The 97,517-nt window shown below is 59.0% G+C and carries 74 protein-coding genes; 28 read left to right on the forward strand and 46 right to left on the reverse strand.

The window, feature by feature from the left end; genetic code table 11:
• The 4 genes from GIV35_RS09715 to GIV35_RS09730 form a co-directional block, all read left to right on the forward strand.
• On the forward strand, window positions 1-890 hold an 890-nt coding region (locus tag GIV35_RS09715; RefSeq protein WP_236265565.1), incomplete at its 5' end, for a hypothetical protein.
• Window positions 890-1,345, forward strand: a complete 456-nt coding sequence (locus GIV35_RS09720) for a hypothetical protein (protein WP_236265566.1) — start codon at window positions 890-892, stop codon at window positions 1,343-1,345. The genes GIV35_RS09715 and GIV35_RS09720, both read left to right, overlap by 1 nt.
• A 9-nt stretch (window positions 1,346-1,354) precedes the next feature.
• Complete coding sequence (locus GIV35_RS09725; RefSeq protein WP_223024411.1) at window positions 1,355-1,804, forward strand: DUF7832 domain-containing protein; 450 nt, start codon at window positions 1,355-1,357, stop codon at window positions 1,802-1,804.
• A gap of 214 nt (window positions 1,805-2,018) precedes the next feature.
• Window positions 2,019-4,166 (forward strand): DUF6531 domain-containing protein, encoded by a 2,148-nt coding sequence (locus GIV35_RS09730; RefSeq protein ID WP_233475374.1) that lies wholly within the window; start codon window positions 2,019-2,021, stop codon window positions 4,164-4,166.
• Between the two features lie 654 nt (window positions 4,167-4,820).
• On the opposite strand, the gene GIV35_RS09735 is transcribed toward GIV35_RS09730, so the two are convergent.
• From GIV35_RS09735 to GIV35_RS09750, 4 genes are read right to left on the reverse strand one after another with little or no spacing between them, the layout of a single operon-like run.
• On the reverse strand, window positions 4,821-6,185 hold the full coding sequence (locus tag GIV35_RS09735; RefSeq protein ID WP_223024415.1) for a heavy metal sensor histidine kinase: 1,365 nt from the start codon (window positions 6,183-6,185) through the stop codon (window positions 4,821-4,823).
• The gene (locus GIV35_RS09740) at window positions 6,175-6,867 is read right to left on the reverse strand and encodes a heavy metal response regulator transcription factor (RefSeq protein ID WP_014716981.1); all 693 of its coding nucleotides are present in this window, start codon (window positions 6,865-6,867) and stop codon (window positions 6,175-6,177) included. Before GIV35_RS09740 ends, GIV35_RS09735 begins: the two co-directional genes overlap by 11 nt.
• A 7-nt stretch (window positions 6,868-6,874) precedes the next feature.
• Entirely contained in the window at window positions 6,875-9,970 is a 3,096-nt protein-coding gene (locus tag GIV35_RS09745; protein WP_236485898.1) for a multidrug efflux RND transporter permease subunit, read from the reverse strand.
• A complete protein-coding gene (locus GIV35_RS09750) occupies window positions 9,967-11,133 on the reverse strand; it encodes an efflux RND transporter periplasmic adaptor subunit (RefSeq protein WP_105225808.1) in 1,167 nt (388 codons plus the stop codon). Before GIV35_RS09750 ends, GIV35_RS09745 begins: the two co-directional genes overlap by 4 nt.
• A gap of 214 nt (window positions 11,134-11,347) precedes the next feature.
• On the opposite strand from GIV35_RS09750, the gene GIV35_RS09755 reads away from it, so the two are divergent.
• Window positions 11,348-11,581: a hypothetical protein gene (locus GIV35_RS09755; protein WP_105225809.1), complete on the forward strand. Its 234-nt coding sequence runs from the start codon at window positions 11,348-11,350 to the stop codon at window positions 11,579-11,581.
• 162 nt (window positions 11,582-11,743) lie between these two features.
• Window positions 11,744-12,526 carry a transporter substrate-binding domain-containing protein gene (locus GIV35_RS09760; protein WP_236265772.1) on the forward strand — a complete coding sequence of 261 codons (783 nt, stop codon included), beginning with the start codon at window positions 11,744-11,746 and terminating at the stop codon, window positions 12,524-12,526.
• Window positions 12,527-12,787: 261 nt separating this feature from the next.
• Here GIV35_RS09760 and GIV35_RS09765 read toward each other — a convergent pair whose 3' ends face one another.
• From GIV35_RS09765 to GIV35_RS09785, 5 genes are all read right to left on the reverse strand, one after another.
• Window positions 12,788-13,531, reverse strand: coding sequence for a YkgJ family cysteine cluster protein (locus GIV35_RS09765; protein WP_236265773.1), 744 nt, complete (start codon window positions 13,529-13,531; stop codon window positions 12,788-12,790).
• Window positions 13,532-13,639: 108 nt separating this feature from the next.
• Window positions 13,640-14,122 carry a GNAT family N-acetyltransferase gene (locus tag GIV35_RS09770; protein WP_060763541.1) on the reverse strand — a complete coding sequence of 161 codons (483 nt, stop codon included), beginning with the start codon at window positions 14,120-14,122 and terminating at the stop codon, window positions 13,640-13,642.
• A 3-nt stretch (window positions 14,123-14,125) separates the two neighbouring features.
• Window positions 14,126-15,028 carry a chemotaxis protein CheV gene (locus GIV35_RS09775; protein ID WP_014716988.1) on the reverse strand — a complete coding sequence of 301 codons (903 nt, stop codon included), beginning with the start codon at window positions 15,026-15,028 and terminating at the stop codon, window positions 14,126-14,128.
• Window positions 15,029-15,224: 196 nt separating this feature from the next.
• Window positions 15,225-16,199 carry a 2-hydroxyacid dehydrogenase gene (locus GIV35_RS09780; protein WP_105225812.1) on the reverse strand — a complete coding sequence of 325 codons (975 nt, stop codon included), beginning with the start codon at window positions 16,197-16,199 and terminating at the stop codon, window positions 15,225-15,227.
• Between the two features lie 144 nt (window positions 16,200-16,343).
• Entirely contained in the window at window positions 16,344-17,303 is a 960-nt protein-coding gene (locus GIV35_RS09785) for a LysR family transcriptional regulator (RefSeq protein ID WP_034126355.1), read from the reverse strand.
• A gap of 181 nt (window positions 17,304-17,484) precedes the next feature.
• On the opposite strand from GIV35_RS09785, the gene GIV35_RS09790 reads away from it, so the two are divergent.
• The 4 genes from GIV35_RS09790 to GIV35_RS09805 are packed head-to-tail and all read left to right on the forward strand — an operon-like array spanning window position 17,485 to window position 22,245.
• Window positions 17,485-18,996 (forward strand): efflux transporter outer membrane subunit, encoded by a 1,512-nt coding sequence (locus tag GIV35_RS09790; RefSeq protein WP_236304275.1) that lies wholly within the window; start codon window positions 17,485-17,487, stop codon window positions 18,994-18,996.
• A gap of 10 nt (window positions 18,997-19,006) precedes the next feature.
• Complete coding sequence (locus GIV35_RS09795) at window positions 19,007-21,184, forward strand: FUSC family protein (protein WP_236264625.1); 2,178 nt, start codon at window positions 19,007-19,009, stop codon at window positions 21,182-21,184.
• On the forward strand, window positions 21,174-21,374 hold the full coding sequence (locus tag GIV35_RS09800; RefSeq protein WP_005784982.1) for a DUF1656 domain-containing protein: 201 nt from the start codon (window positions 21,174-21,176) through the stop codon (window positions 21,372-21,374). The genes GIV35_RS09795 and GIV35_RS09800 overlap by 11 nt, the downstream gene beginning before the upstream one ends.
• 10 nt (window positions 21,375-21,384) lie before the next feature.
• The gene (locus tag GIV35_RS09805; protein ID WP_236264626.1) at window positions 21,385-22,245 is read left to right on the forward strand and encodes an efflux RND transporter periplasmic adaptor subunit; all 861 of its coding nucleotides are present in this window, start codon (window positions 21,385-21,387) and stop codon (window positions 22,243-22,245) included.
• Between the two features lie 101 nt (window positions 22,246-22,346).
• On the opposite strand, the gene GIV35_RS09810 is transcribed toward GIV35_RS09805, so the two are convergent.
• Window positions 22,347-22,748 carry a hypothetical protein gene (locus GIV35_RS09810; protein ID WP_034126358.1) on the reverse strand — a complete coding sequence of 134 codons (402 nt, stop codon included), beginning with the start codon at window positions 22,746-22,748 and terminating at the stop codon, window positions 22,347-22,349.
• Entirely contained in the window at window positions 22,741-23,928 is a 1,188-nt protein-coding gene (locus GIV35_RS09815) for an MFS transporter (protein ID WP_198716632.1), read from the reverse strand. The genes GIV35_RS09810 and GIV35_RS09815 overlap by 8 nt, the downstream gene beginning before the upstream one ends.
• A 111-nt stretch (window positions 23,929-24,039) precedes the next feature.
• On the opposite strand from GIV35_RS09815, the gene GIV35_RS09820 reads away from it, so the two are divergent.
• On the forward strand, window positions 24,040-24,897 hold the full coding sequence (locus GIV35_RS09820) for a LysR family transcriptional regulator (RefSeq protein WP_198716631.1): 858 nt from the start codon (window positions 24,040-24,042) through the stop codon (window positions 24,895-24,897).
• On the opposite strand, the gene GIV35_RS09825 is transcribed toward GIV35_RS09820, so the two are convergent.
• Window positions 24,894-25,706, reverse strand: a complete 813-nt coding sequence (locus GIV35_RS09825; protein ID WP_105225817.1) for an SDR family oxidoreductase — start codon at window positions 25,704-25,706, stop codon at window positions 24,894-24,896. The two genes, GIV35_RS09820 and GIV35_RS09825, sit on opposite strands and share 4 nt — an antisense overlap.
• A 14-nt stretch (window positions 25,707-25,720) precedes the next feature.
• Window positions 25,721-26,185: a multidrug transporter gene (locus tag GIV35_RS09830; protein ID WP_198716629.1), complete on the reverse strand. Its 465-nt coding sequence runs from the start codon at window positions 26,183-26,185 to the stop codon at window positions 25,721-25,723.
• A gap of 403 nt (window positions 26,186-26,588) precedes the next feature.
• Between GIV35_RS09830 and GIV35_RS09835 the strand changes: the two genes are divergently transcribed.
• The 5 genes from GIV35_RS09835 (at window position 26,589) to GIV35_RS09855 (ending at window position 43,536) form a co-directional block, all read left to right on the forward strand.
• Window positions 26,589-30,539, forward strand: a complete 3,951-nt coding sequence (locus GIV35_RS09835; RefSeq protein ID WP_236264627.1) for a Tc toxin subunit A — start codon at window positions 26,589-26,591, stop codon at window positions 30,537-30,539.
• A 36-nt stretch (window positions 30,540-30,575) separates the two neighbouring features.
• The gene (locus tag GIV35_RS09840; RefSeq protein ID WP_236264628.1) at window positions 30,576-35,387 is read left to right on the forward strand and encodes a neuraminidase-like domain-containing protein; all 4,812 of its coding nucleotides are present in this window, start codon (window positions 30,576-30,578) and stop codon (window positions 35,385-35,387) included.
• 8 nt (window positions 35,388-35,395) lie between these two features.
• The gene (locus GIV35_RS09845; protein WP_236264629.1) at window positions 35,396-39,934 is read left to right on the forward strand and encodes a SpvB/TcaC N-terminal domain-containing protein; all 4,539 of its coding nucleotides are present in this window, start codon (window positions 35,396-35,398) and stop codon (window positions 39,932-39,934) included.
• Window positions 39,931-42,627: an RHS repeat domain-containing protein gene (locus tag GIV35_RS09850; protein WP_236264630.1), complete on the forward strand. Its 2,697-nt coding sequence runs from the start codon at window positions 39,931-39,933 to the stop codon at window positions 42,625-42,627. Before GIV35_RS09845 ends, GIV35_RS09850 begins: the two co-directional genes overlap by 4 nt.
• A 444-nt stretch (window positions 42,628-43,071) precedes the next feature.
• Window positions 43,072-43,536 (forward strand): hypothetical protein, encoded by a 465-nt coding sequence (locus tag GIV35_RS09855; RefSeq protein ID WP_105225823.1) that lies wholly within the window; start codon window positions 43,072-43,074, stop codon window positions 43,534-43,536.
• Window positions 43,537-43,664: 128 nt separating this feature from the next.
• Here the strand turns inward: GIV35_RS09855 and GIV35_RS09860 are convergent, their stop codons facing one another.
• The 21 genes from GIV35_RS09860 to GIV35_RS09960 form a co-directional block, all read right to left on the reverse strand.
• Window positions 43,665-45,116 carry a mannose-1-phosphate guanylyltransferase/mannose-6-phosphate isomerase gene (locus GIV35_RS09860; protein WP_096143444.1) on the reverse strand — a complete coding sequence of 484 codons (1,452 nt, stop codon included), beginning with the start codon at window positions 45,114-45,116 and terminating at the stop codon, window positions 43,665-43,667.
• Window positions 45,117-45,303: 187 nt separating this feature from the next.
• Window positions 45,304-45,960: an alginate O-acetyltransferase AlgF gene (locus GIV35_RS09865; RefSeq protein ID WP_032893493.1), complete on the reverse strand. Its 657-nt coding sequence runs from the start codon at window positions 45,958-45,960 to the stop codon at window positions 45,304-45,306.
• A 17-nt stretch (window positions 45,961-45,977) separates the two neighbouring features.
• Entirely contained in the window at window positions 45,978-47,150 is a 1,173-nt protein-coding gene (locus tag GIV35_RS09870) for an alginate O-acetyltransferase (protein WP_223023302.1), read from the reverse strand.
• Between the two features lie 11 nt (window positions 47,151-47,161).
• The gene (locus tag GIV35_RS09875; protein ID WP_105225826.1) at window positions 47,162-48,694 is read right to left on the reverse strand and encodes an MBOAT family O-acyltransferase; all 1,533 of its coding nucleotides are present in this window, start codon (window positions 48,692-48,694) and stop codon (window positions 47,162-47,164) included.
• A gap of 229 nt (window positions 48,695-48,923) precedes the next feature.
• Window positions 48,924-50,033: a mannuronate-specific alginate lyase gene (locus tag GIV35_RS09880; RefSeq protein ID WP_236264631.1), complete on the reverse strand. Its 1,110-nt coding sequence runs from the start codon at window positions 50,031-50,033 to the stop codon at window positions 48,924-48,926.
• Window positions 50,034-50,041: 8 nt separating this feature from the next.
• Window positions 50,042-51,490 carry an alginate O-acetyltransferase gene (locus tag GIV35_RS09885; RefSeq protein WP_034128799.1) on the reverse strand — a complete coding sequence of 483 codons (1,449 nt, stop codon included), beginning with the start codon at window positions 51,488-51,490 and terminating at the stop codon, window positions 50,042-50,044.
• Between the two features lie 11 nt (window positions 51,491-51,501).
• A complete protein-coding gene (gene algG / locus GIV35_RS09890; RefSeq protein WP_105225828.1) occupies window positions 51,502-53,070 on the reverse strand; it encodes a mannuronan 5-epimerase AlgG in 1,569 nt (522 codons plus the stop codon).
• Window positions 53,070-54,560: an alginate export family protein gene (locus GIV35_RS09895; protein ID WP_202691157.1), complete on the reverse strand. Its 1,491-nt coding sequence runs from the start codon at window positions 54,558-54,560 to the stop codon at window positions 53,070-53,072. The genes algG and GIV35_RS09895 overlap by 1 nt, the downstream gene beginning before the upstream one ends.
• Window positions 54,557-56,077, reverse strand: coding sequence for an alginate biosynthesis TPR repeat lipoprotein AlgK (algK, locus tag GIV35_RS09900; RefSeq protein WP_268939900.1), 1,521 nt, complete (start codon window positions 56,075-56,077; stop codon window positions 54,557-54,559). The genes GIV35_RS09895 and algK overlap by 4 nt, the downstream gene beginning before the upstream one ends.
• Window positions 56,078-56,085: 8 nt before the next feature.
• Window positions 56,086-57,252 carry an alginate biosynthesis protein Alg44 gene (locus GIV35_RS09905; RefSeq protein WP_236264373.1) on the reverse strand — a complete coding sequence of 389 codons (1,167 nt, stop codon included), beginning with the start codon at window positions 57,250-57,252 and terminating at the stop codon, window positions 56,086-56,088.
• A gap of 37 nt (window positions 57,253-57,289) precedes the next feature.
• On the reverse strand, window positions 57,290-58,771 hold the full coding sequence (alg8, locus tag GIV35_RS09910) for a mannuronan synthase (RefSeq protein WP_161794312.1): 1,482 nt from the start codon (window positions 58,769-58,771) through the stop codon (window positions 57,290-57,292).
• 81 nt (window positions 58,772-58,852) lie between these two features.
• Window positions 58,853-60,169: a nucleotide sugar dehydrogenase gene (locus GIV35_RS09915; protein ID WP_105225829.1), complete on the reverse strand. Its 1,317-nt coding sequence runs from the start codon at window positions 60,167-60,169 to the stop codon at window positions 58,853-58,855.
• A gap of 879 nt (window positions 60,170-61,048) precedes the next feature.
• Window positions 61,049-61,828, reverse strand: a complete 780-nt coding sequence (gene yaaA / locus GIV35_RS09920; protein WP_236264374.1) for a peroxide stress protein YaaA — start codon at window positions 61,826-61,828, stop codon at window positions 61,049-61,051.
• 134 nt (window positions 61,829-61,962) lie between these two features.
• Window positions 61,963-62,811: a type IVB secretion system protein IcmH/DotU gene (gene icmH, locus GIV35_RS09925; RefSeq protein WP_236264375.1), complete on the reverse strand. Its 849-nt coding sequence runs from the start codon at window positions 62,809-62,811 to the stop codon at window positions 61,963-61,965.
• A gap of 135 nt (window positions 62,812-62,946) precedes the next feature.
• A complete protein-coding gene (locus GIV35_RS09930; RefSeq protein ID WP_213152718.1) occupies window positions 62,947-64,053 on the reverse strand; it encodes a type VI immunity family protein in 1,107 nt (368 codons plus the stop codon).
• 69 nt (window positions 64,054-64,122) lie between these two features.
• Entirely contained in the window at window positions 64,123-65,103 is a 981-nt protein-coding gene (locus tag GIV35_RS09935) for a hypothetical protein (RefSeq protein WP_236264376.1), read from the reverse strand.
• Between the two features lie 414 nt (window positions 65,104-65,517).
• Window positions 65,518-66,420 (reverse strand): hypothetical protein, encoded by a 903-nt coding sequence (locus GIV35_RS09940; RefSeq protein ID WP_236264377.1) that lies wholly within the window; start codon window positions 66,418-66,420, stop codon window positions 65,518-65,520.
• A 26-nt stretch (window positions 66,421-66,446) separates the two neighbouring features.
• Window positions 66,447-67,643 (reverse strand): hypothetical protein, encoded by a 1,197-nt coding sequence (locus tag GIV35_RS09945; RefSeq protein ID WP_236264378.1) that lies wholly within the window; start codon window positions 67,641-67,643, stop codon window positions 66,447-66,449.
• A 3-nt stretch (window positions 67,644-67,646) separates the two neighbouring features.
• Complete coding sequence (locus GIV35_RS09950; protein WP_213152712.1) at window positions 67,647-68,003, reverse strand: DUF4150 domain-containing protein; 357 nt, start codon at window positions 68,001-68,003, stop codon at window positions 67,647-67,649.
• Between the two features lies 1 nt (window position 68,004).
• Window positions 68,005-69,354: a DUF2169 family type VI secretion system accessory protein gene (locus GIV35_RS09955; RefSeq protein ID WP_223023298.1), complete on the reverse strand. Its 1,350-nt coding sequence runs from the start codon at window positions 69,352-69,354 to the stop codon at window positions 68,005-68,007.
• A gap of 8 nt (window positions 69,355-69,362) precedes the next feature.
• The gene (locus GIV35_RS09960) at window positions 69,363-71,375 is read right to left on the reverse strand and encodes a type VI secretion system Vgr family protein (RefSeq protein WP_213152709.1); all 2,013 of its coding nucleotides are present in this window, start codon (window positions 71,373-71,375) and stop codon (window positions 69,363-69,365) included.
• Between the two features lie 285 nt (window positions 71,376-71,660).
• Between GIV35_RS09960 and GIV35_RS09965 the strand changes: the two genes are divergently transcribed.
• The 6 genes from GIV35_RS09965 to moaE all read left to right on the forward strand — a co-directional run bounded on the left by GIV35_RS09965 (window position 71,661) and on the right by moaE (window position 79,831).
• Window positions 71,661-72,785 (forward strand): polysaccharide deacetylase family protein, encoded by a 1,125-nt coding sequence (locus tag GIV35_RS09965; protein WP_105225831.1) that lies wholly within the window; start codon window positions 71,661-71,663, stop codon window positions 72,783-72,785.
• Between the two features lie 339 nt (window positions 72,786-73,124).
• Window positions 73,125-74,519, forward strand: a complete 1,395-nt coding sequence (locus tag GIV35_RS09970; protein ID WP_005785025.1) for a PhoH family protein — start codon at window positions 73,125-73,127, stop codon at window positions 74,517-74,519.
• A 294-nt stretch (window positions 74,520-74,813) separates the two neighbouring features.
• Window positions 74,814-78,542: an autotransporter domain-containing protein gene (locus GIV35_RS09975; protein WP_236264379.1), complete on the forward strand. Its 3,729-nt coding sequence runs from the start codon at window positions 74,814-74,816 to the stop codon at window positions 78,540-78,542.
• Between the two features lie 124 nt (window positions 78,543-78,666).
• Complete coding sequence (gene moaC / locus GIV35_RS09980; protein ID WP_105225833.1) at window positions 78,667-79,140, forward strand: cyclic pyranopterin monophosphate synthase MoaC; 474 nt, start codon at window positions 78,667-78,669, stop codon at window positions 79,138-79,140.
• Window positions 79,137-79,379 carry a molybdopterin converting factor subunit 1 gene (gene moaD, locus GIV35_RS09985; RefSeq protein ID WP_073524183.1) on the forward strand — a complete coding sequence of 81 codons (243 nt, stop codon included), beginning with the start codon at window positions 79,137-79,139 and terminating at the stop codon, window positions 79,377-79,379. Before moaC ends, moaD begins: the two co-directional genes overlap by 4 nt.
• Window positions 79,380-79,381: 2 nt before the next feature.
• Window positions 79,382-79,831, forward strand: coding sequence for a molybdopterin synthase catalytic subunit MoaE (gene moaE, locus GIV35_RS09990; protein ID WP_105225834.1), 450 nt, complete (start codon window positions 79,382-79,384; stop codon window positions 79,829-79,831).
• A gap of 144 nt (window positions 79,832-79,975) precedes the next feature.
• Here moaE and rhlB read toward each other — a convergent pair whose 3' ends face one another.
• The gene (rhlB, locus tag GIV35_RS09995) at window positions 79,976-81,442 is read right to left on the reverse strand and encodes an ATP-dependent RNA helicase RhlB (protein WP_105225835.1); all 1,467 of its coding nucleotides are present in this window, start codon (window positions 81,440-81,442) and stop codon (window positions 79,976-79,978) included.
• A 95-nt stretch (window positions 81,443-81,537) separates the two neighbouring features.
• A complete protein-coding gene (locus tag GIV35_RS10000; RefSeq protein WP_105225836.1) occupies window positions 81,538-82,194 on the reverse strand; it encodes an alpha/beta hydrolase in 657 nt (218 codons plus the stop codon).
• Window positions 82,195-82,540: 346 nt separating this feature from the next.
• Between GIV35_RS10000 and GIV35_RS10005 the strand changes: the two genes are divergently transcribed.
• The 4 genes from GIV35_RS10005 (at window position 82,541) to GIV35_RS10020 (ending at window position 86,709) form a co-directional block, all read left to right on the forward strand.
• A complete protein-coding gene (locus GIV35_RS10005) occupies window positions 82,541-83,572 on the forward strand; it encodes an amino acid ABC transporter substrate-binding protein (protein WP_034128697.1) in 1,032 nt (343 codons plus the stop codon).
• A 72-nt stretch (window positions 83,573-83,644) separates the two neighbouring features.
• Window positions 83,645-84,826 carry an amino acid ABC transporter permease gene (locus GIV35_RS10010; RefSeq protein WP_105225837.1) on the forward strand — a complete coding sequence of 394 codons (1,182 nt, stop codon included), beginning with the start codon at window positions 83,645-83,647 and terminating at the stop codon, window positions 84,824-84,826.
• 10 nt (window positions 84,827-84,836) lie between these two features.
• The gene (locus tag GIV35_RS10015) at window positions 84,837-85,934 is read left to right on the forward strand and encodes an amino acid ABC transporter permease (protein ID WP_014717022.1); all 1,098 of its coding nucleotides are present in this window, start codon (window positions 84,837-84,839) and stop codon (window positions 85,932-85,934) included.
• Between the two features lie 10 nt (window positions 85,935-85,944).
• The gene (locus GIV35_RS10020) at window positions 85,945-86,709 is read left to right on the forward strand and encodes an amino acid ABC transporter ATP-binding protein (protein ID WP_010444394.1); all 765 of its coding nucleotides are present in this window, start codon (window positions 85,945-85,947) and stop codon (window positions 86,707-86,709) included.
• 61 nt (window positions 86,710-86,770) lie between these two features.
• On the opposite strand, the gene GIV35_RS10025 is transcribed toward GIV35_RS10020, so the two are convergent.
• A complete protein-coding gene (locus tag GIV35_RS10025) occupies window positions 86,771-87,259 on the reverse strand; it encodes a type II toxin-antitoxin system MqsA family antitoxin (protein ID WP_105225838.1) in 489 nt (162 codons plus the stop codon).
• The gene (locus GIV35_RS10030) at window positions 87,256-87,567 is read right to left on the reverse strand and encodes a type II toxin-antitoxin system MqsR family toxin (protein WP_236264380.1); all 312 of its coding nucleotides are present in this window, start codon (window positions 87,565-87,567) and stop codon (window positions 87,256-87,258) included. Before GIV35_RS10030 ends, GIV35_RS10025 begins: the two co-directional genes overlap by 4 nt.
• A 159-nt stretch (window positions 87,568-87,726) precedes the next feature.
• On the opposite strand from GIV35_RS10030, the gene GIV35_RS10035 reads away from it, so the two are divergent.
• Both GIV35_RS10035 and GIV35_RS10040 read left to right on the forward strand, forming a co-directional pair.
• Complete coding sequence (locus GIV35_RS10035) at window positions 87,727-88,386, forward strand: FadR/GntR family transcriptional regulator (protein WP_105225839.1); 660 nt, start codon at window positions 87,727-87,729, stop codon at window positions 88,384-88,386.
• Window positions 88,376-89,641, forward strand: coding sequence for a CynX/NimT family MFS transporter (locus GIV35_RS10040; RefSeq protein ID WP_198791260.1), 1,266 nt, complete (start codon window positions 88,376-88,378; stop codon window positions 89,639-89,641). The genes GIV35_RS10035 and GIV35_RS10040 overlap by 11 nt, the downstream gene beginning before the upstream one ends.
• Here the strand turns inward: GIV35_RS10040 and GIV35_RS10045 are convergent.
• From GIV35_RS10045 to GIV35_RS10080, 8 genes are all read right to left on the reverse strand, one after another.
• Window positions 89,638-90,282 (reverse strand): DUF1120 domain-containing protein, encoded by a 645-nt coding sequence (locus GIV35_RS10045; protein WP_200648485.1) that lies wholly within the window; start codon window positions 90,280-90,282, stop codon window positions 89,638-89,640. The two genes, GIV35_RS10040 and GIV35_RS10045, sit on opposite strands and share 4 nt — an antisense overlap.
• Window positions 90,283-90,293: 11 nt before the next feature.
• Window positions 90,294-91,433, reverse strand: coding sequence for a DUF1120 domain-containing protein (locus GIV35_RS10050; protein WP_236264381.1), 1,140 nt, complete (start codon window positions 91,431-91,433; stop codon window positions 90,294-90,296).
• An 11-nt stretch (window positions 91,434-91,444) separates the two neighbouring features.
• A complete protein-coding gene (locus tag GIV35_RS10055; protein ID WP_268939820.1) occupies window positions 91,445-93,859 on the reverse strand; it encodes a fimbria/pilus outer membrane usher protein in 2,415 nt (804 codons plus the stop codon).
• A 138-nt stretch (window positions 93,860-93,997) separates the two neighbouring features.
• A complete protein-coding gene (locus GIV35_RS10060) occupies window positions 93,998-94,702 on the reverse strand; it encodes a fimbria/pilus chaperone family protein (protein ID WP_198714894.1) in 705 nt (234 codons plus the stop codon).
• Window positions 94,703-94,733: 31 nt separating this feature from the next.
• Entirely contained in the window at window positions 94,734-95,363 is a 630-nt protein-coding gene (locus tag GIV35_RS10065; protein WP_236264383.1) for a DUF1120 domain-containing protein, read from the reverse strand.
• Window positions 95,364-95,443: 80 nt separating this feature from the next.
• Window positions 95,444-96,067, reverse strand: a complete 624-nt coding sequence (locus GIV35_RS10070) for a DUF1120 domain-containing protein (protein WP_223023291.1) — start codon at window positions 96,065-96,067, stop codon at window positions 95,444-95,446.
• An 11-nt stretch (window positions 96,068-96,078) separates the two neighbouring features.
• A complete protein-coding gene (locus GIV35_RS10075) occupies window positions 96,079-96,693 on the reverse strand; it encodes a DUF1120 domain-containing protein (RefSeq protein ID WP_236264384.1) in 615 nt (204 codons plus the stop codon).
• A gap of 34 nt (window positions 96,694-96,727) precedes the next feature.
• Window positions 96,728-97,517: DUF1120 domain-containing protein (locus GIV35_RS10080; RefSeq protein WP_329609955.1), on the reverse strand; the 790-nt coding region annotated here is incomplete at its 5' end.

Here is a 97,517-nt window from a genome sequence, read left to right on the forward strand (position 1 = left end):
CGGATCCGCAGGGTAAGCCCTACCATGAATCTCGCACCTTCAACGAGCAGGAATACGAGCAACTGCGCAAGCATTTCATGACCCGTGAATTGGCGACTCTGCCGCCGTTCAGTTCGTTCAAGAGTGGCAACACTATTGGGCGGGTGGTGGGTGAGACGGTGCCGGCTCAGGTGTCGGCCAGCGAGGCCAATCCGCCGATTGAGGCTGAAACGGAAGAAGAAGGCATCACCGGCGAACAGATCCTGGATGGCATCCAACTGGGGCTGGATATCGTTGGACTGGTGCCGGTCTTCGGGGAGATCGCCGACATTGGCAATGCGGGACTCAGCGCCGTTCGAGGCGACTATGTAGGGGCTGGGCTATCATTGCTCTCAGCGATTCCGTTTGTCGGCTATGTAGGGACTGCTGGAAAGGCATCGCGATACGGTGCCAAGATGGTCACAAGCTCTGGTAAGAAGACTGGAGGTAAGACAAAAGGTAAAAAGAAGATAGATCCTTGTGCTGCACTCCAGGATGGCGTTCCTGGCGATAACTATCGAGGAGGTAAGCATGGAAAGATAAAACAAGGCGGAAACTCTTACTCACCGCGCAGAGAGTCCCACCATATGCCCGCAGATTCTGCATACTCAAAAATCAATGGAAGGGCAGTAAGTTCGGACGCAAAACCCTCCATACAACTCGATGTAAATGATCATCACGCCACAGCTAGTTGGGGTAGTAAAGGAAAGCAGTACAGCAAAATACAGGAAAAACTTATACAAGGAGGAAAGGCAGGATACCGAGCAGCAATGATGATGGACATCGAAGACATACGATCAAAATTCGGAGACAAATATGACTCAGCAATTGCTCAAATGCTCGCATGGGCCAAGTGCAAGGAGTACATATAATGAAAGACAAAGCTCAATGGATCATTGAAATGTCAGAGGTCTTAAACGGACCTCGAAATAGAACAGCCGAGGAAACATTTCATAAACTCATATATAAAACGCCGCAAAATGCCGATAGCGAAATAGTTGACATTATAATGACGAGCTTCCTAAGTCCCTTTGAGTCATCAGTAATGCAGGCTTGCATAACTATTCTAAGCGGGGTTGATTTCGAAAAATACTACAAATCCTATTTCAAAGTATTCCCTCAGCTTCTACGCAAAGACCCCAATAATGCCCTATGCCTGTTAAACTATCCAGGCTTTGAATTGAAGCACCGTCACATCAAGAAAATAGGAAAAATGATAAAAGACATCGACCCTTCCGGATCCCTTAAATCAGAGGTAGACTATCAAATAAGCTATTGGAACTTAAAAAACGATGAACCCTGGTCAAGCCTTTATCATTTCGCATAGGTAAATATAATGGATGACATACTAAAGCAATTCCTCATCGAAGCAAAAAAAGAACTTGAAGTACAGCCATTTGACTTTTTTCCATTGACAAGTGCAACGACTGAGAGTAGCGGAATCTTGCCATTTTTTTATTTAAAATGGGCATCCGCTCAACACATGCTCTTAAAAAATGATGATATCTCAAAAGTCACAGCTAGTAAAAATGCGCTTACTTCAAAATTGATTAGCATCCGAGAAATTCTCGGCGAACAGCTACTTCCAGCACACTTCAATTTCAAAGGCAGCGCATTTACGCAAAAATACTATCGTCCCGGCTGGACATATTTTTACCTAACCGATTTTAGCAACACATTCCCCGAGCATGATGATTTAGACTGCGTTACCGATACAGAAATCAACTATAAAAGAATAAGTATCATATTAGAGGACCGCTTTTTAAAATGGCAATCAAAGAGTTAGCCCCTCAGCTTTTGTTCTGAACAATAATACCCTACACCAGCTCACGACGACTCTGATCCAATATGTTTGCTGCGAGCACATCTCAAAGCGGCTCGCAAAATACCAACATCAACGGAAAGCCTGCGGCTCGGGCCGCAGGGCGCAGCTCCTCTTTAGCGGCGCGGACGCTGCCAAAGAGGAGTCAGAAACGTCATTCCTGGACAATGTAGGCGCAATGGCGATCTACGACATCTTCAACCCGCCGGTCACCACGCCAGCAGCCCCGGGAACACAACCGGCAGACCAAGATGAGATCACTTGCGAACGCCATCCGCCCATGCCGATTGGCTACATCGCGCAGGGGGCCAGCAAGGTCTTCATCAACGGGCAGCCTGCCGCCCGAGCCGGCGACAAGACCACGTGCGATGCAACCATCGACAGCGATGCCAATGTGTCTCCCAACGTGCGCATAGGTGGCGAGCCACTGACCGTGCGGGATATTCGCAATGGCAAAAGCAAAATTGCGCAATTCACCGGCATGGTGGCCGGCATGTTGATCTCACGCAAAATCAAGCTTCGGCCGCGACCGAAGGGCAGCCCCAAACCGCAGCCACGCATCCGTCCGTGCAAAGGCAGCCCGGTGATTGTTTCAACCGGAAGCAAAGTGCTGGGAGGACCGGAGGATCACGACTTCACCTTGCCGGGGTTGCTTCCCATTGAATGGGCCAGAGTTTATGACAGCAATGACCTGCGCAGCGACGGCCTGTTCGGCATGGGCTGGAGCGTGTCCTACGAAGTGGAAATCCTGCGCGTGCCCCACCCCGAGGGCGGCGAGTTGTGGATCTATGTCGATGACGAAGGCACCCGCCTGGAGCTGGGTCGGCTAAAGGCGAACGATGCCTTTGTCAGCGTTCTCGATGGGTTAGCGTTCTTTCAACTTGAAGACGGGCAGACCGTGGTCGAGGACATCTACACCGGTCTCTACCAAGTCTTCCAGACTGACCCGCACAACCCGAAACGCTCACGCCTGATCAAGCTGGGTGATCGCAACCTGAATACGGTAGGGCTTCTCTACGATCAGACAGGTCGGCTGCACTACGTGTGCGACGGTTTGAGCCGAACCACCATCCGACTGAGCTATGACACGCAGCACCCGAAACGGGTCAGCCAAGTGGAACGGCTCTATATCAGGCTTGGCGATGATCCGCAGATCGAACACACCGAAATACTCGCCAGCTATTGCTACAACCCAGCCGGCCAGTTACAGGAAGTGCTCGATGCCACCGGCCAAGTTCTGCGTCGGTTCACCTACACCGGGCTGGGGTTCCTCAATAGCCATACCCTGCCCAGCGGCGCGACTTTGCAGTATCAATGGCAACGCTTTGAAGTTCCCGCACAACGTCCTCAATCAGTACGCCCAGATGGCAGCCTCTGCAACTTCCCTCCGCTGCTAGAGCCTCAGCCTGACCATGAGTGGCGAGTCATTCGCCATTGGGGCAGTGATGGTGAAGACTACCGCTTTGAGTACGACCTGGAAAAAGGCGAAACCCGCGTCACCGACAGCCTCGGTCGCCAGGACCATTACTACTGGGGGCCCCTCTATGAGATCTACAAACACATTGATCCCATGGGTCATTGTTGGCAGGAAGACGTGCTTGGCAGCCAACTGCTCAAGAGCATCGACCCGCAGGGCGGCGAGTGGCAATACGGCTACGACGAACTCGGCCGCCTGATCGAAACCCGCGACCCACTGGGTCGCTGCGAACGGACCCGCTACACCCGCCACTGGGCGTTGCCACTGAGCATCACCGATGGCGCCGGGCGCACCCAGCGCTTCGGCTACGACGGCCAGGGTAATCTGCTGTGGGAGCAAGATCCCCTCGGTCGAAAAACCCAATACCGGTATAACGCGCAGGGCCAGGTCGAATGCATCACCGACCCTTTAGACAAGCACAAATACCTGCGCTGGAATGTACATGGGCAACTGCTCACCTACCGCGATTGCTCAAACAACGAGACCCACTATCGCTATGATCGGCGTGGTCTGCTCCGCGAAACCATCAATGCCCGTGGAGAGCATACGCACTATCGCTATGACGCCCGCGGCTACCTGATCGAAAGGCAGCGCCCCGATGGCCGTATTGATCGCTATGACATCGACTTCGCCGGCCAGTTGACCGCCTATACCGACCCGGCCCAGCGCATCACCCGCCTGCGTTACGACCGCATTGGTCGTCTGATCCAGCGGGTTGACGCCCTCGGCCACAGCGTCGAATTTGGCTACGACGCCTATGGTCGCCTGCTGCACTTGAGCAATGAAAACCACGAACGCTACTGCTTCGAGTGGGATGCACCCCAATGCTCAGCACTCCAATATTCATAAATTTGGCTGGAATCAACAATGGAAAAATTGCTTCACCGAAAACCCAGACTTTAAGAAGTTCGATCTACAAAAAATATAAAAAACATGGTGAGGCAATACAATATCCCTAAATCATCAAGCGCCTTCTCCAAAAAATATGGATGCAAATGAAATCAATATGAAAACCGAACTCGAATTTCAGAAGGCGCTTTTGTTACTAGACCGTTGAGACTTGGAGAGGGGCCGCCAAAATCTGGAAGATGTCATCTCCCAGGCAAACGATACCAATGACACAGTGACACTAATTTAATCATTGGTATGCCTTGGTGAGTTACTAATTGAGCTGGGTTCACCTGAAGAGGCGATCCGCACTTTAAATAGAGCGCTAACGTTCCAGAATGACGATGAAGCGTTAACTTATGAGTTTGATCGAGCGACCGAGCTACTGCCCGGAGTTTCCAAAAAGCCATGATAAAATCACTCACAGACCACCTCAAACCTTGACCCTGCCGATCTGCGCCAACTCAACAATCTGATGAGCTACGGCAGCGGCCACCCGCATCAGCTCAAACTCAACGGCCGGGTGACCAGCGATTTCGAGCGCGGCGCATTGCACGACGAAGTGCTGAGCACTCGCACGAGCTAGAGCAAAGGTAAACTGTTCAGCGAACGCAGTTAGACCGGCAGGGTGATACCAAACGTATTGCCACCGCTCTCACTGCGCACAAACACATCCCCCCCATGCATCAACGCAATCGCCTTGACGATGGCCAGCCCCAATCCGTGATTGGCGCCGCTGTTGCTGCGCGATGCATCCACGCGGTAGAAACGTTCAAACAGGCGTGGCAAGTGTTCGCTGGCAATCGCGTCGCCGGGGTTGGTCACGCCAATCGCCACCTGGTGTGCCTGCACTTCAATGTGCACGTCGATAACGTGCCCCGGCGCGGTGTGTTGCACGGCATTGCTCAGCAGGTTGATCAGTGCGCGGCGCAGGTGGGCCTTTTCGATCTGTACCACGGCATCGCCGTGCACGCGCACTTCGACCTGGGCGTCTTCGAGGATGAAGTCCAGGTAGTCGAGGGTGGTGGCCACTTCATCGGCCAGGGCGCTTTCGATCAGCTTGGTGGCCTTGCTGCCCTGGTCGGCGCTGGCGAGGAACAGCATGTCATTGATGATCGAGCGCAGCCGTTCCAGCTCTTCCAGGTTCGATTGCAGCACCTCGAAATATTGCTCTGCCGAACGGCCGCGAGTGAGGGCCACCTGGGTCTGGCCGATCAGGTTGGTGAGCGGCGAACGCAGTTCATGGGCGACGTCGGCGTTGAACGATTCCAGGCGCGAATACGCCTGCTCGACACGGTCGAGGGTGGCGTTGAACGAATTGACGAACTGGCTCAATTCCGGCGGCAGCGGCGACAGGTGCAGGCGCCCGGAGAGTTTCGGCGGCGCAAGCTTTTGCGCCTCATCCGAGAGTTTGCCCAGGGGCTTGAGGCCGATACGCGCGACCCAGAGCCCCAACAGTGCCGCCAGTGTTACACCCACCAGCGCGAGGCTGATCAACGCCACCAGCAAGTGATGCTGGGTGGCACGGAAGTTTTCCGTGTCGATGGCAATCATGAAGCGCAGCGCCGGGCGCTGGTCCTTGGCTGAAAACTGGCTGACCAGCACCTTGAAGGGATAATCGTGATCCGGTAGACGCAGGTCGCGCTTACCCGTGGCGCCCTCGGCAAAGGCACGAATCTGCGCATCCGGCTCACCGTATTCGTAGCTCGGGTCGCTGCTGACCACCCAGAAACGGATGCGCTTGTCTTCTTCCCCCAACAGCTTGAGCTTGGACCTGATCTTGGCCCAATGCTCCGGCGTGCCGAAGCGATTGATCGACGACTCCAGCACGCTGTAGCGCGCATCCAGCTCGGCACCTGGCAACAACCCCAGGCCACGGTCGACCTGCTGGTACAGCGCGCCGCCGATCAACAGAAAGATCAGCAGCGCCACCAGGGTGAACATGCCACTCAGGCGCAGGGCGATGGAATTAGCGACCACTGTGGTTTTCCTGCATGCGGTTCTCCAGCACATAGCCCATGCCACGAATGGTGTGCAGCAGCTTGTGTTCGAACGGCCCGTCGAGCTTGGCGCGCAGGCGCTTGATCGCCACTTCCACCACGTTGGCGTCGCTGTCGAAATTGATGTCCCAGACCATCTCGGCAATCGCAGTCTTGGACAGGATCTCGCCCTGGCGCCGCGCCAATACGCTGAGCAGCGAGAACTCCTTGGCGGTCAGGTCCAGGCGTACACCGTTGCGGCTGGCCTTGCGGCTGATCAGGTCGATCCACAGGTCTGCGACGGTGACCTGCACCGGTTCATGGCCGCCGCTGCGGCGGGTCAGGGCTTGCAGGCGGGCCACCAGTTCCAGGAACGAAAAGGGCTTGCCCAGATAATCGTCGGCGCCTTCGCGCAGGCCGCGGATGCGGTCTTCCACGCGCTCGCGAGCGGTGAGCATGATCACCGGCGTCTGCTTGCGGGCGCGTAAGGCGCGCAACACACCGAAGCCATCCAGGCCGGGCAGCATCACGTCGAGCACGATCACGGCGTAATCGTTTTCCAGCGCCAGGTGCAGGCCCTCGATGCCTTCTCGGGCCACGTCGACGGTATAGCCTTGCTCGGTCAGGCCGCGGTGCAGGTAGTCCGCGGTTTTTTCTTCATCTTCAATAATCAGGACGCGCATGACCGCCTCAGTGTGTGGTCGCCAGCGCAAGCGCTGGTTTGGGCCTGTGGAAAAGCCGTTCGAGGTACAAGTATATGACCGGAGTGGTGAACAGCGTCAGCGCCTGGCTCACCAGCAAGCCACCGACCACCGCGATGCCCAGCGGCTGGCGCAGTTCCGCCCCAGGGCCTGCGCCGAGCATCAACGGCACCGCACCGAGCAACGCAGCAAGGGTGGTCATGATGATCGGCCGGAACCGCGTGACGCAGGCTTCATAAATCGCATCTTCGGGTGACAGCCCGCGTACCCGCTGCGCCTCCAGGGCGAAGTCGATCATCAAGATACCGTTTTTTTTCACGATGCCGATCAGCAGCACCAGGCCGATCAAGGCCATGATCGAAAAGTCCTGGCCCAGCAGCCACAGCATGATCAGCGCACCGAGGCCCGCCGAGGGCAGGGTGGAAATGATCGTCAGCGGGTGCACAAAACTCTCATACAGCACACCCAGGATAATGTAGACCGCTACCAGCGCCGCGAGGATCAGCCAGGGTTGGCTGGCCAGCGAGCTCTGGAACGCCTGGGCCGCACCCTGGAAGTTGCCGATGATTGTGCTCGGCATCCCGATTTCGTTTTTGGCCTGGTCGAGCATGATCACTGCGTCGCCCAGCGCCACGCCGGGCGCGAGATTGAATGACAGGTTGGCGGCGGGGAACATGCCGTCATGGCTGATGGACAACGGCCCGACTGTGGGCGGGTCGACTTTGGCCAAGGCCGACAGCGGCACCATTTCATTGGTCAATGGCGAGCGCAGGTAAAAATAGTCGAGGCTTTCGGCCTTGCCGCGCTGTTGGCTGTCCAGTTCAAGTATCACTTGATACTGGTTGATCTCGGTCTGGAACTCGTTGATCTGGCGCTGGCCGAAGGCGTCGTACAACGCTTGGTCGACATCGGTGGCGGTCAGCCCGAAGCGCGCGGCGGCCTGGCGGTCGATGCTGATATGGGTGATGCTGCCGCCCAGTTGCAGGTCGTTGGACAGGTCGCGAAACGCCGGGTTGGCGCGCAGTTTTTCGGTGAGGCGTTGGGTCCAGATGTTCAGCGTCGGGCCGTCGTTGCTCTTGAGCACGTATTGGTACTGGGCGCGGCTGGGGCCGGAGCTCAGGTTGATGTCCTGGCCGGCGCGCAGGTACAGCACGATGCCCGGCACCTTCGCCAGCTGCGGGCGGATGCGGTCGATGAACTGGCTGGCGGACACATCGCGCTCACTGCGGTCTTTCAAGGCGATCCAGAAGCGGCCGTTGGCGATGGTCTGGTTGCTGCCGGTAACGCCCACTGAATGGGAAAACGCCTGCACCGCCGGGTCGGCCTTGACGATCTCGGCCAGGGCCTTGTGCTTGGCGACCATGTCCTTGTACGACACATCGGCCGCCGCTTCGCTGGTGCCGAGCACGAAACCGGTGTCCTGCACCGGGAAGAATCCCTTGGGAATGAACACATAGCCGACCACCGCCAGGGCCAGGGTTACCACGAAGGTCGCGGCCATGCTGCGTTGGTGCGCCAGGGCACGGCGCAGGTTGCGCGCATAGCCGGCCAGCAGGCGTTCGCTGAAGCTGGGTTTGGCGTGGGCAGGGTGGGTAGGGGCACGCATGAACAAGGCGGCCAGCGTCGGTGCCAATGTCAGCGAAACCACCACTGAAATCAGAATGGTCGCGGTGGCCGTCAACGCAAACTCCTTGAACAACCGACCGACCACCCCGCCCATGAACAGCAGCGGAATAAACGCCGCCACCAGCGAGAAGCTGATGGACACCACGGTAAAGCCAATTTCACCCGAGCCCTTGATCGCTGCTTCGCGCTTGCCCAGGCCAGCCTCCAGGTGCCGATGGATGTTCTCCACCACCACAATCGCATCGTCCACCACAAAGCCCACGGCGATCACGATGGCCACCAGGGTCAGGTTGTTCAGGCTGAACCCCATCACATACATCAGGGCGAAACTGGCCACCAGCGAGACACCCAGCACCGCAGACACAATCAGCGTCGCCGACAGTTGACGCAGGAACAACGCCATCACCGCCACCACCAGCAGGATGGCGATCAGCAGGGTCATTTCCACTTCATGCAGTGAGGCGCGGATAGTCTTGGTGCGATCGGTCAACACGCTGACCTGCACCGAGGCCGGCAACATGCCTTGCAGGCGCGGCATCTCGGCTTGAATGCGGTCGACGGTGTCGACGATGTTGGCGCCGGGCTGGCGCGAAATCACCAGGTTCACCCCAGGCGTATCGCCGGACCAGGCTTGTACGTAGGCGTTTTCCGAGCCGTTGACGACGTTGGCGATATCGCGCAGTTGAACTGGCGCACCGTTCTTGTAGGAAACGATCAGTTGGCCGTATTCCTCAGGGTGAAACAGCTGGTCGTTGGTCGACAGGGTGGACACGCTGTTTTCGCCATAGATCGCGCCCTTGGCCAGGTTGAGGCTCGACTGCTGGATGACCAGGCGTATATCGGCGAGCGTCAGGCCGATGGCCGCGAGCTTGTCTGGGGACGCCTGCACGCGAATCGCCGGGCGTTGCTGGCCGGTGATGTTGATCTGGCCGACGCCGTCGATCTGGCTGATCTGGCGCGCCAGCAGGGTTTCCACGTAGTCGCTCAGCTCAGTGCTGGGCATGCTGCTGGAGCTGACGCTGAGGATCAACACCGGGCTGTCTGCCGGGTTGACCTTCCTCCAGGTAGGCAAGCTCGGCATGTCGCTGGGCAGCTTGCCGGATGCGGTGTTGATCGCGGCCTGGACTTCCTGGGCGGCGGTGTCGATGCTTTTTTCCAGGGTGAACTGCAGGGTCAAGAGGCTGGAGCCCAAGGCGCTGCTGGAGGTCATCTGGGTCATGCCGGGGATGGCGCTGAACTGCACCTCCAGGGGCGTGGCCACCGATGAGGCCATGGTGTCCGGGCTGGCGCCGGGCAGTTGCGCGGTGACCTGTATCGTCGGGAATTCCGCTTCCGGCAGTGGCGCGACGGCCAGGTTCGGGAAGGCAATAATCCCCAGCAACACCAATGCGAAGGTCAACAGCAGGGTGGCGACCGGGTGATCAACGCACCAGGCCGAGGGCGACCGGCTTGCGTTCATGGCTGCACCTGGGCGTCGGCGGTGTGGATCACTTGCGGCGGCTCCTTGAGCACCTCCACCTGCGCACCGGCCTTGAGCCGAGATTGCCCATCGCTGACCAGCACATCGCCGGCCTGCACGCCTTTGATGATATTGATGTCGCTGTTCTGGTAAGCGACCTGCACCGGCACCACCTCGACTTTTTCAGCGCTTACGCGGTACACGAAATGTGAGTCCAGCCCACGCTGCACCACGGTCGGCGGTACCACCAGGGCGTTCTTGTCGAGGGCCGTCTGGATTTTGATGGTCACCAGTTGTCCCGGCCATAGCTTATGAGCCGGGTTGCTGAACTCGGCCTTGGCCCGCAGGGTGCCGGTGGTGGAACTGATTTGGTTGTCGATCAGGCTCAGGTGGCCTTCGCCCAGCAGATCGCCGGTCTGGCCATCGGTGTCGGCGCCCAGGTAGGCGTCGACGGTGGCCCGGGTGGGGGCGGCGATCAGGCCCTGCAAGGTTGGCAGCATCTGCTGTGGCAGCGAGAACTCAACGGCAATCGGGTCGAGTTGGGTGACGGTAAACAGCCCCTGGGTGTCGCTCATGCGCAGGAAGTTGCCTTCGTCCACATTGCGGATCCCCACGCGGCCGCTGACCGGGGAGCGAATCTGGGTATAGGAAAGTTGTACTTGAGCCGCATCAATGGCCGCCTGATTGCCCTGCACCGTGGCCTTGAGCTGGTTGACCAGTGCCTGTTGCTGGTCATAGGTCTGTTTCGACACACCGTCGTCGATGCTCAGCGCCTTGTAACGCTTGAGATTGACCAACGCCACTTGCAACTGTGCCTGGCTTTCACCCAATTGCGCCTTGGCCTGGTCGAGGCTGGCGCGGATCGAGCGGTCGTCGATGGTGGCCAGCAGATCGCCCGCTTTCACTGATTGGCCTTCCTTGACCAGCAGTTGTGTGAGGATGCCGTCGATTTGCGGGCGAATCACCACGCTGTGCAACGACAGCACTGAGCCTATGCCGCTGACAAACCTGGGAACGTCCTGTTGCGCGACGTTCACCACCCGTACCGGGATCGCCGTGGGCGCTGCCAGGCGGGGCTTGGCAGGCCGTGTTACTGCCCAGGCGGCCACCGCCAATACCAAGAGGATGCCCACCATCAGGGCCGTGTTTCGTTTTATCTGCATGGGAGGCGCCGGGGCGCAGTTGCACGTTTTAAGCTGCAAGCTGCCAGTTGAAGGTTGGGTAGCTGCTTTATAGCCCGGTAATGCGGTCAGCACGGTGACGCCAAACTGACAGCCGCGACAGCTAGCGCTTTTTACTTGTGGCTTGAAGCTTACCGCTCGCCGCTTTGCCCCCGTATACTGGCGCTTTTACACCTATAGCTGCGCCGGAGCCCTTATGACTTCCCCAACCCAACCCCCTGTCGACGCGGCTGACCCCGTCGATTCGGCCACCGCCGACGGCGTTGAAAAAGCCGAGATCCCGGCGTTCAAGTTCCCCTTCAAACCGGGTGAGCTGGCTGGCGCCAAGAATGCCAGCCAGCCCTGGTACAAAGGCGGCGCCAAGAACGGCCATACCAAGACGCCAGGCATGGCGCCTCCGGGCACTCGCCGCTCCATGGGTAAACGCTGAGATTAAAGCGTTGCGTGCGTTATAGGCAGTTGCCTACATCGCCCGTGGACATTTCTGCTTGTAGGTCTGCGACCGATTCTTGAAAGCTTGCACAGCGTTTGCTTCGTCCCGATGACGCTCATCGGGGCGTGGTGAGTCAGCTTTCCGGAAAAGGACATTCCCGTGGCCCTGATACACCTTTGTGCGGTGCTTGCCCTCTTGCTCTCGACAAGTGTCGTTGCCGCCGACGTTCAACCGCGGCGTGAAATCCGTTTCGCCGTCGCCGCGCATTTTCCGCCTTTTCAAAGCCGCAATTCTCAAGGGCAATTGGTGGGGCTGAACATCGAACTGGGCAATGCCCTGTGCGAGCAGCTCAACGTGCGCTGTACCTGGGTTGACCAGATCGTCATGGAAAATTTCCCCGCTCTTGAGGCCAGGCAGTTCGACGCGATCATGGGCATGGCGCCCACCTGCAGTCGACGGCGACGGGTGAGTTTCACCCGTGATCTCTACCCGATCACCACTCGGCTGGTGGCGCGTAAAACCTCGGGCCTGCGCCCTAATCGACGGTCGCTCAGGGGCAAGCGTGTCGGGGTGCTGGTGCGCAGTAATCGGGAAGCCTTTGCCCTGTCGCAGTGGGCGCCGGCAGGGGTAATCATCAGGAGTTTCTGGCTCAACGACCAACTGGTGCAGAGCCTGGTTTCGGGCGATATTGACGCGACCCTTCAAGGCGCCGTGGAGATCCGAGAGGCCCTGCTAGACACGCCCCAGGGCTTGGACTTCAATTTCATGGGGCCGTCTGTGTCGTCTGGTCTGCTGGGTAATAGCGTGGCGATTGCGGTGCGAAAAACCGATACCGCGTTGCGTAATGAGCTTAATCACGCGTTTGAGCAACTGATGCACAATGGCGAATACCAACGCATCCTCCAGCCCTATCGCCTCGATGTGTTGCCTGCCCATCCATGAGCGCTATTGTGTGAGTGCAACTCTGCTCCCGAGAGGCGCCTATCTACCTGACACTCCGAGCTCCAAATGTGGGAGCTGGCTTGCTGCGATGACGGCCTGACAGCCTGCGACTATCTAGCTGACGCCCCACAGTTGGATCGAGGGGCGTCAGGGAAATTTTCGTCGAATGGTAGGCCGTCGCGGGAGCAAGCTCCCTCGCCACAGGTCCAGCGTCGCGCTGAAGTTGAGTAGATACCTACGCCAAAATAAGGCCGTAGTAGCCTAAGCCGCCCTCAACGAGATAAACGCATAATTGGCCGGCACCTCAGTGGCAATGCGCGCCCCGGCATCCAGCACCTGTTCAGCGATGTCCATCCCGGACACATGAAACACCCATTCATTAGCCATTGCCGGCTGTTCAACCGCCTGCTCAATGGCCTGGGCAAACGCCTGCATGTCCGGCAGGTACGCGGTAAACCCGTCGCCCTTGAGTGCGGTCGTGCGAATGCCAAGCAACGCGCACACCGCTTCTTTGGTCTGCACGTCATCACGGTCGGCCTGGCGTGAACGGCGAATCAGTTCGGCCAGTTGCGCATCCATCAACTCACCACCGACGATCAGCGCAGGGCCTTGCTCCCAGGATTCCGGCGGGCAGTCCTTGGCGCTTGGGTTCAGTGGGATATGCGGGTTGATCTCCATCGGGTAGATGCGGCACACCAGCGGGCGCCGTTCGTAGATGCGGCAGCGGTTGTCTTCGTCAAGATTCCGGCAGCGTCCGGCGTTGTAGGCGGCAAAGGTAATTGCCACAAACGCCTCGGTATTGCCGCTGGGCACGACCACTGAGCGGCGGTCGGCATGTTCCCGTTGTTGCAGGGGCAGGCCCAGGCCGTTACCCAGAAAGCCCTCCACCAGAACGATGACGTTACCGCCGTCCGCCGCCCAACTGCGGGCTTCTTCGAGGGTCAGGGGCACATGATGGTCGCTGCAGCATTTACCGCAACCGACGCAGGAAAAGTGTGTATTCATGGCGGATCTGTCACCAGGCAAGGTCAGAGGGCACGCTTGAGGGGTGACGGGTTTTTACCTCTATCTACCGCTCAGGGGCTCTGGAAGCAAGTTATGCGCCAGTGAGGATCAGCCCTTGGATACGATGTCGCGCAGCACAAATCGCATGCCCGCACTTTCATACAGTTGCCGGGCGCGCAGGTTGCTCTCCAGCACCTTGAGGTCCACATAGGGTTCACCGCGCTGCTTGAATACCTGGAAACTGTGCAGCAGCAAGGCGCGGCCCAGTCCTTGGCCTTGGGCGCAGGGGTGTACGGCCAGGTTCTTGATAAAGGCGCTGGTCCAGCATTGGGCCACTGCGAGAACACCGTCGTGGTTACTGGCCACCAGGCACAGCGTCGGGTCGTACTCGGCATCGGTGACGAACTGCTGGCGCCACTCATCCAGGTGGCCGACACGGCCACCGCCCTGGTCCTGGGTCATGCGCAGCACGGCATGGATCGCCGGGGCCAGTTCATCGCGATAGTGATCCAGCCGGGTATCCGCTGGCCACTGCGGGGCGGGCAGGCTGCCGGTGAGGTCGCGACGCAGCAGTTGGTAATACTCGCCCAAGGCTTACAGGCCCTTTTGCGCCACGGTTTGTGCGGCGACGACCAGGCATTTGGTCAATTCTGGGGATGAGAATTTGGTGAGTACTGAGTCGGCACCAGCCAGGCGTGCTTTTTCGCTGTTCATCGCGCTGTCCAGGGAGGTGTGCAACAGCACGTAGAGATCCTTGAAATCCGGGGTTTCGCGCAGGGTGCGGGTGAGGGCGTAGCCGTCCATCTCAGACATCTCGATGTCCGACACCACCACGTTGATCTGTTCAACCGTGCCTTGCAGCTCCAGCAACACGTCGATGGCTTCCTTGGCGCTGCGGGCGGTGTGGCAGGTAAGGCCGAGGTTGCGCAGGGTGTGGACCGATTGCTGCAAAGCCACCTGGCTGTCGTCCACCACCAGGATGCGGGCGTTGCCCAGCACTTCGGCTTCTTCCATGGTCAGGTCGGTCGGCGCTGCTTCAATCGGTGCCGGGGCGATGCCATGGATGACTTTCTCGATATCCAGCACCTGCACCAGGCCACCTTCCACTTGGGTAACGCCGGTGATAAACGCCCGATTGCCGCCGGAGCCGTAGGGAGGCGGGCGGATATCGGTGGTCAGGCAATGCACGATCTTGCTCACCGCCTGCACGTGCAGGCCCTGTTTGGAACGGCTGACATCGGTGACGATCAGGCAGCCGCCATCCGGGTCTTGCAAGGGCATTTCACCCAGGGCGCGGCTCAAGTCGATCACCGACAACGAAGCGCCGCGCAAGGTGGCGATGCCTTTGACGTGCGGGTGGGACTCCGGCAGCTTGGTCAACGGCGGGCAGGGGATGATCTCACTGACTTTCAACAGGTTGATGGCCATCAGCTTGCCGCTGCGCAAGGTAAAGAGCAGAAGCGAGAGTGAGTCTGCGCGGGCTTTGGTGGTGGACATAAAAACCTTCTGTGGATCAGGGATGACGATCTATAGAGAGTTATCGACTTGGCTGGCCTGGGCTTTAACCGGATTTTTGTGTCGGGCACTGTTTATGTGGGAGCTGGCTTGCCTGCGATACCAATCTGTCAGTCAGCTATTGAGTGACAGATGTACCGCTATCGCAGGCAAGCCAGCTCCCACATAAAGTCCAGTATCAGCCCTTCCAGGCCTGTGGGTTCACCAGATCCTGCGGGCGTTGGCCCAGCAGGGCGCTGCGCAGGTTGTCCACGGCGCGGTTGGCCATGGCTTCGCGGGTTTCACCGGTGGCCGAACCAATATGCGGCAGGGTCACCGCATTGCTCAGCTGGAACAACGGCGATTCAGCCAGCGGTTCCTTTTCGTACACATCCAGCCCGGCACCACGAATACGCTGGGTTTGCAGGGCTTCGACCAGCGCAGGCTCATCCACCACTGGCCCACGGGAGATATTGATCAGGATCGCGCTGGACTTCATCAACCCCAGCTCCCGGGTGCTGATCAGGTGATGGGTCTTGTCGCTCAACGGCACCACCAGGCAGACGAAATCCGCCTCGGCCAGCAACTGCTCCAGGCTGCGAAACTGCGCGCCCAGTTCCTGCTCCAGCGCGGTCTTGCGGCTATTGCCGCTGTAAAGGATCGGCATATTGAAGCCCAGGCGCCCACGCCGGGCCACGGCCGCGCCGATATTGCCCATGCCGACGATGCCCAGGGTCTTGCCGTGCACATCGCAACCAAACAAAGGCGCGCCCACGCTGGCTTTCCATTGGCCGGCCTTGGTCCAGGCGTCCAACTCGGCCACGCGGCGGGCGCTGCTCATCAGCAACGCAAAGGCCAGGTCGGCAGTGCTCTCGGTGAGCACATCGGGGGTGTTGGTGAGCAGGATCCCGCGCTCGTTGAAGTACGGCACGTCGTAGTTGTCGTAGCCCACCGACACGCTGGACACCACCTCCAGCTTGCTCGCGCTTTCAAGCTGCTCGCGGCCCAGCTTGCGGCCCACGCCGATCAAGCCATGGGCATGGGGCAGGGCTTCGTTGAACTGTGCGTTGATGTCACCCAACTTGGGGGTGGGCACGATCACCTCGAAATTCTGTTGCAGGCGTTCGATCATCGGTGGGGTGATACGGCTGAAGGCCAGGACAGTCTTTTTCATGGCAGAACTCCACTCAACATGTGGGAGCTGGCTTGTCTGCGATGACGGTGTGTCAGCCACTGTTGTGTTGGCTGATCCACCGTCATCGCAGGCAAGCCAGCTCCCCCAATGAGTTTATAGGGGGTGGGAAGCAGCATTTCAAAATCAGTTCGCCATCCGCACACCACCGCTCAACTCATACGCCACCAACTCCGCCTGGTGCGCCGCGAGAATTTCCGGCAACGAACCGCGCAGGTATTCCACCCAGGTTTTGATCTTTGCATCCAGGTATTGGCGCGAGGGGTAGATGGCGTACAGGTTCAGCTCCTGGGAACGGTAGGTCGGCATCACCCGCACCAGTGTGCCGTTGCGCAGCCCTTCGATGGCGGCGTACACCGGCAGCAGGCCGACGCCCATGCCGCTGGTGATCGCGGTTTTCATCGCATCGGCCGAGTTCACCAGGAAGGGCGAGCTGTTGATCGCCACGCTTTCCTGGCCTTCAGGGCCGTTGAAGGTCCATTTGTCCAGCTGGACCACCGGGCTGACCAGGCGCAGGCACGCATGGTTGAGCAAGTCCTGGGGCCGCTGTGCGCAGCCCTTGGCCTTGACGTAGTCCGGCGAGGCGCAGGCGATGCTGTAGGTGATGCCCAGGCGCTGGGAAACGAAACCTGAGTCCGGCAGTTCGCTGGCCAGTACGATGGACACGTCGTAGCCCTCGTCTAGCAGGTCCGGCACGCGGTTGGCCAGGGTCAGGTCGAAGGTCACGTCGGGATGGGTGCGGCGATAGCGGGCAATGGCGTCAATAACGAAATGCTGGCCGATGCCGGTCATGGTGTGCACTTTCAACTGCCCGGCCGGGCGCGCATGGGCGTCACTGGCTTCGGCCTCGGCCTCCTCGACATAGGCGAGGATCTGCTCGCAGCGCAGCAAATAGCGTTTGCCGGCTTCGGTCAGCGCGATGCGCCGGGTGGTGCGGTTGAGCAAGCGGGTTTGCAGGTGGGCCTCAAGGTTGGAGACCGCGCGCGAGACGTTGGCCGTGGTGGTGTCCAGTTGCACGGCGGCGGCGGTGAAGCTGCCGGCTTCGGCCACACAACTGAAGGCGCGCATGTTTTGCAAAGTGTCCATGGAGTGTTCTCAAGGGAGATAGCAAATTGTGACAGAAAGTTACGCTTTCAGTGATCCCTACCAACGGATTATCGCCTGAACGGTAACAAAGATTCACAGGAATGCCAGCTTATCGTCCTCCATGGCGCCGCCTAGAATTGCGCCACCTCTCCCGCAACACCCTCTCAGGAATTCGCTTGCCGTGCCGCGTCGCATCAGCAGAGAGCTGAAGACTCTCAGTGTTTGGGCCTTAACGTCAGTCATCAGCGGTTGCATCGGAACCGGAGGAATCGCCCCGCAGGGCCAGGCGATCAACGCCAATAGCCTGGCCACCGACGCCGCGATCCAGAGCGCCGCCCGCGACGCCCACTGGCCCACCGCCCAATGGTGGCAGGCCTACGGCGACCCGCAGCTCAACCGTTGGGTCGAACTCGCCACCCGCAACAGCCCCAGCCTGGCCGTGGCCGCCGCCCGTGTACGGCAAGCCCGAGCGCTGGCCGGGGTGGCCGAGTCGGCCGAGTCGCTGCAGATCAACAGTGACACCACCCTCAAGCGCCACAACTGGCCGAAGGATCAGTTCTACGGTCCTGGCGAATTGAGCGGCGCCAACACCTGGGACAACAATTCGTCCCTGGGCCTGAGCTACGCCCTCGACCTCTGGGGCCTGGAAAGCAACACGACCGAACGTGCGGTCGACCTGGCGCACATGAGCGCCGCCGAAGCGCGCCTGGCCCAACTCGAACTGCAAAACAACGTGGTGCGCGCCTATATCCAGCTGTCGTTGCAGTACGCCAACCGTGACATCGCGGCCGCCACCCTGGCCCAGCAACAGCAGATCCTGGACCTGGCCAACAAACGCCTGGCCGCCGGGATCGGCACTCACTTTGACGTCAGCCAGGCCGAAACCCCGCTGCCGGAAACCCATCGCCAACTGGATGCCCTGGACGAGGAAATCGCCCTGAGCCGTAACCAACTGGCGGCGTTGGCCGGCAAAGGCCCGGGGGAGGGCGCGCAATTGCAGCGCCCGACCCTGGCCCTCGCCGCGCCGTTGAAATTGCCCTCCAGCCTGCCGGCGCAATTACTCGGCCAACGCCCGGATGTGGTTGCAAGCCGCTGGCAGGTAGCAGCCCAGGCACGGGGTATCGATGTGGCTCATGCAGGCTTCTATCCCAACGTCGACCTGGTCGGCAGCCTTGGCTACATGGCCACTGGGGGCGGCATGCTGGAATTCCTGGCCGGCAAGAAATTCAACTACAACGTCGGCCCGGCGATCACCTTGCCGATCTTCGACGGCGGCCGCCTGCGTGCGCAATTGGGTGAAGCCAGTGCCGGCTACGACATCGCGGTGGCCCAGTACAACCAGACCCTGGTCAATGCGCTCAAGGGCATCAGCGACCAGTTGATCCGCCGCGAGTCCATGGACAAACAGTCGGCCTTCGCCGCGCAGTCGGTGGCCTCGGCGCAGAAAACCTACGACATCGCCATGGTCGCCTATCAACGTGGCCTCACTGACTATCTCAACGTGCTCAACGCCCAAACCTTGTTGTTTCGCCAGCAGCAGATCGAACAACAGGTGCAGGCGGCACGCCTGAGCGCCCATGCCGAGCTGGTGACCGCCTTGGGCGGCGGCCTCGGTGCTGGCGACGATGTGCCCTCGGCTACCAAGACACTCCCAAGTAAGACTCCGGCGGCGCTCGCCGTGTTTGATCACTGAGTAGGCCTTGATGACTCCCTTGCCTGCACCGCTGCGCTGGCTGCATTCCCTTGAGTGGCGCCGTGGTTTCTTCGACTGGGCACGCAGTGATGGCGTGACCTGGGTGTATATCTTCAAAGTGCTGGTCGCTGCGTTCCTGACGCTGTGGCTGGCCATGCGCCTGGAACTGCCGCAACCGCGCACGGCGATGATCACCGTATTTATCGTGATGCAGCCCCAGAGCGGCCAGGTGTTCGCCAAAAGTTTCTACCGTTTCCTAGGGACCTTGGCAGGCTCGGCGGTGATGGTGCTGTTGATCGCCTTGTTTGCGCAGAACACCGAACTGTTCCTGGGTGCGCTGGCGATCTGGGTCGGCATTTGCACCGCCGGTGCCACGCGCAATCGTAACTTTCGCGCCTATGGGTTCGTGCTCGCCGGCTACACCGCGGCGATGGTCGGCCTGCCGGCCCTGGCCCACCCGGACGGCGCCTTCATGGCGGCGGTGTGGCGGGTGTTGGAAATTTCCCTGGGGATACTGTGTTCGACACTGGTCAGCGCCGCCATCCTGCCGCAGACCTCCAGCGCCGCCATGCGCAACGCGCTGTACCAGCGCTTCGGTGTGTTCGCGCTGTTCGTGACCGATGGCCTGCGCGGGCGCAGCCAGCGCGAAGGCTTCGAGGCCAGCAACGTGCGCTTTATTGCCGAAGCCGTGGGCCTGGAAGGCTTGCGTAGCGTCACCGTGTTCGAAGACCCGCACATGCGTCGGCGCAACGGGCGGCTCAGTCGCCTCAACAGCGAATTCATGAGCATCACCACACGCTTCAACGCCTTGCACCAATTGCTCGAACGCTTGCGCGCCGATGAGGCCGACCATGTGGTGGCAGCGATCAAACCCGGCCTGCAAGACCTGGCCGAAGTGCTCGACAGCTTTTCTGGCCGCGCCCTCACCAGCCCCGATGCCGCGCGCCTGGTCGACCAACTGAGCGCCTACAAGGACGGCCTGCCCGCCAAGGTGCGCAGCCTGCGGGCGAGCTTCCAGGAGGGCAACCCGACGGACGCCGAGCAGTTGGATTTCCACACGGCCTACGAGCTGCTGTACCGCTTCGTCGACGACCTGCACAACTACGCGCAAACCCACGCGTCCCTGGCCGAGCATCGCCATGCGCGGGAGGATTGGCACGAAGCCTACACGCCAAAGACCAACTGGTTGGCCTGTGCCGCTGCCGGTGTGCGCGCCTCGTTTATCCTGATTGTGCTGGGCAGTTACTGGGTGGCCACGGCCTGGCCCAGCGGCGCCACCATGACCCTGATCGCGGCGGCCACGGTGGGCCTGTCTGCTGCCACGCCCAACCCCAAGCGCATGGCGTTCCAGATGGCCTGCGGCACCTTGATCGGCGCCTTGGTTGGCTTTGTCGAAATGTTCTTCGTGTTCCCCTGGATCGACGGTTTCCCATTGCTGTGCGTGATGCTCGCACCGGTGATCATCTTCGGTGCCTTCCTGTCTTCACGCCCGCAATACGCCGGTGTGGGCGTGGGCCTGTTGATATTTTTCAGCACCGGCTCGGTGCCGGATAACCTCACGGTCTACAACCCCTACACCTTTATCAACGACTACATCGCCATGGTCATCGGTATGCTGGTGTGCGCGGCGGCGGGCGCGATCATCCTGCCGCCCAACAGCCGCTGGTTGTGGCGCCGCCTGGAGCAAGACCTGCGTGAGCAAGTGGTGTATGCCATCAGCGGCAAGCTCAAGGGCCTGGCGTCGAGCTTTGAAAGCCGCACCCGCGACCTGCTGCACCAGGCCTACGGCCTCGCGGCCGGCGAGCCGCAGGTGCAGCGCGATTTGCTGCGCTGGATGTTCGTGGTGCTGGAGGTCGGCCACGCGATCATCGAGCTGCGCAAGGAACAGGCAATTTTGCCGGTGCACCCGGCGTATGCCGAGTCGCAGCCGTGGCGTCAGGCGATCCGCGTGATGGGGCGCTCGCTGGTGCGGCTGTTCCTGCAACCCAGCGCCAGCAACCTGGAGCGCGGGTTGATTGCCGTCGACCATGCGATCAGCCGTGTGCAGGCCACCGACGAACCCTTCGCCCCGCACTTCGACACCTCGGCCCTGCGCCGTGTGAAGAGCTACCTGCACTTTATTCGCACCTCGTTGCTCGACCCGCAATCGCCTCTGGCCGCCCTCAAAGGAGCCCCGAATGCCTCGTGAAATTGCATTCCACGGCATCTATATGCCGACCATGACCCTGATGTTCTTGATCGCAGCCGGGCTGGCCTGGGCGATTGATCGCTTCCTGGCCGGGTTCGACCTGTACCGTTTCTTCTGGCACCCGGCGCTGCTGCGCCTGAGCCTGTTCGCTTGCCTGTTCGGCGCCCTGGCGCTGAGCGTCTACCGTTGAGAATGCCCCGATGAAAAAGTTTTTCAGCCTGCTCGCCACCTTGCTGGTTCTGGCGTTGGCGATCTGGATTGGCCGCACGTTGTGGGTGCACTACATGCAAACGCCGTGGACCCGCGATGGTCGCGTGCGCGCCGACATTATCAATGTGGCGGCTGACGTCACCGGCGAAGTGGTGAACGTACCGGTACGCGATAACCAGTTGGTGAAAAAAGGCGACCTGCTGATGCAGATCGACCCCGAGCACTACCGCATTGCCGTCAAGCAAGCGCAATCGCTGGTGGCCTCACGCAAGGCCACCTGGGAAATGCGCAAGGTCAACGCGCACCGCCGCGCCGACCTCGACGCCCTGGTGATCTCCAGGGAAAACCGCGACGACGCCAGCAACATCGCCGACTCGGCCCTGGCCGATTATCAGCACGCCCTGGCGCAACTGGAGGCCGCCGAACTCAACTTGAAACGCACGCGAGTGCTGGCGGCGGTGGACGGTTATGTCACCAACCTCAACGTGCACCGTGGCGACTATGCGCGCATCGGCGAAGCGAAAATGGCCGTGGTGGATATGAACTCGTTCTGGGTCTATGGCTTCTTCGAAGAAACCAAACTGCCCCACGTGAAGGTGGGCGACAAAGCCGATATGCAATTGATGAGCGGCGAGACCTTGAAGGGCCATGTGGAAAGCATCTCGCGCGGCATCTACGACCGCGACAACCCCGAGAGCCGTGAACTGATCGCCGATGTGAACCCGACCTTCAACTGGGTGCGCTTGGCCCAGCGTGTGCCGGTGCGGATTCACATTGATGAAGTGCCGGAGGGCGTGTTGTTGGCGGCCGGGATTACCTGCACCGTGATCGTCAACCCAACACAAAACTAAACTGTGGGAGCTGGCTTGCCTGCGATAGCGGACTGTCAGTTGAAGTATTTGTAGCTGACACACCCCTATCGCAGGCAAGCCAGCTCCCACAGTTGACCGTGTCAGGCTTTGATAAAGGTTTCATGCAAGTGCCGCCACAGCAGCGCGCCACTGGCCTGTTTCTCGAACACCACGGTGGCGCGGCGGTCGGTCTGGGTGCCACTGTCGTCAATCTGATGCTCGCGATACGTGACCGTCGCGCCGCGTGCATGGCGGTCGATGCCGGTCATTTCACTCAGGGTGATTTTCAGTCCCGGACGCATCCCGCCCAGGCGCGTGAACAGCGCATTGACCCCGGCCGTGTTGACCCGCGTACCGGTGGCGGGCGCCACCATGCTGAACTCGGGTGAGAAGCGCGCCAGCAGATTTTCCAGCGTGCCCTCAGGCGCAACGCCGGCAAACCATTGTTCGATCTCGACGTGGGTCTGGATCACTTCTTCAAAAAAATCGCTGTAGTCAATCATGCTTGGGCTCGCTGCAAGGGTGAAGCAGCGTGCGTATCCTGGAAGCATCCAGGCGCAACACTGCGAAAAGCGGCAACAGGGTCAGAGCTGCCGCCATCGTGAAGGTAATCGCGAAGGAATCCAAGGCCGACAGTACTGCACTGAGCACGGCGGCGCCCACGCAGAAACTCACTTGCCGGTTCATGTTCCACAACGCGCTGGCGTGGCCCATGCGCTCGGCGGGAATATCCAGAAAGGCCAGGGTTTGTGCGGTGCTGCTGCACAAGCTGCCGCCCAGGCCCATCAAGACGTAGGCCGCAATAATCAGCGTCGGCTCGTTGAGCAGCAGGATACCGCCGCATTGCAGCGCCATGCCGGCCAGTAACAAGGGTTTGGGGCCAAAGCGATTGAAGAGTCGCTTGCTCAGGTAGATCGCCACGGCCGAGGCCAGTGCCCACGGCAGCATGAGCGCGCCGGTCTGGGTGGCGTCATACTCCAGGCCACGCACGTAGAGGATGGCGATCAGGCTGGTGCCGATAAATACCCCCGGAATACACAGGTAAACCAGCATTGCCACGCGCAGCATCGGGCTGGCGGCTTGTTTGAACACACTGCCCAGGTCCAGGGGCGGGCGCTCGGTTAAAGGCACATCGGGTTTTATCCACAGCAGCGCCAGCAGCAAGGTCACTAGCGCGAGGGGCAGGTTGGCGTAGAAAATCCAACGCCAGGACAGGCTGTCGACAATCACCCCACCCAACGCCGGGGACAGCGCTGGCACCAGCAACGCCACCGACATCACCCGCGCTGTCAATTGGCTGCGCTCGACCGCCGGAAAGTGTCGGTAAGCCATGGCTTGCCCCACCGGAATCAGTAAGCCGCCGCCGAGCCCCTGCAAGGCGCGCCAAGCTATCAACGCTTCGATGGAGCCGGCCTGGCCCACCATCACCGAGGCGCCGGCAAACAGCAGCAGGCTGGTAGCGATCAGGGTGCGCTCGCCCATGAGCGCCGCCAACCACACACTCAAGGGAATGATCACTGTCAGCCCGAGCATGTAGGCATTGCTGATCCACGCCAACTGGGTGACCGAGGCTTGCAGTTCGCGGGCGATATCCGGGTAGGCGACGGTGGCGACAAACATGTTCACCAGGTCCAGGGCAAACCCCAATAAAAAGATCCAGGCGACTTTCGAGCGGTAGGTCATGAACGCGATCCTGCGAGTGAAGCCGGCAGGTTAGGCCGCACGCAGGGTTTGGGATACGTTGGTTTGCCTGCTAGTTTGTCAAAATTATTTTGACAAAGGAGGGCGTTCACCATGGTCAGCCTGGACCGTTTTGACACTTTCAAGGCCGTGGTCGAGGCCGGCTCGCTCACCGCTGCCGCGGACCTGCTGGGCCAGACTCGCGCCGTGGTCAGCTTCAACCTCAAGCGCCTGGAAGCGGAACTCGGCGTCACCCTGCTGACCCGCAACACCCGCCAACTGGCACTGACCGACGCGGGTGAGCGCTTCTACCTGCGCTGCACGCGCATGCTTGAAGAGGCCCGCCTGGCGGTAGAAGAAGCCCGCAGTGAACATGCCCAGCTTAAAGGCACCCTGCGCATCACCACCACTGTCGAATATGCCCTGGCTGTAGTTGCTCCGGCGGTAGAAGCCTTTCGACGCCTGCACCCGGACCTGAATATCCACTTATCCACATCCTCCACCCACGCCGATCTGATCTCCGAACGTTTTGACGTGGCGATTCGGCTGGGGCGCTTGCTGGACTCCAATCACCGCGCCGTGCAGTTGTCCACGTTCGAAGTGTTCGCCGTCGCGGCGCCGCAGTTTGCCGCAGTTCAAACCCTGGCTGAGTTGGAGCAGTTGCCCAGGCTGGGCCACGGCCGCTTGAGCGAACTGAGCGTCACCGACCCGGCAGGTCTCGAACACCCTTATCGAGCCGGCCCGTCAGCCTTGGTGGCCGACAGCGCGGCGGTCCTCCAGGCGTTTGCGGTGCGGGGCCACGGTGTGGCGGTTTTACCGCAATGGTTGGTGCAGGGGGATGTCGACGCGGGACGCTTGGTGCGCCTATTGGCGGACCACCGCTTTGCCCCGCAAGGGGTTTACGCGATGTATCCGGACACGCGGCATTTGCCGCTGAAGGTGCGGGCGTTTATTGATTTCATGAAGCCTTAGAGTCTACCGCCCAAGCCAAAGCGCTTCTTCAGCACCTTCTCCAGCAACCCCTTGGGCAACAGTGCCGCCATCAACGGCAACGCGCGGCTGCCGTTACCCGAACGCAACAGGCGCGGCGGTTGCGCTTGCTGCACCGCCTTGAGCACGTCTGCAGCAAACTCACTGGCCGGGGTTGGCTTGTCCTGGGACGCTTGGCTGCGCGCACGAATGCCGTCGCGCAATGGCCACCATGGCGACTGTTCCTGGATCAGTAACTCGGCCTGGGCGCCGGCATTCTTCGCAAAGCTTGTATTGATCGCACCGGGCTGCACTTCCATCACCCGCACGCCAAACGGTGCCAGCTCCATGCGCAGGGCGTCGCTCAAGGCATGTACGGCGGCTTTGGATGCGCAGTAGGCGCCGGCGAACGGCGTCACCAGTACGCCGGAAACACTGCCGATATTCACCACCAGGCCCCTGCTGCGACGCAAGGCAGGAAACAGCGCCTGGGTCACGCCGACGATGGAAAACACATTGGTTTCGAATTGGCGTTGCATCGCCTCGGTACCGCCGTCGAGCAACGGGCCCATGGCGCCGTAGCCGGCGTTGTTGACCAGTACATCCAGCTCGCTCAATTGCTCGGCCAGAAGTTGTAAAGCGGCGCTGTCATTGACGTCCAACTGCACAGCATTGAAGCCTGCGACCGCGAGGGCGGCGACGTCATCGGGTTGGCGGGCGCTGGCCCATACCTCGAAGCCTGCGGCTTTGAACGCGTCGGCGAGGGCGCGGCCGATGCCGCTGGAGCAACCGGTGATCAGTACGTTGGGCATGGGTCCATCCTTTGTCAGTCCGAGAAACTGCCTTGCAGGTGCTCGGCGCGAAATTCCAGGGTTTGTGGGCGATAGCCGGGGCGCAGCGGCGGGGTGGGCAGGCAGTCATCCCAGGTGGCGCCCGCCTGCAACTCGCCGGGGCCGCGATAGCGTGGGGCGGCGTAGACGTTGTCGGCCAGGTTGACCGTATCGCCCGGTGCGTAGGCGGCCACGCGCCAGCGCAGTTCGGTGAGCGGTACATCGTTGCCGTTGTTGAGGGTCAGTTTGAGCGGGCGGTCGGCGGGGCAGTCTTGCGGCGCGTAGATGATGCGCAGCTCAAGACGCGCCAGTTGTGACGCTTCGCGATTGTCCAGCCATACCACCCAAACCGCGACAAACCCCAGGCCGACGGCAGCGGCCAACGATACCGGCAGCGCCTTGGCCGGGTAGCGCAGCAGCAGGATCAGCCAGGTGATGATCAGGAGAACGCCGAAAAACATGGAGACCACCTCGAATAGGGAACGAGCATCCTAACTTAAGCGTAGGCGGGATTGGTTAGCTTGAGCATTGTGCTGGCCGGGCGCACGCCATCGCAGGCAAGCCAGCTCCCACAGGTTGACCCTATTCCAAGGACGTACCCGGTCAAACTGTGGGAGTGGGCTCGCCCGCGATGACTGACTTACTGAGCACAAGCATCGGCCTGCAAGCCATCAATGCAAGCTTCCACCAAAGCCAAGCCAGTTTCTGCCAACTGCAGACTCGTCCAATTCAGGTAGCTCTGGTGTTCGGCCGTCCCCAGGTACCGTTCGTCGTTACTGTCAGAGTTCACAGGTTCTTTATTTTTTAGAACCACTCAGTTTGTTGGACGTAGCGGTGTATCTCTACCTGAGGGAATGCGTGGGCATGGACAACGACTCGAGAACTGACCGTCTGCTCCTTACGTTGGTCAACGAGCCCGAACGGCAAGCGGGCCTGGAAAAAGTCAGCTTCATCACCGCGATGCAGCAAATGGGCATGACGTCAGTGTTCGACATCATCGCCCAACCCAAGCCCCACTTCGTCCAACGCCTGGGTGAGATCTGCGAGGCGGATGGCGAGGAGGCCTATGACAATGCCATGTGCTATGCGGTGCAGATTGGTCGGCTGTACCGTGAGCACCAGGTATCCAACGGCAGAACCCAGTACCAGGGCCAGCAGACCGGTGTGCGTGCGCTGGTCGATGTCGGGCCGAGTTTCCCGAACCTGTTCAAGGAAAACTGGGATGAGTTCTGCAAAGTCGGCGCGATGGCGGCGGTCGATTCGCCGGTGGCCTACCTCAGCGCTCAATATCGTTTCGCTACGCGCACCCTGGAAGGCTCCGGCCAGGGTGATCGGCCCAAGATTCTGTTGAGGACTCGGCGGCCCGATCTGGAGGGGTTGATCATTGACCAGCAAAGCACCTTTACCCCCAGACCGATGCTGGAGTTGGTCAATGAGATACTCATGGCCGACATCGCCCGGTACCGGACAGGAAAGCCGGATGCCAACAAGCCGATTTACGACGTGCTGGCCGAGCGGCGCTATCCGTTCATGTTTCCGTATTACTACCCTCACCACCAATGCCGATTAGGGCTGGCCGAAAAGAAGCTTGAGTTGGGGGAGTTGAACTACCGTATCAGCTTGCAGTTGCCCATCAGCCAACGGGGCTTGAACGATTATGGCGCGGTGCAGAACACTGCAGCGCAAGCGCAACTGTTGATGTCGGGGTTAAGCCCACAGCAACAGCAACTGTTGATCGAACCTTCAATGTTCACCACGTTTTATCTATCGAAGGCTGAGCTGACGGCGGCCTGGGGAGGGCCGGGGACTTCTCATCTGAGTCCGCATTCGGCTATCAGGATTGCTTTACTGATATCCCCACAGTCAAGCCTGAAGTCTGTTGTGCCTCAGGCAGAAACCTTAGTCAACAAAGGGGATTTGACGAGCACGGCAACGATTGAATTCTCGGGGCCTGACGATGCTAAACGAGAGGGTCTTTTCTGGATTAATTCTGGGACGCCGTTATATGCGAACACGGCTAATATATGGACGCCTAATTATCTTCACCCCGCGAATACCTCAACAATCTGCACAGTTATCCGCTGGGGGGGAGAAGAACCGTTTCCGATCGAACCGGGCTATCGAGCCTCATTTACTGTCACCACCACCACGGGCACTACCACTAGGCCAGTTTCACTGGCGGTACTCAGCTTCACCATTGTCCTGGATGAGTACGTGACATGGACGGCCGAGCAGCAGGAGTTTTTTCAGCGCAGTTACGGTCTCCAAGGTATTGGCCACCTTGACAACCCACTGGTGCAGCTCGAGACGTTCATGCAACGTTCGGAGCTGGATGCCGAGCAGGTCGAGGCGCTTTTATCCCAGCGTCAGCATTTCCCCCGCGTGTCTCCCAATTGCCCCAGCGGCAACCCACAATGGACGGGGGGCGCGGGAGTCGGCAAGGCATACCCGCACGCCTCTCACTATGGCGCGTGTTATGTCAACGGCCATGGCAGTGAGCGTTATGACAGTGTTGTGCCTGCTACCGTTGTCTCGACGCGTGCAGACCAGTTCGACAATTCCATGGGCCTCAAGGAAACCACGCTCGGTAGCCGCACGGTCTGGTACCTGACTAAAACGTCCCCTCAACGGTTTGACCGCTTGCAACGCATGATTCGTCTGCAGCGCTGGCTGAAGAAAGACCTGGGTATGGACATGTCCTATGCCGAACTGGACACGCTGCTCATCTGCGCCATCCGCAGCGAGGGTGAACACAACCTGACCATGGACCTGAACACCAATACCCTGCGGGTCCTGGGTGTTTATCGTTATTTCAGCCGACGTTATGGCATCAAGCCCGAAGAATTTGCGGCGTTCCTCCACGATCTCACGCCTTACGCCACGGGTGACAAGGTGCCGCTGTTTGACCACGTCTTTAACCCTGCTGCGCTGTTCGATACGCCGTTGGAACTCAATAGAGCCGCCTTTAATATCAGTGGGACAGACGCTGCGAACAAAAAAATCGTCGCACAACTCTGTGCCGCGCTCGGCCTTGAGCCTACAGAGTCATCGCTTTCTCGCTTGGCCAACCAAACGAAGGATTTTGTTGGGCCGTTACTCCGCGACCTTGGCACCCTGTCCTCTCTCTACCGTCAGGCGCGTATTCCGCAAATGTTTGGCTTGTCGCCGGAGGAAGGCTGGGGCTTGGTGGATATGCTGGGGGGGCTGGAGTACCAGCGATTACTCTGTACCGGGCGCCTGCTACAACCCTCATTGTCGTCCCTCAGGCCATGGTCGTTGACTGCGCAGGGCGCCAGCGATATGAGCATCAGGCTGGTGCTGGTGGTTGATGCCGCGCATGAAGGTACCTTATTGCGTCTGCTACCAGGTTCAGCCTTGTTTGTGCTGGCGGGGACCGACTTTGCATCAGCAACTGGCACGCGGGTGTTTACCCTGGAGCGGCAGCCCCAGCATTCAGACGAAGAAAACTTCGTGCGCAATCCTGACGGCAGCGCGCTTACGCTTGAACCGTTGAGCGCTGGTGGGGCGTTGTCGCTCAGCGGCAAGCGCCTTTCAAGGACAGCTTGGGAGGTAATAACCAGCCAACTGTCTTCAATTCACCACCTGCAAGTAAAGTGCGGCTCGCTGCCTAAAAGACACCTACCGACCGTAGAGGCTTGGGAAGAGGATGCGATGGCGCCCGCGCCTGACGTTCTCGATGTGTTGATGCAGATGGATTGGGCCGTGAATTGGCTCAAGGACAGCAAGCAAAGTGTTACCGGGGTACGCCGCGCGTTGGGCCTGGAGCCTGGAGATTACCTGCCCCCCCAAGGCTTGGTGGACCGCTTGGGCATATTGGCCGCCGCGACGCGAGAGGTATTGATTACCGATGAGCAGATCTCGGCGCTGAATCTGCCTGTTTATGAACGACCCAAGTCCGCAGCCGCACGAGAGCCTATCAAATGGCGCGAAGTGCTGCAGTATTTGCTGGACCCGCAGGGGCTCGTGAGGCCTGTTCCGCTCACAGGTCTCGAAGACCCCCATCAGTACTTGCAAGAAGCGATTAACTATCGAGTGGGGCAGTTGAACCTATTCCCTGATGAACGTGAGCAGAGCGTGGCGAAGCTTGTCGGCTTGTTACTGGCCGGGCATGACCGCCAACTGCGGCTGATCGAAGGTTTGGCACAAGAAATGATCAACCTGCCGATGGACCGCACCCAAGTTGTACTGCGTTGGGCACAGACCTCGGTACACGCCCTGTTGTCAGCGGTGTTGGGGCTAGCTACTGCAGCCGCCACTGACTCATTGATCAATCAACTCGAGCGTGTATTGCGTCATGGGACAGTGGTGATGGACCTGCGGTTGAGCACCAGTGCCTTGCGTGTGTTTTTGCTTAATCCGCAATGGCTGGGAGTTCCGGGTAGAAATCTGGAGTTGAACCTCAAGAGCTTCTACCTGCTGAGCCGCTACAGTCAGTGGTTTCATGGCCAAAGCCAGGCGGAGGAGGCATTGCTGGGTTATTTCATCGCGGCCAACCCCGGAAAAACAGCGCTCAAAAACAAAACATTGCGCGCTGCAGTCAGCGACCAGGCCGCTTCCGTTTTGGCCAGGCTGTTGGGGTGGAGGCAGGACGACGTGCATGAGCTTTTCCAATTGCTAGCGCAAAAGCGCGCCTGCTCCATGGCCGACATCGACTGGATCCTGCGCAGCCAAGCCACCTGTGCCGCCAGCGGCCTGTCTGCGGCGGACTTGCTCAGGGCCACAGCCCTGCACGGCGACAGTACGGGTGTGGCCTGGCAAGCGGTAGGCAATGCCGTCATGGCTGCCCGGCGCTGAGCGCCTGCGCGTTTTTACGATGAATAAGGAGCGAGCATGTCCAGCTCAATCGATAGCCAGCTCAACGAAACCCTGCGCGATGCCCTGGTGGCCTACTATCTGGATGAGGTGGTACCGAACGCAGCGGAGTTTGTCGACGCCCAGTTGAGCGACAAAATCAAGACCGCCAACGACCTCTACCAATACAAGCTGCTGGATGTGCAGGTCAGCCAGGCCGTGCCCACCAGCCCGGTGGCCTCGGCCATCGCCAGTATTCAGCAATACATCAATGCCGCGCTGATGGGCATGGAGCCGGGCTATGAAACCAAGGTGATGGAAGAGCACCTGATAAGGCAGTGGCGCGAGATCGACTGCCAGTACCCCATCTGGGCGGCCAACCAGCAGTTGAGCTATTACCCGGAGCTGTATATCGACCCCTCGTTGCGCTTGAGCAAATCAACGTATTTCCAACAACTGGAAAACGACCTCAATCAGAACAAGATCGAGATCGACACCACTCAGGAAGCGGTGCTGTCTTATCTGGCGAGCTTTGAGGAAGTGGCCAACCTGACGATTATCAATGGTTACATCAATACCACCGATTTCAAGAATGGCATGTATTACTTTATCGGCAAGTCCCGGGCCGAGAGTGTGTACTACTGGCGCTCGGTGGATATGTCCCAGCGTACTTACGTGAACCTCAACGGCACGGATCCCAACCGGCCAAAGTTCGATTATCCGCAGCCGGGGGCGTGGTCGGACTGGCACAAGGCTGACTTGCCGATTTCGGCCAGTGCCATTGAGCGTACAATAAGGCCGGTGTTGTTCAATAACCGCTTGTTTGTATTTTGGGTGGAATGTGTGGATAACAACCCTGCTCAGATGACGGTTGAAGAAGGTTATCTCCCAGGTGGTACCCCCACGCCGCCTGATCCGGGCTCACCGGTAATCAAGATACACAGTAACCCGATGTTGCGCTTGAACATGGTTTATAAAAAATTCGACGATAGCTGGAGTGTGCCGCAAACCGTCATTGAAGCCTGGAGTAAGTCGCCGTTATTGCGCACCGAGAATCTATCGGGCTTGCTTGATAGTATTGCGGTGGAAGACAGCGGCGGTTCATCGGATTTGATGTTGGTAGCCATGTATGCAGGTTATACGCCAGGTGCGGCGAATGACGGAATAAATGATGCGTACGCCTTTTTGAAAGTGGCGCATATTGATAAGAACTTTAATGTAATGCCTCTATTTCCTGCGCAAGGGTATGTACCAAGCATTGAGGTGACACCAGGGGGCAAAAAAGTTCATGTGTTACAGGTGGCACGAATGTTCGCGTTGGATAACAAGGAGCGACTTCAGTTTGTAGTGCCGGCATTTAGCGTGGCATTGAAAAGCGTTGAGACGTTTACGCCAAATCAGAATTTGGATGCTTGGAACTTTCAGGGTGGGCAGGTCAATATCAAGGCGCCGCGTGTGGATGTAGAGGTAAGGTATGACCCGGGTTCTAAAAGAGTGTACTTCGACTCTGGACTGTCAGGCTCGTTTACTAGCATGGGTGATACATGCATTGTAGATTTTCGCTTTAATGGGGGTACTTGTAAATTCACTTTTGTTTTATCCGCGGACCTACCGGTATTGGGGCGGTGTAGGCTAATTGGGGGGTCGAGAATAGACGTATTGGAGGACGTACCGGGGATGTGGGCCGGAGGGGGGACGGATATATTTAACTATGGAAGATACACTGGGGGTAGCAACGTTATTTACACGGATTTTTTGGTGGATTCGTTCGAGGACTCTGGGTGCACTCTTCCGCCGATTGGTGCGGGTGGGTCCGCATCTTTGGAAGGGAAACTTGTGAGATTGGACGTTGTGCGATGTCTTGGAGAAAACTTTTCGGTAGAGTTCTTTGATATTATGAGGGACGTGATAATTTTTGATATGCCTATTGTAAGGAGTGATAGTTTTACACCTCTTGTTTTTCAGCACGTTATTTTACGGCCGCTCAATTTAAATGACCCTGAAGCGGCTAATCCCGGTGCGGCTTGGCTTAATTTCTCCTCCGGTCTTTCAGTCAGAAACCCACCCGATACCTTCTCAGCCTCTATGCTAATTGATATTGAAACACTGTTGCCCAGTTGGCCCGGCACATGGCCAGCAAGTTCGAAGAAAATCCCGCTGATTCATGGCATCAAGATGTTCCAGGGCAACAAGAATGTCGGGCATGCATTGAGGCTTACTTTTGTCGAATTGCAACGTGTCGCTGCTATCAATACGTCACTTGTTGCCCCTCGCATCAACACCTGTGCCAACCCAACCCTGGGGGTCGCCGAATTTATCGATTTCACCGGCTCCGACATCAAACAAAACGATGCCGGCAACTCCCCACGCCAACCCATCCGCATGAATACCCTGTTTGCGCGTGAGTTGATCAATCGCGCCAATATCGCCCTGGAAAACCTGCTGTCCTGGGGCACCCAGCTCCTTGAGGAGCCCCCACTCGACCCACCCGCGGCGATCAACCAGATGGACTTTCACGGTGCCAACGGCTTGTATTTCTGGGAGTTGTTTTTACACCTGCCCTTCATGGTCAGTCATCGCCTGAACCAGGAGCAAAACTTCGATGGCGCCGAACAGTGGCTGGGCTTTATCTTCGACCCTTCGCGCAAAGCAGACGATACAGGCCGCCCGCCATATTGGAACGTACGGCCATTGATAGATGACCCGGTGGAAATGGACTATGCCACGCGTAAACCCGCCGATCCGGACGGTATCGCTAGCAGCCACCCGGTGCGTTATCGCAAGGCGATCTACATGTTCTACATCAAGAACCTGCTGAACCGGGGTGACGCCGCCTACCGGCAACTGACCCCCGACAGCCTCGTAGCGGCCAAGCTGTGGTACGTGCGCGTGCTTGACCTGCTGGGGCCGCGCCCTGATATCAACGTGGTGGACCATTGGCAACCGATCCCCCTGAAAACCCTGAGCGACGCCACCAACTCAAAATTGCGCGAGTTCGAACAGCGCCTGATCCGGCAGGACCAACTACGCGAAGAGAGTGCCGCGGCCAACGATGGCGAGTCGCTCTACCACTTCGCCGAACCGCCGCTGTACCTGCGCACTTTCGCGCCCGACCCTACCCTGCTTGATCTGGATAACAGATACCTGCGCTTGCCCTTCAACCGTGAGTTGGTCCAGAACTGGGATACCGCCGAGGCGCGCCTGGACAACCTGCGTAACAACCGTACGCTGGACGGCAAGCCGCTGATGCTGCCCTTGTTTGCTGCCCCCTTGAACCCGCGCGATCTGCTGGCGGCGTTCGGTCAGGGCGCGGCCTCCGGTGGTGCCGCGCGGTTGTTGGCCCAGGAGGTGCCACCTTATCGCTACAGTGTGATGCACAACCGTGCCAGCAGTGCTGTGGAAACCCTGATCCAATTTGGCAATACGTTGTTGTCATTGATCGAGCGCAAGGAACAGGCGCAACTGCAGGAGCTGCAATACCACCAGGCTTGGGAGTTCGCCCAGTTTGCCGTGGACCTGCAACAACAGGCACAAGCGATTGACCTTGAGCAGAAAAAAGCACTGGAGGCGAGTAAGGCGCTGGCTCAGGGGCGCCTGGATTTCTACCGTAAGTTGGCCGATGAAGTAGTGAATGCCGGTGAAAAAGCTGCTGCAGCGCTGCACTTGGAAGGGCGGGTGTTGGACAACATCAGTCAGGTGGCCAATGCCGTTGGCAGTGGCCTGAAGGCCCCCCCCAATTCGGCTGGCGGCGGCGGCGGGGCTCACGCGGGTTTGACTAATGGTGCCGTTGCCATAGCGTCCTCCGGGGGATGGCGCCTGGAGGGCGTCGCCGAAATGGTCAGTGCCTATTCTTCAGCCAGGGCGGCGATGCTCCATACCATTGCGGAGGCGACGGACCGCGCTGAAAACTTCCGCCGCCGCCACCAGGAATGGATGCAAGCCCGTGACCAAGCCACGCTGGAAATTGCCCAGATCGAGGCACAAATGCAGGTGCTTGAAGCACAGGCCCGCGCCACCACCCTGCAATTGAACCAGGCCCGCGTCGCCCAGGATCAGGCGTTGGCCAGCTATGATTTTCTGCGCACCCGTTTTAGCAATGCGCAACTCTATCAATGGCTCAACGGCCAGTTCGCGACCTTCTATTACCAGGCCTACGATGCCACCTTGGCGCTGTGTCTGGCCGCCGAAGCCTGTTGGCAATTTGAACTCGCCGACTTCAGCACGCGCTTTATCCAGGCGGGCGTCTGGAAGGACAGCTACCGAGGCTTGAGCGCCGGCGAGGCGTTGAAGTTGTCCTTATTGAAAATGGACTCGGCGTACCTGAGTCGCAATGAACGACGGTTGGAGATCACCAAGACGGTGTCCCTGCGCCAACTCAAGGACAAGGATCCGACCTCCGCCATCAATCAGGACTGGGACACCATCAAGCTTGGCCTGATAGACAACTGCCGCGTCGATTTCCAGCTGACGCAGCCCATGTTCGACAGCAATTACCCTGGGCATAGCGTGCGCCGGATCAAACGTATCAGCGTGTCGTTGCCTGTGGTCCTGGGGCCCTACGAAGACATTCACGCCACCTTGACCCAAACCTACAGTGCCGTGCAGATAGGCGACACCCTCAAGGAAAACCTGCGGGCCAGCCAGCAAATCGTTTTGTCTGGCGGGGTGGATGACGATGGGCTGTTCACTTTCAGTTTCGACGATGAGCGTTATTTGCCCTTTGAGGGTACGGGCGCTATTTCAGGCTGGGCGTTGGAATTCACCTCTACTGACGTTGCGGCGCGAAACCGTCTGTTCGAATCGCTGACCGACATCATCCTGAAGCTGCATTACACGGCCAAGGCTGGCTAGGAGCAAGCATGGTGAACCATGACGAGTCGCTGCAAATCGCCGCGCCATCCCTGCCCAAGGGCGGTGGCGCCATCCAGAGTATCGGCAATGGCCTGGGACCGGTCGGTATCAGCGGTAGTGCATCGTTCGAGTTGCCCTTGCCAATCTCCCCCGGGCGGGGTTTTGCCCCGGACCTGACGCTGGGTTACAGCAGCACCAACGGCAACAGCTCGTTCGGAATAGGCTGGGGCAAGACGCCCAATGCGATCACTCGACGAACGTCCACAGGGGTGCCGGCGTATACCGATGAAGACGTGATCCTGGGGCCGGATGGGGAACCCTGGATGCCGGAGCGCAACCCGAGGACGGGTACAGAGGTTTCAAGGGTCGAGACGGCCTATAACGGCTTGCCGGTGGGGCCTTACACCGTTGTACGCTACTGGCCTCGCACCGAAGGCGCATTTGCACTGATCGAGCATTGGTCCGATACCGACGACCCGGGGGGGTTCTGGCTGATTCACAGCGCGGACGGCAATCTGCACCTGTACGGCAAAACCGCTGCTTCACGACGTGCCGACCCGGATGTCGATGCGCGTGTGGGCGAGTGGCTGCTCGAAGAAAGCCTCAACCCGCGTGGCGAGCACATTGTCTACCATTATCAGGCCGACGATCACGCAGGTGCCCAGCGTTACTTGAGCAAGGTGCTTTACGGCAATGCGCTCGCCGAGGACCAGCTGTATGCGTGGCGCGTTGAGGCTGGGCAAGGTGTGCTATGGCATTTTCATCTGGTGTTCGACCATGGTGAACGTCCTATTGCCCTCATGACCGCTCCCCCTTATGAGGCCACCCAGGCATGGCCTGGACGCAGCGATCCGTTCTCCAGCTACGCCTATGGTTTTGAGCTCAGGACGCGGCAACTGTGTCGGCAGGTGCTGATGTTCCACTACTTTCCCGATGAGCCAGACATGGGGCCGGCGCCCGTGCTGGTGCGCCGACTACTGCTTGAATATCGGCCATCGCCACTGGGTTATAGCCTGCTGCATGCTGCCCATGAACAAGCCATTGACCGGGCGGGGAAGGTACAGAGTCGGCCACCGTTGGAGTTCATCTATAACGCGTTCGAGCTCGCACCGGATCCACGGCGCTATCAGCCATTTGAAACAATGCCGGGTCTTGACGACGGTCAGCGTTATAAATTTGTCGACCTGTACGGCGAAGGTTTTCCGGGCATTTTGTATTCTGACGATAAAGCCTGTTACTACCGCGCACCTATGCGGGCCGAGGCGGCGAGCCACCCCGACGAAGTGGCCTATGACGATTGGCATGAGTTGCCAGAGATTCCGATAGCCGACCGCCTGCAGGCACCCCGACAGTTTTTAAGCGACCTCACTGGTGATGGCTGCCTTGAATGGGTCGTAGCCCAGCCTGGGCTGTGTGGTTTTTTTACCTGCAACCCGGACCGCAGTTGGTCGAGCTTCGCGACCGTGGATGCCTTCCCTCACGAGTTTTTCCATCCTCAGGGGCAATTGGCCAATCTGATGGGGGGCGGCTTGTCTGACTTGGCGATGATCGGCCCGCGCAGCGTACGTTTGTATGCCAACCAGCGGCAAGCGGGGTTTGCCCCCGCCACCCAGGTTAAGCGCAAGGAAGGCGAGGATGATCTGCCGTTGATCAGTAACGCCGCCACCGAGTTGGTCGCCTTCAGTGACGTGCTCGGCAGCGGCCAGCAGCATCTGATCCGCATCCGCCACGACCGGCTTGAATGCTGGCCCAACCTGGGGCGAGGCCGCTTTGGTAAAGGGTTCAGGTTCAGCACGCTGGGTTTTGCTTATGACGAGTTCGATGCATCGCGGGTCTTGCTCGCGGATCTGGACGGCTCCGGTGCCGCAGACCTGATCTACTTGAAAGCCGAGTGCGCGCTGGTGTTCATGAACCGTTGTGGCAACGGCTTTGACGACGCCGTCGAGCTTCCTTGGCCCAAAGACGTTCGCTATGACAGATTTTGCCAGGTGAGTACCGCTGACCTGCAAGGGCTGGGCTGCTCCAGTCTGGTGTTGACGGTGCCGCATATGTCGCCCATGCATTGGCGGTATGACTTTGTCGCAGCCAAACCCTATTTGTTATGTGCAACCCATAACAACCAGGGCGCCGCCGCGAGCGTGAAATATCGCAGTTCGGCCCAGGAGTGGCTGGATGAAAAGCAGCAATTGCTCGCGAGCAATCAACCGGCCGTGTGTCGTTTACCTTTCCCCGTGCCGGTGGTGAGTGAGCAGGTTCAATGTGACGAAATCACGGGTAATCGGCTGACGCAACGGTTCGAATATCGAAAAGGCTTTTACGACGGACAGGTACGAACGTTCCGAGGTTTTGCCCTGCTCCTGGCGACTGATACCGACGCTGCTGCCGAGGCATCACCGGAGTCGGGTTTCAGTGAGCCGGTATTGCGCAAGACCTGGTTTCATGTCGGACAGGTGATCGACCCAGCGTGCGATGAGTATTTCAACGGTGATCGGGCTGCTCACCCCTTGGGAGCAACCTTGCTTAGCCATTATCACGAAGCCGACGGTGTCGATGAACTTGTCGTACCCCAGGCCGATGAGTTGCCTGGCATGCTCCAAGCACTGGCAGGCCAGGTATTGCGTGTGGAAACCTATGGAGGGCGCAACGCAGGTGACGTCCCCTATAGCGTCGAGCAAAACCGCTACCTGGTACGCGTGCTGGATCGGCCAGTAGGCGGTCAATTCGCACCTTACAAGGTGATGCTGGCGTTATCGTTGGAGTCGATCGCCTACCAGTACGAGCAACAGGTCGATGACCCGCAGTGCCAGCACGGGATCAACCTGCGCTGGGATGCCTTTGGCAGCCTGACCCATGGCGTCAGGGTCAGTTATGCCCGGCGCCTGACGGCCCAGGATGATCCGGCCTGCCAGGTGGACCCGAATGAAATCACACCGCAGAAACGCTGGTGGTGTGATGCCCATGATTCGGCGCAGCAGGTTTACTACCTGAGTGAAAGCCTGGCGCGGTTTATTCACCTGACACACCCACAGGGCTGGCGTCTGGCCCTGCCTTTTCAGCAACGTGACAACGCGCTGGTGCTGGGTAAGGGCTCTGGTCCCAACGGCTTGCAACCCGATGCAATCAGCTATGAAGCCTTTATCGCGCAAGGCGCGGCAAACCCCTTGAATCCCCAAGCTCAGCGAACACTGGTGGGGCAGTCGGTGCAGCGCTACCGGGACTTGTCCGGGGTTCACCCGTTACCGGATGGCGAGGCCACGTTTCTGGCCTTGGCCGATGAGTTGGAAATTGCCGAGCTGGATGAGGCCGCGCTCAAGGCGTACGACTTGCTGCGCAATGACGAGGGTGAAATGCCGTTTGACCTGGAGCAAAAACTCCTGGAGGTCGGGTACCACAAAATGCGCCTGGTTCTGCCGTCCATCGACGGGGCGCAAGCGCCATTGTGGTCGGTCAAGCGCGGTTTCAATACCTACGCCGGCCTCGCGGGTTTCTATAACGTCATCACCGTGCAGCAAACCCGCAGTCATGGTGTGACCCATCTGAGTTACGACCCCTATGGCTGCCTGAATACTCGGGTACGCCTACCTGACGGCTGTGAGACGCGTGTGGATTCGATTGACTATCGCTTGCTGCAACCGGCGCGCATTATCGACCCCAATCAAAACACTCAGGAGGTGCTTTACGGGGCATTCGGCCAGGTGATCGCCACCAGTTTTTTCGGCACCGAACGTGGTCAACCCGTGGGCTTTGCGTCGCTCGATGACTACCGTCCTCCACTCGGCGGCACACCTGGCCAAATCATTGATGCACCGGCCGCGGCGTTGCAGGATGCCGCCACTGCGCACTTTGCCGACCCGTTCAGTTGGATGGGCCGAGTGCCTGACGCCGACCTGCAGGATCGCCAATGGCTGGACGAATGCGTAGCGCAGGGCGACCTGCTACCCAGCGGGCATATTCGTGTGTCGGCCCGTTTGCTCTCGCCATCCGATGCATTGACGCCCGCGCGACAACGCCTGTTGAGCTTGATCCCTCAGGTGCGCCGCGAGCCTGTTCACGCCGTTACCTTGCAGGCTGATCGCTACCCGCTTGATCCGGAAAAACAAATCCGCGTCGCCTTGAGCTGTTGGGACGGTTTCGGTCGCGCCTTGCAGAGCAAGCAAAAGGTCGAGCGAGGTTATGCCTACCATGTACAGGAAGATGGCTCGTTGGCGCTTGACGGCAATTGTCGGCCGGTGACGGTACAGGATGTTGAGCGCTGGCGGGTCAGCGAGCGGGTCGAGTACAACAACAAGGGGCTGATTGTGCGCATCTACAGGCCCTATTTTGCCGATCATCATCGCTACATCAACGATGTCAGCTTCAGGCAACACGGTTACAGCGACCGACAATTCTATGACCCGTTGGGCCGTCCTACTCGTACCGTCCTCGCCAAGGAGGACTACCTGCGGCGTCATACCTACTGGCCTTGGTACAGCATTTACGAGGATGAAAACGACACCTATGAAGAGGTGATGGCGATGAAAGAGGCCCGGGGGAAGACATTGCAATGACCGCCCTTGCGCTGCACCGGCAGACCCCAGGCCTGAGTGTGAGCGACCCTCGCGGGCTGACGGTGCGCACGGTGCGCTATTGGCGTGAGAGTGGGCGGGAGCAGGCGCAGGCAAGGAGCAGTCGTAGTGGCTTCGACGGTGCGGGCCGAGTCGTGGCCGAGTGGGACCCGCGTTTGGTGGAGCGGGCCAACCTGACGCAGGTTTACTCGCTTGGCAGCAAGGTACTGAGCTCCCACAGCGTTGATGCAGGATGGCGTGTCAGCCTGTTCACGCAGGCGGCTGAACAGGTGCAAGCGTGGGACGCTCGCGGTAATGAGCGACAGGTTGAATACGATAGTTTGCTAAGGCCTGTGGCGGTGTTCGAGCAAGCTGCGTGCGTCGAACGTCATCACTACGCCGATGCGTCGCCGCACTATGCCGCGCACAACCAATGCGGCCAGTTGATCCGCCACGACACCCCGGCTGGAACGCAGCATTTCAATGAGTTCGGCTTGACCGGCGCGGTGCTGGAACAGCATCAACACTTTCTGCAAAGCCTGGATATGCCCGATTGGCCACTGCCCCTTGATGAGAGAGATGATTTGCTTGAACAAGCAGCCGGTGCTCGCAGCGCTTTGCTGCTCAACCCGTTGGGCGATGTGCTGGAGCAAACCGATGCGCGGGGCAATCGGCAGCGTTTCACTCACACCATCGACGGCCGATTGCGCGAGGCCTGGCTGCAGCTGAAAAACGCGACCGCCGCGCAGCGGCTGGTACATGACATTCACTACAACGCTCAAGGACAGATAGAACAGCAAACGGCAGGCAACCAGGTCACCAGTCGGTTTGATTACTGCCCGAAAGACGGGCGATTGAACCGTCTGAGCGCTGCCGGGCCTAGCGACGAACCGCTACAGGATTTGCACTACGTCTATGACCCGGTGGGCAATATCCTTAGCCTTGAAGACAAGGCCCTGCCGGTGCGCTTCTTTGCCAACCAACGCATCGAGCCGATCAACCGCTATACCTACGACAGTCTTTACCAGTTGATCGAAGCCACCGGCTGGGAGGCCGGCAGCGCTAATCGCGGGCCTGCTCATCTCGAGGATCCGGCTGCCGTGGCTAACTATCGTCAAACCTATCGCTACGACGCTGGCGGCAATTTGCTCGAGCTGATCCACCACGGCCCACAGCAACATGGGCGTGTGTTGACGGCGGCCAAGCACAGTAATCGCTGCCTGCCCGAGGTGGAGGGGAGACCACCGACCGAAGCGGAGATCTCCGAAGGCTTCGATGCCAACGGCAACCTGTTGGTGTTGGATCGGGGCCGCATACTCAATTGGGATGTACGTAATCAACTGAGCCACGTGCATACCGTAGAGCGAACGTTGTGCCTGGATGACACCGAGCGCTATGTCTACGGTGCCGACGGCATGCGCCAGCGCAAGGTGCGCACGACGCAAACCAACGCCCGCACCTTGGTCAGTGAGACCCGATATCTACCAGGGCTGGAAACGCGCGATGGGGATGGCGAGAAACTGCACGTCGTCACCGTCCAGGCCGGCCGCACCACGGTGCAGGTGTTGCATTGGGAAGGCGCGGCGCCGCAGCAACTGGCGAATGATCAATACCGTTACACCCTTAGCGATCATCTGGGCTCTTGTTCGCTGGAACTGGACAGTGAAGCGCGGATCATCAGTCGCGAGACGTATCATCCGTTTGGTACGACGGCCTTCACGCAGAAGGGTGATTCGAGCGAAGAGAGTTATCGCACGTTGCGTTATTCGGGCAAGGAGCGGGATGCGACGGGGCTCTACTACTATGGGTTCAGGTACTACGTGCCGTGGTTACAGCGATGGAGTAATCCCGACCCTGCAGGTGAAGTGGATGGGCTTAATCGCTATGAGATGGTGCGCAATAACCCAGTGACGTTCACAGATATCCTTGGGCTTTCACCCACCGTGTGGTTTACCTATGTTGATGGTCAAGAGCGGGCGTTAAGTGATAATGAACTGAGAGCTGCGTTTAGCGATGGGACACCTAAGATCATATTCTCGGGGGATGGCCACGCCAGTCCCTCATTTGCTTACGCCTCGGATATACCTGATGTAATGGCTGCAAACAGAAACGGTGCACTAAGTTTGTATGTGGAAGCCACTCCAACTGACGCAGCCATTAAGGTTGAAAAATTCATTCCTGAATTTATCGACAAAAATAAAAGCGCGGTGATTGGGTGGGAACCAGAAGAACTCTCGACTTCGATGCTAGAGCTCTTTATCATCGCGATGGATCATTCTGAGTCGAGTGTAATCTCGTCGGGCGCGGTTTTGGATGATGTCGAGATGCTTGGAGCGAAAGCTACCAGCCAGTTATTTATGCAGGCTGAAGAGTTAGCCAAGGAGTTTTCATTGGTTATTTCAGACTTTACAAAGCCGGAAGGTTATCCCGAGAGCACCGTTGAGCGATTAAGAACTATCACCTCGTCGGTTTGGAGGGATGAATTCATTAACCCGTATCTGGCGGAAAAAGTCGGGGTTGAGGCGAGTGCAAATAATGACCGTACATTTATGGTTTCAGTAGGGTTTGCCCATCTGGATGTTCGCTACAATCCGGTTCAGCAGATATTGAACGAAATAAGAGAGACTCATGGCTTTCAACAACGAATCTTTTTTAATCGATCCAACAACCCTATAGTAGTTAAAGCAGAGCAATAATTTTTAATCAGTAATGGGTGTTTGCACTCAGTAAAAGCGTTCCCGCCACTAGCGATGGATCAGTGGTGTGCTGTCTGCCGACATCATGAGCCCACAAAGTTTTTCCGTAATCTATGGGGGCCGTCAAGCTGTGAAAAGGGCTCCCGAAGAAGACTGAACAGGCACCGCAAAGCCCAAATAAAAAGCCCCCACCCAACCCACTCATAGCTGACATGGATCTTCTGAAAAAGAAGGGATTCTATGAATCTCTGAGGCCGTCAAACCTCATCACGAATGCGTCGTGGTAGGCGCAAGGATCGGCAAGATGAGGGCAAGGGTCAACGTAGGTCATTGCACCCGACGATGTGGGAACCGGTTTGAATAACTTGCCACACAGTTTGCGCAAGGAGGCTTGGTTGATCAACGACGGAACCCAACGTTGCACTTATACAATGTGAGTTTTTTATGAATATTTCAGACGCCGCTGTAAGCCTGTCCACCCCTCTCAGCGTGTCCGCACCAGCGGAGGCCTCCAGCCAGGCAGGACACGTGCAAGCGAGTGCCGCCCCCCTCGAATCGCGCTCGGGGCCGCGTATGCAAAGTATGGGGCTTACGAGCTTGCGGCAAACTGTGCTGCAAGGCCTCGGCGATACAATTCGTTCGCATGTTTTGCCATCCTCAGTACTTCATAGCACCGACAGTTCGAAAGACAAAGCCTATGGGGCCGCGTTGACGTTCGTTGGCGGGATGGCGAAGGTGGCCGGCAAGAAGATGGCAAGCTCAGGTGGCCTTTCCTCGAAAGTCGCAGGTTCGGCGCTGATGTGGGGGGGTAAAGCGGCGGAGAAAATCGGCAAGAACACGTATAAAAATGCTGAACCCAAGGAGGACGGCAATTACAACGCGTTTGCACCGCGTAACTGGGTTCGTTAAAAACAGGCCTGACACCCAGCGAGGGGCTTTCTGTCTGTTTTGATGGTCATTGAACCGAAAAGCCCCCACCCAATCCACTGCGGATAGGGGACGCAATGGGCTGGGCGAGGGCTTCTTGTACGACTGTTTTACTGCGCGATAGTTTTCACCGATACACCACGTTCAACCGGTGTCGAGCGACCGTAGATATCTTCGAAGCGCTCGATATCGTCCTCACCCAAATAGCTGCCCGATTGCACTTCGATGATCTCCAACGGGATCTTGCCCGGGTTGCGCAGGCGGTGCACCGAGGCGATCGGGATGTAGGTGGACTGGTTTTCGCAGAGCAGGAACACGTTGTCGTCACAGGTGACTTCGGCGGTGCCGCTGACCACGATCCAGTGTTCGGCGCGGTGGTGGTGCATCTGCAGCGACAGGCACGCGCCCGGCTTGACCGAGATGTGCTTGACCTGGAAGCGTCCGCCCATGTCCACCGAGTCATAAGAGCCCCAAGGACGGTAGACTTCGCAGTGGTTCTGGGTTTCGCTGCGGCCTTGTTCGTTGAGGGTGTTGACCATCTGCTTGACGCCCTGGACCTTGTCCTTGTGGGCAATCATCATCGCGTCCTTGGTTTCCACCACCACGATGTTGTCCAGGCCGATCACCGACACCAGTTTGCCGTTGCCATGCACCATGCAGTTGCGGCTGTCCTGGATCACTACATCGCCTTTGCTCACGTTACCGTTGGCGTCTTTATCGTTGACCGCCCACAGCGAAGCCCAGCAGCCCACGTCGCTCCAACCGGCTGCCAGCGGGACTACGCAGGCGCGCTGGGTTTTTTCCATCACGGCGTAGTCGATGGAGTTGTCCGGGCAGCACGCGAACGTGGAGTCGTCAAAGGTCACGGTGTCGGCGGTCTGCTCGCTGCGTTCCAGGGTCAGCACGCAGGTGTCATAGATATCCGGGTCGTGCTTTTTCAGCTCTTCGAGGAAGCGGCTGGCGCGGAACAGGAACATGCCGCTGTTCCAGAAGTAGCCACCGCTTTTGACGAACTCGATTGCACGTTTTTCATCGGGTTTCTCCACGAACTGCTGCACGCGGCTCACGCCTTCAGGCAGCAGCGAGTCGTTGGTGGACTTGATGTAGCCGTAGCCGGTTTCCGGGCGGGTGGCCGGCACGCCGAACAGCACCATCTCGCCACGCTCGGCGGCCACGGTGGCCAGGGCCAGTGCGCGTTGCAGGGCTTTCTGGTCGTCGATCACGTGGTCGGCGGGCAGTACCAGCATCAGCTCGTCACGGCCTTCGTTGACCAGCATCATCGCGGTCAGGGCCACGGCTGGCGCGGTGTTGCGGCCAAAGGGTTCCATCAGGATGCGCTGGCATTCGAGCTTGCGCGCGCTCAGTTGCTCGTTGACGATGAAACGGTGGTCCTTGTTGCAGACCACGATGGGGGCGTCCATACCTTCGAACACCAGGCGCTCCAGGGTTTGCTGGAACAAGGTGTGCTCGCCAGTCAGGGCCAGGAACTGCTTGGGGAACTGTTTACGGGAAAGCGGCCAAAGACGTGAGCCGCTACCACCGGAAAGGATTACTGGGATCATGGGTGTTTCTCCTTGAATCGATATGGGTCAGAGCTACGAAGGTTTGTCGTTTCACTCTTGTTTTTGTCTCGGTCCTGAGTTGAACCCCGGTCAGTGTGGGAGCTGGCTTGCCTGCGATGGCGCCTACAAGACCGCCATCGCAGGCAAGCCAGCTCCCACAAGGGGGCGTGTCAACTCAGGGAAATAATCAGCGGGTCGACACTGGGCGTTTCACCCACACTGGCGACAGGCTCGAGCCCGAACCGGTGACATACAGCACCGCCGCTTCACCGCGTTCCAACGCAACCGGCTTCACATCGCCGACTTTCTTGTCACCGTCATACAACGCCAGGCTCACTTTCACCGGGTTGATCTCACGTTCGCCACGGCCCTTGGCAGCCACCGACTTGACTACATCGGTCTTGCCATCGGCGGTTTTCAGGGTCAGAGCCTTGTCGCTGAGGTTCTGCACGCGCACCAGGGATTTCTGCTTGTTCTTGAACGGGGGTTCTTCAATCAACTGCGGCTGGCCGCTGCCACTGTTGACCAGGGTGTAGTAGTGGTCGGCAGCCAGCTTGACCGGCAGGGTCTGGCTGCCGACCTTGGCGCTGTAGTCACCGCCCGGCATGAAGCTGAAGTCGCTGCTGGCCAGTGGCGCAACGTCGCTGAGGTTGGTGCTGCCGACGGTGGCGCTGACTTCCTGGTTGCTGGCGTTGTAGATACGTACAAAGCTGGAGCCTTTTGGTGCAGTCGGGCCGTACAGGGCGGCGTCACCGGCAGCGAAGGCCGACAGGGATACGAAGCTCAAGCCCGCTGCGATAGCCAGGGTTTTAGCGAGACGACGAGGAGTAGTAGTGAAAGTCATTGTGAGTTACCTCTCTTTCAGTTTTGCGCCCGGTCGGGCGTCTCGGATTTAGATGTGTTGATTGCCAGGTTCTGTTGGCGCGAACCGGCTTGTTTAAGCTGCGCAACCCAGGCTGGGTCGGCATCACCGATTTCGTTATTCACGGGCAGATAACGTTCAGGAAACTCCCAGATCAGCACCTGGGGCGGGCTGTTCTTGAAGTCATCACTTTTGAGATAGCTGAGCATCGGCAGGATCGGGCCATGGCCGTCTTCGGCGTAGCTGACCACGTCGCTGTGCAAGGCTTGCTTGAGCGCACCGACGAAGTTCCAGTTGGGGTTGGCGCTGTAGCTGGTGCCGACCAGTGCCACCGGGGTTTCGCTGTCGCTGAACAGCGCGTCATCACCTTTCTCTTCGGCCAGGTGGGTGACGCGTTTTTCCAGCGGCTCTTTAGGTGGCATCAGGTTTTCGAACAGCGGGTCCAGGGGCAGGAACAAACGCAGGTCACCTTTATGCGGCTCGGTTTTCTCGGCCTCGGTGACAAAGCGCTGCGGCTCGCCGCTCAGTGGGGTCTTGTCGGCAATCGCCTTGGCCAATTGCTTGGCGGCGACTTCGGCACCGTCCGGGGTCCAGTGGGTATCGGTACGCAGGAACACCTGCTCGCCGGCGAGCTTGGCCTGTTGCAGCGGGCCGAGCAGGTCTGGCGCCGGGATGTTGTCTGCCGCCACGCGGGCGTGGAAGTCCTGGTACAGGTTGGCGTGGATGCTCGCCGGTTGCACTTCACCCAGGTGTTCCGGATACAGGCGCACCTTGGCCGGCACGATCGCCATCACCAGTTGGATGCCCTGGGCCTTGAGCTTCTGGCGTACGCCTTCGACCAGCGCGTAGTTGCCTTGCAGGTTCTGGTCTTCGTTGACGGCGGGGTTGAATTCCTCGTCGCTGTACAACCAGTGATCACGGCCCAGCACCACGCCAGGGCGGCCTTCATTGAACAGCTTGTAGTCCAGCGCTGCCCACAGGTTGGTGCCCAGGCGCTTGATCGGGAACTCGTCGTCGTAGTGAGTCTCGACGGCTTTGGTCCAGCGACCGTTGAGCACGGTGGCATCGGCGTTGGTGCTGAAGCCGAAGAAACTGCGCAGCGACCAGGCGCCCAGTGCCAGCAACAGCACCAGGAACAGGCTTATGTAGAGGACGCGTAATGAACGGGTCATGGTCGGCTCCCTCAGAATTGGAAGTAAAGGAACGGCGAGAAACTCTGCGCCGACAGTTTCAGGATCGACGCCACGAACAGCAGTAGCACCGCAGCGCGCATGGCGTAGCGTGGCCAGTCAGCGGTCCAGTAGGCCGGTTGCACGGCAGCGTCACGGCCTACGCTGAAACCGGGCTCGTGGATGCTGCCAGGGTTATCGCCGGGTACGGCCTTGATCAGGCTCGGGTCGGCTGGCTTGGACTTGTCGGCAGGGCGGTTGGTGTAGAAGTCGCGCAGACCGAAAAACGCCAGCGTTGCGTAGGCCACGACCAGGGTTGCCACTTGCAGGCCGGTAAGGTTGGCGCGGTTGAGTTCCGACAGTGACCACTCGCTGAAGCTGAACATCGCACCGTACATACGCCCGGCAACGTGCAGGTTTTCGGCGCGGAAAATCACCCAGCCCATTACCACCAGCAGGAAGGTAAAGGCCCAGCGCAGCACATTGAAACTGCGCGGCGCGGTGTTCAGGCCGATGGCTTTTTCAATCGCCAGCCACATGCCGTGCCAGGCGCCCCACACGATGTAGGTGATGTTGGCGCCGTGCCACAGGCCACCGAGCAGCATGGTCAGGAACAGGTTGCGGTAAGTCGTCAGGGTGCCTTTGCGGTTGCCGCCCAGGGTGATGTACAGGTAGTCACGCAGCCAGGTGGACAGGCTGATGTGCCAGCGCCGCCAGAACTCGGTGATCGACTGACTGATGTAGGGCTGCTTGAAGTTTTCCATGAAGCGAAAACCCATCATCAAGCCCAAGCCAATGGCCATGTCGCTGTAGCCGGAGAAGTCGAAGTACAGCTGCGCGGTGTAGGCCAGCGCGCCGAGCCAGGCATCGCCTGTGGTGGGGTTTTGCAGGGCGAAGCAATGGTCGGCCACCACCGCCAGGGTGTCGGCAATAAAGACCTTCTTGATGAAACCCTGCATGAACCGCGTGCAGCCCTCGGAGAATTTATCCAGGGTGTGGGTGCGGTTGTTGAACTGGTCGGCCAGGTCGCGAAAGCGCAGCACGGGACCGGCGATCAGGTGCGGGAAGATCGCCACGAACGCCGCAAAGTCGATGAGGTTGCGGGTCGCCGGGGTATCGCCACGGTACACGTCGATGATGTAGCTGATGGACTCGAAGATGTAGAACGAGATCCCGATCGGCAACAGCACGTGAGTGAGGATGAACGGCTCCAGGCCCGCGGACTTCATCATCACATTGATGCTGTCGACGCCGAAGTTGGCGTACTTGAAATAGCCGAGGATGCACAGGTCGACCGCCACGCCGAGCAACAGCCAGCGCTGCGCCGGCTTGGTGCGCACACCGGCGGCACCGACCTTGAGGCCGATCCAGTAGTTCCACAGCGTGACGGCCGCGAACAGCGCCAGGAAGTCCACTCGCCACCAGGCGTAGAACACGTAGCTGGCAATCAGCAGCAGCAGATTGCGATAGCGTTGCCCGCTCAAATAGTACAAGCCGAGGAAGATCGGCAAGAACAGAAACAGGAACACATTGGACGAGAAAACCATCCCGATCTCTCCATGTTTAACCAACAGTCAAGGGCCAGAGCCCCCCCAAACCCCCCCCACGATTTAGGGGGAGGCTGTATTGCAATTTCACTGAAGGAACCGGGTTAACGGTGGGAGCTGGCTTGCCTGCGATGGCGGTGTTTCAGTCGACATCAATGTTGAATGTCAGGCCCCTATCGCAGGCAAGCCAGCTCCCACAGTTGGACCGAGTCCAACCGGGAGCTATGTATCAGCTGCCTTTGTTGCCTTTTTCATGCGCCGGGTCGTAGACCTTGGTCAGGTCACCGCCCAGGCGGAAGGTCTTGAACGGTTGCATGCCATGCTTGCGCTCGATCACTTCCGGGGCGCAGGTGTAGAGGGTGCAGAAGGGCTCAAGCCAGGCAAATTTCATGTCTTCCTTGAGGTCCTTCATGTCCTGCTCTTTGCCGTTCTTCTGCTCGAAGATGTCCGGGTCTTTCATCCCCGCCAGCACCTTGTCGCCCAGGCGCTTGAGCGCGCTGTTGTTTTCCTGGCGCAGGTCCACGCCGTTGACCAGGGCAAAGCTGGCGATCATCGACAGCGGCGGCAGGGCGTAGTTGTGGTACGACAGGGCGCGTTGCTGGCGCTTCAATTCGTTCGGCAAGAAACCCTGGTCATCGACCTGGTTCACGCCGACCTTGTATTCCTTCACCGCCCAATCAAACAGGTCGCGGCGGTTGGTAGCGATGGACGTTGCCATCACCGACCAGGCGGCCCAGTAGGAGTGGTTGTTGGTTTTTTCCAGGGGCAGGTTGTCCCAGTCGCTCACCACCTGGTCGGCCAGCTTGTTGAACCAGGCTTCGATTTGCTGGGCTTCCTGCGGGTGCTGGGCCAGCGGCTGCGACTCGGAGAACTTCAAGCGCACATAGGCCGAGGCCATGCTGCCCAATGCCCATTTGCGCATGGACTTGCCGGTGTGGTTGAAGTCCTTGGACATCAACGCATCCGCCTTGGCCCATGACACCAGCCAGTTGAGCGTGCATTCGAGCTGCTGCGGGCGACCGTCACGCATGAACTGCATCACGCGCTTGCTGGTGTCTTTTTCCAGCTTGGTGATGTCGGCGGTGCTGTCGCGAAAGGCTTTTTCCGACTGCACATTCAGGGTCGAACGGGCCTTGTCGGAGCCTTCGTACTTGCTGCGAAACTGCAATGGCCCGGTGTAGGGCGTTGGCATGCTGTCGCAATCATTCTTGAAGTCGCCGGTCTTGAACGCTTCGATCGGTGCGAAATAGCCCTGAGGCGGGCGCAACGGCGCGGCCGCATTCACGGAGCCGGCAAACACGGCCAGGCCCAGCAGGGTAGGGAGCAATAACTTTTGCATAAGTAACCTCACTTCCCGAGTTGGGCGGTCTGCTGACCACCGCTTGGGAATACGTTGCGTGTGCAAATTTTCGCTTCAACCTTCTGCGCCGCAGCGCCCGCTTCGGGGCCCTGCACTTCCACGGCCAGCAAGTTCTGCGAGGCCCAGTCTTCATCGGTGCGCAGTTCAAAGGCGAAACGCCCGTCTGTATCGGATGTTTCGGGTTTCTCGATCTTGATGTCCTCGTGGCGCCCGTTCATGTACCAGAGGGTGGCTTGCAAGGTTTTCACCGACGGATCGGCGAAGCGGATATCGACCTGATGGTTGGCGTTGCGCAGGTCTTTGTTGGCGCTGTTGACCATCAGTTCGTTTTTGCCCGGTTTGAGCGTGGTGCTGGCCGACATCTGCGCGGTCTTGCCTTCGCAACCGTTGTCCAGCAGCGCCATCATCTGGCGGTAGATGGTTTCCTGGTCGAGGCGGTACAGCGGCGAGAATTCCCAGATCAGTATCTTCGGTGGGCTCTTCTGGAATTCATCGCTGCCCAGGTACTGCAGCATCGAGCCTTCCAGGCCACCGCCGGGGAAGGCGACGTTGAGGATGTCAGCGCCGATTTCTTCTTCCAGGAAGCCGGCGAAGTTGTAGTTCTTGCCGCTGTGGCTGGTGCCCACCAGGGTGATCTGCGGGTTGCCCGAATCGCCGAACAGGTCGCCGTCACCGGCTTCGCCCTTGGGCTCGGTGGTGAACTGGTCCATGTACTGGATCGCATAGCTGGTGCCGCACAGTTGCCCGGCCATGTTGTGCAGGGTGCCGGTCTTGCCCATGCGGCCCGAGCGCTTGGTCTCGAATTCACGCTTGGGAATCTCGGCATATTCCGGCATCTGCTTGACCTTGGCCGCGACGATTTTCGCGGTGCGCTGGGCGCCGTATGGGGTCCAGTGCTGGTCGCCACGGAAGTAGAAATCGTGGGCCGGCAACTCATCTGGCAGTTGCTCGTTGGTCAGCGGCGACAAGTCTGGCACCACGTAGCCCATCTTGGCGAAGCGGCCGAGCATGGTTTTGTAGTTGGTCAGGGCCTTGTCGAAATCGTACTTGGCCTTTTCCTCGGGGTTGAGCTTGTTGCGGTTCACCAGGCCACGGGTTGGCTGGTAGACGACCACCAGTTCCACGCCCTTGCTCTTGAACGCATCGTGCAACTGCTGCATGCGCTTGTAGCCGGCCGGGGTGGTGTCGAACTCGGTGCGCAGGTCTTCCTGGGTACGGAACAGCCAGTCGCCCTGGGCTTGCACCAAGGTGGTGAAGTTCTGTTGGTAGCGCGTGGTGTAGTTCTTCGCGTCATGGGCGGCCGGGCACAGGCTGCAGCACGGTTCGGCGGTGAAGGTAGGCGCTTTGACTTCATCGGCGCGTACGCCCTGGCTGGCCGCCAGCAGGCCGAGGGTCAGACCCGAGAGGCTCAGCAGTTTGATCATGTGTGGGTGCATAAGGGTCATCCTCAGTCCTGCAATTCGGTCTGGCGTTCGACGGGGTCGATCAGCACGGCTTTCTGCTGGCGCACCAGCAGGTCGAGAATTTCTTCCTGGCGGTCGCCCAGGATGCCGGAGAAGCTGATGCCGCTGGATTTGGTCGGCGCCAGCATCGACACGCGATACAGCTCGATACTCAACGGCGAGTCGATAGACAGCGGCCCGCTGCCGTTACCCGCCAGTTCACCGCCAACCACGATCAGCGACACCTTGGCATCGAACGGGTCGAGGGCGATGTCGCGGTCGGTGTCGGTCAAGTCCTTGATGTGGCCGTACACGCCGGTCAGGCCGTTGGCCATCGAGGTGTTTTCGTAAAGCTTGATGTTCACGCTGTTACGCACGCGGATCCCGTGGCGACGGTTGCTGATCACCTTGTTGCCCCACAGCAGGTTGTCGCCGCTCTCATAGAGGGTGATGCCGTCGGTGTGGTTGCGGTAGATCTCGTTGTCGGCGATCAGGTTGTTTACGCTGTTACGGTCGATCACCAGGCCCGAGAGCTTGTTGTCGTAGCTGCGGTTGTTGAAGATGAAGCTGTCGTTCACTTCCCGGGAAATGATGATGCCGTGCTTCTTCTTGGTGCCGTACACGGTGTTGTCCGCGATGATCAGGCCGTGGGAACGGTCATGGGGGTCAATGCCGTAGACGATGTTGTCTTTGTAGGTATTGCCCTTGATCACAAAGCCCGTGGTCTCGTAGCAGTAGAAGCCGTACCACATGTCCGAGAACTCGGAGTCGATGATCCAACCGGTCGGCTCGGGGCGCTTGAGCACCTTGGCCATGTTCGGCGTGTACTGGGAAATACTCACCCCGTACGACTTACTGTTGGCGTAGCCGAAGCTGGCCATCTTGGTCTTGGAGATATAGGTCTCGGTGCCGCCCCAGGCCAGCAGGAACGGCCGGAATTCCTTGGCCGACTTGAACAGCGCGGGGCCGTTGGTTTTTTCATCCCAGCCGGTGACTTTGGTGTCACGCACGAACAGCTGGCCGTCGTTGATCAAAAACGAGCCGGCTTGCTGGGACAGGCGCAGTTCCTGGGTGTTTTTGTCGATATCGAGGATGCCTTTACGGCCCACCACGATCGGCAACTTGGCCAGGAACACGCCCGGCGACGTTTCGCTGAAGTACTGCTTGGGCACCTTGCCCAGCAGGTCCTTGAGGTTCATGTAGCCGTCATCGACGAAGATCGCCTGGGGAATGCCATGCTGGCGCACTACCCATTCGGCCATCTTGTTGTCACCGCCGATAAAGTCCTTGAGCGCGTCTTCCTGCATCATGCGGCGGATGCTGATTTTGCCCGCCTTGGTCTTGACGATTTTCTTTTCCATCGCCTGCGCGGTGTAGCCCGACAGGTCGGGTAGCGCCGGCTTGGCCATTTCCAGCGGCGCGGTGGGCGGGCTGGAGATGGTGTAGTTCTTGGCCTGTTGCAGTTCCTTGGCGATGATCGGCGCCTTGGCCGCCGTATCGGCGAACGCTGTGGCGCTGGCCATCAGCATTGCCGCGACGAGTAGGCTTTGAGCATTCATGGCGCAGGCTCCCATCAGAATTTCCAGACCACGTCGACAAACGCGCGGTGCATGTAGGAGTCGACCTGGCTGCCATAGGCATCGCCGGGCTTGAACACGCCGGCACGCAAACGCACCAGGGCTGAAGGCTCGTCGATCGACTGGCTCAGCGCCGCAGGCAGCAAGCCTTTCTTGAAGTACTTGGTGACCACCAGGTCCATCTCTTGGCCGAGGTCTTTCTTGCCGTCTTCAAGGGGCAGGGAGGTGCTGGAGAGGATCGCGCCGGTGACGTCGTCGGTGTTGTTCTGCACCGCGTCGATACCGTTGCTGCCCACCGGCTTGTTGCCGTCCACGCGCCAGAACTTGTGGTACACCAGGCTGGCGTCATAGTCCTCGCGCAGCTGCCAGGAACCGAACAGGCTCATGGACTGCATGTTGTTCATCTCGCCGCGAAACGCTTCACCGAAGCGATGCACGCGGGACTGGGTGCCGGTCCAGTTCGAACGGTTGCTTTGCAGGCCGTTCTGCTCGTATTCGGCGCTGGCACGGGAATAGGCCGCACCCACTTGCCACTGCGGGTCCAGGCGCAGGCGCACACCGATGTCGGTGGCCCAGCCGCTCAGGTCATCGCTGCGCTTGGCGCTGGTGGGGCGTGTGCCGTCGGCGTTCAAGGCGTTGACCTTGTCGCGGTCGCCGCGCATGCCGGTGATGCTTGCCCAGTAGTTGACGGTGTTGGTGTTGCGCCAGTTGTAGGCGTCGCTGTTGGCTTCGATGCCCAGCCAGGTCAGGTCGCCGTTTTCGCGCTTGTCCAGCGGGTCGCTGGCGACACCCGGTTCGGCGTAGTCGAGCTTGCCGTCGTCATGGGTGTGATGGCCGCGCACGCCGATCCACTGGCCCGGCGTCCACTGGTAGGCAGCGTCGGCGTAGAAGTGCTGGCGGTCTTTGTCGACCGGCGACAGTTCCTTGAGGTCGGTGCGGTATTCGCTGAAACGTTCGGCAGCGCCGACATTGGCCTTGAGCAAGGTGGTGTCGAAGGTCCAATTCAGCGCTTCGATGTTGGTGTCGCGCCATTGGCCGTCGTCATTGCGCAGGCGCTGACGGCCGAACTTGAGGATCTCGCCGGGGTAGGGCGTGAAGCCGCTGTAGCCGACCCAGAACTCACGCAGGGCCAGGTAGTTTTTCTTGGCCTTGCGGTCGTCGTTGCTCGACTGCTGCTCGGTGGTGTCATCGGCCGACTGTTGCAGGGTGTCGGTCTCGATGATGTCGCTGGACACCACCGCCTGGCCCATGGCATAGGCGCTCCACGCGCCGCTTTCGCCGTAGATCCAGGGGCGAACGTCAAGGCCGATGCCGTTGACGTCGCCGCCTTTCTGGGTGCCGAGGTCGCGGTCGTCTTCGGACTGCGCGGTGGCTTTGACTTCCAGGCCGAAGTTCTTGGCTTCGGTGAGCGCGGCCAGGGTCGGGCACGACCACAGCAGGGCGAAGGTCAGGCCGATACCGGCCTTGACGAATGGGTTGAGCTTCATAGGGATTCCTCGCCGTCTTCTTCTTGCAGGGCGTGCAGTTGCAGCGTGCTTTGGGCCAGGGTGCCGCGGGCGGCCAGTTCCTGTTGCACCAGGCGTTGGCCTTCGACGCGTTGCGCAGGCGTCAGCGGTGCTTCGAGCTGGGTGACCAGGTCATTAGCCTCTGGTGTGTCCTGGGCCTTGGCCAACTGGCTGAAGACATAGGCGTTCAATGGGTCGGGCTTGGTGCCCTTGCCTTGGGAAAACAGTTGGGCGATGGCGAAGTCGGCGCTGTTCTGGCCGTTGCGCGCTGCGGTCAGCAGGTGGTCCAGGGCCTTTTGCGGGTAGACCTTGCCCAGGTAGCCACGGCGGTAGATCTGGCCGAGGTAGTAATCGGCGGCCACTTCACGGCCCACGGCTTTCTCGAAATGCGCCTCGGCAGCCTTGGCATCGGCGGGCACCCACTTGCCTTCGTAGTAGAGCTTGCCCAGCAGCAATTCGGCGCGTGGCTGGTCGGCGGCACGGCCGTTGTCGAGGTACTTCATCATCTGGTCGACGTCGCCCAGTTCGGGGAAGTCGTAGAGCAGTTGCGCCAGGCTGACCCAGGACGCCGGGTAGCCAGGGGCGATTTTTTCCAGCAACGCCTGGGCAGTTTTTTCGTCCGGGGTGCCGAGGGTGGCATCGCCGAGTACGCGGGCCACGCTGTCGACGCGCTGCGCAGTCACGGTGCCACGGCTGTAGCCGGCTTCCATCTGCTTGAGCAATTCGGCCTGTTGTTCCGGCTGCTGTTTTTTCTGATAGACCGTGGCCAGTTCGACGTAGCAGATATCGGTGGTGTTCAGCGCGGCTTTGCAGATGCGCTCCACATCATCCAGATGCTGGTCGTAGGTACCCTGGGTGCGATACAGCAGCACCTGGGCCAGGCCGGCCTCCGGGTAACCCGCCGCCTGCCATTGGCTGATCTGCTGTTGGGCATTCACGTTGGGAAAGCTGTGGGGGTATTGCAGGTACAGCATTGCCAGCGGGATCAAGGTATTGCCTTCACCATTGGCAAAGGCTTTTTTCAGCAGGCTTTCGGCTTCATGGTGTTCGGCCTCAGTGGCGCCGGGCTTGGCCGCCAACAGGCGACCCAGGCGTGCCTGGGCGCGGGGCGAGGTGTCTGCCGCCGCACGGTAGGTGGCTTCGGCCTGCTTGATTTGCGCTGGGTCGCGGGTGCCGACCTGGATATCGGCCAGGCCCACCTGGGCCTCGCTGTAGCCCAGGTCTGCCAGTTGCTGGTAATTCTGCTGCGCGGTGACGGTGTCGCCGCGCTTGAGGGCTTCGTTGGCCAGGCGCTGGTCGGGCAGGCCGGCGCAACCGGCCAGGCTCACGGCCAGTGCCAGCGCGCAGTACGCAGAGGCCAAGTGAAATTTGCTCTGTGTGGGAGCTGGCTTGCCTGCGATGGCATCGCTGCGGTGCAACTGATGCACCGAGTCGCCTGCATCGCGGGCAAGCCCGGCTCCCACATGGGTCAACGGTGTATTTGGAAGAGTCACAGGCATGTCCTCGCTTACAGACCGTGAGCCATGGCTTTGTCGATCAGCCAGTTCAGCGATGGGCCACGGTCGCTGGTGACTTCCACCGGGCGGCCGGCGTAGGTGCTGTCCAGCGGTGCATCAGGCTTGATCTGCACGCGGATGTCGGAGGACAGGTCGGCGCTGTTCAGGCTGGTGCTGCTGACGATGGTGCCGGTGCGCACTTGTTCTTCGTCGGCGACCTGGAAGCTCACCGGGGTACCTGGGCGCACATCACCGAACTGGCGATAGCTGAAGCGCGCTTCCACATTGGCCTGGCTGCCACGCGGCACCAGTTGGAAGATCACATCCCCCTTGCTGGCGTACTGGCCGTCGGCGACCAATTGCTGGGCCACCACGCAATCGCACGGCGAAGTAAGGGTGCCGGTCATTTGCTTGCCGAACAGTTCTTCGACCTTGGCCGGTTGCAACTGGTCTTCGTCCAGGTGGCCCTTGAGCACGTCGAGCATGCTGGTGCTGAAAGTCGCCAGCGGCGCGCCCTTGGCTGCTACCGAATCACCCTTGAGCAGGCTTTGCACGGTGCCGTCACGGGGCATGGTCACGTTCATGCCCGGTACGCTCACAAGGCCTGCCTGGGCGTGGCTGACGAAGTACATGCCGTAGAGCGACTTGACCACAAAACCGAAGGCCGCCAGGCCCACCAGGAAGATCGCCAGGCTGAAGGTCACGACGCGCAGGCGACCGAACGCGGTCATGCCGCTGCCGCCGTCCTTGACCTTGCGTGCCTTGGTGAAGTTATCGCGTTGCAGGGTCGCGAGTACGTCGCCCATGGTCACGATGTCACCGGACAGGTGCGAGGTGATCAGGTGGCGCAGGGTAGAAATATCCTGGGCATCGAGGTTCTGGAACTGGCAACCGGTGCGGCCGGTCTGGCGGTCGTAGGAGCGAATCTGCAGCTCCACGTCCATGGCCAGGCCGAGGTTATCGATCACGAACTGCAGGCGGCCCTTGTGCACTTGGCCGATGGTGAGCGGCTGGGTGGCGGTGAAAGCCAGGCCGCCGGCGGACAGGTCGATAACCTTTGCTTCGGTCGGCGTGCGGTCGCTGTTGAAGAAGCGCAGCTTGGCCGGGATTTTCACCCGAGCGTGTTGGCGCTGGGCTTCGGATTCGTGGACAACGTTGGCGTTTACTTGGCTATTCATCGGGTGTAATTCCTAGGTTAATTCAGGCTTGGCAGGGTCAGACCATCATCAGCAACACGGCAACGAAGATGCTGCCGGCGGAGAAGGTCATGGTCCGAGACGACCAGGTGTTGAACCAACGTTGAAAGCTGGCCAAATCGCGGGTCAGTTTGGTGTCCTGGCGGGTCCAGGACTGTTGATCAAGGCGGAAGAACACGTAGATCTTCACCAACGCGCCCATGATCTGGTTGTAATAGAGAATCAGCGGGTAGGCCGGGCCGATCTTGTGGCCGGAGCACGACAACAGCAGGGTGAGGATCAGGCGGGTGATACCGATCCACAGCAGGTAGGCGAGGATGAACGCGCCGCCGTACTTGAAGGTGGCGATCATGGCCACGGTCAGGCCGAGCAGGGAGGTCCACATCGATACGCGCTGGTCGAACAGCACCACGCTGGTGAACAGGCCGAGGCGACGCACGCCCAGTCCCAGTGCACGGGAGTTCTGGCGCAGGTTGTTGCCGTACCAGCGGAACATCAGCTTGCGGCTGGCCTTGATAAAGCTCTTTTCCGGCGGGTGTTCCACGGTGTTGATCGCGGCATCCGGCACATAGAAGGTGTCGTAGCCCAGGCGCATCAGGCTGAACCAGCTGGACTTGTCATCCCCGGTGAGGAACTTGAAGCGGCCCAGGCGCCAGTGTTGCAGCGAGTCGCTTTCCACGTCGGCGATAAAGCCCGGGTCAGTCACTACGCTGGCGCGGAACACCGACATGCGCCCGGTCATGGTCAGCACGCGCTTGGACAGGGCCATGGAGCACATGTTGATGTGGCGTTGGGCGAAGCGCAGTTTGTGCCATTCGCTCATGATGTAGCCGCCGCGCACTTCGCAGAATTCGTTGGTGGTCAGGCCACCGACATTGCCGAACAGTTGGAACCACGGCACGGTCTTGCGCACCACGCCTTCGGCCAGCACGGTGTCGCCATCGATCACGGCGACCACGGCGCGGTCGTCCGGCAGGTGGCGCGAGATGGCGCGAAAACCGAAGGCCAGGCCGTCACGCTTGCCGGTACCGGCGATGCGCACGAAGTCGAGCTTGACGTGAGCCGGCGGGTTCATCTTTTCCCAGAGGCTTTTCACCAGCAGCTCATCGGACATTTCCACCAGCGAGCACACCACGGTGGTAGGGAAGCCGCAGTCGATGGCTTCGCGAATCACCGAGCTGTACACCTGTGCGGTGGTCAGCGCATCGATACGAAAACTGGTGACCATCAGGAACACATGGGACGGGTCGGCGGCCTTGCCGAGCTTGCGCACTTTGCGGCGCAGGTGCGGGTACACCACGTACAGGAACAGCATGCCGCGAAAGAAATGCGTCGCGCCCATCGAGTAGCGCCAGATACCCACGGCACCAATCAGGAAAATAAAATTCTTCGATTGCGAATCGAAGGTGCTCGCCGGCAACAGCAGGGCGAGACCCATCAGCAGGCTGAGAAAGAACAGCCAGCCGGCCGATTGCAGAAATACATGTTTTAACTTGGACATAAGCGTCATCCGCAAGGTGAGGAGGCTTCAGGCTGCAAGCGCTGGGGTAAGCCACTGGCAGCCTGAAACTTGCCGTTGCTGTTACCAGCAAATACCTTCGGTACGGCCGCTCACGCTGGTGGCCTTGGACATGAAGCCCACCAGGTCGACCACTTGCTTGCCGTGCGGGGCTTCGTGCGCAAGGGCGCGGAACTTCTCGTCACGGTTACCGAGGATGATCACGTCGGAGTTGTTGATCACATCATCGAAATCCGAGTTGAGCAGGGACGACACGTGCGGGATCTTGCCTTCGATGTAGTCCTTGTTCGCGCCGTGCATACGGGCGTACTCGACGTTGCTGTCGTAGATGCTCAGGTCGTAGCCCTTGCCGATCAGCATTTCCGCCAGTTCTACCAATGGGCTTTCACGCAGGTCATCGGTACCGGCCTTGAAGCTCAGGCCCAGCAGGGCGACTTTGCGCTTGTCGTGGCTGGAGACGATGTCGAAGGCGTTCTGCACCTGGGATTCGTTGCTGCGCATCAGCGAGTTGAGCAACGGTGCTTCCACGTCCAGGGAGCCGGCGCGGTAGGTCAGGGCGCGCACGTCTTTTGGCAGGCACGAACCGCCGAAAGCGAAGCCTGGGCGCATGTAGTACTGGGACAGGTTGAGGGTCTTGTCCTGGCAGACCACTTCCATCACTTCACGACCGTCAACGCCGACGGCCTTGGCGATGTTGCCGATCTCGTTGGCGAAGGTGACTTTGGTGGCGTGCCATACGTTGCAGGTGTACTTGATCATCTCGGCAACGGCGATGTCCTTGCGGATGATCGGCGCGTCGAGCTCTTCGTACAGCGACTGCAGGACGTCGCCGGAGGCTTTATCGAACTCGCCGATAACGGTCATCGGTGGCAGGTCGTAGTCGGCGATGGCGGTGGATTCACGCAGGAATTCCGGGTTGACCGCGACGCCGAAATCAACGCCGGCTTTCTTGCCGGAGCAGTCTTCGAGGATCGGGATTACCACGTTGGCGACGGTGCCCGGCAGTACGGTGCTGCGCACCACGATGGTGTGGCGGGTGGTCTTGTCACGCAGTACAAAACCGATCTCGCGGCATACCGACTCGATGTAGTTCAGTTCCAGGTCGCCGTTCTTCTTGCTCGGCGTACCGACGCAGATCATCGACAGGTCGGTGTCGCGGATGGCTTCGGCGAAGTTGGTGGTACCGCGCAGTCGACCGGTTGCGATGCCTTGGCTCAACAGTTCGCCCAGACCCGGTTCAACGATGGGGGATTTACCCGCATTGATCAGGTCAATCTTGTCCTTGGAGATGTCTACGCCGACCACTTCATGGCCACGGGCAGACAGGCAACCGGCACACACGGCGCCAACGTAACCCAAACCAAATATGCTGATGCGCATCGCAATTACCTCTATGTTTAAATCATGCCATTAGATGGCCGGAGTTCATGTTTGCAAGCGTCACTGATGCCGCGAAAGTTGGGCGAATAGACGCCGACTTACCGCGTGCAGGCATGTTGAATAACGAGTGACTAACTATTGCACTCAAGTTGTGCGCAACGTGGCCTTATTATTGGGGCTTGCCCTGAAATGCAGCCGGTTTTCCATGGCGGAAGGGTCCGGCGCCAGTGCCGCAGGGCTTTGATACAGGCAATAAGCCTTTTAATATCAATGCCTTGGGTGTTAACACTGGCTCATTTAGGTCAGCGCTGCCTTGGCCTTTAGGGGGTTGGCAATGAGTCCTTATCGCCGCCCTCAACTCAATCAGTTGATGATATGACCCTCGAGCCAAAGTGCTTTATGACAACTTGGCTACTTCCGTTGGTCGGTATGTAAGTCATCTCTTACGTAAACAGAGAATTTCGTTACCGGTGGTATGAGCGGTGCTTCCGGATGAAGTTCCGGGCCGCTCATCCCCTTTCTGGTAATTTTTTGAAATATTAGAAAAGATGGCACTAGTACTATATTGATAGCACTTGCTATTTAGGCCAGTAGTTATGGGGAGTTGGTGCGAGAGGGTAGTTTTGTGCCACTACCGTTAAAAAAAAGTGGTGCCACTACGAAAAAAACCGACGAGTGTCGAGTGAAGAAATTGTTAGAGATGTGTCTTGATATTTTTTGACGTCAAATAAATGACGATTGGTGGGGTGAAATGCAGGCAAAAAATGTGGGAGCTGGCTTGCCTGCGATAGCGGTGTATCAGCGACATGTGAGTCGGCTGACCCTCCGCTATCGCAGGCAAGCCAGCTCCCACAGTTGATGTTGGTGGCTGTACAGGCCTTATTCCGGTGCGTGATCGCGCAAAAACACCAGGTTATCCGGCTTGGACTGCTCCGCATTGAAGCGATAGCCCTGTACATCGAACTGCTTGAGCTTGGCCGGATCGTTGATGCGTTCTTCAATCACAAACCGGCTCATCATGCCCCGAGCTTTTTTCGCGTAGAAGCTGATGATCTTGTACTGGCCGTTCTTCAGGTCCTTGAACTCGGTGTTGATGATCCGTGCCTTCAAGGCCGTGCGCTTGACCGCCGAAAAATACTCATTGGACGCCAGGTTGAGCAGCACATCGTCGCCTTGCTCGGCCAGTGCTTCATTCAACCACTCGCTGATGCGCGTGCCCCAGAACGCGTAAAGGTCCTTGCCGCGGGCGTTGGTCAGCTTGGTGCCCATCTCCAGGCGATACGGCATCATCAGGTCCAGCGGGCGCAGCAGGCCGTACAGGCCCGAGAGCATACGCAGATGGTCCTGAGCATAGCTGAAATCAGCCTCGCTGAAAGTCTCGGCATTCAGGCCGGTATACACGTCGCCCTTGAACGCCAGCAGCGCCTGCTTGGCGTTGTCCGGAGTGAAGGCCGGCGTCCAACTGCCGAAACGCGCGGCGTTGAGGCCACCGATCTTGTCGGAGACGTGCATCAACTCACTGATTTGCGCCGGGCTCAGTTCGCGCAGTTGCTCGATCAGTTCCTGGGAGTGGTCCAGGTACTGCGGCTGGGTGAAGCGCGCAGTGACCGGCTTGGACTCGAAGTCGAGGGTTTTGGCGGGGGAAATCACCATCAGCATGAAGTTGGCTCCTGGAATCGTGGCGTGTAGCGTGGGCGCGATTCTAGGGGTTGGGGCGTTTTGACTCCACCTATGATGGTGATAGGCACATGTTGGCGCTGATACGACAACTGGACGAGTGCTCTGGAAAACGGCTAGAGGCTGAGGATCCGCTCCAGAGACGCCAATACTTGCTGGGTGATGGTGTTCAAGCGAATCGAGTAGACCGTGTAGGCGACCGTCAGTACTACGGCGGCCATGGCCCACGGCGTCCACAATGGCCAGGTGCGTTTGATCCGGTAGTTGCGCGGCGCGACGTTCGTCAGCGGGTCGGTCAGGCGCTTGGGTGTTTCGCCACGAAGAGGGCGCAGCAGACCGTGCAACTGGTCGATGATTTTGTGTATTTCGTCATCGCCCTTGCTATGGGCGCCGTATTTGCCTTTGAGGCCGGAGATCAGGCATTGGTACATGAACTCCAGCACATGCTGGTACTTGGCGGCTTCGGGAATCATGTTGTTCATGATGGTGAAGATTTTTTCGCCGCCTTGGGTCTCGCCGTGGAATTGACTGAGCAATGAGCGGGCGCTCCAGGTAGAGAGCCTGCCCCAGGTGGTGCGCATGACCACTTCGTCCACCAACAGGCACAGGCTGTAGGAATAGGCCTTGAGCATGCTGGCGTCGTAGTCGAGCTTGCGGACTTCTTCCATGATCGCGATGATCTGGTTGCTGACGCTTTGGTACAGCGCCGGTACGTCATTGTGGTGGTCCAGACGGCGCAGGCGGATGACCAGGCCGATCAGCGGCGTGGCGGCGTCGCACAGCGGGTTCCAGGCCACGCCGCGTATATCGTATTCAGGGTCTGCCAGCAGTACGGGCGGCTTCGGCTTGGCTTGCTCCACGCTGAGGGCGGCCGTTTCGTTACTGGCGTCCTGTGGCAAGTAGTTGAAGAGCTGATTGTTATGTCCTGTTGCAGGCATGTTTTTGCTGGGTGTGGGATCAGTCATTTTTTTCTCCAGTCGTGCACAACTGCTCCAAATCCGGCAATTAATCACTGAGGTCGACGCCGACCCCGTTGCCGATGATCAGGCCTTGCCAGTGAAGGCGACAGAGCCTGAAATAGCTGAAGCCAGAAGGGTTGATTACAGTTTGAATTTATCGTCAGGGGCTTGGCTGAAAAGGTCATCAAGCATCTGCCTGCTAGCGTTCAGCTGTTGTTGCTCCGCTGCTGATACACGGCGATAAAGCGGTGAAGGCGGGGGCCTCGGGGAGTCGCTGGGACGGTCAAAACGGCGCATCCATTGGTTGCTGGTGCGCTCGTTGAGGCGCACCTCACCGGCAATCGAGCCGTAGTGCAATGAGCCAATATTGCTGACCCGCAAGGGTTTGAGCACTTCATTGACCATCACATATAGCTCGGGGCGAGGGTCGACATCCGCTTTGCCCAGGGCAGGCCAGTCTCCAGCACGAAAAATGGTGCCCCATTCGTAAGGCAAAATGCCTATGCGTATGTCGTTGAGTTGTTCGAGCAAATCCTCGGTTGTCCCTAATTTGCTTACCCAATGGTGGGCAAGGTAGGTATACCAGTTGAGGTTGCTGTAGCCGGTGCGCCAGCTCTCGTTTGCAATCAAGAGCGTTAAATCTAAGCCCCTATAGTTTTCTAATAGCTCATATTCAACGTGCTGATAATTTTGTATTTCGTAACTATTTTGAATGCCCAGTCCTGCGGATCCATGCAAAGGGCGTAAAATGTTGCACATGTCTACAATGAGTTTTTCAAAGTTAATGCCTCCATTATTTTTTAGTTCTTCTACTGGAAGATAGAATCTTATTGTTGTTAGCGCGCTGTGAATTCGCTCGAACCATTCCACTGGAAGTAGTGCTTCGAACATGTATTTCCCTGGATGCTCGAACCCTTGTTGTGATGACCACATAAAAGACGCCGAGTCAGAAAATCCATCAGATTGAATGTAAGAAAGGTATCTGTTCATCGTTTGCGAGCAAAAATCTTGCTTTATTATTTTTTCACTGCCCATGTATCCCCAAATCAGTTTTTCACCGAAATGCCTACAATAAAGCTCAAACGCCTCAGCAATGTGTTTTCGGCGAGCTGGAAGGTAAGCATCTGCCAGGTAAAAAGTTACCACTAACCCAACTTGAAGGACCGGCTGCTCTTCGTATTCTTGGTCGACAATGGTAAAGTCCCATCGATGGGCATCGAAGTCTTTGAAAAACTGCTCTTCATTCATGGTTTGCCTCCGGTATGTCCTCAAAAAATACATAGTTTTGGAGGGTGGTTATTAGACTTGTAGACGCGGTTAGTTATCTATGTGGACGAACTCGTCCCAGCGAACCCCGTCAAAACGCAGTAATTTTTCAGATGAAAGTGCCCACAAGACACCGTCTTTTGACTCGATGGAGCTGACCTCTTTAGCTGTGATGTCGATCTTTTTGATTGTGTTGTCGATAAGTTTGTAAATGCCGTTATTGGCTCCGATGTAGATATTATTTTGGAATTCAGTTGCTGAATAAAAGTCAGCATCTATTTTCTTTCGGGCGAGCACTTTAAAACCCAATCGTGCGCTCCCATTGATTATTGTCCCCTGTGAACCAACGACCCAGACAATTCCAGAGGATGAGATATAGATACAATGAAGGTCAGCGGCTGTTAGGCGAGGTAATTTGTGCCATTGGGCTCCATCGTGATTTGCTAGAAAGCCATCAGTTCCGACAACGTAGATATCGCCCGTTGAACCGTCTATATCAAACAAGTCAAGGGTTTGGTCTATGGAAAGCTTTACGCTCTCCATAAAGCTCATGTCAGTGTTTGCTATGATTAACTTGTTTTTTTGAAGTATGCCATCATCAAAATGCTCCCAGGCGGACTCGTTTCTTCTATAGATCTGTCCTCTGTGGCCACAGCTATACAACTGACCATCTATATATTTTATTTTGTTGACGTATCCATACATTTTGCTGGATGGGTCGAGGCCGGCATCTTGTATCTTTTCAACGCTAATTGCATCTCTGCTAAAGCACTCAATGTAGCCTTCTTCGCTGAGTGCGTAGATTTTACGTGTTGCTCCTGAGGTCGGCGGAGGGAAGCAGGTTGAGACCACATGCCAGTCTGGCAGGTCATGATAGAACCACTTGTCCTTATTCTTGTCTTGGTAGAAAAAAAGTCGAGAATAAGGTTCGTCAAAAGTGCGATCTACGAATGAGCATGACATGTAATACATGTCCCTGTTGATTGCTGATCCAGTATTCATAATCAGCGAATTTGGTTGTTTTGAGGACATCTTTAACTTCCTTTAGAAGTCACCCGCGCCGACTGTCCCACGGGACCCTGGTGGGATACCTTCAGGGATTCGTTTTCTGTTGGGGCCTTGGCGTGGACCTCGTCTGAATGCGGGGTCTGGTACGACATGATGGCCTGTCAAACCTTTTGCTTTGCATGTGCCTGGTTTGTAAGGGCGTAATAAAAACTTTTCATACCTGAAAATTTCCCGCCATTTTTCCCTTTAGGTAAAGGTAGATCTATTGCCTTTTTTTCAACGACAAGTGCAGCTCTTCCGAATATCTCCCTGCCACCCTGAGCTCCGGCTTGTTGATGCCTTTTTCAATAAGTACACCGCCTTTTAACGCATCGCCTGCAAAGGGAATAGCGGCAACTGCTTAGAGGCTAGCGTGCAAGGATTTCGTCCTTGCGGCTTTCAATTGTCAATAGGAAACTCTTTTTTGAATTTATCAATTACATTATTAAAGTGTTCATTATTTTGTTCGATGAGAGTAGCAGGTAGCTGAGCTAGTGGGTGTTGCATTAGCGGGTGATCAAAGCTTGATGGGTTTTTAAGGTTAGCCCACTCTCGAATTCTGAGAAATGCAAGAATTTCGTATGGGAAGAGCATACGTTCTTCATAATCAAATTCAAGCACGTTATCCTGTGGTGGCGTTCTTGCATTTGAAAGGTGAAAGTCCGCCATTGAAGAAATTAATACTTGTAAGAGTGCCTGGTCTGCAGTGTCCCAGTTGTTGAGGGCTTGCTGGTAAGGGGAGAGTTCTGGCGGGTACGAGTATGGTGATGTGTCTATGTCTTTGTTAGTGCTTTTTGCGTAGAGTTCTATCAGAAACCAGAAGTGGCGAAATAGCGTTCCTGCTTGATGTTTTTCATTGTTTTGGAGGTTTAGTAGCGGCGTATCTAGGCCCCTTCTTATTATGTTGAATCGTAGCGCGCATTGATTCTTCCAGCCCAAAATTGCTGCTAGGGAAAATGAAAGTGCCGACACGGCCGGGAGAACTGATCCGCCTTTTCCGCTATTGGCCAATGTTTCTTTTAGCTCAAGCATTTGGCCATAATAGAACGATGCATTTGCCAGTTCTCTAAAGTCATGATTGTTGTTAAGTGCAGTGCTTTCATAGTGAATTAGATGCCAGGTTGCTAAATTTTCGGCCTGATCTCCAAGAGTGTGCGCAATATCTTGCCCATTCAGATAGTCGGTAAATGCGCTTACCGGCTCATCTAGGAATAATTCTTTTGGTGTGGAGGTGCTGATCCAGTTGTATATCCATTTTCTGACTTTTTTATCAAGTTTAATTATGTTTGTAGTCGAATTCATTTGTTATACCCTTATTGCTTCTCTTGTTACCAAGTTGTAGGTTTTGCCGGTCGGTTGGGATGCTTGCTGCACCCTTTCTCTAGATCATCTATAAATACATCATACTTTTCGTATGTCGGAGGAAGTTTATTTTTTTTTGCATCTTGTAACCAGCCTTGTGCTTTTCGAGCATTGCGCATCGCGGCCGGAACTTTGCCGTAGTTACCGCTCCCTCTGGCAGCTTTCGCAAGTCGATCATTTGTAAAGCCTTCACCTCCTAGGCTCCTCTGAGCCTCGCTGAGACGACCTGGAGCGGTGCCGTCGGTGGTTTTGACCTCCCAAACTTTGACTTCTCCCGTCCTACTATTTCTTCCGATGAGGTCCACGCCGTGACCGGAGTTATTTTCAACACTGATCACCTCATCGAAACCATCCGCAATCATGTCCATAGATGCGAGCCATTCGCCGCATTTTCCTTTCTCTTTGCTATTTTTACGTGTTTTTACTTTTGCTCCGTTTTGTCCATCCTTAGCTTCTAGATCGCGTTTATATGCTGCCTCTTCCCTTGCTCTCTTTTCCGCCGCCTCTTTTGCCCTCTTTTCGACCGCTTCCTTCGTCTCTCTCTCAACAACCTCCTTACCCGTTTTGCCCGACGCTTCGGCCATCTTCGCACTGTATCGGGCGGCCTTGCCAGCGGCGCCCGCGTAGCCAACAAACGGGATTGCCGAGAGCAGCGAGAGACCTGCGCCTACGTAGTCCCCGCGAAAAAGGCTAATGATACCGCTCGCAATATCGGCCACTTCCCCGACCACGGGGATCAGACCCACCACATCCAAGCCCAGCTGGATGCCATCTAGGATCTGTTCTCCGGTGATGGCTTCTTCTTCGGTTTCAGCCTCAATCGGTGGATTGGCCTCGCTGACCGACACCTGAGCCGGCACCGTCTCACCCACCACCCGCCCAATGGTATTGCCACTCTTGAACGAACTGAACGGCGGCATCGTCGCCAATTCGGCGCGCAAGTAGCGTTTGCGCATTTCCTCGTATTCATACTCCTGCATTTCCCGGCTTTCGTGCAGTTCATTACCTTGTGCATCCCGCCCAAACAGGTCGACTTGCACGCCGCCGTTCTCGCCGAGCTGTAGCATCATTTCGTCCGGGCCGGCGATGCTGTCGGCAGGACGTCGGACGGGTACACTGACCGCATGCACCCGCACCGGTGCCAGGTTGATTGGTTCGGCCATGCGCTAAGCCCCATTCATCCAGAACTTGTCGTCATGGCGCACCACCAACTTGCCTTCGGCGCGTACGCTGCTGCTCTTCTCCAACGGGTAGCATTTGCCGCCGACGGTGTTGCTCTTGATACCTTTGGCGGCGCCGGCTCCATCTCCCTTGGTGGTCGGCACCAGGCTCTTGTCGAACACCACCACTGGCCTGCCGTTGGCACGTACCGATTTGGCCACGCCGGTAGCGGTTTTCAGCTCGGCAGTGACCGGGTAGGGCACCGGTGGTGTGGCGCTGCCCATCGGCGTCTTGCACACGTCGGGGACGATACTGACGACCTTCCATTTGCCTTGTTTGCGAGCGATGACGTTATCGGCCATGTCAGAGCGCCTCCTTTGCTGCGCGTTTGATCAGCGGTGCATTCGGATCCGTCTCGAAGCGTGCTTCCAATACGCGAATGCCCAGGTGATTGGGCAGGCTGATGCGGTGGGTCAGCGCCAAGGTCATGGCTTCGGTGTCGATGCGCAGGGTGTCGGTGAGCATGGGCAGCGGCAGCATGGCGCCTTTGTGCAGGCGCATTAGGACAAACGGGCGATGGCCGGGCAGTTCGACGCACAATGTGCCGGCGGGCGTAAGGCCAGGGGCGGTCAGGTTGAACAGTTCAAGACGAAACGCGGGCGGCGGAAATTCGATCTGTTGATCAACCGGCGCACCGTTCCAGTAGGCAAAGTCGAAATCCCGTGGCAAGCCCGGCCAGCGTTCCCGCTGCCAGTCCTCGTCATAGCTCCCGGCCAAGGGCAGGCGAGGCGCCCAGGCACGCCCAACCACGCCGAATCCAACCGGTTGGTTTTTGTAGCTGGCCGCGAGCTGCGCCATGCCACGGGCGTCCGGTTCATCCTCGGGGTGTTTGACCCGATCCAGACGCCACACCGGTTTGTCGATGGGCTCGATCTGTGGCGCGGGAAGTTCGCGCAGCGGCTTGTCCAGTTGATAGCCAAGGTCTTCTTGACGCTTGTCGATCCAGCCGCAGCCCAGTGGGTTGCTGTAGCAAACTTCGTTGAGCAGATAGGGCGGGGTGTTTTCATCAATCGCGTGCTCGGGATTAGGCACTACGCTGCTGCCACCGAAGGCATATTCCCAGCGCAGCGGAACACACGTTGCGGGCTGAGGCTCGGACAATTGCCAGCCGCCGAACAAGCTGTGACGGAAGTGGCGAGGGCCGGTGAATCTGAGTTGCTTGTCCAGCAAGTAATGGCGCCTCGGCGCGTCGGCCCGACGCTTAAAAGCTTCTTGCCGGGCGGCTTGCCATTCCATTAGCTGATACTCGGTCAGTCGTTCGCCGGGACTCAGCGGCGTCGGCAGGGGCACCTCGATGCTGGGCGGCGGCGCCAGCGGCGCACTGATGCGCAGCCCGGCGGTCCACTGCGTTGCTGGTTGGCCTTGTGGCGCATGAGCATGGCCCGCAACGATCACATCACAGCGTGGTTTGAATGGCGCCAGGTCGCTTTCCTCGCAGACGCTGCTTGCCCCTTCCTCGCCGTAGTAGCGATCAGCGGTGCATAGGGCCAACGGATCCTCATCCAGTACCTCGGCCCGAAACTGCCCCGGTTGGTCGTCAATGGGTATCAACCGATAGCCCACCTTCAAAACCAGCACCGGGTACTCTTGGTCGTCCATGCCCAGCGCACTGAAACACAGCGCATCAAAAGGCGTCAGATTGCGAAATTCCATGACGCCCCCTAGTTGATATCCACGTCTTTGCCGTTGATCTGCACCGCGCCGCTGGCGCTGAAATCGAAGGTGCGGCCATTGATCAGTACGGTGCCGTCGGATTTCATCACCAAGGTGGATTTGCCCACCGTGACCTTGAATTCATCCCCGGCGTCGATGGTGAATTTCTTGCCCACCGCCACCGATTTGTGGATGCCGACCTGCTCGCTTTGGCTCAGGCCCACGGTGGTGTTCATGGCCGCGCCAACGCTGGTTTGGTAGGCCGCGCCAATGGTCAGCGCCTTGGCCAAACCGATGGTTTCGGCTTTGGCCAGCTTGATGGTCTCTGCCTTGTTGCCACCGATGGTCACGCTGCGGTTGGCACCGATGCTGATGGTTTCGTTCTGGCCAACGTCCTCGGTGCGGTGGTCGCCGATGGAGATGGCTTCGTTGTGCTCGACTCGCTCCTTGCGATCATTGCCGACGAAAATACCGTTGTTGTTTTTGATGTGGACGTTCTTGTCCTTTTCGGCATGGATAAACACTTCCTGATGCCCGAGTTCATCCTCAAAACGCAGCTCATTGAAGCCTTCGCCTTTATGAGTTCGGCTTTTGATGGTCATCCGTGTCTTGTGCTTGGGCAGCTCATACGGTGGCAGGTTGGTTTGCCGGTATGCCCGACCGATAGCGATAGGCTGATCGGCATCGCCATCAAGGTAGCCGATGATCAGTTCCTGACCCACACGTGGGATGGCCATAGCGCCCCAAAGCTCTCCCGCCCAGCCTTGAGCCACACGAATCCAGCATGAGCTGTGATCGTTGTTTTTGTCCGAGCGATCCCACGGGAACTGCACTTTCACCCGGCCCCATTCATCGCAATAAATCTCTTCCCCTGGCGGCCCAACCACCGTGGCGATCTGCGGGCCGTCGATGCAGGGTTTGGCACGCAACGGCGCCTTCCAATCCGAGGTCCAGCGGATGGCGCTGGCGGTCATTTCATAAGAGCTGCCGTGGTCGCTGCCGAACGCCTCTTCCTCCAGGCTGGTGTGCTGTTTGCCTTCGTGGGTGATGGCGATGGGGCGCCAACGGTCGTTGAAGTCTTCGCGGGGATGCTCGTTGAGGTCGAACGCCAGCCCGGGTTGCAGGCGCGCGTCGTCACCGGCCAGGTGCGCCAGTTTGGCGTCATTGCGCAGGGCGGTGAGCCGAGTCTTGGTGAAGGGTTTGCCGGCGATGTCGCGTTTGTAGCGGCCGGGGTAGTCGTAGCGTTCGTAGTCCTTGTGCTGGTTTTTCAGCTCCTGGTCGCCGCTGGCGGTGTGCTGCTGGTTGTAGCGCGGGTGGGTGAAGGTGTAGTCGCGTTGTACCTGGCGGGCGGTGCGTACTTGTTCGGTGTAGTGAAAACGGGTCAAGGCCGGTTCTGTGGCATCGCCGCCGGCCATGGGTTGGTAGATCACGGGGCAATGTTTGTGGGTGCCGATGGTGCCCAGGCCGCCGACGCGGTCGGTGAGGACGAGGGTGTGGCCGTCGTCGCGGTGTTCGAAGGTGTAGAGCAGGCCTTCTTCGGCAGCGAGGCGGGCGATGAAATCGAGGTCGGTTTCGCCGGCTTGTACGCAGTATTCGCGACGTTGGTGATCGAAGCAGATTTCGCTGCGGATGTCGGTCAGTTTCTGCTCGGCAAGCACGTTGGTGATGATGTCGGGCACAGTCTGGCCCTGAAAGATGCGCCAGTTGGAGCGCAAGTCGAAACGCGCCAGGGTCGGTTCGATAACGGCGGTGTAGCGGGTGCGACGAAAACCGGTGTCGCCCTGAGTGAACAGGCTGACCAGGCCGTGTACGTAGCGCACCGGCATTTCGCCGCGCCAGATCGTGAACAGCCCTGCCAGGTCGAGCACGTTATTGAAGTCGATGGCGGCGTTGTGGCTGGCCAGTTCCAAGTGCAGTTTGAACGGTTGGGACAGGCCTTCTTCAAGCCTGAATGAAACCACTTCGAAGGCATCGCCTTTCAAGGGCTCGAACGTGAAGCGCATATCGCTTTGGCGGGGCATGGAGCTTCCTTTTTTCCTGTTGACCCGCCAATTGAAATTGCCGTCAGCCGGGACACGATGGGGAACATGCTGCTCGCAGAGCCGCAGATGGGCCGATCTTAGGAAGCCGTAAGCGAGCCCTTCAATAGCGTGGAGGGAATCAAGAGGTCTCTTACTTATTGGAGGAGCAATAGCTGTAGGACTTATCCGTCATGGCCGACCGGAGGCCCGTCGAACCTGGCCAATGCCATCTGGGCGGACGTGATCAGCTATAGTGGCCGACGACTCTGTAGAGGAAGACCCCGTGTGCGATTAGCGCTTTTATTGTCGGCTTGCCTGCTGTGCCTGAATGCCCAGGCCGCGCCGGTGGATGTCGCGAGCCTGGACCGTGGTACCTGGCCGGAAAAACTCGCCAGCCCGGCGCTGTTCGATGTGGCTTCGCGTGCGGAGATCCTGATGTTCGCCCACGGCCTGCTCGCCAGCGAAGCCCTGGACGACGCGGCGCTCAAGCAACGCCTGGGGCTGAAGATCATCAACCTGGCCGCCATCGATGACCTGCGTCGCCAGCTCTGGCAACGGCTGTTGGAGAACTACACATTCGCCCAGCAGAGCTGCGAAGAAGACGCCTCGTTCTGCTACCTGGTGGAAAACATGGACGACCTTCGCGAGCAGGCCGGCAAGTTCGAAGTCAGTGACAATTCTTTCTATATAGGCTGGGCCGCGCCCAGTCGGCACTTTCACGAACGCTATCTGGACGAGCTGCTGCGCAAGGCCGCGCTGTTTCCGCAGATCAGCAGTGAAGTGGCGCGCTTTGGCGATCATGAGCGCAACGGTGATGAACTCAATGACCGGATGTTTTTACTGACCTTCGACGGTGGCCCTGCACCTGTCAGCGGCAATACCGACTGGCTCACCGATTACCTGCGCAAGCAAAAGATGAACGCGACGTTCTTTGTCCTTGGCAGCAGCTTGCAAACACGCGTGGAGCGCAGTTCCGCCGCCGATGTGCAGGCGCTGTACCAAGGGCAGTGCGTGGGGCTTCAGGGCTGGCAGTACCGCTCCCACAGCCATTGGGTCGACTGGCAAAGCTCCATCACCCGCAGTGCCGGGCTGGTACAGAACCTGATGCCGGAAAACTATGTGCCCTTGTTCCGCCCACCGTATGGGCAGCGCCGCGCGGACAGCCAGGGATTCTTCCAGCAACAGGGTTTGCAGGTGGCGTTATGGGACATCGATTCCCAGGACGAGCCGGGCAAGCTCAAGGCTGATGAGTCGGCGCAACGGGTGCTGACGTTGATGCTGCTGTGGCGCAAAGGCGTGATCGTGTTTCACGACACCCAGGACAAGGCGCGGGTGGCATTGCCGATGGTGTTGCAGGCTACGGCGCAGAGTGGCTTGGGTTGGCAGGAGTGTCGCGAGGCATTTCGATGAAGTGCCCGGCTTTGCTGGGGATGGGGTGTTTTCGGGGCGATTTGCTGCGACATTTCGATGCAGGCGGACTTCCGACTTTAACGGGGTACATGGCACTCGGCTAGTGCTATTCGTCATCCTGAAAAATAAACTTCAAAAAAGCGTCAAAGTGCTTTTTCCTGTCATGGGTTTTGCGGTATTACGAAGTCAGACCGCCGAAACCTGCAGCACAGGTGGCGTCTTCCAAGACTCCTAATGTGGGCACTGCACTTGACGTCACTCAGGTGTGGTCGGTGGTCGAATCGAGGCGCAGCACCGCCCAGGTATTGCGTCGAATGGCTCCCACAAAGGTGACCGAGTATGGATGATCATGGACGTAACCCTTCTTCCGACCAGCCAATCCTTTATGTGCTTGATACCAACGTATTGATCCACGATCCAAACGCACTGCTGAACTTCGAAGAACACCACGTCGCCATCCCGATGATCGTGCTTGAGGAGCTCGACAAACTCAAAAGCGGCCACCACAGCGTTGCCGCCGAATGCCGCCAGGCCATCCGCCTGATCGACAAGACATTGGGCGAAGCCTCGCCCGAGGATGTTGAGGTCGGTGTGCCGATCCAGCGTGGCAAAAGCGGGCCCAAGGGCTTGCTGTCGATCCTGATGAGCAAGCGCAGCGAGCCCAACAGCCTGCTGCCGGAAAACCTGAACGACAACAAAATCATCAACCAATTGATCGACCTGCACGCCCGCGACAAGGACCTGCGCGTGGTGCTGGTGACCAAAGACATCAATATGCGCCTCAAGGCACGAGCATGTGGGATCGCTGCCGAGGACTACAGTACCGACCAGTTGGTCGACGACGTGTCGATGCTCTCGCGTGGTTATCACATGATGACCGGTTCGTTCTGGGACCGTGTCAGCAAGGTCGAGACCCGTCAGGACCACGGCCGCACCTGGCATCAGGTACAGTTGATCGACAACCTGCCGGCCGTGCATATCAATGAGTTCATTGTCGATGAACAGGGCTTCGTGGGCTGGATCAAAGAGATCCAGGTCGACAAGCTGCTGATCCTCGACCTGCATCAGGAACCCCTGTTGCACCAGGAAGCCTGGGGCCTGAAACCGCGTGATATCTACCAGAGCCTGGCGCTCTACGCGCTGCTTGACCCGGACATCCACTTGGTCAACCTGACCGGCGCCGCAGGTTCGGGCAAAACCATCCTCGCCCTGGCCGCCGCCATCGAGCAGACCATGGTGACCAAACGCTATCGCCGCATCATCGCCACCCGCAGCGTGCAGGGCCTGGACCAGGAAATCGGTTTCCTGCCCGGTACCGAGGCGGAAAAAATGGAGCCGTGGCTGGGGGCGATTACCGACAACCTCGAAGCCTTGCACATGGATGACGAAAACACCCATGGCAGCGTCGACTACATCCTCAGCAAAGTGCCGTTGCAGTTCAAATCCCTCAACTACATCAGAGGTCGCAGCTTCCAGCAAAGCCTGATTCTGATTGATGAATGCCAGAACCTTACGCCGCACCAGATGAAAACCATCATCACCCGTGCCGGCGCCGGTTCCAAAGTGGTGTGCCTGGGCAACCTGGCGCAGATCGACACCCCTTACCTGTCCGCGACCAGCTCCGGGCTGACTTACCTGACGGAACGCTTCAAGGACTTCCCGAACGGCGTGCACATTGCGCTGCAAGGGGTACCACGTTCGATCCTGGCTGAATACGCCGAGTCCCACCTGTAACTACGCTGAAACCGCTGCGAAAAACCCCGGATTTTTCACGAAATCCGGGGTTTTTGTTCTGTGCGAGATTTGCCTGCGTTAACGCATCCTGGGTGCTTGTGATCTCTGTAATCATTTTGTTACATTTTTTCTGCGGTAAATACAATAAGAACACTGCTTGACCCCGTCGGAATACCACCTCCTTGAATCGACGAACGTTTAGAAAACCTGTCCAGGGTTTTCACCGTGACCCTGCCTATTACAAAGCCCGAAACACCGCTCATTGATGACGCACATATACAAAGGGAAAGGAAAATGGACGTAGCAGGTAATCGCTTCACTGTGGCACAACGCAATCGCACCCCTCGTTTCAAGACCATACCCCTTACATCCATAGCACTCGGCCTGGCCTTATGGCTGGGCCACGGCTCCATGGCCAATGCAGACGACAATCCTTACACCTCGCAGGTATTGGAATCGGCGTTCAGGAAAGCCGTCGCCTTATTCGGCCCTGATACCGCCGTGTACAAAAACCTCAGGTTTGCCTACGCGGATATCGTCGATCTCGCGGCCAAGGATTTCGCTGCCCAGTCCGGCAAGTTCGATTCGGCCCTCAAGCAAAACTACGAGCTGCAACCCGAAAACCTGACCATCGGCGCCATGCTCGGCGACACCCGACGGCCACTGGACTACGCTTCGCGCCTGGATTACTACCGCAGCCAGCTGTTCAACAACAGCGGCCGTTACACCACCAATATCCTCGACTTCTCCAAGGCCATTATCGCCAACTTGCCGGCCGCCAAGCCTTACACCTACGTAGAGCCGGGCGTGAGCAGCAACCTGAGCGGGCAATTGAACGCTGGTCTTTCCTGGGCGGGCGTAACCCGTGACTGGAGTGCCAACGCGCAAACCTGGAAGACGCCGGAGGCCCAGGTCAACTCCGGCCTGGACCGCACCAACGCGTATTACGCCTATGCCTTGGGCATCACCGGCAAGGGGGTCAATGTTGGCGTGCTGGACTCAGGCATCCTCACCGAACACTCCGAGTTCCAGGGCAAGAATGCCCAGGGCCAGGACCGGGTGCAGGCGGTGACCTCCACGGGCGAGTACTACGCCACCCATCCTCGCTACCGCCTTGAAGTGCCCAGCGGCGAGTTCAAGCAGGGTGAGCCTTTCAGTATTCCAGGGGAATACGACCCGGCGTTCAACGACGGGCATGGCACGGAAATGTCCGGGGTGCTGGCCGCCAGCCGCAACGGCACCGGTATGCACGGCATTGCCTTCGACGCCAATCTGTTTGTCGCCAACACCGGCGGCAGCGACAACGACCGCTACCTAGGCTCCAACGACCTCGACTACAACGCGTTCATGGCCAGCTACAACGCCCTGGCGGCGAAGAACGTGGCGATTGTCAATCAGAGCTGGGGGCAGAGCTCGCGCGATGATGTGGAGAACCACTTCGGTAACGTCGGCGACAGCGCCGCGCAAAACCTGCGTGACATGACCGCCGCCTATCGCCCGTTCTGGGACAAGGCTCATGCAGGGCAAAAAACCTGGATGGACGCCATGGCCGACGCGGCCCGTCAGAACACCTTTATCCAGATCATCTCGGCGGGCAACGACAGCCACGGAGCCAACCCCTACACCAACGCGAACCTGCCGTTTTTCAAACCGGATATCGAAGGCAAGTTCCTTTCGATCACGGGCTATGACGAGACCAGCGCCCAGGTCTATAACCGCTGCGGTACGTCCAAGTGGTGGTGCGTGATGGGCGTGTCGGGCATTCCGTCTGCCGGCCCCGAGGGCGAACTCATCCCGAATGCAAACGGCACCTCGGCCGCCGCGCCGAGCGTCTCCGGGGCCTTGGCGCTAGTGATGCAACGCTTCCCCTATATGACGCCCAGCCAGGCGCGGGACGTGTTGCTGACCACCTCCAGCCTGCAAGCGCCGGATGGCCCGGACACGCCGGTTGGCGAACTGACTGGAGGCCGCACCTACGACAACCTGCAACCGGTGCACGATGCCGCGCCGGGTGTCCCACAAGTACCAGGTGTGGTCAGTGGCTGGGGCTTGCCCAACCTGCAAAAAGCCATGCAAGGGCCGGGGCAGTTCCTCGGGGCTGTGGCAGTGGCGTTGCCCAGCGGTACCCGCGATATCTGGGCCAACCCGATTTCCGATGAAGCCATTCGCGCCCGCCGCGTAGAAGGCGCTGCCGAACAGGCGACCTGGGCTGCCACCAAACAGCAAAAAGGCTGGCTCAATGGCCTGCCCGCCAATGCCTCGGCCGATGATCAGTTCGAATACGAGATCGGTCATGCCAGGGAGCAGGCGATGCTCACCCGTGGCCAGGACGTGCTCACTGGCAGCACCTATGTGGGTAGCCTGGTCAAGTCCGGGGATGGCGAGCTGGTATTGGAAGGCCAGAACACTTATTCAGGCAGTACCTGGGTTCGCGGTGGCAAATTGTCGGTGGACGGTGCGTTGACCTCTGCCGTGACGGTGGATGGTAGTGCCGTGGGCACGCGTAATGTGGACAATGGCGTAATGACCACAGTGGGCGGCACCCTGGCCGGCACCGGCACGGTGGGCGCCTTAACCGTCAACAATGGCGGGCGCGTGGCACCAGGGCATTCGATTGGCACACTGCGTACTGGCGACGTGGCCTTCAATCCTGGCTCGGTGTATGCCGTCGAAGTCGGTACCAGTGGCCGCAGCGACCAAATCCAGAGCAGCGGTGTTGCAACCCTCAATGGCGGTGTGGTGACCGTGTCTTTAGAGAACAGCCCAAACCTGCTGTCCGCCACTGAGGCGCGTAGCTTGTTGGGCCAGCAGTTCAACATCCTCAGCGCCAGCCAGGGTATCAATGGCCAGTTTGCGGCGTTCGCGCCCAACTACCTGTTCATCGGCACGCAACTCGCTTACCAACCGAACCAACTGACCCTTGCGATAGCACGCAACCAGACCACCTTCGCCAGCGTCGCGCAAACCCGCAACGAACGGGCTGTGGCGACGGCGGCCGAGAAGCTGGGCGCCGGCAGTCCGGTTTACGAAAGCCTGTTGGCTTCCGATTCCGCTGCCCAGGCTCGGGATGCATTCAAGCGATTGTCGGGGCAGCTGCATTCTGATGTTGCAGCGGCGCAAATGGCCGACAGTCGATACCTTCGCGAAGCGGTCAATGCTCGTTTGCAACAGGCCCAGGCACTGGATTCCAGCGCGCAGATCGATAGCCATGACAACGGCGGCTGGGTGCAGCTGCTCGGTGGGCGCAATAACGTCAGCGGTGACAACAACGCCAGTGGCTATTCCTCGTCCACCAGTGGGGTGTTGCTGGGGCTGGATACCGAGGTCAGCGACGGCTGGCGCGTGGGGGCGGCGACCGGTTATACCCAGAGCCACCTGAATGGCCAGTCGGCTTCGGCGGACAGCGACAACTATCACCTGTCGGTGTATGGCGGTAAGCGCTTCGAGGCGATTGCCTTGCGCCTGGGCGGCGCTACCACCTGGCACCGTCTGGATACTTCGCGGCGGGTTGCTTACGCCAACCAGTCGGACTATGCCAAGGCCGATTACAATGCACGCACCGACCAAGTGTTTGCCGAGATCGGCTACACCCAGTGGACCCCATTCGAACCCTTCGCCAACCTCACATACCTGAACTATCAGAGCGACTCGTTCAAGGAAAAAGGCGGTGCTGCAGCCTTGCATGCCAGCAAGCAAAGCCAGGACGCGACACTTTCTACGGTGGGCCTGCGTGCGCATACGCAGTTGCCAGTCAGCTCCACCTTGGCAGTGACGTTGCGCGGTGAGCTGGGTTGGGAGCATCAGTTCGGTGATACCGATCGCGAAGCCTCGCTGAAGTTTGCCGGCAGCGACACTGCTTTTGCCGTTAATAGCGTGCCCGTCGCCCGGGATGGCGCGGTGATCAAGGCCAGTGCGGAAATGGCCTTGACCAAAGACACCCTGGTGTCGCTGAACTACAGCGGCTTGCTGTCCAACCGCGGTAACAACAACGGGATCAACGCCGGGTTTACCTTCCGTTTCTAACCCTGCACTGGTGCCCTGTGGCGAGGGAGCTTGCTCCCGCGCCACAGTCATCTATGGAATAAACAGCCCTGCGCAAATTTGACCTACAGGTTTACAATCGTTGCTCCTGATCAGGAGTATCCCTGTGCTGACTCATCTCGATTCCCAAGGTCGCGCCCACATGGTCGACGTCACTGACAAAGCCGTGACGTTCCGTGAGGCGGTGGCCGAAGCGCGGGTGCGCATGTTGCCCGAAACGCTGACAATGATTGTCGACGGCGCCCATCCCAAAGGCGACGTGTTTGCCGTGGCCCGCATTGCCGGGATCCAGGCAGCGAAAAAAACCAGTGACTTGATTCCCCTTTGCCACCCGTTGATGCTCACCGGCGTCAAGGTGGAGCTGAGTGCCGACGGTGCAGACGCGGTTCGTATCGTGGCGCGCTGCAAACTCTCCGGCCAGACCGGCGTTGAGATGGAAGCCCTGACCGCCGCCAGCGTCGCGGCACTGACGATCTACGACATGTGCAAGGCGGTGGACCGCGGCATGACCATTGAGAGTATTCGCCTGCTGGAAAAGCTGGGCGGTAAGAGCGGGCATTTCAAGGCGGATGAGCAATGAGTATCAACGTACTGTTTTTTGCGCGCTACGCCGAAGCGGTGGGTTTCGACTCGCTGGAGATGGAAGGTGAGTTTGCCAGCGTTGATGCCGTGCGCCTCGCGCTGGCTTCTGACCCGGAATTCGCCGTGCTCAACGAAGCGAGCCTGATGTGTGCGCGCAACGAGGAGTTGTGCAGCCTGGACGAGCCGGTGCAAGCCGGCGATGAAGTCGCTTTCTTCCCACCCGTGACCGGAGGCTGACCATGGCCATTCGTGTGCAGGTCGAAGCCTTTGATCCCGGTGCCGAAGTCAACGCCATGCACGCGGCCAACGTGGGCGTGGGCGCGGTGGTGAGCTTTGTCGGCTATGTACGCGACTTCAATGACGGGCGCGAGGTGGCGGGGATGTTCCTGGAACACTACCCCGGCATGACCGAAAAGGCCCTGGCCAAGATCGCCGTGGAAGCCGAACAGCGCTGGCCGTTACTCAAGCTGGAGGTGCTGCACCGTATCGGCGCGCTGGAACCGGGCGAGCCGATTGTGTTTGTCGGCGCGGCCAGTGCGCATCGGCAGGCAGCGTTTGATGCCTGTGCGTTTGTGATGGATTACCTGAAGACGCGGGCGCCGTTCTGGAAGAAGGAGAACACCAGTGAGGGGCCGCGTTGGGTAGAAGGACGCAGCAGTGACCACGCCGCAGCGGATCGCTGGAAGTAGCCAGCCAGACGCAGAAACCAATGTGGGAGCTGGCTTGCCTGCGATAGCATCACCTCGGCGTGACTGAAAAACCGAGGTGTCTGCATCGCAGGCAAGCCAGCTCCCACACAAGCCCGCTCCCACATTTTTTTTCCGCATTTCAGCTCAAGGGCGTTTGCGCTCTACTGCGCGCAACAAATGCGTCGGCGGCGTTTCACAGCTGATCTTGCGCCCCAGCAACGCCTCGATGGACGGCAACTGGTACGAGTCATCTTCGCCCGCAAAGCTGATCGACACACCCGCAGCCCCAGCACGCCCGGTACGGCCGATGCGGTGCACGTAGTCGTCCGGTACTTCCGGCAGGGTGAAGTTGATCACGTGGCTGATGCCGTCGATGTGAATACCGCGACCGGCTACATCGGTAGCCACCAGCACGCGGATCTTGCCTTCACGGAAGCCTTCCAGGGTCTTGATGCGTTTGTGCTGCGGCACATCACCCGACAGTTGCGCGGCGTTGACGCCGTCGCGCACCAGGCGTTCTTCAATGCGGCGCACTTCGTCCTTGCGGTTGGCGAAGACCATCACGCGCTCCCAACCGTTGTCGTTGACCAGGTTGTAGAGCAGCTTGTACTTGTCGGCACCGGCGACGGCGTAGATATGCTGCTCGACGTTTTCGCTGGCAACGTTGAGTGCTTCGATCTCGACGATGGATGGGTCGGTGGTCCACTGCTTGGCGAGGTTCATCACGTCTTCGGTGAAAGTCGCGGAGAACAGCAGGGTCTGGCGCTCGGTTTTCGGCGGCGTCTGGCGAATGATCTGGCGAACTTGCGGGATAAAGCCCATGTCGAGCATGCGGTCGGCTTCGTCCAGCACCATCACTTCGACCATGTCCAGGTGCACGTCGCCACGCTGGTTGAAGTCGAGCAGGCGGCCCGGGGTGGCGACGAGGATGTCGCAGTGACGGGCTTCAAGGTGCTTGAGCTGCTTGTCGAAGTCCATGCCGCCCACAAACGTCATGACATTGAGGCCGGTGTACTTGGTCAGGTCGGCGGCGTCCTTGGCGATCTGCACCACCAGCTCACGGGTCGGGGCGATGATCAGCGCACGCGGTTCACCCATGTAGCGCTCTTTGGGCGGCGGCGTTTGCAGCAGTTGGGTAATGATCGAGATCAGGAACGCGGCGGTCTTGCCGGTGCCGGTCTGGGCACGACCGATGGCGTCTTTGCCCGCCAGGGTGAAGCCCAGCACTTGTGCCTGGATGGGCGTGCAGTACGGGAAACCCAGGTCCTGGATGGCGTGCATCAGTTCCGGGGCCAGTTTGAAATCGTGGAAGCGGGTCTTGCCTTCCTGGGGTTCGACGACGAAGTCTTCGAGTTTCCAGGGGGTCACGGGCGGTTTGGGCGCACGTTCGCGACGGGGCTTGGCCACAGGCGCTGGGGTGGGTGCGGCAGGCTTTACCTGTTCAGGCGGCGTCACCGTGGTTTTGTTCGGTGAGGCGGCGGGCGCGTTCCGGCCGGGCTGTTGACCGTCATTGCGGTTGCCAGGCTTGGGGGCAGGAGCACTGGGAACAGGCGCGAGCGGCTCAGCCTCGCTTTTGCCGAACATCTTCTTGAGTGCTTTGAGCACGGTCATCTCATTAATTGATTAAGGAATGTACGCCGGCCAGTGTAATGCAAGAATCGGGCGCGGCGTAGTGCGTCTGTCATACGGCTACATAAACACGGGATTCAGCGCAGGCGTTCAGTCAGCCAAGTGCCTATATCGTGTATCTCTTGGGGTAACACTTCGTGGCCCATTGGGTATTCCTGCCATGCCACGGTGACACCACGGCTCTTCAAATGCTCGTAGGCGCTGCGGCCCATGGCGTTCTGCACCACTTCGTCGTACTGGCCATGCAGGCAGAGCGTGGGGATGCGTTGCTGGCTGGCGGATAATTGCAGGTCATTATCGAAGGTGGGCGCATAGGTGGAGAGGGCGATCACACCGCCCAAGGGTCCCTCCCATTTCTTGAACGCGGTATGGAAAACCACCGCGCCACCTTGAGAAAAACCGGCGAGGAAAATTCGCGAGGTGTCTATTCCGGTTCTCTGTTGCGCCTCGATCAGGTCTGTGACCATTTTTGCCGACGCTTCCAGTTCTTCCAGGCTGATCGAACGGGCCGGGCTCATGGCCTTGATGTCGTACCAGCTCGGCATCTCGTAGCCGCCGTTAATCGTCACCGGACGCGTGGGCGCCTGGGGCAAAACGAAGCGGGTGGTCAGCAGGGTTTCCTGCAGGGCTTCGGCCACCGGCAGGAAGTCGTAGCGATCGGCGCCCAGGCCATGCAGCCAGATAACGCAGGCGTCTGCGGGCTTGGCGGGCTGAAGAATCAAGGGTTCAGTCATGTCTGCTCCATAGGTGTGCGGGCGCTCCGATGAGGTGCGTCGGAACGGTGCGCGACAGGTTGATCTGTTAAGAGAATGTCGCAAGGTTGAATCTTTTGCCATCGAAGCGCAGTTACAGCCACTCGGCCAAGACTCTGGTACGCGCCTTGCTATGTGTAGCTCGATGTCAGAACTCTCCCAGGGCGGTAACACTATCAGTGACTGCCGCTCGTGGGAAAGCAACTGGAATTACCGCAAAAACCTCATGCTGCTTGGCCCCAAAAAAAACCAACACGGGTCGATATCACCTCATAAGGGTGCGCTGAGGTTGGAGCTCCGACACAACAAGAGCAATTGGAGGTTTGTAATGAAGGTATTGAAATCCACCCTGGCCATCGTCTCTGCGGCGGCTGTACTGGGTGTCAGTGGTTTTGCCCAGGCGGGCGCCACCCTGGACGCCGTGCAGAAGAAAGGCTTTGTGCAGTGCGGTGTGAGTGACGGCCTGCCGGGTTTCTCGGTGCCGGATGCCAGCGGCAAGATCCTCGGGATCGACGCTGACTATTGCCGCGCTGTGGCGGCTGCCGTATTTGGCGATGCCACCAAGGTCAAGTTCAGCCAGTTGAACGCCAAGGAGCGTTTCACCGCGCTTCAGTCAGGCGAAGTCGACATCCTGTCGCGCAACACCACCATGACCAGCTCTCGCGATGCGGGCATGGGCCTGAAATTCCCGGGCTTCATTACCTACTACGACGGCATCGGCTTTCTGGTGAACAACAAGCTGGGCGTCAAGAGCGCCAAGGAACTGGACGGTGCAACCATCTGCATCCAGGCCGGTACCACCACCGAGCTGAACGTTTCCGACTATTTCCGCGCTAACAACCTCAAATACACCCCGATCACCTTCGACACCTCCGATGAAAGCGCCAAGTCGCTGGAGTCCGGGCGTTGCGACGTGCTGACGTCCGACAAATCCCAGCTGTTCGCCCAGCGCAGCAAGCTGGCTTCGCCGAAAGACTACGTGGTGCTACCGGAAACCATTTCCAAGGAGCCCCTGGGCCCGGTCGTGCGTAACGGTGATGACGAGTGGCTGGCCATCGTGCGCTGGGTGGGCTACGCCATGCTCAACGCTGAAGAGGCCGGTGTGACCTCCAAGAACGTCGAAGCTGAAGCCAAGGCCACCAAGAACCCGGACGTTGCGCGTCTGCTCGGTGCCGACGGCGAATACGGTAAAGACCTGAAAGTGAAGAAGGACTGGGTGGTACAGATCGTCAAGCAAGTGGGTAACTACGGCGAGATGTTCGAGCGCAACCTGGGCAAGAGCACGCCGCTGGAAATCGACCGTGGCCTGAACGCCCTGTGGAACAACGGCGGCATTCAATACGCACCCCCTGTGCGCTGATCGCTGATGGTTCTGTCACCCGGTAGGCCAACTGCCGGGTGATGTTCTGTTCCATTATTTTCGGGGCACTTCATGCAAAATCAAATCGGCGCACCCAAGCAGAAGCTCAGCTTCAGCGACCCCAAAGTGCGTGCGTGGCTGTTCCAGATCATCACGATCGTGGCGGTGGTCTCGCTGGGCTGGTACCTGTTCCATAACACCCAGACCAACCTGCAACACCGGGGCATCACCTCGGGTTTCGACTTTCTTGAGCGCAGTGCCGGTTTCGGCATCGCGCAGCACTTGATCGATTACACCGAATCGGACAGCTATGCCCGGGTGTTTGTCATCGGCCTGCTCAACACTTTGCTGGTGACCGTCATCGGTGTGGTGCTGGCAACCCTGCTCGGCTTCATCATCGGCGTGGCACGCTTGTCGCCCAACTGGATGATCAACAAGCTGGCGACGGTGTACGTGGAGGTATTCCGCAACATTCCGCCGCTGCTGCAAATCCTGTTCTGGTACTTCGCGGTGTTCCTGACCATGCCAGGGCCGCGCAACAGCCATAACTTCGGTGACACCTTCTTTGTCAGCAGCCGTGGCTTGAACATGCCGGCAGCGCTGGCGTCCGATGGGTTCTGGCCGTTTGTCGCCAGCCTGGCGGTCGCCATCGTTGCCATCGTGCTGATGACCCGCTGGGCCAACAAGCGCTTTGAAGCGACGGGGGTTCCTTTCCATAAATTCTGGGCGGGCCTGGCGCTGCTGGTGGTGATCCCGGCGTTGTGCGTGTTGATCTTCGGTACGCCATTGCATTGGGAAATGCCCAAGCTTGCGGGCTTCAACTTTGTCGGTGGCTGGGTGCTGATCCCGGAACTGCTGGCGTTGACCTTGGCGCTGACGGTGTACACGGCGGCATTTATTGCCGAGATCGTGCGCTCGGGCATCAAGTCCGTGAGCCATGGCCAGACCGAAGCGGCACGTTCACTGGGCCTGCGCCCGGGGCCGACGCTGCGCAAGGTCATCATCCCGCAAGCGTTGCGCGTGATCATTCCGCCGCTGACCAGCCAATACCTGAACCTGGCGAAAAACTCGTCGTTGGCCGCCGGTATCGGTTATCCGGAAATGGTTTCGCTGTTTGCCGGCACGGTGCTCAACCAGACCGGCCAGGCCATTGAAGTCATTGCCATCACCATGAGCGTGTACCTGGCGATCAGCATCAGCATTTCCCTGCTGATGAACTGGTACAACAAGCGCATTGCGCTGATCGAGCGGTGAGGACACACCCATGACTACGCATACGTTCAAACCTGATATGCCACCGCCGAGCAAAGTCTTCGGGCCGGTGGCCTGGATGCGCGCCAACTTGTTCTCGAGCTGGCTCAATACACTGCTGACCTTGCTGGCGATCTACCTGGTGTACCTGGTGGTGCCACCGATCCTGCACTGGGCCATCCTCGATGCCAACTGGGTGGGCACCACCCGCGCCGACTGCACCAAGGAGGGCGCCTGTTGGGTGTTTATCCAACAGCGCTTCGGGCAGTTCATGTATGGCTATTACCCCGTCGACCTGCGCTGGCGCGTGGACATGACGGTATGGCTGGCCATCGTGGGCGTGGCGCCGTTGTTCATCTCGCGTTTCCCACGCAAGGCGATCTATGGCCTGGGCTTTTTGGTGCTGTACCCGATCATTGCCTACTGCTTGCTGCATGGCGGCGTGTTCGGGCTGAGCAACGTGGCGACCAGCCAATGGGGCGGCCTGATGCTGACCCTGGTGATCGCCACGGTGGGCATCGCCGGCGCATTGCCGCTGGGCATTGTGCTGGCGCTGGGGCGGCGTTCGAACATGCCGGCCATTCGGGTGGTCTGCGTGACCTTCATCGAGTTCTGGCGAGGCGTGCCGTTGATCACCGTGCTGTTCATGTCTTCGGTGATGCTGCCGTTGTTCCTGCCCGAAGGCATGAACTTCGACAAGCTGCTGCGGGCGCTGATCGGTGTGATCCTGTTCCAGTCGGCCTATGTGGCCGAAGTGGTGCGCGGTGGTTTGCAGGCGATTCCCAAGGGCCAATATGAAGCCGCTGCGGCGATGGGCCTGGGCTACTGGCGCAGCATGGGCCTGGTGATCTTGCCGCAAGCCTTGAAGATGGTGATCCCTGGGATCGTCAACACCTTCATTGCCCTGTTCAAGGACACCAGCCTTGTGATCATCATCGGCCTGTTCGACCTGCTCAACAGCGTCAAGCAAGCCGCCGCCGACCCCAAATGGCTGGGCATGGCCACCGAAGGCTATGTGTTCGCCGCCCTGGTGTTCTGGATTTTCTGTTTTGGTATGTCGCGCTATTCCATGCATCTGGAACGCAAGCTCGACACTGGCCACAAGCGTTAGGAGTTTTTTGATGAGCGAAGCAATCAAACAGCCTGTGAGCCCTGAAGGCATTATCCAGATGCAGGGCGTCAACAAGTGGTACGGCCAGTTCCACGTGTTGAAAGACATCAACCTCAACGTCAAGCAGGGCGAGCGTATCGTGCTGTGCGGCCCATCGGGCTCGGGCAAGTCCACCACCATCCGCTGCCTCAACCGCCTGGAAGAGCACCAGCAAGGCCGCATCGTGGTCGATGGCGTGGAGCTGACCAATGACCTCAAGCAGATCGAAGCGATCCGCCGCGAAGTCGGTATGGTGTTCCAGCACTTCAATCTGTTCCCGCATTTGACCATCCTGCAAAACTGCACGCTGGCGCCGATGTGGGTGCGCAAGATGCCCAAGCGCAAGGCCGAGGAAATCGCCATGCACTACCTGGAGCGTGTGCGCATTCCGGAGCAGGCCCACAAGTTTCCCGGGCAGCTTTCAGGTGGCCAGCAACAGCGTGTGGCGATTGCCCGCGCGCTGTGCATGAAACCCAAAATCATGCTGTTCGATGAGCCGACGTCTGCGCTGGACCCGGAGATGGTCAAAGAGGTACTGGACACCATGATCGGCCTGGCCGAAGACGGTATGACCATGTTGTGCGTGACCCACGAAATGGGCTTTGCCCGCACAGTGGCCAATCGCGTGATCTTCATGGACAAGGGCGAGATCGTCGAGCAGGCGGCGCCGAATGACTTCTTTGATAACCCGCAGAATGAGCGGACCAAGTTGTTCTTGAGCCAGATATTGCATTGATGGAAGGTTAAAAAACAAACCCGGCCTGGAGCCGGGTTTGTTTTTTGCCTGTTGATCTGCATCAGGATGCTTGGGCCGCACGTTGTTGCTGATCTTTTGCAATGAGTAGGCGATTGAGGTCTTCTCCGACATTGAGCGCCTCGATCTCGGCCAGCAGATGCGGATGCTTATCCAGTAGGCGCATGAGTGTAAACAATGGTTCAGGAGGGAAAACCTCAGCCCTTTCGTAGCGAGAAAATGAGTTTTGCCCGCGCACAGTCAACAGCTTCACTGCCTCCTTCTGAGTGAGGTGCAGTTTGCGACGGATTCGCTTCATTTCAGCCGCGATGACTTTTCTGCCATCAATCAATAATTGGTCACTGGCATCGGAATAACGCTCTGCGCTGTCATCGTCATGATCGAATTCGATTTCCTTACAAACCTGGCATTCCCAGCCCGCGATGTTTGGAATGTCGCGCATCATGCCGCGTGTGTTGATGGTGAAGGTGCGACCTGCGAAATACTGCATTCCATCATGGGTTCCGCAATTCACGCATTGTTGGGTTTTCATAAGGTTTTCTCCTTGAAGGAGATTACGGGAGCTTCGCCGCCTGGGCGGTGAGTCACCTTGATGTAAATCTCCGTACCGTACATCTTGATCAGATAGACGTCCTGCCATATCCGGTGGTCTGCATAGGTTGTCATCGATTTGTACAACATTCGCGTTTCAAGGGCGCAGTCCGCCAACCGCATCTGGCCGATGCTCAATTCAAGTTGACGAGCGCTCTCCCGCGCAGTTGCCGTAAAGGCTCTGTGGCCCAGCCGGATGACTTGCGCCTTGATCAAGGCCAGATCGTAATGAGGTGTGTACTTTTCCATAAGACACCTGAGTCCAATAATTACCCTCTGAGGGTAATTTTACCAATCGAAAATACTGCTCCTTTCCCTGCCTAAAAACCCTAGTGCGTTGCCTTTGTAGGCGACTCCCAATAGGCTGTAGGAAAATTCATCCTATGATTGGACGAAAGCGTAAAGCCCATGACAGACATTGCCCCGCTGATCAAACGCTCCCTGGTTGACCAGACGCTGGAACAACTACGTCTGCGCATTGCCCAGGGTGTGTGGGCCGTTGGCGAACGCCTGCCCACCGAGCCCGAACTGTGCGCCGAACTGGGGATCAGCCGTAACACAGTGCGTGAAGCCATGCGCGTGTTGGCATTCTCCGGGTTGATCGAAATCCGCCAGGGCGACGGCAGTTATCTGCGCTCGATGACCGACCCGTTGGGCACGATGCGTGCGTTGTCTCATTGCACCCTGGGGCAGGCGCAGGAGACGCGGCAGATTCTGGAAGTGGAAGCCATCGGCCTTGCTGCGCAACGCCGTACTGCAAGTGACCTGCGAGCATTGCGCACAGCGCTGGATGCCAGCGCCGCGCTGTATCAGGGCGACCTCGAGGCCTATATCAGCGCCGACCTGGCGTTTCACCAACGCTTGGTGGACGCCGCACACAATCCGGCGTTGAGCGAGCTGTATCAGTATTTCTCCGCTATCGTCGGCGCGCAGTTGCGCCAGACCCTGAACCTTTCACCGCGTCGCCAGGCCGTGTTCGACTTGCACGTTGCCCTGCTTGACGCCGTGGAGCAGCAAGACCCCGAACGTGCCAAATCCCTCTGCCGGCAGTTGATCAATGAACCCTGAAACCCAACGCACGCCCGAACTTGAAGAGTTGTTGATTGACGCCGAGGCCGATGACGACGAGGTGCAGCACAGCCACCCGCGGGTGAGCCGGCCCTGGTTGCTGTTGCTGGGCCTGATCCTGGTCGCGCTCAACTTGCGCCCGGCCTTGTCGAGCCTGTCGCCGCTGTTGGCCGACGTCTCCAGCAGCCTGGGCCTGTCGGCCGCCCAAGCCGGTTTACTGACCACCCTGCCGGTGTTGTGCCTGGGCCTGTTCGCGCCCATGGCGCCGATCCTGGCCCGACGCTTTGGGGCTGAGCGGGTGGTGTTCGGCATCTTGCTGACCCTGGCTGGCGGGATCATCCTGCGCAGTTCATTCGGGGAAGTGGGCCTGTTTGCCGGCAGCCTGATCGCCGGCGCCAGCATTGGCATCATCGGCGTATTGCTGCCGGGTATCGTCAAGCGCGACTTCGCCGCACGTGCGGGCGCCATGACCGGCGTCTACACCATGGCCCTGTGCCTGGGCGCCGCATTGGCGGCAGGGGCCACGGTACCCTTGAGTCATTACTTCGGCGACAGTTGGCCCCTTGGTCTGGGGTTCTGGATTCTGCCAGCGCTGTTGGCGGCGTTGTTCTGGTTGCCGCAAGTGGGGCAGAAGCACGGCGCCCATCGCGTCGCTTACCGTGTGAAGGGGCTACTGCGTGACCCGTTGGCCTGGCAAGTGACCTTGTACATGGGCCTGCAATCGTCCCTGGCCTACATCGTGTTCGGCTGGTTGCCGTCGATCCTGATCGGCCGTGGCCTGAGTGCCACAGAGGCGGGATTGGCGTTGTCCGGCTCGATCATTGTGCAGTTGTTCAGTTCCCTGGCCGCGCCATGGCTGGCTACCCGTGGCAAGGACCAGCGCCTGGCGATCGTGGTGGTGATGCTGCTGACCCTCGGCGGCCTGTTCGGCTGCCTGTATGCGCCGCTGGACGGTTTGTGGGGTTGGGCGATTCTGCTCGGTCTGGGGCAGGGCGGTACCTTCAGCCTGGCGCTGACGTTGATTGTGCTGCGCTCGCGTGACGCTCACGTAGCCGCCAACCTGTCGAGCATGGCCCAGGGGATCGGTTATACCCTGGCGTCCCTTGGCCCTTTCGCTGTGGGCGTGGTGCATGACTGGACCGGCGGCTGGACGGCCATCGGCTGGATCTTCGCAGTGATCGGCCTCGGCGCCATCGTGGCGGGCCTGGGCGCCGGACGTGCGCGCTACGTGCACGTCACCTGTGAGAAGGTCTAGAGATAAACCACTTCCAGCGTGGCCGAGCCGTCAATCGGGGTTTGCGTGCTCAAGTCCAGATGCTTGCGAGCATTGATCACGGTCTGCACCGTGACGTGGCTGCCTATTATGCCAATGGCGGTGGGGCCGCTGACGCTGCCCTCGATCGACGTAAAACCCAGGTAGCTCCTGGAACCGATGTCGATGGGGTTGAGGTTGGACGTGCGCCATGCCAGACCCCCGGTGGTGGATTCGGTGCCGTAGAGTTGCCCGTTGTTGCTGGCCTGGGTCTGCCGAGGATCGAAGGTCATGGAGTAGACGCCCAGGGGCGTGCCGTTGCTGTCGAACCCCAGCCCGTAGTAAATCTCGCTTTCGACCAGCGTCGAGTCGCTGCGGTTGTCTTGCATGCGCAGGGCATAACGTACCGGGCCGGTACACGCCATGCCGAAGAACAGGGTCTTGGCGGGAAGACGGGTGCGGGTTTCCAGGTTCAAGTCTTGTTGAGATATTTTGCCGTAGTCAATCAGGCCGCCGTTTGACAGTTGCGGCAGGCACGCGGCGGGCGTGACCAGCCCCTGGACGCTGAGGTCCACCGTCGAGGCCGCCAGCGCCGCCTGGGTGCTGGTCAATAATAGAAGGCTGCAAAGGGCAGGAATTTTCATGGTACGCACTCCTACAAGTAAATGATTTCGAGGGTGCCGGACCCATTGATACGCACGACATCGCGCAGATCCAGCGATTGGATGGGGGCCAGGTACGTCTTGATGCGCATCGTGCCGGTCAGGACCTGTATGGCGAGTGGGCCCGTAGTCACGCCGGTCTTGTCGGTAAAGCCCATGAGGCTGTTGGCAGCCATGGGTATCTGCCGCGCAGTCGAACTGCTCCAGGCTGCGCCATTGCTGGTGGAGTCGGTGCGGTACAGCGTGGACACGCTGTCGGCGCTGAATTCCGCTGGGTCGACCGTCAGGTAGAAACGTCCGATTTTGTTGTTGCTGGCGTCCAGGTCCAGACCATAGGCCGTTTCATCGGTGCCGCCGGTGGCTGAGCCATCGCGATTGTCTTTCATGCGCAGGCCGAAGCGGGCCGGAGCATCGCAGGTCACGCTCAGGCGTACGGTGCGCGTCGGTAGCGGTGTTTCGTGGGTGGCACTCAGATCCTTGGCGTACAGCGTGCCGTAGTCCACGACGCCCTGGTCCGACAGTGTCGGTTGGCAGGCGGTCGGCGCGAAGTGGGCGCGCAACGTGAGGTCGCGGTAACGCCCGCTTGCGCTGTGGTACATCATCCCGCTGACTTCCCAGGTGGTGGCGTCGCGTACCTGGGTGGCGGCCGGGTCGGCCCAGGCGCGCAGAGTCAACTGCAACGCCAGGGTTTTCCCCTGTAACACCGTGCCCTGGTGAAGCGGCGCGATGCCATGGTCGGGCCGCCATTCCAGCACGCTGGCGCTGCTCACCGGCGCCTGGCCAGCGCCGGGCAACAAGCCCAGTTCCACCGCCCGGCCGTCGAGTACGGCGTTGCCGACCTCGATGGCGTAGCTGCCGTTGGGAGTGAATTGCAGGCGTTGCGCGGAGGCGGCGGTGCCGCGATAAAACAGGCTCAGGTCCTGGGCCTGGGGGCAGGTGAACGTCAGGCTCAAACGGCGCTCGCCGAGCAGGCGTTGCGGCGCGCTGTCGCTTTGCGCCAGGCGACTCATCAAGCCCAAATCCACCATCGGTTCGCTGAGGTTGAATTGGCACTCCTCAAAGGCTTGAGCGGTGCCGGCAAACGCGAGCAATAACCCCAGGCTCACGTAGCGCAAACAGATTGCAGGGTGCATGGCAGTACTCCTCATGGTGTGTGGCAACGAGCAGGTGCGGTTTCGAAATACACCGTGGGGTCGGCTTTTGCCGGTAGTTGGTAGCGCAATTCACAGCGTTTGCCTTGGGAGGTGGTGATCCACAGCGCTCCTTGGTCCAGCACATTGGGCAGGAACACCTGGCTGGCGTCCTGCACCAAGGTGATGAACTCACCTGTGTTCGTCGTAACGGACGCTCCCACCGGCATGGGGTTTCCCTTATCGTCGCTGACGGTGAGCAGCATGCGGCGGGTCAGGCCCACGCCGAACTCGACCCGATCGACAGCGCCACGCCCGGCCGAGATCACGGCCAGGCCATTGTTGATATCGGCGTTGCGCGGTAGCGAGCGGGTCTGCACTTCCACTGGGCTGCGCCCGTAGGCGGCCACCTGCGGCACCACGGCCTGGCCTTGCCAGTCGGTCCACACCGGCCCACTGGGGGTGCTGAGCTTGATGCCGCTCATGTCGCCGACGGATACCAGAGCGAAGGTGTCGCGCACCGGGTAGGGGGTAAATGTCATGCCGTCGCCATGCACGACTACACCGCCGCGGGCGCCGCCCTGGTAGCTCGAACGCTCGGCATCGGAGCGGCTGTAGCTCAAGTCGAGTTGGGTATAGCGCGGCAATGCCGAAACGCCCACGCTGGTTTCCACCTGATGGTCACTGCTGTCGTGTTCGGCGCTGACGCGGTAGCTCAGTTGGTCGTCGATCTGTTCGGTCAGGCCCAGGCCGGTACGGTTTTGGCCGCCGGAGTTGCGCACCCAACTGCGCAGCCGGCGGCTTTCGCCCAACGGCACGCTGACAGTGAGGTAGACCGCGTTGTCCTGTTGCTGGCGTCCGCCCATCTGCCACTCGGCGCTGGCCGATAACGAGACTGCGCCAATGCTCGTGCCCCACGCTGCGAGCGCGCGGCTGCTGCTGTTGCCCTCGAAGGTACTCGAACGTGAAACGCCGGCGCTGAATGCGCCCAACTGCGGATGTGACCACCCCAGGTTGATACTTTGTTGATCGCGATAGCGTGAGTTGCGCTGACTGTCGTCGCGCTCGTAGGTGCTTTCCTCCAGTTCGCGGTAGCCGCTGCTGCGCCAGGAGTTGGCGGCGCTGAACGACCAGCGCTCGCTCAGGCGCTGTGACCAGGAAAGATCAGTCTGCACGCCCGAGACTTTTTCCCACGACTGGGTGTTGGACAATTGGGTAGACACTTGGATCTGACTGTCCAGCCACGGCAGCCAGCCCAGGCTGGCGCCCGCCGAGCGATACTCGCCGGTCGCCAGCACGCCAGTGCCCAGGGTCAGTTGCGGATGCAAGTTCCCGGTCCAACCGGCGCTGACCACCCACGGCGCCTCTGCCTCGGCCCCGCCGACGTTACGTACGCGCCCCGCTGCGACCGAATAGCCGGGTGCAGGCAGGCCGAGACCGAGCATGGCGGCGGGTACGGTGAAACGTCGTTCCCCGCCGACACTTTCCTTGACCGTAACTTCGACGTCCGAACGTGTATTCAAACGGCGTACATCGTTCAGCACAAACGGCCCGGCAGGCACCACGGTGGAGTGAATCAGCGCGCCGTTCTGGCGCACTTCTACCTGTGCCGGGCTGTTGGCGATCCCCTGGATTTGCGCGCTCTGGCCTTGCTCCTGAAGGGCCTGCTCGGTCAGCACCTGGACGCCGGTGATTTGTGCGCCAGACAACACCGGGTTATAGAGGTTGATCTGCCCGGCCTGCAGCACTGCCTGATGGCTGGCGAAGGTCCGTTGCGCATAGGCCTCCAAGTGGGTGCTGCGCGATAAGCCATCCTGCCAGGTCTGCACCTGGCGGCTGCGCACGATCCAGTCGCCGGCGTTGAAGCCGACTTCGGTATTGGCTGAGCCAAACCGGCTGGCGTCTTCGCCAAAGCGGTTGTAGAACCCGCTCAGGTCGTAGTTGAGCATCCCGGCAAACCCGCCGGTCTGGTAGCCCGAGATGTCCTGTTGCACGGGGCGCAGTGCTTCGGTGGGCACGACCAGTGCCAACGTCAGTGTCGACGGGTCCGGTTCCACCAGGCTTTGCGGATACCGCACGAGAAAATCCTCACAACCTACGGGATCAGCGGGTATCACCAGGTTGGCGGCGTCCAGCAACGCACGGTCCAGGCAGGGGGTGCCCTGTTGATCGAAACTGACCTCCAGGCGTCCCCGGCGCAGGCCATTGACTCGCAGGTTGACGCTATGACGCCCGGCGGCAAAGCGCGGGGTTGCCAGCAGCAGGCTGGCCAACTGTGGATCGATGCCGCGCTGATGCAAGGTCTGGGCGTCGAAGCCTGCGGGGCTGGTGTCGTCGGCCCACGCCTTGTCCGGCATAAGCGCATACAGCAGCAACACCAGCGGCAAGGCTGGGCGAATGGGCACGGCTTCGCCGTCACGGTAACTCAATACTGTTTTCACGCAAGGTACTCGCTTAGTGAACGCACAGCCCTCATTTGGTTCGGGGCTTTGGGCGTTCTGGTGACGGTCGATAAGCCGTCACTTCGTTATCCAGGCGGCGGTCTTGGCGACGCCTGTGGTTTTCTGTCAGAGGGTGATGGGGGCGTCGTAGGCCTTGACCGCAAACCCGTACACAGTGGCCGGTTGCAGCCTCACCGTCTTGGCTTGGCCACCGCTGGCCGGCACGCTCAAGGCTTCACCTGGCAGCACGTAGGTGCGCGGCAGCATCGCCTTGCCGTCGCCGGGCAACAACTGCAGCTCCTGTGCCAGGCGCACCACATAGGGCGTGTCATTACGCACCTGCAATTGGCCGTCGCGCAGGGTCCATGTCAGGCCGGTCCAGGGGCTGCGATTGGGTGCCAGGCCCTTGGGATGCACAATCACCGGCAGGTTCTGGCGTACGGTCACGCCCACCCGGGCATGACCGGCGGCAGTGGCTGCGCGGCCCTGGGGCATGCCTTCGAACACGGCGCGTTTGAGCCGCTGGGTGAGCAACGGTTTTTGGTTTTGCAGAATAAAGCGCACCAACTGGGATTTGGACGCTTCGACTCGGGACAGCGGCGGCGTCACCACCAGCAGGGGTTCGGTGTCTTCCGGAATATCCTGCAAGGTCACATGCAACAGCGAAAGCTGGCTGTCGGAATTGGTCACCGAGACGGAAGCTTCACCATCGGCCTCGTGGACGATCACCACGGATGTGTCCGGGACCATGCCGTCAGCCTTTGCTTGATTGCCGAATATCAGCAGCAGGGCAATAAGGCCGAACGCGGTGTTTGAGCATGTCATCGTCATGATGGGTTTTCCATTAGGCGAAATGAGTGGGTCAGAGGTAACGCAAATCCAGAACGATGGAGCCGTCGAGGGGCACTTCCTGATTCAGAGTCAGGTACTGCGAAAAGTTGATGGCGGTGTCCACTTGAAGCTGGACCCTCAACTGGCTGATGAAGTCGGGTTGACGGTCGCCCGTCGGGGCAAAGGCCATATAGGATCGCGGGTAGCCATTGGGCTCTTGCGTCCAGCTTTCGCCGCTGTTGGTGGAGGCCAAGACTTGCATGGCCTGTGAATCCCCCACCGGGTTGCGGTACGACAGCGCCACGGAGCCGAGACGCTCGTCCGGTACATGGATGTTCCTGCCCAGCCCATAGAAATAATCCGGTGCCAGGGAAGACTCCGCACGATTGTCGATACCCACCAGCGCAAACAACATGGGCCTGGCGCATTGCACCTGCAGTTCGAGTTGTCGGCTGGGCAGCACGGTGAATTCGTCGACAAGGAGGGTGTGTGCGGGGATCTTTCCGTGGTCGACAAAACCTTCATCCGACAGCTCGATATAGCAGGCATCCGGTGTCACACGACCGGTTACCGTAAGGTCGACAGCGTTGCCCGCACTGGCCTTGGTCGCAGCGCCCAGGGATAACCACAACACGGCAAGGAAACGGGTGAACATAGTCATCGATTCATCACTGGCACGGGTGAACACAGCCCACGGCAAAGCCCATGCCCATCAAGGATGAGGGCATGGGGCGCCATGGGTCAGAGGTACTTCACTTCAAGGGTGGCGGAGCCGTCGATGGTTACTTCGTTGCTCAGGTCCAGGCCGTCGGCGCGGTTGATAGTGGTGAACACGTCCAGGTCGACGGTCAAATCCTTAACTGCCAGGGGCTGGGTGGCGTCATCCATTGAGGCCACCGACATGTACAGGCCTGCGTCCCAGTCTCGCCATCTCATCCAATTCTGAAGGTCATAGGAGGAAATCGTCTGCACTACCACGCCTTCATCGGCGACCGGGTTGCTCATGCGGATGTAGTAATAACCCAGTTGCTGGGTCTCGTTGGTAAAGCCCAGCCCATAATAGCCTGAGCCTGACGGGCTTGAAGTAGCACGGTTATCTACCGAGTGCAGGGCAAACTGAATCGGGGCGTCACAATTGACCGTCATTGCCAGGGTCTGTCTATCGAGCTGTGTCTGCCTGTCTGTATTCAAGTCCTTGGCGGAAATCTTGCCGTGGTCGATCACGCCACCACCGGACAAGCTGGGTGTGCAAGCGCTGGGCACGATCAGCCCCTTAACGGTCAGGTCAACGGACGATGCAGCAAAGGTTGTGGCCGAGCCGAGCAGCAATACGCCGGCGGCCAGGGCGGTCAATCGGGTTTTCATCGTGGGGCTCCTTAAAGGTAATTGACTTGTACGGTGGCGTGACCATCGATAGGGACTTCGTCGGTCAACGTCAGGTTGTTGGCAGGTGCGATATGGGTGATCAGGCGGATCTCGGCGTCCAGCTCCTGAATTGCAATCGGTATCACGTCGTCGCTGTGGGCGATCGCCGTCAGCAAGGTATGGCTGAGCATCACCGAAGGCATCCAGGTCACGCCGCCATCCCTTGAAGTGATGGTGCGCACGGAGACGCCGTCGGCCACGGGCATATAGAGACCCAGCCCGGCATCGCCGACTTTTTCATCGCTGGGTGTGGTGCCCAGCCCATGCCAGCTGAAGTGGCTGGCGGAGGTGCCTGAACGGTTGTCGATGGTGTTGAGGGTGAAGTACGTCGGCCCGTCGCAGCGCACACTCAACAGCATGGTTTCTCTGGGCAGATCGGTGTAGGTATCGGTGTTGAGGTCCTTGACCGACACCTTGCCGAAGTCCACAGTCCCGCCGCCGGAGATGACTGGCGAGCAAGCGCTGGGGGTGATGCTGCCGCGCACGAGCAAGTCTGTGTTGCTGGCGGCGAATGCGGTCGGGCTGAGGAGCAAGGCGCCTATCAGGCCGGATGCAAAAACATTCATGTCAGTGAATCTCCTTGGGCTGGGGGGCGAGGTCTTACAGGTACTGGACTTCGAAGGTCGCTGAGCCGTCGATGGCCACTTCGCTGATCAGTGTCAGGTCGCGTGCGGGCCCGATCGAAGTCAAGAGCGTGACGTCCACGATCGCGTCCTTGATCGGGTGAGGCGCCCAACTGCCGTCAATACGACTGCCCAGCGCTACCCGATCGTTTGGCGCTACTTCATCGTCATCAAAGAGTCGGAACCATTGGTTTCCGTCTTTGTACATCGTGATTAAGGTGGAAGGCGTTTCAGCGACGGGCCTGCTGAATACCAACCTATAAGCGCCGAGCTTCTGGGTGCCGTTGATCACGCCCAGGCCAAAGGCATCGCCATAAGCGGCCGAGCCCGCACGATTGTCGACGGGGTGGATGGCGAACAGCGTCGCCGCGTCGCAGTTCACGCTCAATTGCACGGTCTTGCGTTCAAGCCAGGTCAGGCTGTCGATGTTCAGGTCTCTTGCCGAGATCTTTCCATAATCAACGTCACCCGAAAGGCTAGGCGCACAAGCGCTGGGCGTGATCAGCCCTTTGACGGCCAGGTCCACGCTGCTGGCAGCGAATACCGATGAACTCATGGCGAGCAGCAGGGCACTGCTCAATAGGGATACAGGGCTCTTCATTTTTCTGTTTTTTCCATTGCAGGCTGGCAGATAGAGGTGCGTGCAACGCAACGCCCGCTTCGGTGTCGGCGGGTGGTTGTCGGTGCGACGGTCTCGATATTTTTTGCGGCTGCCGGGGAGTGGCAAGCCGTCCCTCTTTTGGGGTGGGGCACAATTTAGCGAGGGG

This window comes from Pseudomonas sp. PA-1-6B (genome assembly GCF_021609545.1).
GTDB lineage: Bacteria > Pseudomonadota > Gammaproteobacteria > Pseudomonadales > Pseudomonadaceae > Aquipseudomonas > Aquipseudomonas fluorescens_BV.

Bases quoted from the DNA above. Each gene is read 5' to 3' on its own strand.
- GIV35_RS09720 (WP_236265566.1), top strand. From the start codon at position 890: ATGAAAGACAAAGCTCAATGGATCATTGAAATGTCAGAGGTCTTAAAC.
- GIV35_RS09725 (WP_223024411.1), top strand. From the start codon at position 1,355: ATGGATGACATACTAAAGCAATTCCTCATCGAAGCAAAAAAAGAACTT.
- GIV35_RS09730 (WP_233475374.1), top strand. From the start codon at position 2,019: ATGGCGATCTACGACATCTTCAACCCGCCGGTCACCACGCCAGCAGCC.
- GIV35_RS09740 (WP_014716981.1), bottom strand. From the start codon at position 6,867: ATGCGCGTCCTGATTATTGAAGATGAAGAAAAAACCGCGGACTACCTG.
- GIV35_RS09745 (WP_236485898.1), bottom strand. From the start codon at position 9,970: ATGAACGCAAGCCGGTCGCCCTCGGCCTGGTGCGTTGATCACCCGGTC.
- GIV35_RS09750 (WP_105225808.1), bottom strand. From the start codon at position 11,133: ATGCAGATAAAACGAAACACGGCCCTGATGGTGGGCATCCTCTTGGTA.
- GIV35_RS09755 (WP_105225809.1), top strand. From the start codon at position 11,348: ATGACTTCCCCAACCCAACCCCCTGTCGACGCGGCTGACCCCGTCGAT.
- GIV35_RS09765 (WP_236265773.1), bottom strand. From the start codon at position 13,531: ATGAATACACACTTTTCCTGCGTCGGTTGCGGTAAATGCTGCAGCGAC.
- GIV35_RS09775 (WP_014716988.1), bottom strand. From the start codon at position 15,028: ATGTCCACCACCAAAGCCCGCGCAGACTCACTCTCGCTTCTGCTCTTT.
- GIV35_RS09780 (WP_105225812.1), bottom strand. From the start codon at position 16,199: ATGAAAAAGACTGTCCTGGCCTTCAGCCGTATCACCCCACCGATGATC.
- GIV35_RS09785 (WP_034126355.1), bottom strand. From the start codon at position 17,303: ATGGACACTTTGCAAAACATGCGCGCCTTCAGTTGTGTGGCCGAAGCC.
- GIV35_RS09795 (WP_236264625.1), top strand. From the start codon at position 19,007: ATGACTCCCTTGCCTGCACCGCTGCGCTGGCTGCATTCCCTTGAGTGG.
- GIV35_RS09800 (WP_005784982.1), top strand. From the start codon at position 21,174: ATGCCTCGTGAAATTGCATTCCACGGCATCTATATGCCGACCATGACC.
- GIV35_RS09805 (WP_236264626.1), top strand. From the start codon at position 21,385: ATGAAAAAGTTTTTCAGCCTGCTCGCCACCTTGCTGGTTCTGGCGTTG.
- GIV35_RS09810 (WP_034126358.1), bottom strand. From the start codon at position 22,748: ATGATTGACTACAGCGATTTTTTTGAAGAAGTGATCCAGACCCACGTC.
- GIV35_RS09815 (WP_198716632.1), bottom strand. From the start codon at position 23,928: ATGACCTACCGCTCGAAAGTCGCCTGGATCTTTTTATTGGGGTTTGCC.
- GIV35_RS09820 (WP_198716631.1), top strand. From the start codon at position 24,040: ATGGTCAGCCTGGACCGTTTTGACACTTTCAAGGCCGTGGTCGAGGCC.
- GIV35_RS09825 (WP_105225817.1), bottom strand. From the start codon at position 25,706: ATGCCCAACGTACTGATCACCGGTTGCTCCAGCGGCATCGGCCGCGCC.
- GIV35_RS09830 (WP_198716629.1), bottom strand. From the start codon at position 26,185: ATGTTTTTCGGCGTTCTCCTGATCATCACCTGGCTGATCCTGCTGCTG.
- GIV35_RS09835 (WP_236264627.1), top strand. From the start codon at position 26,589: ATGGACAACGACTCGAGAACTGACCGTCTGCTCCTTACGTTGGTCAAC.
- GIV35_RS09840 (WP_236264628.1), top strand. From the start codon at position 30,576: ATGTCCAGCTCAATCGATAGCCAGCTCAACGAAACCCTGCGCGATGCC.
- GIV35_RS09845 (WP_236264629.1), top strand. From the start codon at position 35,396: ATGGTGAACCATGACGAGTCGCTGCAAATCGCCGCGCCATCCCTGCCC.
- GIV35_RS09850 (WP_236264630.1), top strand. From the start codon at position 39,931: ATGACCGCCCTTGCGCTGCACCGGCAGACCCCAGGCCTGAGTGTGAGC.
- GIV35_RS09855 (WP_105225823.1), top strand. From the start codon at position 43,072: ATGAATATTTCAGACGCCGCTGTAAGCCTGTCCACCCCTCTCAGCGTG.
- GIV35_RS09860 (WP_096143444.1), bottom strand. From the start codon at position 45,116: ATGATCCCAGTAATCCTTTCCGGTGGTAGCGGCTCACGTCTTTGGCCG.
- GIV35_RS09865 (WP_032893493.1), bottom strand. From the start codon at position 45,960: ATGACTTTCACTACTACTCCTCGTCGTCTCGCTAAAACCCTGGCTATC.
- GIV35_RS09870 (WP_223023302.1), bottom strand. From the start codon at position 47,150: ATGACCCGTTCATTACGCGTCCTCTACATAAGCCTGTTCCTGGTGCTG.
- GIV35_RS09875 (WP_105225826.1), bottom strand. From the start codon at position 48,694: ATGGTTTTCTCGTCCAATGTGTTCCTGTTTCTGTTCTTGCCGATCTTC.
- GIV35_RS09880 (WP_236264631.1), bottom strand. From the start codon at position 50,033: ATGCAAAAGTTATTGCTCCCTACCCTGCTGGGCCTGGCCGTGTTTGCC.
- GIV35_RS09885 (WP_034128799.1), bottom strand. From the start codon at position 51,490: ATGCACCCACACATGATCAAACTGCTGAGCCTCTCGGGTCTGACCCTC.
- algG (WP_105225828.1), bottom strand. From the start codon at position 53,070: ATGGGAGCCTGCGCCATGAATGCTCAAAGCCTACTCGTCGCGGCAATG.
- GIV35_RS09895 (WP_202691157.1), bottom strand. From the start codon at position 54,560: ATGAAGCTCAACCCATTCGTCAAGGCCGGTATCGGCCTGACCTTCGCC.
- algK (WP_268939900.1), bottom strand. From the start codon at position 56,077: ATGCCTGTGACTCTTCCAAATACACCGTTGACCCATGTGGGAGCCGGG.
- GIV35_RS09905 (WP_236264373.1), bottom strand. From the start codon at position 57,252: ATGAATAGCCAAGTAAACGCCAACGTTGTCCACGAATCCGAAGCCCAG.
- alg8 (WP_161794312.1), bottom strand. From the start codon at position 58,771: ATGTCCAAGTTAAAACATGTATTTCTGCAATCGGCCGGCTGGCTGTTC.
- GIV35_RS09915 (WP_105225829.1), bottom strand. From the start codon at position 60,169: ATGCGCATCAGCATATTTGGTTTGGGTTACGTTGGCGCCGTGTGTGCC.
- yaaA (WP_236264374.1), bottom strand. From the start codon at position 61,828: ATGCTGATGGTGATTTCCCCCGCCAAAACCCTCGACTTCGAGTCCAAG.
- icmH (WP_236264375.1), bottom strand. From the start codon at position 62,811: ATGACTGATCCCACACCCAGCAAAAACATGCCTGCAACAGGACATAAC.
- GIV35_RS09930 (WP_213152718.1), bottom strand. From the start codon at position 64,053: ATGAATGAAGAGCAGTTTTTCAAAGACTTCGATGCCCATCGATGGGAC.
- GIV35_RS09935 (WP_236264376.1), bottom strand. From the start codon at position 65,103: ATGTCCTCAAAACAACCAAATTCGCTGATTATGAATACTGGATCAGCA.
- GIV35_RS09940 (WP_236264377.1), bottom strand. From the start codon at position 66,420: ATGAATTCGACTACAAACATAATTAAACTTGATAAAAAAGTCAGAAAA.
- GIV35_RS09945 (WP_236264378.1), bottom strand. From the start codon at position 67,643: ATGGCCGAACCAATCAACCTGGCACCGGTGCGGGTGCATGCGGTCAGT.
- GIV35_RS09950 (WP_213152712.1), bottom strand. From the start codon at position 68,003: ATGGCCGATAACGTCATCGCTCGCAAACAAGGCAAATGGAAGGTCGTC.
- GIV35_RS09955 (WP_223023298.1), bottom strand. From the start codon at position 69,354: ATGGAATTTCGCAATCTGACGCCTTTTGATGCGCTGTGTTTCAGTGCG.
- GIV35_RS09960 (WP_213152709.1), bottom strand. From the start codon at position 71,375: ATGCCCCGCCAAAGCGATATGCGCTTCACGTTCGAGCCCTTGAAAGGC.
- GIV35_RS09970 (WP_005785025.1), top strand. From the start codon at position 73,125: ATGGATGATCATGGACGTAACCCTTCTTCCGACCAGCCAATCCTTTAT.
- GIV35_RS09975 (WP_236264379.1), top strand. From the start codon at position 74,814: ATGGACGTAGCAGGTAATCGCTTCACTGTGGCACAACGCAATCGCACC.
- moaD (WP_073524183.1), top strand. From the start codon at position 79,137: ATGAGTATCAACGTACTGTTTTTTGCGCGCTACGCCGAAGCGGTGGGT.
- moaE (WP_105225834.1), top strand. From the start codon at position 79,382: ATGGCCATTCGTGTGCAGGTCGAAGCCTTTGATCCCGGTGCCGAAGTC.
- rhlB (WP_105225835.1), bottom strand. From the start codon at position 81,442: ATGACCGTGCTCAAAGCACTCAAGAAGATGTTCGGCAAAAGCGAGGCT.
- GIV35_RS10000 (WP_105225836.1), bottom strand. From the start codon at position 82,194: ATGACTGAACCCTTGATTCTTCAGCCCGCCAAGCCCGCAGACGCCTGC.
- GIV35_RS10005 (WP_034128697.1), top strand. From the start codon at position 82,541: ATGAAGGTATTGAAATCCACCCTGGCCATCGTCTCTGCGGCGGCTGTA.
- GIV35_RS10010 (WP_105225837.1), top strand. From the start codon at position 83,645: ATGCAAAATCAAATCGGCGCACCCAAGCAGAAGCTCAGCTTCAGCGAC.
- GIV35_RS10015 (WP_014717022.1), top strand. From the start codon at position 84,837: ATGACTACGCATACGTTCAAACCTGATATGCCACCGCCGAGCAAAGTC.
- GIV35_RS10020 (WP_010444394.1), top strand. From the start codon at position 85,945: ATGAGCGAAGCAATCAAACAGCCTGTGAGCCCTGAAGGCATTATCCAG.
- GIV35_RS10025 (WP_105225838.1), bottom strand. From the start codon at position 87,259: ATGAAAACCCAACAATGCGTGAATTGCGGAACCCATGATGGAATGCAG.
- GIV35_RS10030 (WP_236264380.1), bottom strand. From the start codon at position 87,567: ATGGAAAAGTACACACCTCATTACGATCTGGCCTTGATCAAGGCGCAA.
- GIV35_RS10035 (WP_105225839.1), top strand. From the start codon at position 87,727: ATGACAGACATTGCCCCGCTGATCAAACGCTCCCTGGTTGACCAGACG.
- GIV35_RS10040 (WP_198791260.1), top strand. From the start codon at position 88,376: ATGAACCCTGAAACCCAACGCACGCCCGAACTTGAAGAGTTGTTGATT.
- GIV35_RS10045 (WP_200648485.1), bottom strand. From the start codon at position 90,282: ATGAAAATTCCTGCCCTTTGCAGCCTTCTATTATTGACCAGCACCCAG.
- GIV35_RS10050 (WP_236264381.1), bottom strand. From the start codon at position 91,433: ATGCACCCTGCAATCTGTTTGCGCTACGTGAGCCTGGGGTTATTGCTC.
- GIV35_RS10060 (WP_198714894.1), bottom strand. From the start codon at position 94,702: ATGACGATGACATGCTCAAACACCGCGTTCGGCCTTATTGCCCTGCTG.
- GIV35_RS10065 (WP_236264383.1), bottom strand. From the start codon at position 95,363: ATGACTATGTTCACCCGTTTCCTTGCCGTGTTGTGGTTATCCCTGGGC.
- GIV35_RS10070 (WP_223023291.1), bottom strand. From the start codon at position 96,067: ATGAAAACCCGATTGACCGCCCTGGCCGCCGGCGTATTGCTGCTCGGC.
- GIV35_RS10075 (WP_236264384.1), bottom strand. From the start codon at position 96,693: ATGAATGTTTTTGCATCCGGCCTGATAGGCGCCTTGCTCCTCAGCCCG.